Source organism: Xanthomonas euroxanthea, assembly GCF_900476395.1.
Classification (GTDB): Bacteria; Pseudomonadota; Gammaproteobacteria; order Xanthomonadales; family Xanthomonadaceae; genus Xanthomonas; species Xanthomonas euroxanthea.
In genome coordinates this window covers 169722-282781 of sequence record NZ_UIHB01000006.1, presented here as the reverse complement: position 1 = coordinate 282781, position 113060 = coordinate 169722, and the positions used below count along the sequence as shown (strand labels likewise).

Here is a 113060-nt window from a genome sequence, read left to right as displayed (position 1 = left end):
GCCAGGTCGTTGGTCTGCGGGTCGTTCTGCAGCGCGGCCAGGCGCCGGTTGAGCGCATCGGCCTGCGGGTCGTCCTTGGCGGCCATCGCCAGCGGCGGCAGCGTGGCCAGGCTCAGCACACCAAGATAGAGAAGCGGACGCAATTTCATCGGCCGGCCTCCCCGGTGTTGAGGCTGTTCTGCAGCTGCGCCACTTCCTTGCGGCGCTGTTCCAGCTGGGCGGTGACCACCGCCTCTTCGCTGCGCGCCTTGGCCAGGTCGGCGTCGGCCGCTGCGCGCAAGGCGATCTGCGGCACCTGCTTGCGCTGGCGTTTGTCCAGTTGCGCCTGCTGGGCCTGCATCAGTTCCTGGCGGGCCAGGTTGACCAGGTCGGGGGCGTATTGGTCGGCATCGGCCTGGGTGGCGCGTTGCACGGCCTGTTCGGCGGCGGTGAGCTCCGGTGCCACCTGGGCAGCAGCGGGAGAGGAAAGAACCATGAAACAGGCGATGCCATACAGGGATCGCCGCAAGTATGCGAAGCTAGCCGTCATTAGGGGAGCCGTAGCGAGAAGTCTCGAGCACGGCCATTGTCGGAAGCCTGCGGCGTACTTGCAACGAGACGCTGCTGTTTGTTGGGGAACCATTGCGCATGGATATCGGCTACTTCCTGAAGCTGATGACCGAGAAGAATGCCTCGGACATGTTCTTGACCACCGGCGCGCCGGTGTACATCAAGATCGAAGGCAAGCTCTACCCGCTCGGCAATACGGGGTTGCCGCCGGGAATGGTCAAGAAAATCGCCTACTCGCTGATGGACGAAGGCCAGGTGCCGCAGTTCGAGCGCGAGCTGGAACTCAACATGGCCATCGCCCTGCAGGACGCCGGCCGCTTCCGCGTGAACGTGTTCAAGCAGCGTGGCGAGGTGGGCATGGTGATCCGCGCCATCCGCAGCCGGATTCCCAGCATCGAAGAGCTGAACCTGCCGCAGGTGCTCAAGGACGTCATCATGACCCCGCGCGGGCTGGTGCTGGTTGTCGGCTCGACCGGCTCGGGCAAGTCGACCTCGCTGGCCTCGATGATCGACCACCGCAACAGCACCACCACCGGGCACATCCTCACCATCGAGGACCCGATCGAATATCTGCACAAGCACAAGATGTCGATCGTGAACCAGCGCGAGGTGGGCCTGGACACGCATGCCTTCCAGAGTGCGCTGAAGAACGCGATGCGCGAGGCGCCGGACGTGATCCTGATCGGCGAGATCCTGGACGCCGAGACCATGGAGGCGGCGATCGCCTTCGCCGAGACCGGCCACCTGTGCCTGGCGACGCTGCACTCCAACAACGCAGACCAGACCATCGAGCGCATCCTCAATTTCTTTCCCGAGAGCGCGCACAAGAACGTGCTGATGAACCTGGCGCTGAATCTGCGCGCCGTGGTGTCGCTGCGCCTGGTCAAGGGCGTGGACGGACGCCGCCGGCCGGCGACCGAGGTACTGCTCAACACGCCGATGATCCGCGATCTGCTGCGCCGCGGCCAGGTGCACGAGGTCAAGCAGGCGATGGAAGAATCGCTGGAAGAAGGCATGCAGACCTTCGACCAGTGCCTGTTCCGCATGGTCAAGTCCGGCGAAATCGAGCAGGAGGAAGCGCTGCGCGCGGCCGACTCGCGCGACGGGCTGGCGCTGAAGTTCCGCCTGTCCGAGGGCGGCTCCGGCGAGCACGACCCGTATGCGGACTACGAAACGGCAGCGGCACCGAAGATCAGCCACGGCTTTATCTGATGGATTCGGTAGCGAGACGCGGCATGCGGCAGCACTGATGGATCACGGCTGCCGACGCTGGGTTTTCCGGCGTGCTGGCGCTGCCGCAGGCACCCTCATCCGGCGCTGCGCGCCACCTTCTCCCGCCCGCGGGAGAAGGAGAAACACGTCGGTAACACGGAACGTCACCCAAGGGCTCAGGGCGGGCGTCGTTGCGGTCGGCGGCACCTTTCCAGGGCTGCTGCCTTCTCCAGGCACATCACCCGCTCGAAAGCACATCACCTGCCTTCTCTGGAGCGTCACCTGTTCCAAAGCACGTCATCCGGCTTCTCCAGGGCGCCTCACCTGCTCCGAAGCGCATCATCCGGCTTTTCCAGAGCGCCTCACCTGCTCCGAGGCACGTCATCCGGCTTGTCCAAAGCGCCTCACCTGCTCCAAAGCACATTATCCGGCTTGTCCAGAGCGCCTCACCTACTTCGAAGCACATCATCCGGCTTCTCCAGAGCGCCTCACCTGCTCCGAAGCACGTCATCCGCTTCTGCAGAGCGCATCCTGCGTTTCTCCAAGGCCCTCACACTACGGCGCTCTCCGAAGCACCTCGACCGGCGTTGCGAGCCTCTCCTCTCATTGATGGCGACACCAGGATCAGCGGTCGTGCAAAGCGGCGAGCCATTCGCCCGGAATGCCTGGCCGGAAGCTGACGCGTCGGCTTCCCGGCATACCCTTCTCCCGCGCGGCGGGAGAAGGTGCCCGCAGGGCGGATGAGGGCCCTGATGCGCCAGCGGCGAGCCAGTTCCCAGGAGTAGCTGGCCGGAAACTAGCGCGTCGGTGTCCCGGCATACCCTTCTCCCGCGCGGCGGGAGAAGGCGCCCGCAGGGCGGATGAGGGGCTTGATGCGCCAGCGGCGAGCCAGTTCCGGGAATACCTGGACAGAAGCTAGCGCATCGGTTCCTGGCATACCCTTCTCCCGCGCGGCGGGAGAAGGTGCCCGCAGGGCGGATGAGGGCTTGATACCCTGCCCTCACGCCACCGCATCCACCTGCATTTCCGGCCGTGCCGCATCGAAGGCCGGCAGCGCCAGGCAGGCCTGCTCGATGCGTTGCAAGGTCGGATACGGCGCCAGATCGACCTCGAAGCGATGCGCGTTGTACAGCTGCGGAATCAACACGCAATCGGCCAGGCCTGGCGTATCGCCATGGCAGAAGCGCCCGGTGTGCGCATCCCGCGCCAGTTGCGTTTCCAGCGCGGCGAACCCGCGCTGCATCCAGTGCCGGGTCCAGTGCTGACGTTGCGCGACGTCCAGCGCGAACGCGCGCTCCAGCAGCTGGGTGACACGCAGATTGTTGAGCGGATGCACATCGCAGGCGATGAGCTGCGCCAGGGCGCGCACGCGGGCGCGCTCGGCCGGCGCAGCCGGCAGCAGGGCCGTGGTGTCCGCGAACGCCTCTTCCAGATACTCCAGGATCGCCAGCGACTGCGCGATCACCACGCCGCCGTGGCGCAGCGTCGGCACCAATTCCTGCGGGTTGAGCTGCGCATACGCCGGGGCGTGTTGCTCGCCGCCATCGCGCACCAGATGCACCGGATGCGCGAGGTAGGCCAGCGCCTTCAGCTGCAGGCCGATGCGCACGCGGTACGCGGCGCTGGAGCGCCAGTACGAGAACAATTCCAGTGGCGCACTCATGCCCGGCCTCGCATGCGCTGTTGTGCGTGCACACGCGCCGATGTCATGGCAGCGGCTGACGTTCGACGCGTTGTTCGATCGCACCGAAGATGCTGGCGCCATCGGCGGCGACCATCTCGATCCGCACCACGTCGCCGAAGGACAGGAACGGCGTGCGCGGTGCACCGTCGCGCAGGGTTTCCACCACGCGCTGTTCGGCAAAGCACGAGGCGCCCAGCGTGGTGTCCTGGTTGGCGATGGTGCCGGAGCCGACGATGGTGCCGGCCGACAGCGGCCGGGTCCTGGCGGCGTGGGCGATCAGCTGGGCGAAGTCGAACTGCATGTCGTTGCCGGCCTCCGGCGCGCCGAACCAGGCGCCATTGACGTGGGTGACCAGCGGCAGGTGCACCTTGTTGTCGCGCCAGGCCTCGTCCAGCTCATCGACGGTGACGAACACCGGCGACAGCGCCGAGCGCGGCTTGGATTGCAGAAAGCCAAAGCCCTTGGCGAGCTCGGCCGGAATCAGGTTGCGCAGCGACACGTCGTTGACCAGGCCGACCAGCTGGATATGCGCGGCGGCCTGCTCGGGCGAGGCGCCCATTGGCACATCGTCGGTGATCACCACGATTTCGGCTTCCAGGTCGATGCCGTGGTCTTCGCTGATCACCTTGATCGCATCGCGCGGGCCGTAGAACCCGGCGCTGGTGGCCTGGTACATCAGCGGGTCGGTGTAGAAGCTCTCCGGCACCTCGGCATTGCGCGCGCGGCGCACGCGCTCTACGTGCGGCAGGTAGGCGCTGCCATCGACGAATTCGTAGGCGCGCGGCAATGGTGCGGCCAGTGCCTGCAGATCCAGGTCGAACACGCCATCGGCGCTGCCCTCGTTGAGCGAGGCCGACAAGGCATTCAGGCGCGGCGCGACATTGCTCCAGTCTTCCAGCGCGCGTTGCAGCGTGGGCGCGATGCCGGTGGCGCGAACCGCGGTGCGCAGGTCGCGCGCGACCACGATCAGGCTGCCATCGCGGCCGCCTTCCTTCAGGGAACCTAGCTTCATGACCGTCCAATGCTGTGGCTGATCGGTCGATTGTACGGCCTGCCACAAGAGTGGTTGCACCTGAAACAACTGACCCGTAGCCCAACCGGGGAACTGGCCTTTTGTGCAGCGCGCCAAACGCGCGTACACTGGCCCGGTCTGCATGCGGCCGTCCGTTTCCCTTAGGGACAGCCGGCGAGGCCAGGATCGATCGATCCGCTCGCCCGCCCCACCCGACGCCTTTCGTGGTGCCGACAAACCCATCGTTCCTTGATTGGGTTGTTCCACCATCTCGCAGCGCGGTTCACGGGAACGCTCCGAGCCTCACCTTTTTGCATCTGCAATGCGTTTGCGCTCCGGGCCTGTCCTGGTGGCGACGCTTTACTTGGAGCTTCCTGATGTCTTTTGAATCCCTGGGCCTGGCGCCCTTCCTGCTGCGCGCGTTGGCCGAGCAGGGCTACGAAACCCCCACTGCGATCCAGCAGCAGGCGATCCCGCTGGTGCTGGCAGGCCATGACCTGCTGGCCGGCGCACAGACCGGTACCGGCAAGACCGCCGCGTTCGGCCTGCCGCTGCTGCAGCACCTGGGCACCTCGCCACAGCCGGTCAACGGCCCGCGCAAGCCGCGCGCGCTGATCCTGACCCCCACCCGCGAGCTGGCCACCCAGGTGCACGACAGCCTGCGCGGCTACAGCAAGTACCTGCGCATCCCGAGCGCGGTGATCTACGGCGGCGTGGGCATGGGCAACCAGCTGGACACGCTGCGTCGTGGCGTGGACCTGCTGATCGCCTGCCCGGGCCGGCTGATCGACCATATCGAGCGTCGCAGCGTGGACCTGTCCGGCATCGAAGTGCTGATCCTGGACGAAGCCGACCGCATGCTCGACATGGGCTTTTTGCCCTCGATCAAGCGCATCCTGACCAAGCTGCCGCGCCAGGACCGCCAGACCCTGCTGTTCTCGGCCACCTTCGAAGAGAACATCAAGCAGCTGGCGCTGGAGTTCATGCGCAACCCGATGCAGATCCAGGTCACCCCGAGCAACACCGTGGCCGAGAGCATCACCCACCGCGTGCACCCGGTCGATGGGGCGCGCAAGCGCGACCTGCTACTGCACCTGCTGGCGCAGGACAGCCGCGAGCAGACCCTGGTGTTCGCCCGCACCAAGCATGGCAGCGACAAGCTGGCGCTGTTCCTGGAGAAGTCCGGCATCAAGACCGCGGCGATCCACGGCAACAAGAGCCAGGGCCAGCGCATGCGTGCGCTGAGCGACTTCAAGGCCGGCCGCGTGACCGTGCTGGTGGCCACCGATATCGCCGCGCGCGGCATCGACATCGACCAACTGCCCAAGGTCATCAACTACGACCTGCCGATGGTGGCCGAGGATTATGTGCACCGCATCGGCCGCACCGGCCGTAACGGCTCCACCGGCGAGGCGATCTCGCTGGTGGCGCAGGACGAAGCCAAGCTGCTGCGCCAGATCGTGCGCATGCTGGGCCGCGATGTGGAAATCCGCGACGTGCCGGGCTACGAGCCGCAGACCCCGATCCGTTGGGGCAATAGCGCGCCGGGGCGTGCCGAGCAGCCGGGCGGCGATCGCGCGCCGCGCAAGAGCCACGCGCGTCGTCCGCATGGCGATGCACCGCGTCAGGCGCATGCGCATGCCGGCCCGAAGAAGCCCGGTGGCCAGCGCAGCAGCGGTCCGCGTCAGGCCGGTGTTGCTGCCGGTGCCGGCGCAGGCCGTCGCGATGGCGGCCGTGGCGGTCAGCGTCCGGGCGGCACGCGCTGAAAATCCCGTGCGCCGGCACGACCGGCGCCCAGGTCTGCGTTGCACTGAAAAAGCCGCCCCTCGGGGCGGCTTTTTTTGTGGGCACGGCGCAGGCGATGCGGTGCGAACAGGACTGCGCGTAGACACCCGACGCAGTCCGTCACGTCCCTAACCCTCGATCAACGCCGTATTGCGATCGATCGCCTCGCGATACCGATCCAGCACCGCGGCGGTCTGCACGATGTAGGCGCTCAGATCCTCCCAGCGCCGGTCTTCAAGCGCTTCGCGGATGCCGGGCAGGGTCTTGACCTCGTAACCGGTGGCCAGGCCGGGGGCGTAGATCAGGTTCCGGTACCACGGCCGCCCCGGCAGACCGCCTTCGGCCAGCAGGGTCTGGTCGATGCGCTGCAACGAGGCATTGAGCTTGCCGCGCACGCGTGCATCCAACGCGCCGCCGCGCGATGCCAGCGCATCGTCATAGCGCTTGGCGCTGGCCTGCAGGCGGGCAATGGCCTGATCCAGTGCAGCGAAGTCGATCTGCGGCACCGCGGCTTTCGGCTCGGGGGCGCGTTGCGGCCGGTTCGGGTTGTCGACAGCCGCATAGGCGCCGGCCTGCAACAACTCGGCCTGGGTGCGTGCGGCAGTGCGGTCGCTGTCGGCCTGCTGCTTGAGCTCCTGCGCGTAGCCGGCCACCGCGTCGGCGAAGTCGCCGAAGCGCTGCGGCAACACCGGCGCGTTGGCCACGCGCAGCACCGTGCGGCCGACCGTCTGCGACAACAGCGGCAGATAGCTGAAATCCGGGTCGATATAGCGCGCGAAATAATCGTAGGAGTCGTACAGCGAGTGATAGACACCGCTGCCGCCGCCCTGCCCGCCATAGCCCAGATCCAGCGTGGTCAGCCCCAGATGCTGCAGGAACGGGCTGTAGTCGCTGCCCGAGCCCAGCGCCTTGAGCGGCACGTCGCCGCCGGCCGCGACCTGCCTGGCGATGTCCTTCTGCGCCGGCTTGGCGGTGGGCGCCAGCGCATCGATACGGGCGCGGGCGCGTTGCCGTTCGAGCACGCTCACGCCGCTGTCGGGATCGCGCAGGTCCGCCGCCACGCCGTTGACCAGGCGCTGCAGCGCATGGCTGCCGCCGGCATTGAGAAAGCCGCGCCCGTTGCCGTCGGTGTTGACGTACAGCACCGCCTTGCGGCGCAGTTCGTCGGCGTGCTGCTCGGCCCATTCGGTGGAGCCGAGCAGGCCGGCCTCCTCGCCATCCCAACTGGCATAGACGAGCGTGCGCTTGGGGCGCTGCCCCTGCCTGGCCAGCTCGCCGATCGCCTTGGCTTCGGCCAGCAAGGCGGTGGTGCCCGAGAGCGGATCGGCCGCACCGAACACCCAGCCGTCGCGGTGATTGCCGCGCACCACCCACTGGTCCGGATACTCGCTGCCACGCAGGGTGGCGATGACGTTGTAGATGGTCTTGCTGCCCCAGTCCGCATCCACCTTGAGATGCACGCGCGCGGTGTCGTCGCCGCCGATGCGGTAGGTGATCGGCAGCGCGCCGCGCCAGTCCTCCGGCGCCACCGGCCCGCCCAGCGCGGCCAGCAAGGGCTGCGCGTCGCCCCAACTGATCGGCAGGGTCGGGATCTTCAACACGCTGCCGGCCTGGTCGATCTTCAGGCGTTTGGCGCCCTTGCTGGCGCCGATGCCCGGAGTGAGCGGATCGCCGGGATAGATGGCGAAATTGGCGACCGAGCCGCGTTGCACGCTCCACTGATTGCGCGCCGGGCCATCCGGATAGGCCCGATCCTGGAAATACCCGTCGTCGCGCGGATCGGAATAGATGATCGCGCCGATCGCGCCATGCTCCTGCGCCAGCCGCGGCTTGAGCCCGCGCCAGCCCTTGCCGTAGCGGGCAATGACGATCTTGCCGCGCACGTCCACGCCGTTGCGCGCCAGCGCTTCGTAGTCTTCGGCGATGCCGTAATTGACGTAGACCAGATCGCCGGTGACATCGCCGTTGCCGCCGTAGATCACATACGGCGGCAGCACGTTCTCGGTCTGGGTGGAGGTGCTGTCGCCCGGCAGCGGCGGCTCCTTCAGACGCGCGACATACGGCTTGGCCCCGAGCAGTTCCAGCTGCGAGCTCCTGGGTGAGGGCCACAGCACCTGGAAGGTTTCGATGCGCGCGTCCCACCCGTAGCCGCGCAAGCGGTTTTGCAGATCGCGGGCGTTCTCCAGGTTGTGCGGCGCGCCAACGGGATTGGGCGCCGACGCCCATTGCTTCAACCAGCCACGATAATCGGCGTCCTTCAGGCCGCTGTCGAAACGCGCTTCCAGCGCGCGCTGCGCCTGTGCGGCAGCGGCGTCGTAACCCGGCAGCGCAACGGGTTGGGCCGCAGGTTGGGCGGCGAGGGAAGGTGCGACAAAGGCCAGGGCGAGCAGCCAGGCATGCTGCGAAGACATCATCGGAGTTCCTTGAAGAGTGTCCGGGGGCGAACGGCGATTGGGTTAAGACAGCACGCTGGAGCACGCACCATCGCACGGGCGTGCATGGGCCGTGCGTGTGCCGGTCAGAATCGATAGTCCAGACCCACGGTGAAGTAGCGCCCACGCAGGTCGTACTGGGTGAAGTCGTAAGGGGCGCGAATGCCCGGGAACGAGGCATCGACCGGCGGCTGCTTGTCGGCCAGGTTCTCGACCTTGGCATACAGGGTGAGCTTGTCGATCCCGGTGTACCCCAGATACAGGTCGAACTGGTTGTAGTCGCCCACGCGCGACTGCACCGCACTGGCCGCGGCGCTGGCCTTCTGGTCGTAGCCACCGGTGTAGTACCAGGTCAATGCGGCGCTGACGGTACCCAGGTTCCAGTCCAGCGTGGTGGTGGCCTTGTTGCGTGGCAGCGACGGGCCGAGATTGCTGCCGGCGTAATCCTGCAACGGGCCACCGACCACGGTGGGGCGACGGTAATCGCGCACGTGGGTATAGGCGGTGTTGAGGCCAAAGTTGCCAGCTGCTTCGGTGCGCCAGCGCTGGCGCAGTTCCACATCGATCCCCGAGGTCGTCAGTTCGCTGAGGTTCTGGTAGCGGTTGTACACCGCCACCAGCGTGCCGCGCGCGTCGCGGATGACGTCGGCCGGGTCGTTGTTCTGCACGATGGTGGCGTTGTTGCCGGTGCCGACCAGATTCTCCAGCTCGATCTTGTACCAGTCCACGCTCAGGCTGGTGTCCGCCCACGGCGACAGCACCACGCCGAGGTTGTAGCTGCGCGTGCGCTCGGGCTCGAGCGCGGTGTTGCCGACGGTGAAGAAGGTCGGGTTCTGGCGCGAGCCCGGCACGTCCGGATCGAACGGGTCGACCACCGAACCGTAGGAGATGTTGGTGCTGGCCGCATTCTCCGACAGCGAAGGTGCGCGAAAGCCGCGCGAGGCGGCCGCGCGCACCAGCACGGCATCCAGCGGTTGCCAGCGCAGGCTGGCCTTGGGCGAAAACGCCTCGCCAAAATCGCTGTAATGATCGCCGCGCCCGGCAAGCTGCAGTTCCAGCGACTGCAGCAGCGGCAGGTTGACCTCGGCATACAGCGCCGACACCCTGCGCTCGCCATCCACCGCGGCAATGGCAGGGCGGATCTGCAGGCCTTGGTCGATCTGCCAGGGATTGCGCGAGACCAGCTCCTCCTGCCGCCACTCGGCGCCGGCGGCGAATCCGACGCTGCCGGCCGGCAGCTCGAACAGGTTGCCGGACACCTTGGCATCGACGCCGCGCAAGGTCGATTGCGCAGGGCGCAGCGTGCTGAGGTTGATGCCGTCGATCACCGACTGCGGCGTGGCGGACGGGTCGAGCAGGTTGTAGCTGCCGTCGGCCAGCGCCTGCGCCAGGGTGAAGCGATTGGCGAAACCGCCGGAGACGGTCTCATGCTCGGTGCTGCGCGCGGCGAACGCCGCCGCTTCCCAATCCCAGCGCTCGGTCTTGCCGCGCACGCCGCCGAGAAAGCGGTAGGACTGCGAGCGATTGGTTTTGACCGTCTGGCCCAGGTCGAAGAAGGTGTATTCGATCGGCACTGCGGTGCCGTACGGGTTGTACGGGCTGGAGGCCGGCAGCAGATTAGAGACCGGCTCGGCCAGCCCGCTGCTGGCATTCAACGCAAAGCGGCCGCCTTCCAGGGTGAAGTACGGGCTGGAGCCGAAGATCGAAACGCCCTTGACCTCGCTGTAGAGCGCCTCGCCGAAGGCTTCGACGGTGTCGCTGAGGCGGAAGGTGGCGTTGGTGTAGGCCTGATAGCGCTTGGTCGAGGGGATCAGCGTGGTGAACGGGGCCTGGTTGAAGCCGCAGGTATCGCCGGCCAGGCCGTCGATCGGTGCGCTGGCGGTGAGCACCGTTCCGGCGGGGCAGTTGCCTTGCGCATCCAGCATCGGCACCGAGCGGCCACCGACCAGGTAACGCGCGCCCTTGGCCGACCAGCCGTTCCAGCGCCCGCCGGGCAGGTCGGTGTAGATGCCCGAGCGGGTCAGCGCGCGCTGGTCCTGATCCAGCCGGTCGCGGTTGTAGGCGTCGAAACTGAAAAGGATGTTGTAGCCGTCGCTGTCCAGGTCGCCGATGCCGCCGATGAACTTGGCACGCTGGGTATCCATGCCGCCCTGATCGGAGCTGCCGCCGCTCAAGCCCAGCTCGGCACCCTGGAAATCCTGCCGGGTGATGATGTTGACCACGCCGGCCACCGCATCGGAGCCGTATACGGCGGAGGCACCGTCCTTGAGCACCTCAATGCGTTCCACCGCCACCAGCGGCAGCGCATTGAGGTTGACGAAGGTGTCGCCCAGGCCATTGGCAGGAAAGCCGTAGTTGGCCAGGCGGCGTCCGTTGAGCAGCACCAGCGTGTTCTTCTGCGACAGCCCGCGCAGGCCGATGCCCGCCGAGCCGGAGGCCCACCCGTTGTTGGTGGTTTCGTTGGTGGCGTTGCCGGTGTTGGCCGAGATCGCGCGCAGCGCGTCGGCGACGGTGACCTTGCCGGACTGCTCCAGCTGCTGACGGTCGATCACCTGCACCGGGTTCGGGCCTTCGCTATCGGTGCGCTTGATGTTGGAGCCGGTGACGCTGACGGTGGCCAGGGTCTTGCCCGCGCCGGGTGTCGCGTCATCGGCATGGGCGAGGGGAATCAGCGCGGACAGAACGGCAGCGGACAGCAGATAAGGCATCGGGCGCTTCACGCACGGCCTCCATGAATGGGGGGTGTTGCAGTGGGCCACGCGCAATCGATTAACAAAAATTACAGATCTGCATAGAGATATGACGCGCGGTGACACACGCCGGCGGTCCGAAACGGTAGGCGCGCCGGACCGCATGTGAGCGCATGGATCGGGCGTGGCGCTCAGGCGTGACGCGGCCAACGCCTGCTCTGGTTCACGCAAGGTCGATGCACCGTGGCGCTGTGTCGCCGCGACCGGAGCAGCCCGGCAGGCACCAGCGCACTTACAATGGCGCGCATGGATATCTTCAAAGTCTTTACGCTCGAAGCCGCGCATCGGCTTCCCAATGTGCCGCCCGGCCACAAGTGCGCCCGTTTGCACGGGCATTCGTTCCGGGTCGAGCTGCACGTCAGCGGCGAACCCGGTGCCGAGACCGGCTGGATCATGGATTTCGGCGACATCAAGGCCGCCTTCCAACCGATCTACGACCGCCTGGACCACCATTACCTCAACGACATCAAGGGGCTGGAAAACCCGACCAGCGAGCGGCTGGCGATCTGGATCTGGAACCAGGTCAAGCCGGCGCTGCCGCAGTTGAGCGAGATCGTGGTGCACGAAACCTGCACCTCCGGCTGCCGCTATCGCGGCTGATCACGTAGCGCAGTCTGTGACCCAAGGCCGCCTCCCGGGCGGCCTTGCCATTTCTGCGGCACGGATAATTGATTGATTCCACGCCATTTTCCAGGCGATTTCGGAAATTTTCAGCAAACGTGTTGCATCGCAGCAATATCCGCGTATGCTGCAACGCAACAAACGGTCACGGCTTTCCCCGAGGGGTTCGCAATGTCGGCGCAGTTCGAAAACAGCTTCACCAGTCAGTTCGCCTCTGTCGCAGCACGTGCCAACCAGTTGGCATTGGACACGCTGGAGCAGAACGTCAACGCAACCACCACGTTTTTCGGTGAGTTTGCGCAGGCACGCGACCTGGGTGCCTACCAGACGCTCTGGCCAAAAGGCCTGCAGCTGGCCCGCGACAACCTGGAACGCCTGGCTTCGGCCAATCAGGAAGTGGTTGGGATGGGATTGAAGATGTCCAGCGAGCTTGGACAGTTTGCAAAGCAGCAGTTCGACACCGGCAGCGAACAGGCCGGCGCAACAGGCAAGAACCGGCGCAGGTAACGGCCGCCAACATTCAGCGTCTTTGCATGGGTCCCTCCCCCCATGCAATCCGGCCCGACAGATCCCTCCCTCTGTCGGGCTTTTTTATTGCTTTCTGTGCGGGCGTCTTCGATCCAGCGCCGGCATGCGGGCCGCCGCAGTCAGCGTACCGGAGCCGGGTGCACGGGAACGACGGCGTACCGCCCATTTGCCGGAAGTGCAGGCGCGGCGAGCTGAAGCACGGCCCTGATCTCTACGGCGACGCGCGCGGGCCGCAGCCCGGGCCGATGAAGAGCCTGTCCGCAACAGCAGAACATGCAATGACCGCCTCTAACTAGGCTGGCAGCTGCAGTCCTTGCGCCTGGCGGGCGGCGTCGGCATCGGGTGCCCAGCGGATCCGGCCCCAGCACGGCATCGCCAGGCGCTGGTGCAGCATGCCGATGTTCTCCTCGATGCGCTCCATCTGCGGGTCGATCTCGTTGGCGATCCAGCCGATGCAGTCCAGCCCGTCGGCGGCGATCGCCGCAGCGGTCAGGCGCGCGTGATTGATGCAGCCCAGCCGGATGCCGACCACCAGCACCACGGGCAGCGTGAGCGCGCGCACCAGGTCGGCCTGGTCCAGGTCGGCGCTCAACGGCGCAGCCCAGCCGCCGACACCTTCCACCACCACCACCTCGGCCTGCGCGCGCAGTTGCGCGAAGGCCTGGGCGATCGGCTCCAGCGCCAGGGTCACACCGACATCGGCGGCGGCCAGTTCCGGTGCCAGCGGTGCCGGCAAGGCATAGGGATTGAGGGTGGCGTAGTCGGGTTGCGGGGCGCTGGCGGCCTGCAGCGCCAGCGCGTCCTCGTTGCGCCAGCCCTGCGGTGTGTTCTCGCAACCGCTGGCCACCGGCTTCATGCCCACCGCCGTGCGGCCCTGCGCGCGCAGTGCGTGCAGCAGCGCGGTGCTGGCCATGGTCTTGCCGATGCCGGTGTCGGTGCCGGTGACATACAACGCCGGAAGCTGCATGCGTGTGTTCCTGCGGCCGCGCCGCGGTTGCCGTGGGGGCGCGCAGCATAGCGTGCGGATCCGAACGCGCGGCTGAGTCGCAATGCCGCTGCGGACGGCCGCTGCTAAACTTCGGCCATGTTCGCCACCTCTTCGCTGACCGGCAGCAAGCCGGAACAATACGCCCAGCTCACCGCCCAGGCCCAGGCACTGGTGCACGGCGAGCCGGATCGGATCGCCAATGCCGCCAACCTGGCTGCGCTGATCTTCAATTCGCTACCGTCGCTCAACTGGGCGGGCTTCTATTTCTACGACGGCCGCGAGCTGGTGGTGGGGCCGTTCCAGGGCTTGCCGGCCTGCGTGCGCATTCCGCTGGACAAGGGCGTGTGCGGCGCGGCCGCCAGCACCCGGCAGAGTCAGCGTATTGCCGACGTGGATGCCTTCCCCGGGCATATCGCCTGCGATTCGGCCTCGCGCTCGGAGCTGGTGATCCCGCTGGTCAAGGGCGATGCGCTGATCGGCGTGCTGGATCTGGACAGCCCGGAGCTGGATCGCTTCGACGCCGACGATCAGCGCGGCCTGGAAGCCATTGCGCAGGTCTTTGTCGGCGCGCTGACGTGACCACCGAACGGCTGCGCAACATCGGCCCGAAAAGTGCAGCGTGGCTGCGCCAGGTCGGCCTGCGCACGCAGCAGGATCTGCAGGCGGTAGGCGCGGTGGGCGCATTCGTCAAGGTGCGCCGCGCCGGCTTCAAGCCCAGCCTCAACCTGCTGTATTCGCTGGAAGGCGCGTTGACCGACTGCCATTGGCAGGACGTGCCGGAAGCGCGCCGGCATGCCTTGCTGGCCGAATACGAAGCGGCGAGCGCGCTGTTGCCGGTGCGCGGCCGCGCGGTCGCCGGACCGGTGGAAACCGTGCACTACGCACGTGCCGACAACGACGACACGCACGGTGAGATGGGCGAAGCAGACGACGACACTGCGGACCAGAGCGAAACGCGCGACGATTGAGTGCCTGCGCCGAGGTGTCACCGCTGCATGCGCATGGCGCCAGCGCTGCGACCAGCAACAGCATGCTCGTCGATGTAGAGAGCGGTTTATCTTCGAGCGCTTGCTTGATCTGACTTCATCAACGCGTCGCTGCAGCTTGTAACGTTGGCGCAAGCGATGCGCCCAACGTCTGGCCATGGCTGAGGCCTGGCAGCGGTTGATAGTCGGCGGTGAGGCCGGGTAACGACGACAGCAGCACGACGAGGCGTTGGGCGGCCTGCGGATCTGCACGCGGCCGCCCCGGACGATCCGGTCTTGCAGGGTTCGCCGGTGCTCCGCCCTCGCCTGCCAGCAGCTTCAGACGGCGCCTGGCTTGCTGTGTGTCTGCCGAAGCGTCCCGGGCTTGCTCGACCACTCGCTGCGCCTGCTGCACGACAAACCCATCGCCCCACCACAGCGACGGATCGACCGCGACGTAGTGCTGGAACAGCTGCGGCTGCGTCAGCACTACCTGCAGCACGAACAGCCCGCCATACGAATGGCCCCAGAGCGTCTGCCGCTCACGATCCACCGCCACGCGCGCTTCCACCTGCGGGCGAATACGTGTTGCGATCAGCTGCGTGAATGCCGCCGCACCGCCGGTCCTGCGCTGCGGATTCAGCGGATCGGTTTCCACCCGCCCGTCGCCGTAGCGCGCAGGCGTGTAGTCCAGGCTGCGCCCCAGCGCATCGATGCGCAACGCGCTGTCGTCGGCGATGAACACCAGCACCGGCGCATCGCCGTGGGTGGACAGGCTGTCGAGCAGGCGCTCATCCAGTTCCATCAATGCCGCATTGCCATCCAGCAGATACACCACCGGATATCCCGCCGCCGGCGGCGCCGCTTTGGGGGTGGCAATGCGCACGCGGTAATGGCGTTGGCCATCGGCCGAATCCAGGCGCAATGCGCTGAAGACATACGAGGCACTGGGGCGATCGGCGACAGTGCTGCCGATCGTGCGGCTCAGGTCCGGCTGTGAGAAAGCCGGCACCGTGCCGACGATCCACATCAGCACGCCGGCACAGGCAAGCCACCAGGAATCATGTCGCGTCACTGCATGTTCTCCTCGTCGTGTGCCCACGTTCGCGCGCGCTGCCGCATTGTTGTCAGAAACCAAAACTGAGGCTCGCCCAATACGCACGACCGGGTTCGTTGTAGGTGGCTGCACCCGCCGCGCCGCCGGTGTTGTTGGTGCCTTCGCGGAACAGACGGGTGTCGAACAGGTTGTCCACACCGACGCCCACGCTGACCTTGCGGGTGATGCGGTAACGCGCGCTGACGCCCCACAGGTCGTAGGGGTCGCGCGAGTCGGGGGCGATGGCACCGCCGCTGGTGCTCGATTGCGTGGCCGATTCCTGCTTGCCGTAGAAGGTCCCTGTGAGCAGCAGCGACAAGGCCTGGGTCGGTTGCCAATCCAGCGTGGTGTTGACCGTGTATTCCGGGATCACCGACAGCGGCTGATCGGTGGCGGTGTTCTTGTTCTCGATCATGTAGGTGACATTGGTATTCCACTTCAACACGCGGCCCTGCTCGCCCAGCAGCGGCAGGGTGAGATTGCCTTCCACCCCCTGCACGATCGCTTCCGACGCATTGGTCCACTGGAACACCTGCCCGCGCCGGTCGACCGTGACCCCGACCGGCACCATCCCGGCGACGATCTTGTCGTCGTAGGCATTGTGGAAGTACGTCAGCGAGGCATGGTGACCGGTCTGCGGCGCCCACTCGACGCCGATTTCCTTGTTGATGCTGGTCTCCGGATCGAGATCATCGTTGCCCTGGATATAACAGCCCGAGCCGAGATTGGGGAACAGCACCGGGCAGCCATTGCCGCGCGTGTAATACAGATAATTGGCGTTGGACTGGTACAGGTTGGGCGCCTTGAAGGCGCGCGCGATGCCGCCCTTGAGCAACCAGTCTTCGCTGAGCTTGTACTGCACGTTGAGGCTGGGGCTGAGGTTGTTGCCGAACTGGCTGTGGTGATCCAGCCGCACACCCGGCGTCAGCGTCAGCCGCTCGCTGGCGTAGATGTTGTCTTCCAGATACACCGCGCTGAGCGTGGCCTCGCTGCGCGGGCTGCGCGTCCCGTCGGGAAGGCCGGGGAAACCACCACCGGCACTCACCATCTGCGACATCGAATACGCATCGCTGAGGCGGCTCTGGCGGCGCTCGAAGCCCAGCGTCAGCACCTGCTCGGCCCAGGCCTGCAGCGGCATGTTGAACTCGCCGTCGATGTTGAGATTGTCGAGGGTGGCGGTGGAGTTGAGCAGGCTGGCGGCAATGGAGCCTTCCGGCCCGCCGGCCAGGCCTTCGTTGAGGCGGGTGTTGTCGGTGCCTTCATAGGCGGCGGTGAGGCGCGAGGTGCCGAGCGCCCAGGTGCCGCGATGGGTCAGCGAGGCGGTGCGGCGGATCATGGTGTTGGTTTCGCTGCCGAACAAGGCGCCCAGGTCGGCACCGGCCAGGCCATCGGCGCTGACCGCACGATCGCCGGCATACAGATTGCCCTGGCGGCTGACGCCGGCATCGAGTTCGATCACCTGGCCTTCGACCGGATCCCAGCGCAGCAGGCCGTTGATGTCCTTGTTGCGCACGCCCTCGCGCCCGGCCGGCGGCACCGCGGCGGCACTGCTGGCAAAGCGGCGATTGAGCTCCAGCGAATCCGGATCGGTCTTGTTGAGGTTTCCATACAGGCGGAAGGAGAACGTATCGCTCAGCGGTCCGCTGAGCTGGAAGCCGGCACGCTGGCCGCCGCCTTCGGCACTGTGCTGCGGCACCAGGCCGAACATGCTCATCGAGCCGGTCAGATCGCCGGTGGGCTTCTTGGTGATGATGTTGACCACGCCGCCGGAGGCACCGGAGCCATAACGTGCCGCCGCCGGGCCGCGCAGCACTTCGATACGCTCCACCGCTTCGGCCGGTACCCAGTTGGTGTCGCCGCGCGTATTGCGCTCGCCGCTGCGGCCCATGCGCACCGCATCGCGCGATCCCACCGGTTTGCCATCGACCAGAATCAGCGTGTTTTCCGGGCCCATGCCGCGTAGATCGATCTGGCGATTGTTGCCGTACTGGCCGGAGGCACTGTTGCCGGTGAGGTTGACGCCCGGCATGGTGCGCAGCAACTGCGACAGATCGTTGACCGGCGGACGCCGTTCGATGTCCTCGGCGGTGATGACCGATGACCCCAGGGCCTGGCGGGCGATCTGCGCGGCGGTGACGTGCACGGTGTCCAGCGACTGCGGCTCGGCCGCGGCGTCTTCGGCCGATGCGCTGCAGATGCCGCTGCCACAGCCAAGCGCAATGGCCAGCACCAGCTGACGGCGGGACAACACGGGACGACGTGCAGACGCAGACATCCATGACCGGCGTGATGCGGACATTCTCAAACCTCTCGACAGGCGATGGACCTCTGGCGACGGCTTGAGGTGATACGTGGGGGAGGCTGCGTGCAGCAGGCGCATGATGTGCTTGCCAGGCGCTGACGCAGTCAAAATTGTCCGGACATTCTACACGGATGCGATTCATTCTCAAATGGAACGAACGCGCTAGCGGAGCGGCATGCGGCACTGGCGGAACCAGAGCAGCGCTTTGTCGCAAGGCGTTGCGCACCATTGCAGACAGGTGCGCATGCCGGCTGGCTTACGCTGCCGGTCTCAGGCCTGCGACGTTGATCCAGGGCGGCAAGCCGAGCGTGGCATTGCTGCTGCAAGCCATGCTGGACGCTGTCTACACCCGGTGCCGATCCCCTTGCGCGTTCTGCTTCAAGGCAAGCAGCTCGCGCATGTCATCCATGATCGCCACCGCCCCGGCGCCCTGCACATCGAAGCCGCGCAGATAGCCGTAACGCACCATCGCCAGCGGCATCGCCGCGGCGTTTGCCGCCGCCGCATCGGTGGCCGAATCGCCGACCATCAGGCACTGCTGCGGGGTGAGCCGGAACTGGCTGGCCAGGTGCAGCAGCGGCGCCGCATCGGGTTTGCGCTGCGGCAGCGAATCGCCACCGAGCACGCTGCTGAAATGCGCAGCGATACCAAGATGCTCCAGCAGCGGCGCGATGAAGCGCGCGGGCTTGTTGGTGCACAACGCCAGCGTGGCACCGGCCTGGCGCAGGCCGGCCAATGCCTCGGCAACACCGGGATAGAGCTGCGGGTTGTGCAGCAGGCTGGCCTGGTAGTGACGCATCATCACCGGCATCTCGGTATCGGCATCGTGCGTGCCGCCGGCTTCGCGCAAGGCGGTGGCAAGCAGCACGTGCACTCCTTCGCCGATCCAGCTGCGGATCGTCGCTTCGCTGAACTGCTGCAGCCCGAGTTCCTGCAAGGTGGCATTGAGCGCTTCGGCGATATTGGGTGCGCTGTCCACCAGCGTGCCATCCAGGTCGAAGATCACCAGCGGATACGGAAACATGCGCACAGTCTCGTTGGGGGAGCGGCCTGCAGTGTACGAGCGACGGGATTCAGGGCGCGTCACCGTGGCGCGCCTCAGATGTTCGATGCAGGCGCCGATGCAGGTGCGCATGCGCGCGTGGTTGCCGTCATCGCTGCACGCTGCACGCCACGCCCGCAGCAACGCGGGTACGGCACGCGCACTCACTGTGCCTGCGGCATCTCGCCGAACAACTCGCCTTGTACCGCGCCCGCTTCTGCGTCGCTGAAACCACTCAAGCCCACACCGACCAGGCGATAGCGTGTGTCGTCGGGCAACTCCACGCGCCGGGTCAGCGCCAGCGCGATCTCCGTCAATGCCTCCAGCGAGGCCGGTGGCTGATCCGGCGTGTACGAGCGGGTCAGGATGCGAAAGTTGGAAGTCTTCAACTTGAGCACCACGGTGCGCCCGATACGCTCGGTGCGCCGCGTGGCCAGCCAGGTCTTTTCGGCCAGGCGCAGGATGTGCGGATCCAGTGCCTCCAGCGCGATGTCCTCGCTGAAGGTATCTTCCGAGGACACCGACTGCACCTCCTGGTCCGGCTCGACCGGGCGTTCGTCGATGCCGCGCGCGCGCCGGTACAGGCTCTGCCCGAAGCTGCCGAAATGGGCCTGCAGTTCTTCCAGGGGGCGCAGCCGCAGATCGGCCACGGTGACGATGCCCAACGCCGCCAGCTTGCCATCCATCACCTTGCCCACGCCGGGAATGCGGTTGACCGGCAGCGGCAGCAGGAACGCATCCACGCGACTGGGCGCGATGACGAACTGCCCATCGGGCTTGCGCCAGTCCGAGGCGATCTTGGCCAGGAACTTGTTCGGTGCGATGCCGGCCGATGCGGTAAGCCGGGTTTCCTCGCGGATCTGGGTGCGGATCAGCTGCGCGATTTCGGTGGCCAGCTGCATGCCGGTCTTGGCCTGCGTGACGTCCAGATAGGCCTCGTCCAGGGACAGCGGCTCGACCAGGTCGGTATGGCGATGAAAGATCTCGCGCACCTGCCGCGACACCGCCTTGTAGCGCGCGAAATCCGGCGGCACGAACACCGCATCTGGACACAGGCGCTCGGCACGCAGCGCCGGCATGGCCGAACGAATGCCATAGGTGCGCGCTTCGTACGAGGCCGCGCACACCACCGAGCGCGCACCGCGCCAGGCCACCACCACCGGCTTGCCGCGCAGCGATGGGTCGTCACGTTGCTCCACGGACGCGTAGAACGCATCCATGTCCACGTGCACGATCTTGCGCATCAAGCTGGCATCTCTCCGAAAGCGTACCGGCAATGATAAATCAGCCGCGTCTCACGCCTTGCGCCGGGTCAGGGCGTCAGCCCGGGCGCGAACGGACGCAAGCGTCGGCAGGACGCGCAGCTGCGTCTTTTTCCCAGCGTCCCGCCCCGAGTACGCACGCCTGACCGCGCTTGGCCGGAGGCCGTCGCCTGCGCTCGCTAGTGTCGGCACAACGCGCTTGCCGCACTGCGCGCGCGGCTGAAAACAGCACGCATGCGTACGGATAAAACGTTTGATTGAACCGCGCGCCCTCATGCACCCTTGCCCGCCTCGCCTTTCGCTTCTTGCAGGAAACGTTCGTCATGACTCGTCAAAGTGCGTACTCGCGCGACCAGCTGCTGGCCAGCGCGCGCGGGGAATTGTTCGGGCCCGACAGTGCCCGCCTGCCCAACGATCCGATGCTGATGTTCGACCGCATCACCGAGATCAGCGACAGCGGCGGCGCGCACGGCAAGGGCGTGATCCGCGCCGAACTCGACGTGCGCCCGGACCTGTGGTTCTTCGGCTGCCATTTCATCGACGACCCGGTGATGCCCGGCTGCCTGGGCCTGGACGCGATGTGGCAGCTGACCGGCTTCTTCCTCACCTGGATCGGCGCCGCAGGCCGCGGCCGCGCGCTGGGCTGCGGCGAGGTCAAGTTCACCGGCCAGGTGTTGCCCAGCGCCAAACTGGTCAGTTACGAAATCGATGTCAGCCGCGTGATCAACCGCAAGCTGGTGATGGCGCAGAGCGATGCACGCATGCTGGTGGACGGGCGCGAAATCTACACGGCCAACGACCTGCGCGTGGGCATGTTCACCTCAACGGAGAATTTCTGATGCGTCGTGTCGTCGTCACCGGAATGGGCATCACGTCCTGTCTGGGCAATGATCTGGACACCGTCTCCAGCGCCTTGCGCGAGAGCCGCTCGGGCATCACCGCATTGCCCGATCATGCCGAGGCCGGCCTGCGCAGCCAGGTGGGCGGCGCGGTGGCGCTGGATCTGGACAGCCTGATCGACCGCAAGCTCAAACGCTTCATGGGCGATGCCTCGGCCTACGCCTATCTGGCCATGCGCGATGCGATCGCCGATGCCGGACTGGATGCCGAGCAGGTCAGCGACCTGCGCACCGGCCTGATTGCCGGCTCCGGTGGCGGGTCCAGCCAGTGGCAGGTGGAAACCGCCGATCTGCTGCGCAGCCGCGGCGTGCGCAAGGTCGGCCCGTACATGGTGCCGCGCACGATGTGCTCGTCGGTCTCCGCCTCGTTGGCAACCGCGTTCAAGATCCGCGGCCTGAGCTATTCGCTGTCGGCGGCCTGCGCGACCTCGGCGCATTGCATTGGTGCGGCCGCCGATCTGATCCGGCATGGCGCGCAGGATGTGATGTTCGCCGGCGGCGGCGAAGAACTGCACTGGACCATGAGCGTGATGTTCGATGCGATGGGCGCGTTGTCCACCGGCTTCAACGACCGCCCGGCGGTGGCCTCGCGCCCCTACGATGCGCAGCGCGACGGCTTCGTCATCGGCAGCGGCGGTGGCATGCTGGTGCTGGAGGACTACGACCACGCCATCGCGCGCGGCGCGCACATCCATGCCGAATTGCTCGGTTATGGCGTGACCTCCGATGGCGCCGACATGGTCGCGCCCAGCGGCGAAGGTGCGGTGCGCTGCATGCACATGGCCATGCACGGCCTGACGCAGCCGATCGACTACCTCAACACCCATGGCACCTCCACGCCACTGGGCGATGTCACCGAACTGGGCGCGGTGCGCGAGGTGTTCGGCGACAACGTGCCGCCGCTGTCCTCGACCAAGGCGCTGTCCGGCCATTCGCTGGGCGCCGCCAGCGTGCACGAGGCGATCTACAGCCTGCTGATGCTGCGTGACGGCTTCATGGCCGGCTCGGCGCATATCGACGAACTTGACCCGCGCGCCGAAGGCTTCCCGATCCTGCGGCAGACCCGGGACGCCACGTTGAATACGGTGATGTCCAACAGCTTCGGCTTCGGCGGCACCAACGCGGCGCTGGTGTTCGGCCGGGTGTGAGGCGCGGCGCAGGGCGCCACGCGGAACCGGGAATTAAGGGGCAGTGTGCCGAGAGCGCGCGCTTGGCACTCCCCGCTCCCGATCCCCCAATCCCGGCTCAGCCGGCCATGCCGTTATGCCGCAACAGCGCATCGATGCTCGGCGCGCGCCCACGGAAGGCGCGGAAGTTGTCGGCCGCGCTGCGGCTGCCGCCACGCGACAACACTTCATGGCGAAAACGCGCGCCGGTGTCGGCCACCTGCTCGGGCGCTTCCTCGAAGGCGGCGTAGGCATCGGCGCTGAGCACTTCGGCCCACTTGTAGCTGTAGTAACCGGCCGCGTATCCGCCAGCGAAGATGTGGCTGAACTGGTGCGGGAAGCGATTCCATGCCGGCGGGCGGTTGACCGCCACCTCGTCGCGCACGCGCTCGATCAGCTGCAGCACGTTGTCCTGGGTCGGGTCGAAGCTGCTGTGCAGCTGCATGTCGAACAACGCGAATTCCAACTGGCGCACGGTGAACATGCCGCTCTGGAAATTACGCGCGGCCAGCAGCCGATCGAACAGGTTGCGCGGCAGCGGCTCGCCGGTCTGCACGTGCGCGGTCATCGCCTGCACGCGCTCCCATTCCCAGCAGAAGTTCTCCATGAACTGGCTGGGCAGTTCCACCGCATCCCATTCCACGCCGTTGATGCCGGCCACGCCCAGTTCGCCGATGCGCGTGAGCAACTGATGCAGGCCGTGGCCCATTTCATGGAACAGCGTGGTGACTTCGCCATGCCGGAACGTGGCCGGGGCATCGCCACTGCCGCGGCCGAAGTTGCACACCAGATACACCAGCGGCGTCTGCACGCCATTGGCGGTGTCGCGGCGGTTGCGGCAATCGTCCATCCACGCGCCGCCCCGCTTGCCTTCGCGCGCGTACAGGTCCAGATAGAACTGGCCGACCAGCGCGCCCTGCGCATCTTCCAGGCGATAGAAGCGCACGTCCTCATGCCAGACCGGCGCACGATCGAGCTTGACGGTCAGGCCATACAGGCTGTGGATCACATCGAACAGGCCGGCCAGCACTTTCGGCTCGGTGAAGTACTGCTTCACCTCCTGCTCGGAGAAGCTGTAGCGCGCCTGCTTGAGTTTTTCGCTGGCGTAGGCCAGATCCCAGGCCTGCAGTTCGTCCAGGCCCAGCGCATCGCGTGCAAAGGTTTCGAGTTCGGCGCGATCGCGTTGCGCATACGGCTTGGCGCGCACCGCCAGATCGCGCAGGAAGCCCATCACTTCGTCCGGGCTTTGCGCCATCTTGGTGGCGACCGAATACTCCGCGTAACTGGCAAACCCGAGCAGCTGCGCCAGCTCGGCGCGCAGGGCCAGAATACGATCGATATTGGCGCTGTTGTCCAGCGCTGCATCGCCGAACTCGGAGGCGCGCTCGGCGTTGGCGCGATACAGCCGCGCGCGCAGTTCGCGATTGTCCGCATCAGTCTGCACCGGCAGGTAGCACGGCATCTGCAAGGTGAGCTTCCAGCCCGGCACGCCGTCCTTTTCGGCAGCGGCGCGTGCCGCGGCGACCACTTCGGCGGGCAGGCCGGACAGCTCGCTTTCGTCTTCGCTCACGTACGACCATGCATCGGTGGCATCGAGCACGTTCTGCGAAAACTTGGCGGCCAGCGCGGACAGTTCTTCCTGGACCTGCGCAAACCGGGCCTTGGACGCGTCATCCAGCTCGGCACCGCCGAGGCGGAAATCGCGCAGCGCGTTTTCCAGCACCTTGCGCCGCGCGGCGTCGTAGTGCGCCGCTTCCGGCGCGTCGGCCAGCGCCTTGTACTGCGCGTACAGCGCCAGGTTCTGCGCCAGCGCACTGCCGAAGCGGCTGAGCTTGGGCAGGTTGCTGTTGTAGGCCTCGCGCAGCTCCGGCGTGTTGACCACCGCCTGCAGATGGCCGACCTGGCCCCAGGCGCGCCACAGCCGCTCGGTGGCATCGTCCAGCGGCACCACGAAGCTGTCCCAGCTGACCGGGCTGACCTGCTCGGCCGCTTTCACTGCGGCCTCGGCGTCGGCCAGCAGTTGATCGATCGCCGGGCCCACGTGCTCGGGGCGGATCGCATCGAAGGACGGCAGTCCGGACAGGTCGAGCAGCGGGTTGGTCATGGGGCGCTCCGGCAGTGGACTGGATCAGGAATCAGGATGAGGCGCTGGCAGAGGTTGCGATACGCAACGGTTTTGCCGGCGGCGTGCAGGATATGGCGGTCATTCCAGCGCTGCACAAGGCAGCGCCGGCAAGTCGCCGCCATTGACGGCGATGGCAATGGCCGCATCGCTGTCGGTGACGTCGATGTCGCGCGCCGCGTACCAGGCCGGGTCGTAGTAGCTGTGCGCGTAGCGCTCGCCGGCATCGCACAGGATGGTAACGATGGAGCCGCTGCGGCCGGCCTGGCGCATGCGCTGGGCGGCCTGCAGCACGCCGACGAAGTTGGTGCCGGTGGAACCACCGACGCGGCGGCCGAGCGTGGCGCTGACATGGCGCATCGCCGCCAGGCTCAGGGCGTCGGGCACCTTGATCATCATGTCCACGCAGCTGGCGATGAAGCTGGACTCCACCCGCGGGCGGCCGATGCCTTCGATGCGCGAGCCGCCGGTGATGGCCAGCTCCTTGGGGCACTGCCCGTCCACCGCGCGGCAATAACCGTCGAAGAACACCGACACTTCCGGGTCGGCGCACAGGATGCGGGTGGCATGGCGCCGATAGCGCACATAGCGGCCCAGCGTGGCGCTGGTGCCGCCGGTGCCGGGGCTGCAGACGATCCAGTCGGGAATCGGATGCGGCTCCTCGGCCAGCTGCTTGAAGATCGATTCGGCGATGTTGTTGTTGGCACGCCAGTCGGTGGCGCGCTCGGCGTAGGTGAACTGGTCCATGAAATGGCCACCGGTCTCGCGTGCGAGCTGGTGCGAGGCACTGTCCAGATCGCAGGCACGCTCGACCAGGTGGCAGCGGCCGCCCTGGAACTGAATCGCAGCGATCTTTTCCGGCGAGGTCGACGCCGGCATCACCGCGATGAAGGGCACACCTAGCAGCCGCGCGAAATAGGCCTCGGAAATGGCGGTCGAGCCACTGGACGCCTCGATCACCGGCCGCCCCGCACGCAGCCAGCCGTTGGTCAGCGCATACAAAAACAGCGAGCGCGCCAGCCGGTGCTTGAGGCTGCCGGTCGGGTGGCTGGACTCGTCCTTGAAATACAGGTCGATGCCCGGAAAGCCCGGCAGGTCCATCGGAATCAGATGGGTGTCGGCCGAACGGTTGAAATCGGCCTCGATCTTCTGGATGGCGGCGGCCACCCACTGGCGCTGCGACATGGCAGGACTGTGCGGCGAAGGAAGCGCCAATTCTACCGCTGCCTGGCGCGCGGCCACGGCGGGCGGGTCATCGGGCGGACAGCTGGGCGCCGGTGCTATGCTGGCCGCACCTGTCCGCCGCCCTGACTGCCCGTGCTGCGTTGCCTGCTCCGCCTGCTGCTGTGCCTGTGCCTGGTTGCCAATACGGCCACCGGCGCCTGGGCGTCGGTGGGCATGGCGCTGCCGGCCATGGCCTCGGCCGGGACGGCGTCGGCCGCAGCGATGGCGCACGCGGCGATGCCGGCCGCGTTGCCGTGCCATGAGGACACGCAGCCACCCGCTGCGGCGCATACCCCGGACCAGGCCAGGCACGCGCACGCGGCCGATTGCTGCAAGCTGGGCAGCTGCGACTGCCTGCAGCACTGCAGCCTCGCCCTGCTGACCCTGCCTGCGGTGCCCGCCGGCCTGCCTGGCCGCCATACGCTGCCTGCCACCCTGGCCGAAGGGCGCGGCAGCCCGGTGCCCGAGCAACCGGTTCGACCTCCCATCGCCTGAGCGCTGACGGCCTTGGCCGTCCTCGGTCCCGCGCGCGTGTTGCGTGGGTTTCCCAGCGATGCATGCGCCCGCCTTCAGTGGTGGGCCGCAGTGGAGATGTCATGTCGTTCGATCCAACTTCTTTCGATCCACCCTCCAATGGGGGCCTGAGCCGACGCCGCTTCGTGCAAGGCCTTGCCCTGGGCGGCGTTGCCGCCACTGGCGGCCTGTGGCGCGGCGCTGCACGTGCCACCCCCCCGGCGACGCCCGAGTTGCGTGGCAGCAGCCAATCGCTGCAGATCGGCCGCATGCCGGTCAACCTCACCGGGCGCACGCGCAGCGCCGTCACCGTCAACCAGAGCCTGCCGGCGCCCACGCTGCGCTGGCGCGAGGGCGACACGGTCAGCGTGCGCGTGCGCAATGCGCTGGCCGACCAACCCACCTCGGTGCACTGGCATGGCCTGTTGCTGCCGGCCAACATGGATGGCGTGCCGGGGATGAGTTTCGACGGCATCGCGCCGGGCCAGGAGTATCACTACCGCTTCGCGCTGCGCCAGTCCGGCACTTACTGGTATCACAGCCATTCGATGTTCCAGGAGCAGGCTGGCTTGTATGGCGCCATCGTCATCGACCCGCTGGCGCCGCCGCCGTATCGGCACGATCGCGAGCATGTGGTGCTGCTCTCGGACTGGACCGACCTGGACCCGGCCGCGCTGTTCCGGCGGCTCAAGCAGATGCCCAGCCACGACAACTACGCGCAGCGCACGGTGGGCGATTTCCTGCGCGATGCGCGCGACGACGGCTTGCGCGCAACGCTGGCCGATCGCGGCATGTGGGGACGCATGCGCATGACCCCGACCGACCTGTCCGACGTCAACGCCAACACCTATACCTACCTGCTCAATGGCGTCGCCCCGGCCGGCAACTGGACCGGGGTGTTCAGACCCGGCGAGAAGGTGCTGCTGCGTTTCATCAACGGCTCGTCGATGACCTACTTCGACATCCGCATTCCCGGCCTGCGCATGACCGTGGTGGCCGCCGACGGCCAGTACGTGCATCCGGTCAGCGTGGACGAGCTGCGCATCGCCGCGGCCGAAACCTTCGACGTACTGGTCGAACCCATCGGCCAGGATGCGTTTACGTTGTTCGCGCAGGACATGGGCCGCACCGGCTTCGCCTGCGGCACGCTGGCGGTGCGGCAGGGGTTGCAGGCGCCGATACCGGCGCTGGACCCGCGCGCGATCTTGACCGTGCAGGACATGGGGCACGGCGATGGCATGCACCATGCGGTACCGCCGATGCACGGCGCCGCCGGGATGCAGGCCGCGCATGCGGGGCATTCCTTGCACACGCATGACGCTTCCCCGGCGGATGCGCACGACAAGACGCCACGCCACCCTGCCAGCGAAGATGGCAATCCCTTGATCGACATGCGCAGCAATGCCACCGCGCCGCGCCTGGACGACCCCGGCGTTGGCCTGCGCGACAACGGCCGCCGGGTGCTGTGCTACGCCGACCTGCACAGCCTGTTCGAGGATCCGGACGGACGCGAGCCCGGGCGCGAGATCGAACTGCATCTGACCGGGCATATGGAGAAATTCGCCTGGTCGTTCGACGGCATCGCCTTCGCCTCGGCAGAGCCCTTGCGGCTGCAGTACGGCGAGCGGCTGCGCATCGTGCTGGTCAACGACACCATGATGCAGCACCCCATCCACCTGCACGGCATGTGGAGCGATCTGGAAGACGCCGACGGAAATTTCCAGGTGCGCAAGCACACCATCGACATGCCGCCCGGCACGCGCCGCAGCTATCGCGTCCGCGCCGATGCGCTGGGCCGCTGGGCCTACCATTGCCATCTGCTGTACCACATGGAAGCGGGCATGATGCGCGAAGTGCGGGTGGAGGCATGAGCGCATTGCATACGCAACACGTGGCGCTGCTCGCACTACTGCTGAGCGCATCGGCTGCTGCACAGGAGCATCAGCATGCGGTGATGGCGCCATCCGCGCATGCCGATGACGCGCATGCGATGCAGATGGCTGAGCAGGCGACGGCTTCCCAGCCGCAGACGTCCATCGCGACAGAGACATCGCCGTCATCCGCGCAGGTGAGCGCAGATGCAATGCAGATGGATCATGCGCATCTGCACCACGCGCAGCACTCCAGCACCACATCGGCATCGGCATCGACAAACGCTGCTGACGGCACGCCTGCGCAACGCGCGGTACACGCCGACGTTTCGGCAGTGCCGACATCGACGCACCACGCCGGCATGCAGCACGCCGATGTCCAGCACGCCACACGCCAGACCTCTGCCAATCCGCAACTGGACCCCACCCTGCGATCACAGGTAGACAGCGACCACGACGCGATGGAGCACGCGTCCATGGAGCATGCGTCGATGCAACATGGACAGGCGCAGCACGGGGCGATGGATCACGCCGCGATGGAACACGCGCCGCATCCCGAAGCAACGACGCAAACACCGGCATCACCCACCGCCAGCGCAGTGCCACGCATGCCGATCCCCGAGCCCACGGCCGAGGAAATCGCTGCGGCATTCGCACCCCTGCAGCACCATGCGATGCACGCGCCAGGCATCAATCACTACGTACTGCTCGATCGGCTGGAAGCCTTCGACACCACGCGCGGCAGTGGCCAGGACTGGGAAGCACGCGCCTGGATCGGTGGCGATATCGACCGGCTCTGGTTGCGCAGCGAAGGCGAGCGGCAGGACGGGCGCACGCAGGCCGCATGGGTGGAGGCGTTCTATGGCCACGCCATCTCGCCATGGTGGGATCTGCTGGTCGGTGCACGCCAGGACATCGGGGCGGGCGAGCATCGCAGCTGGGCCGCCTTCGGCGTGCAGGGACTGGCACCCTACAAGTTCGAGACCGAAGCCACGCTCTACGTCGGCAGTGGCAGCCGCGCAGCCTTGCGGCTGGAGGGCGAGTACGAGGTGCTGCTCACCAACCGGCTGATCCTGCAACCGCGCGTGGAAGCCAGCATCGCCCTCACCGATGATGACCGGCGCGGCGTCGACAGCGGCCTGGAGCAGGTCGAGGTCGGCCTGCGGCTGCGCTACGAAATCACCCGCCGCGTCGCGCCCTATATCGGCTGGGTGCACAGCCGCAGTTTCGGTGACACCGCCCGCCGCGCTGCGATCGACGATGCGCCTGCACGCGACAGCCGGTTCGTCGCCGGCGTGCGCATCTGGTTCTGAGACAGCCGGTGTGCGCATGGGCCTGGCCATTGGGATTCCAATGCAGGCCCATGCCACGCGCTTGACCAGCGCAAGTCGTGCTGTTGCGCGCGATCGATCAGAGCGCAAGTGCCAGATCACCGACGCGCACCCTGCAGACATACCGACAACCCCTGCCCCGCTACCATCGGTACCCAGCGCAGCCCGACCTGCCACCACATTCCACCGAGGAGACCACAATGCCCTTGACCGACCTGCAACACGTCCCCGGCGCCAGCGCCGCACCTGCCGACACCGCCGGCTTCGTGTTCAACCACACCATGCTGCGCGTCAAGGATGCGCAGCGTTCGCTGGATTTCTACACGCGCGTGCTGGGCTTCCGCCTTCTGGATGCGCGCCATTTTGCCGATGCGCAGTTCAGCCTGTACTTCCTGGCCCTGCTGCCCGACGGCACCGCGATCCCCGACGACGATGCCGCGCGTCGGCTGTGGATGGCCGGCATCCCCGGCGTGCTCGAGCTCACCCACAACCACGGCACCGAAACCCAGGACGGCCCGGTCTACCACGACGGCAACAGCGACCCACGCGGCTTCGGCCATATCTGCATCTCGGTACCGGACATCCACGCCGCCTGCGCGCGCTTCGACAGCCTCGACGTGCCGTACCAGAAACGCCTGGAAGACGGCCGCATGAAGCACCTGGCCTTCATCAAGGACCCGGACGGCTACTGGGTGGAGATCATTTCCAATACGCCGCTGGCGTAACGCATAACACCGCATGGCAAGGTGCCCGGAGTTCCCGGGCACCGACTATTTCAAGCATTACGCTACCGGTACTTGCCACCAAACGCCGCGCGCGAACAGGCTGCGCCAGCGGAGACCACCGCCCACGCATGTGTCCGCGCGCCATGCTCCCAGATGCGGGTGCCATCGTGCGCCACGACGCCGGGCGGGACATCGCTGGCCATTGCGGCGCCGCTCAGCGCCGAGGCCGCCACCGCAATAAACGCTTTCATGGATTCCTTCCCCTGGAAACAGCGTCGCATTGCGTGTCCCCCACGCAATGCGACATGGCACTGTCAGATCGCGCGGACAGCGATCAACCGCACAGTGCTTTGATCCATCAGACAACGGTCCGCAGTCGGCTAGAACGCTCAGTTGCGGGCTGAGTGTGAGCGCATCGTGCGCACTTGGCAGTCGGGGCGGTCCCCACATCTGTCGGGACCGCCCCGGAAGTGGTGCTTAGCTACGCATGCAGCAGTCCGCCGTGACTGCGCTGCCACTGGCGCGGCGGGCGCAATGCGGCAAGTGTGCGGACCAGTTCGCGGTAGGTCCCGGCCAACTGTGCAAACAGGCCTGCATCGCTGTAGCGCGTGTCGGCCACTTCGAAATACGCGCCGCGGCCCAGCTCGATGAAGTAGTCGACGCTGAGCCGGCGGCGCTGCGCGATCCCGGGAAACAGGCCTGCAATCAGCAGGCATTGATCTCCGATGTCGCGCAATGCATCCGCCCGCAGACTGCCGATCTGGTCCTGCGCGTGTAGCCAGGCCAGCGCCTGGGTGCGCGAGACCAGCTGCGCATCGCGCTGCAGGCGCAGCAGCACGAACACCAGATAGTGCTCGCGCGATTCGTCCAGCGGGTGTGCGATCCGCTGCCCGGCCTCACGTACCAACGCCTGCCACAACTCCGCCGGCGCGCCCTGTTTGAAAGACTCGTGCATACGTCCTCCTGCGTGATGGGACCCTCGCAGCAAGCGTATGCATAACCTGGGCCATCGCGTTGGCAGCCGGACCGGTCGTCTGCCAATCTTCATCACTTCCGCATCGATCGCGCCCTGAACCCGGTGGCACGACCCGATGACCCCTCAACCTGTGGGTCATGGCGACGCATGCCGCCGCACCGTCACCCGATGCCAGGACGCAACCGAGGGGAGGTTGGCCAGACGCGGCGGGCAGTCGTCTGCAGGTGCGGTGGAGAACCGCCATGCACGCGGTTAGTTGCCATAGCTGGCGGCGACTGCGCTCGCGTTGCACCGAGCGCAGCCCTTCGATCAGCTGCGCCTACCTACTCCACCGTCACCGACTTGGCCAGGTTGCGCGGCTTGTCCACATCTGTGCCGCGCGCCAGTGCGGTGTGATACGCCAGCAGCTGCACCGGGATGGTGTGGATCACCGGCGACAGCACGCCGGCATGGCGCGGGGTGCGGATCACGTGCACGCCTTCGGACTCGCTGAAGTGGCTGTCCTGGTCGGCGAACACGAACAGCTCGCCGCCGCGTGCACGCACCTCCTGCATGTTGGACTTGACCTTCTCCAGCAGGCGGTCATTGGGTGCGATCACCACCACCGGCATCGCCGCGTCCACCAGCGCCAGCGGGCCGTGCTTCAACTCGCCGGCCGGATACGCTTCGGCGTGGATATAGGAGATTTCCTTGAGCTTGAGCGCGCCTTCCAGCGCGATCGGGTAATGCAGGCCGCGGCCGAGAAACAGTGCGTTTTCCTTGACCGAGAAACGCTCGGCCCAGGCCATGATCTGCGGCTCCAGATTCAGCGCGTGCTGCACGCTGCCGGGCAGAAAGCGCAGTTGCTCCAGATAGTCCGCCTCTTCGGCTTCGCCGATGCGTCCGTGCAACTTGCCCAGCACCATGGTCAGCTGGAACAGCACCGCCAGCTGGGTGGTGAACGCCTTGGTCGAGGCCACGCCGATCTCGGCACCGGCACGCGTGTAGCAGACCAGTTCGCTGGCGCGCGGGATGGCGCTTTCGGGCACGTTGCAGATCGACAGCGTGTGCAGATGCCCCAGCGATTTGGCGTATTTCAGCGCCTCCATCGTGTCCAGCGTTTCACCGGATTGGGAGATGGTGACGATCAGATGTTTCGGGTTGGCGTAGGCGGCGCGATAGCGGTACTCGCTGGCGATCTCCACGCTGCACGGCAGCCCGGCGATCGCCTCGATCCAGTAGCGCGCGGTCATGCCGGCGTAATAGCTGGTGCCGCAGGCCAGGATCTGCACGCCTTCGATGTCGCGCAACACCGCTTCGGCAGTCGGGCCGAACAGGGACGCAGGGAAGCCCTTGGCATCGATCGCCGCTTCGATGGTATCGGCCAGCGCACGCGGCTGCTCGTGGATTTCCTTCTGCATGAAATGGCGGAACGGGCCCAGTTCCAGCGATGCCAGCGACACATCCGACAGATGCAGCGGGCGCTCGACCGGCGCGTCGTTGCCATCGAAAATGCGCACGCCATCGCGGCGCAACTCGGCGGTGTCGCCCTCTTCCAGGAAGATCACCTGGCGGGTGGCCTGCACGATGGCCGAGACATCGGAGGCGACAAAGTTCTCGCCCTCGCCCACGCCGATCAGCAACGGGCAACCCATGCGCGCGCAGACAAAGCGCTCCGGCTCGGCCTGGCTCATCACCGCCAGCGCATAGGCACCGGTGAGTTCCTTGACGGTGCGTTGCAGCGCGGTCAACAGGTCGCCTGCACTGCCCAGATGGTGATGGATCAGATGCGCGATGACCTCGGTATCGGTCTGCGACTCGAAGGTGTAGCCGAGCGCGCGCAGCTTCTCGCGCTGCTGCTCGTGGTTTTCGATGATGCCGTTGTGCACCAGTGCCACGCCCGCACTGATGTGCGGGTGCGCGTTGGCCTCGGTGACGCCGCCATGGGTGGCCCAGCGGGTGTGGCCGATGCCCAGCGTCGCGCCGAACTGCTCGGCCTGCGCCGCCTGCGCCATCTCCGCCACGCGCCCGGTGCGGCGCACGCGGCGCACCTGGTCGCCATCGAGCACGGCGATGCCGGAGGAATCGTAGCCGCGGTACTCCAGACGCTTGAGTCCCTCGATCAGGACCGGGACCACGTCGCGCCCGGCGATCGCTCCGACAATGCCGCACATAGGACAACCCTTGAGGACGAAGCCGCGCATTTTAGCGTGTCCGCTCTTGTCCGCTGCATGACCATGCCCGGACAACCTGTCCGCAGCGGTGTCCGCGGACACTGCGGACACCGCTCGCCAGCCCATAAAGATGATTGCTTTCAATCACTTGAAGATTGGCACACGTCCTGCTTTATCGCAGTGACGCCACCGAGCCAGCCGACCATGATTCGCGATACCTCCGCCCAGGACCAGGTTCTCCGTACACCCGCCCGGCACGCGCCCTGGCGCCGTTGGCTATGGCCCGGCGTCGCCGTGGTCGCGGTACTGGCCGGCATTGGCTGGGCGGTCACCGCGTGGAGCGCCGGCAGCCGTTCGTTCGATGCCAGCCGGGTGCGGATCGCCACCGTCAGCCAGGGTGACCTGGTGCGCGACATCGCCGCCGATGGCCGCGTCATCGCCGCCAACAGCCCCGTGCTGTACGCCATTTCCGCCGGCACGGTGACGCTGAGCGTGGTGGCCGGCGACGTGGTCAAGCAGGGCCAGGAGCTGGCGCGCATCGACAGCCCGGAACTGCGCAGCAAGCTGGCCCAGGAGCAGGCCACGCTGGCAGGCCTGGAAGCCGAATCCAGCCGCGCCGGGCTGGACGCCACGTTGGCCCGCGCCAACGCCAGCAAGCTCACCGACCAGGCCAAGATCGACAAGCAGGCTGCCGCGCGCGACCTGGAGCGCTACCAGCGCGGCTACGATGGCGGCGCGGTGCCGCAGGTGGAACTGGCCAAGGCGCAAGACACCTTGAAGAAGACCGACATCGACCTGCAGCACGCCGAGCGGGATGCGTCGCTGAAGAGCCAGGGGGCAGACCTGGATTCGCGCAACAAGCGCCTGCTCGCCGACCGCCAGCGCGCGGTGGTGGCCGAAGTGCAGCGCCAGGTCGATGCGCTCACGCTGCTGTCGCCGTTCGATGGCCAGGTCGGCCAGGTGCAGGCGGTGCAGCACACCCAGGTCGCGGCAAACGCGCCGATCCTGGGCGTGGTGGATCTGTCCAAGTTCGAAGTCGAGATCAAGGTGCCGGAAAGTTTTGCGCGCGACCTGGCCATCGGCATGCCGGCGCAGCTCACCAGCGGCAGCGGCGAACCGTTCCCCGGCGCCATCTCGGCGGTGTCGCCGGAAGTGGTCAACGGCGAAGTCACCGCACGCATCCGCTTTGCCGACAAGCAGCCGCCGGGCCTGCGCCAGAGCCAGCGCATGAGCGCACGGGTGGTGATGGACACGCGCCGCAACGTGCTCAAGGTCGAGCGCGGCCCGTTCGTCGAACAATCCGGCGGCAGCTACGCCTATGTGATGGATGGCAACACCGCGGTGCGCCGACCGGTGCGCATGGGTGTCAGCAGCCTGGGCGAGGTGCAGGTGCTGTCCGGGCTGCAGGTCGGCGACCGCGTGGTGGTCTCCGGTGCAGACAACTTTGGCGATGCGCCACGCGTCACCGTCCACTAGAAAGCGGCCACTACTCAGACTTACACACGCCGGACGACCGCGCGCCACGTTGCGGTCGCCACTCTAAAGCTCGTTCGCACCTACCTCTCTTGCAAAGGACTCGGCAATGCTCAAGATGCAATCGGTCTCCAAGGTCTTCCGCACCGAACAGGTGGAAACGCATGCACTGCGTTCGCTGGACCTGCATGTGCGCGAAGGCGAATTCGTCGCCGTCACCGGCCCTTCGGGCTCGGGCAAGACCACCTTCCTCAACCTGGCCGGGCTGCTGGAGACCTTCACCAGCGGGCAGTACCTGCTCGACGGCGAGGACGTCAGCCATCTGTCCGACGATGCGCGTTCGCGCCTGCGCAACCGCAAGATCGGTTTCATCTTCCAGGGCTTCAACCTGATTCCCGACCTCAACCTGTTCGACAACGTCGATGTGCCGCTGCGTTATCGCGGCATGGCTGCGGCCGAGCGCAAGCAGCGCATCGAAGAGGCCTTGACCAAGGTCGGCCTGGGCTCGCGCCTGAAGCACTACCCCACCGAACTGTCGGGCGGCCAGCAGCAACGTGCCGCCATCGCCCGCGCATTGGCCGGCAGCCCGCGCCTGCTGCTGGCCGACGAACCCACCGGCAACCTCGACTCGCAGATGGCACGCGGGGTGATGGAACTGCTGGAAGAGATCAACAGCCAGGGCACCACCATCGTGATGGTCACCCACGACCCGGAACTGGCCGCGCGCGCGCAGCGCAACGTGCACATCGTCGACGGCCAGGCCACCGATCTGGAACGCAACCCCGCCCTGATGCGCGCGCGCCACAGCGCCCCCACCCTGGCCGAATAAGAGGCACATCCCATGTTCGGCTACTACTTCAATCTGGCGTTACGCAGCTTCCGCCGCAACAAGATACTGACCGCACTGATGGTGCTTGCGATCGCGCTGGGCATCGGCGCCAGCATGACCACCTTGACGGTGTTCTATGTGCTGTCGGGCGATCCGATTCCGCAAAAGAGCGATCGGTTGTTCAGCGCCTTGGTGGACCCATACCCCAAGGCAGGCTACCAGCCGGGAGAAGAGCCTGGCGACCAGGTCACTCGCTTCGATGCCGAAACGCTGCTGCGCGAAAAACGTGCAAAACGGCAAGCGCTGATGACCGGTGGAAGAGTGGCGATCGAGCCCGACAAGAACGGTATGACTGCCTTCAAATCGGAAGTGCGCTTTACGTCGGCAGATTTCTTCCCGATGTTCGAAACGCCTTTCCTGTATGGCCAAGGCTGGTCGGCCGGTAGCGACGCGGGCCACGAACGCGTTGCGGTGATCACCAAGGAACTCAACGACAAACTGTTCGACGGCAGCAATAGTATCGGCCGCGACCTGCGCATGGACAAGAACACCTTTCGTATCGTTGGTGTTCTCAATGACTGGAAAGTCAACCCACGTTTCTATGATGTCACCAACAGCTACGGCTCGAGCGAGCAAGTGTATCTGCCATTCTCCGTCGCAATGGATCTGAAGATGGACCATTACGGCGGTATGAATTGCTACGGTAAAAACGACAACAGCGATCAGACAGCGCTCAACGCGTCCTGCACATGGATGCAGTACTGGGTGGAGCTTGACAGCCCAGCGCAGGCCGGCGACTACAAAGCCTACCTGGATAACTACTCCGATCAGCAGCGCGCTGCAGGGCGCTTTGAACGTCCGAACAATACCCGCCTGCGCAACGTGATGGAGTGGCTGGACTACAAGGAAGTGGTCCCGAGCGACGTCCGACTGCAGCTGTGGCTGGCGATGGGCTTCCTGCTGGTGTGCCTGCTCAATACCGTAGGGTTGTTACTCGCCAAGTTCCTGCGCCGCAGTGGAGAGATCGGCGTGCGTCGTGCCCTGGGTGCCTCACGCGGCGCCATCTTTGCGCAATGCCTGGTCGAAGCCGGAACCATCGGACTTGCGGGCGGCATGGCAGGGCTTGGGCTGGCATGGTTGGGTTTGTGGGTCGTGCGCCAACAACCTGTCGACTACGCCAAGCTTGCGCACCTGGATCCGAAGATGTTGTTGCTCACCTTCGCATTGGCGCTCGTTGCCAGCCTGTTGGCCGGCTTGCTGCCCTCCTGGCGTGCCATCCAGGTTGCGCCCGCGCTACAGCTCAAAGCGTCCTGACCACCAGGCCCGCCGCCCGGCGGCGGGCACGGCCTCTTATCCGAAGGTACCGCCCATGGACATCCGCCCCATCATTTCCACCCTGCGCCGTCACAAGACCGCGTCAGCATTGATCGTGCTCGAGATCGCACTCGCCTGCGCCATCATCTGCAATGCCATGTTCTTGATCGGCAACCGCATCGAGACGCTGCAGCAACCCAGCGGCATCGCCGAATCGGAACTGGTCAGCATCCAATTGGGGGGCATCGGCACCCAGGTCAATGCAGAAGCGCGCACACGCGAAGACCTGGCTGCACTGCGCAGCCTGCCAGGTGTCCGCAGCGCGATCGTCATCAACCAGATTCCCTTTGTTCATTATTCATGGAACAGCAGCATCTCTCTGACGCGTGAACAAGAGCGCCAGACACTTAGCGCTGCGCAATACATGGCCAGCGAAGGCACCCTCGGCACGCTTGGCCTGCAACTGGTGGCGGGGCGTGACTTCACCGCAAGCGAATTCATCGATATGGCACAGGCCAATAACGACAGGTCCATCGACCAAAAAGGCCTGTCAGTGATCATCACCCAGCGCATGGCCGACAAGCTATTCCCCTCGCAAAATGCATTGGGAAAGACAGTCTATGCAGGCGATACCGCACTCCACATCATCGGCATCGTGCAGACACTGGCACGCCCCACCAACAACAGCGCCGGCGGTGTTGATCAAAGCAATTACTCGATGTTGCTGCCACTGCGCATCGACTACACCGCAGGCCAGTACATTATTCGTGTCACCGACCCAACGCGGCGGGCAGAAGTGCTGCAATCTGCCGTCGCTGCGCTGATGAAATTAGACAATAGCCGGCTGGTCCTGAAACAAGAGACGTACAGCGACATTCGGACGGAATATTTCGAGAATGATCGCGCAATGGTGTGGCTACTTGGCGCGGTCTGTATCGCACTGCTGATCGTCACCGCACTGGGCATCGTCGGCCTGGCCAGCTTCTGGGTGCAGCAACGCACCAAGCAAATCGGCATCCGTCGCGCACTGGGCGCTACACGCGGGCAGATCCTGCGCTACTTCCAGATCGAGAACTTCCTGCTGGCCTCGGTCGGCATCGTGCTCGGCATGTTGCTGGCGTACTCCATCAACATCTGGCTGATGGACCGCTACGAGTTGCCACGCCTGCCGGTGCTGTATCTGCCGATCGGCGCGCTATTGCTCTGGGCGCTGGGCCAGATCGCCGTGTTCTGGCCCGCCCGGCGCGCCGCGCTGGTGCCGCCGGCAGTGGCAACGCGCAGCGCGTGAGGTGACACAGATGCCGATCGAACCCCGCAAAGACGTCCGGTGATGTTGCATTACTGCCTGCAACTGGCCTGGCGCAGCCTGTTGCGCACCCCGATCGCCAGCACCCTGGTGGTACTGGCAATCGGTCTGGGCATCGGTGCGAGCATGACCATGCTGACGGTCCTGCATGTCATGTCGCGCGATCCGTTGCCAGGCAGAAGCCAGCTGCTCTACACCCCGCATCTGGATCCGCTGCCCCTGGACCTTCCACGCACGCGGGAATGGGGCGACCCGTCGGACAATCTGACCTGGCCAGATGCGATGGCCCTGCTACGTGCAGGGCCGGCCGTCCATCAAGCGGCAATGGCGAGCGGGCAAGCGCTGATCTGGCCGGTGCCGGCCGCCACAGCCCCACTCGACCTCAACGGCCGCTATGCCACTGCAGGGTTCTTTGCGCTGTTCGGCATCCCGCTGCAACGTGGGCGCGGCTGGAGCGGGCAGGACGACCAGAACCACGCGCGCGTGATCGTGTTGAGCCAGCAGCTTGCAAACACCCTGTTCGGTTCACGCAATCCAATCGGCCAGACCGTCGCCGTCGGCGAGCAGCGCATCGGTCTTCGCGTTATTGGCGTCGTTGGCAAATGGAATCCGCAACCGCTCTTTTATGCAGACCCAAGCCGCAAGGGCGCCTTTGGCGACCAGGACGATTTCTTTCTGCCGCTCTCGACCGCGATGGAGCTTGAGCTGGACGCCGGCACCAGCATCAGCAGTTGGGAGACGCGCAGCGACAGCGGCGTCAGACAACTCCACACCCCATCCACCAGCTGGCTGCAGTTCTGGGTGCAACTGGATACCCCGCAACAGGTGGCCGCATACGAGCGTTTTCTCTACGACTATGCTGCGACCCAACACGCCAGCGGGCGCTTTCAGCGGCCACCGCAGACGGCCCGACTGTATTCGCTGATGGACTGGCTGGATCACCTGCAGATGGTGCCCAACGACCTGCGCCTGCAGACGCTGCTGGCCTTGGGGTTTCTGTGGATCTGCCTGATCAACGTGATTGCGCTGTTGCTGGCGAAATTCCTGCGCCGCCGTGGCGAGATTGGCGTGCGCCGCGCACTTGGCGCGCGCCGCGGCCACGTGATGTTGCAGTTCGGCACCGAAGCAGCACTGATCGGCGTCGTGGGCGGCCTGCTGGGGACCGCGATCGCCGAAGTGGGGCTCTGGAGCGTGCGCCAGCGCCCCGACGACTATGCCGCGCTGGCGCACCTGGATGCACCCATGCTGCTGACCACCGTGGCGCTTGCCATCGTCGCCGCACTGCTTGCAGGACTGCTGCCGGCCTGGCGGGCCAGCCGCATCAACCCGGCCCTGCAGGTCAAGGACCTCTGAGATGCGCCTGCCACTTCGCCCGATTCTTTCCAGCTTGGGGCACCACCGCCTCACCGCCGGGCTGTTGGCCCTGCAGGTGGCGCTGACCTGTGCATTCGTCACCAATGCGGTATTCCTGATCGGCGACCGGATCGACAGACTGCGCACGGCGACCGGCTTGCCCGAAGACGAAGTATCGCTGGTCACCGTTCGCGGCCTGCACGCCAAGGCCGATGCGCCAGCGCAATGGCAGGCGGACCTGATCGCGCTGCGCGGCATTTCCGGGGTCACGGCAGCCACCGCAATCGGAGCGACGCTGCCGTTGTCGGGTGGCGCCGACGACAGCGGCATCTGTGCCGATCAACGCGCACTGGAGCGCGCAATCGCACTGCGATCCAGCGGCGCTGCCGGCTGCGTCGACGCCAGCTACTACACCGGCTCGCCCGGCTTCGTGCAGGCCATGGGCGCACGCCTGATCGCCGGCCGCGATTTTCGACCGGACGAGTATTCCGGTGCCACGCCGGGCGCGATCATCGTCACCCGCTCGCTGGCGCAGCAACTCTGGCCAGATCAGCTGGCCGTTGGCAAAACGCTGTACGGATGGGACAGCCAAAGCACCGTCGTCGGCGTGGTGGAGGACCTGCTGCGGCCAAGGCTGCGCAAGCCCGAGCTCGATCATCTGGTGGCCTTGTCGCCGCAACTCCCCACCGGCAATCAGACGCACTATCTATTGCGCAGCGCGGCGGAGGACCGCGGTCGCGTGCTGGCGCAGGTGGCCGGCGTGCTGGCCGGATCCGGCCCGTTGCGGACGGTCCCGGGCGACAAGCAACGCAGTTTTGCACAGATACGCGCACGCTATTTCCAACGCGATACGACGATGATCGGCCTGTTGCTCGCGGCGACCACGGGTCTGCTGTTTGTCACCGCCCTGGGCATCGGAGGACTGGCCAGTTTCTGGGTCCAGCAGCGGACGCGACAGATCGGCATCCGTCGCGCCATTGGTGCAACCCGTGGCGATATCCTGCGTTACTTCCAGGCGGAAAACCTGCTGATCGTCGGCAGCGGCAGCGCCCTGGGCATGCTGTTGGCAGTGCTGCTCAACCAATGGCTGATGCTCCGTTACGACGCGGTGCCCCTGCCGCCACTTTACTTACCCGCCGGTGCGGTGACCGTGCTGCTGCTCGGCCAGCTTGCGGTGCTGTGGCCTGCACGACGCGCTGCGGCAGTGGCCCCGGCGATTGCGACACGCAGTGCATGAGGCGCCCGGCCTGCCGGATGCCGGCACGACAATCCTGCCTGCTGCTGCGATGATGCGATCTGTCTACCTCGTCCGTCCGTTCGCCCTCGCACTCCAACAAGGTTCCCGATGCCGCAGATCCTGATCATCGACGACAACACCGCCGTCGCCACCGCGCTGGAGGTGCTGTTTTCGTTGCACGACATCGAGGCGCGGCACGCGCATTCGCCGCAGGCCGGGTTGGCGCTGCTGGACGAGCAGGTGTTCGACCTGGTGATCCAGGACATGAACTTCACCGCCGACACCACCTCCGGCGAGGAAGGCGAAGCGTTGTTCACCCAGATCCGTCAGCGCCACCCGGACCTGCCGGTGATCCTGCTCACCGCCTGGACCCACCTGGGCAGTGCGGTGGGCCTGGTGAAGGCCGGGGCAGCCGACTACATCGCCAAGCCCTGGGACGACACCAAGCTGCTGACCACGGTCAACAACCTGCTGGAGCTGTCCGAAGCGCGCCGCGAGCTGGAACGTCGGCGCGCGCGCGAGCGGCGCGGTCGCGAGCAACTGACCCAGCGTTACGATCTGCGCGGGGCGGTGTTCGCCGACCCGGCCAGCGAACGCGCAATCGCGCTCGCCTGCCAGGTCGCACGCTCGGACCTGCCGGTGCTGATCACCGGCCCCAACGGCAGCGGCAAGGAGAAGATCGCCGAGATCATCCAGGCCAACTCACCTGCCAGGCACGGCCCCTTCATTGCGCTCAATTGCGGCGCGTTGCCTGGCGAACTGATCGAAGCCGAGCTGTTCGGCGCCGAGGCCGGCGCATACACCGGCGCCAACAAGGCGCGCGAGGGCAAGTTCGAAGCCGCCGATGGCGGCACGCTGTTTCTGGACGAAATCGGCAACCTGCCGCTGGCCGGGCAGATGAAGCTGCTGCGCGTGCTGGAGACCGGCCGTTATGAGCGCCTGGGCTCCAACCGCGAACGTCATGCCAAGGTGCGGGTGATCAGCGCCACCAACGCCGATCTGCCGGCGATGATCCGCGATGGCAGCTTCCGCGAAGATCTGTACTACCGCCTCAACACGGTGGAAATCGCGTTGCCGGCCCTGGCCGAGCGCCCTGGCGATATCGGCCCGTTGGCCGAGCACTTCCTGGCCGGCGAAAAACCCTTGTCCACGCAGGCACGCGATGCCTTGCAACGGCACGCCTGGCCCGGCAACGTGCGCGAGCTGCGCAACGTGCTGCAACGTGCGTCCCTGCTCGCGCAAGGTGCGCGCATCGAAGCCGGCGATCTAAACCTGCCGCGCGCGGCCGCAGCGCGCCCGGCCGCGCCGACCGCCGGCGAGCCAGATCGTGCCCGGATCGAGCAGGCGCTGGCGCGCGCGCAGGGCGTCATCGCCCAGGCCGCTGCCGAGCTGGGGCTGAGCCGGCAGGCGCTGTACCGGCGCATGGACCGCTACGGCATCAGCCAGGAGTAAGCCTGAGCATGTGGCAGCCACGTTCCTTCACCTTCTCGCTGTTCCTGCGCCTGCTGCCGGTGCTGGTGCTGGCCGCCGCCCTGCCCTGGTTCACCGCGTACTGGCTGGATCGCGGCTGGGAAGTGGCGGTGATCTCCGCCATCGTGCTGCTGGCGACGATGTGGTGGAGCCTGCAACGCGCCACTGCACCGATGCGCTCGCTGTTCCGCGCCCTGGCCGGCACCACCAGCAGCTACCGCGATGGCGAATACAACTTCGGCGTGTACTGGCGCGGCAGCGACGAACTGGCGCAACTGGTGCAGGCGCATGCGGAACTGGGCGAGGTACTGCGCGCGCAGCGGCGCAATCTGGTGCAACGCGAACTGATGCTCGACACCATGTTGCAGAACACCCCGGTGGCGATGTTGTTGGTCGTGGCCGGGGGCGATAGCGTGCGCCGCATCGGTTTCTCCAACAATGCCGCACGCAAGCTGTTGCACGACGGCCGCAAGCTCGAAGGTCAGCACCTGGACGACGTGCTCGCGCGCATGCCCGGCGAACTGCGCGATGCGTTGGCACGCGGCGGCGATTGCCTGTTCGCGGTGCGCGAGGACGGCGATGACGAAGACGACGAGCAGATCTATCACCTGTCACGCCGCAGTTTCCATCTCAATGGACGCGGCCACGAGCTGTTGCTGATCCGCACCTTGACCACCGAATTGCGGCGCCAGGAAGTGCAGACCTGGAAAAAGGTCATCCGCGTGATCAGCCATGAATTGAACAACTCGCTCGCACCGATCGCCTCGCTGGCGCATTCCGGCGCCGAGTTGCTGCGCCGCGAACGCACCGACCGGCTTGGCACGGTGTTCGAAACCATCGAAGAACGCGCCCGTCATCTGGAAGGTTTCATCCGCGGCTACGCGCGGTTTGCCAAGCTGCCGCAGCCGCAATTGCAGACCATCGAATGGGCGCCGTTCCTGGAGCGTTTGCGGCAGCAGATTCCGTTCCAGCTGCAAGGCGCACTGAGCGATGTCTCCAGCCGCATCGATGCCGCGCAGATCGAGCAGGCGTTGCTCAACCTGCTCAAGAACGCGCACGAGGCCTGCAGCGAAGCGCAGCCGCCCAACAGCGATGTCGCCGTCCGCGTCACGCGCGTGCCGCAATGGCTGCGGATCGAAGTGCTGGACCGCGGCAACGGCATGAACGAGGCCGTGCTGCATAACGCACTGATGCCGTTCTACTCGACCAAGCGCAATGGCACCGGGCTCGGGCTTGCGCTCACCCGCGAGATCGCCGAAGCGCACGGCGGGCGCATCTCGCTGCATAACCGCGAACACGGCGGCTTGTGCGTCACCTTGCTGCTGCCGGCGGCGGCGGCCGGCTAGCGCGTTGCAAGCGATCGCAGCGTTCAATCGCCGCGCAGCGTCCCGCGCTCCTGGATCCGTGGCTGTTTCAACGCACCACAGGCATCGTCGGCGCCGCTGGTGCGGGTGGCGGCGATGGCGCCGTAATAGCCAGCCCCCACAGTGTTGTCGACGAACTGCCCGCCTTGCGACGGACATTCGCCATCGGGCTTGATCCAGTCCGAAAACGCCGCGTACTTGCCTGCCCGGACGAAACGGTTGGTCGCCACGTAGGTATTGTCGGAGGCATCGCGGGTACGCACGGCATCGCCGTTGACCTCGGTGAAGGTATTGCCTTCGATGCGGTTGCCGGAGGAGTGGCGCGCCAGGTAGATCGCGTGCACGAAACCCGAGGTCCGGGTGTCGTTTTCGATGGACACAAAGCGATTGCGTTCGATGCGGTTGTCGCGCGAGTTCTGCAGGCGGATCGCCGCGAACGAATAGGCGGCCTCGCTGCTGCTGCCATGGATGCCACCGATCCGCTCGAAGGTCATGTTGCGGATAACGTTGCCGCTGTTGCCGTCGGCGCTGCGCTTGCTGCTGCCCAGGTCCATCGCCATCCAGTAATTGCTGACCTTCAACCCGGCGAAGGTCAGCCGGGTGGCGGCATCGCCGCCGCCCTTCAGCGTGAACCAGGTCGCACCGCCGCGCCCGTCGAACCACGGTGGCGCGGCCGCATCCGGCGCAGCGATGAAGCGAATGGGCGCCCCGTTGGTGAAGGTCCATTGCACCGACTGCCGCAGATACGTGCCTGCGGCAATCACCACGTCCACCGCACCGCCCGGCCGCTGCTCCAGCAGCCGTTGCTGGGCAACCGCCAGGCTCCGCAACGCGGTCGTTGCGCTGGTGCCCGCGGCCGCATCGTTGCCGTCCGGCGCCAGATACAGCCGGTAGGTCTGCGCATGGGCTGACATGGGCAGCAGTGCCGCCAATGTCAGCAGTAATGTCACCCGCAACGCGCAACGTGACGTTTGCATCGTGCACCTCGTGATCGGTCGTGGCGGGCGTGGCCTGTGCACGGCACCGCTGCAGAGCGGCGGCCCGCCCCTTGCAGCGACGTGCAGCCACGCCACACGCCTGGAAAACACGTTATTTCTTGGTCGGGCGTTCCCAACCTTCGATCACCGTCTGCCGCGGGCGCGCCACGCTGAGCTGGCCGGCCGGCGCATCGCGCGTTATCACCGAGCCCGCACCGATGGTGGCCATTGCGCCGATCTCGATCGGTGCCACCAACGCGCTGTTGGAGCCGACGAAGGCGCCATCGCCGATGGTGGTCTGCGACTTGTTCACCCCGTCGTAATTGCAGGTGATGGTGCCGGCGCCGATGTTGACCTTGCTGCCGATCACCGCATCGCCCAGGTAGGTCAGATGGTTGGCCTTGCTGCCCACGCCCATTGTGACCTTCTTGGTCTCGACGAAGTTGCCGATATGCACGCCATCGGCCAGCACGGTGCCAGGACGCAGCCGCGCGAACGGGCCAATCTGCACCGCTCCTTCGGTCACCACGCCTTCCAGGTCGCAGTGCGCGCGGACCTGCGTGCCGGCGCCCAGCGTCACATCGCGCAAGCGCACGAAGGGGCCGATCACCACGCCATCGCCCAGTGTCACATCGCCTTCCAGGACCACATCGATGTCCAGTTGCACGTCGCTGCCTACCGTCACCGAGCCGCGCTGCTCCACGCGCGCCGGGTCGGCCATGCGTACGCCCTGCAGGCAGAGCGCACGCGCCGCACGCAGCTGCCAGGCGCGCTCCAGCTGCGCCAGCTGCCAGGGGTCGTTGGCGCCTTCCACGTCCTGCGCATCGGCCACGTGCACCATGTCGGCCGGAGTGAAATCGGCAGCGGCGCTGGCGAACACGTCGGTGAGATAGAACTCGCCCTGTGCATTCTCGTTGGACAGACCACCCAGCCAGCGGCGCAACGCCGTGGACTCGGCAGTGAGGATGCCGGTGTTGATGGTGCGGATGCGGCGCTGCTCGTCATTGGCGTCCTTCTGCTCGACGATCGCGGCGACCTTGCCCTCGGCATCGCGCAGGATGCGGCCGTACCCGGTGGGATTGGGCACATCGGCCACCAGCACCGCCATGCGCCCGGGTGCGTGCAGCAGCTGCAGCAGGTCCTGGCACTGGATCAGCGGCACATCGCCGTACAGCACCAGCACCGTCGCCGCATCCGGAATCGCATCCATCGCCTGTTGCACCGCATGCCCGGTGCCCAGTTGCTGACGCTGCTCGGCCCAGTGCAGGTCGTCCTGCGCGGCGAACGCCGCCTGCACCTGCTCGCCGCCATGCCCGTGCACCACATGGATCGCTGCCGGCTGCAGCTGCCGCGCGGTGGCGATCACATGTGCCAGCATCGGCTGGCCTGCCAGCGGCTGCAGCACCTTGGGCAGGGACGAGCGCATGCGCTTGCCCTCGCCCGCGGCCAGGATCACGACGTGCAAGGGCAGAGTCATCGAAGCGTTCCAGAACGTGGGAGCGCTAAATTCTAGTCGCTGTCCCGGCAATGCGTCGTGTCCCGCCTGCAGCACGCGCGACGATGACACTTTTCAAGCGCCGCTGCCGTTAGCATGAGCGCCCCTCCACGATGACCCGGCCTGCATGAGTCTGTTCCGCCAAGGCAGCCAATTCATGATCATTGGCGCCCTGCAGCTGGCGGTGGATTGCGGCATCTTCATCGCCGCCACCGCGGCCGGCATGCCTGCCGTGCCGGCCAACCTGCTCGGGCGGATCAGCGGCGCGGTGCTGGGCTTCTGGCTCAACGGCCGCTACACCTTCGCCCAGGACGGCGGTGCACGCCTGGGCTGGCCGCGTTTCCGTCGCTTTGCGCTGATGTGGCTGGCACTGACCCTCATCAGCACCTGGCTGTTGTCGGCGACAGTGGACCTGGTTGGCCTGCGTCAGGCCTGGCTGGCCAAACCGCTGGTGGAAGGTGGCCTGGCGATCGTGTCGTTTTTCCTGGGCCGGCACGTGGTGTATCGCTAGCGAGCGCGCTGACGTCAGCGCAGTCGCCGACAACGGTGCCGGGTTGGACTGACAGAAAACACGATCGGCGTTGCCGTCACCCGCACCGCCGAGGTCTGCGCCGTGCATGACACGCCCTGGACACCACGCATATCAGTGGCAGAAATCGCCCAGGCTGCGGACCAGCGCCGCGCGATGCAGCGCGTCCAGCTGCCATTGCGCCGCATACCGGGCGGCGGCATGCGCGGTATTGGCCGGGCATTGCGGCGCTGCACGTGCCGGCGCGACATCGGCCAGTGCGTCGAGCAGTTCGCCTTGCAGCTGATCCAGACGCGTGCGCAGGCCCGCCAGATCCGGCCGCGCCGTGTCCGGCGCGCGCCCACGTTCGCGCCAGTGGTTCAGCAGTGCGTACTGCACCGACTTGTTGGCCTCGATCTGCGCAGCGAAGAAGCGCGCCGCATCGTCGGCATCCAGCCCGTGCGCAGGCGCCTGCTCGCGCACGCTCTGCAGCACCGCCGCCTCGCGGGTCTGGTCCAGCACCGGCTTGCCGCTGTCCCATTTGCTCAGCGCCACCGCATCGCCGATGGCGTTGCGTTGCACGATTCGGTCCAGCAATGGATCCAGCGGCGGCTGGCTGCGTACCGGCAGCGCACACCCCAGCAACGCCACGGCCAGCAGGCCGCTCAGCGCGTAGCCACGAAAGTCATCGATCGTCCGGGTCATCGGGTGTTCCTCGATATGCAGGTGAGATGCCGCGCCGCCGGCAGCACAGTACAAGCCACGCAGTGTGCCTGCAGTCCCCGAGCCTGCAAGCCGCCCCCCGCATGCGCAGCGCCAGAAACGAAAACGCCGACACGAGGGTCGGCGTTTTCACTCCACACCTGGGTGTGGCGGTGCAGCAGGTACCGCGTAACGCGCAAACGGGCGCGAGCCCGCGTGCTTAGTGCTTGAGGGTGCGACGCAGCCGTTCCAGTGCCTGCAGCTGCACGGTCGCTTCGGCCAGCCGACGCTGCGCATCGGCCACGTCCACGGTGTCGCCACGGTTGGCCAGCAGACGCTCGGCCTCTTCCTTGACCTTGCGCACGGCGGCTTCGTCGATGTCCTGGGCACGCACCGCGGTGTCGACCAGCACGGTCACCACCTGCGGCTGCACTTCCAGGATGCCGCCGGAAATGGCGAAGTCCAGGTGTTCGCCATTGGCGGTGGTGACCACCACCTTGCCCGGCTTCAGGCGCGTGATCAGCGGCGCGTGCTTGGGCGCGATGCCCAGCTCACCCAGCTCGCCGGTGGCCACGACCAGCGTCGCCTCACCGTGGAAGATTTCCTTCTCGGCGCTGACGATGTCGCAACGGATAGTGCTCATGGTGCCTCACTGTAGTGAGGCGGGAATCGGGAATCGGGAATCGGGATTGGGAAGAGCGGCTGGCTGCACGCTTCCCTCTTCCTGTCGATTCCGACCTACCGATGACCCGCCTTTACGATTCCCGATTCCCGATTCCCGATTCCAGCCGCATAGCGGCTGGGATCCATCAGGCCTTGGCGCTCATCTTGTTGGCTTTCTCGACGGCTTCTTCGATGCTGCCGACCATGTAGAACGCCTGCTCCGGCAGGTGGTCGTACTCGCCGTCGCAGATCGCCTTGAAGCCGCGGATGGTGTCCTTCAGCGAGACGTACTTGCCCGGCGAGCCCGTGAACACTTCGGCCACGTGGAAGGGCTGGCTGAAGAAGCGCTCGATCTTGCGTGCGCGCGACACCGACTGCTTGTCTTCTTCGCTCAGCTCGTCCATGCCCAGGATCGCGATGATGTCCTTCAGTTCCTTGTACTTCTGCAAGGTCTGCTGGACGCGCTGGGCGGTGTCGTAATGCTCGTGGCCGATCACCAGCGGGTCCATCTGGCGGCTGGTGGAATCCAGCGGATCCACCGCCGGGTAGATACCCAGCGAGGCAATGTTACGGCTCAGCGTGACGGTGGAATCCAGGTGGGCGAAGGTGGTCGCCGGCGACGGGTCGGTCAGGTCGTCCGCGGGCACGTAGACGGCCTGGATCGAGGTGATCGAACCGCTCTTGGTCGAGGTGATGCGCTCCTGCAACACGCCCATTTCCTCGGCCAGGGTCGGCTGGTAGCCCACTGCCGACGGCATGCGGCCGAGCAGCGCGGACACTTCGGTACCGGCCAGCGTGTAGCGGTAGATGTTGTCGACGAACAGCAGCACGTCCTTGCCCTTGCCGCTGGCGTCCTTCTCGTCGCGGAAGTACTCGGCCATGGTCAGGCCGGTCAGCGCCACGCGCAGACGGTTGCCCGGCGGCTCGTTCATCTGGCCGTACACCATCGCAACCTTGTCCAGCACGTTGGAGTCTTTCATCTCGTGGTAGAAGTCGTTGCCCTCGCGGGTACGCTCGCCCACGCCGGCGAACACGGACAGACCCGAGTGCGCCTTGGCGATGTTGTTGATCAGCTCCATCATGTTGACGGTCTTGCCGACGCCGGCGCCGCCGAACAGGCCGACCTTGCCGCCCTTGGCGAACGGGCACATCAGGTCGATGACCTTGATGCCGGTTTCCAGCAGCTCGGTGCTGGAGGACTGGTCTTCATACGACGGCGCAGCGCGATGGATTTCCCAATGGTCCGATGCCTGCACGTCGCCGGCTTCGTCGATCGGCCGACCCAGCACGTCCATGATGCGGCCCAGCGTCCCGGCACCGACCGGCACCGAAATCGCACGCTCGGTGTTGGTGGCCAGCAGGTTGCGCTTCAGGCCGTCGGTGGAGCCGAGCGCAATGGTGCGCACGACGCCGTCGCCGAGCTGCTGCTGCACTTCCAGGGTGATTTCGGTGCCATCGACCTTCAACGCGTGATAGACCTTCGGCACTTCATTGCGCTGGAATTCGACGTCGACGACCGCGCCGATGATCTGAACGATCTTGCCCTGACTCATTTGGATAACTCCACTAATGTCTGTTCGATTCTTGTGTCGGGAGTGGGGAATCGAGAATGGGGAATGGGAAGATCAAGAGCACCGACGGCCTTGCCTATTCCCGTTTTCCGATTCTCCATTCCCGGCTAGACAGCGGCAGCGCCGCTGACGATTTCCGAAATTTCCTGGGTGATCGCCGCCTGGCGCGCTTTGTTGTAGACCAGTTGCAAGGTGCCGATCATCTTGTTGGCGTTGTCGCTGGCGGCCTTCATCGCCACCATGCGCGCGGCATGTTCGGAGGCCACGTTTTCCAGCACGGCCTGGTACACCAGCGACTCGATGTAACGCGTCATCACGTGCTCCAGCACGGTCGCGGCATCGGGTTCGTACAGGTAATCCCAGTCGTGATGGGCCACCTTGTGCTCGGCGGCCGGCAGCGGCAGCAGCTGATCGAAGCTGGCCTTCTGCGTCATCGTGTTCACGAAGCGGTTGTAGACCAGATACACGCGGTCCACCTTGCCCTCGACGAAGGCATCCAGCATCACCTTGATCACGCCGATCAACTGCTCGATCTGCGGGCTGTCACCCAGATGGGTGACGCTGCCGACCATGTTGACCTTGATGCGACGGAAGAACGCCGAGGCCTTCTGTCCGATGGTCACCACGTCGATCTCGGCACCTTTGTCCTGCCATGGGCGCACTTCGCCCAGCATCTTGCGGAACAGGTTGTTGTTCAGGCCGCCGGCCAGGCCGCGGTCCGAAGAGATCACGATGTAGCCGACCCGCTTGACCTGCTCACGCTCGACCAGGAACGGATGCTGGTAGTCGGTGCTGGCCTGCGCCAGATGCCCGATCACCTGCTTCATCGCCTGCGCGTACGGACGCGAGGTCTTCATGCGGTCCTGCGCCTTGCGGATCTTGGAGGCCGAGACCATTTCGAGCGCGCGCGTCACCTTGCGGGTGTTCTGCACGCTCTTGATCTTGGTTTTGATTTCGCGTCCGCCTGCCATACTCGCTCGCTTCGCTCGCTTAGTGGGAATGGGGAATCGTGAATCGGGAATTGGCACAGCCAACCCGCTTTGACGATTCCCTATTCTCGATTCCCGATTCCCGCAGCTGGATTTACCAGCTGCCCGTGGTCTTGAACTCTTCGATGCCCTTCTTGAAGGCAGCTTCGATGTCGTTGTCCCAGCCGCCGGTGGCGTTGATCTTGGAGATCAGCTCGCCCTGGGTGTTGGCGAAGTGCGCGTGCAGGCCTTCTTCGAACGCCAGCAGCTTGTTGACCGGCACTTCATCGAGGTAACCCTCGTTGACGGCGTAGATCGACAGCGCCTGGTTGGCGATGGACATCGGCGCGTACTGCTTCTGCTTCATCAGCTCGGTAACGCGCTGACCGCGCTCGAGCTGCTTGCGGGTGGCTTCGTCCAGGTCCGAGGCGAACTGCGCGAACGCCGCCAGCTCGCGGTACTGCGCCAGCGAGATACGGATGCCGCCGGACAGCTTCTTGATGATCTTGGTCTGGGCCGCACCACCGACGCGCGACACCGAGATACCGGCGTTCACGGCCGGGCGGATGCCGGCGTTGAACAGGTCGGTTTCCAGGAAGATCTGGCCGTCGGTGATCGAGATCACGTTGGTCGGCACGAATGCGGACACGTCGCCGGCCTGCGTTTCGATGATCGGCAGCGCGGTCAGCGAACCGGTCTTGCCGGTCACCGCACCGTTGGTGAACTTCTCCACGTATTCCTCGGACACGCGCGCAGCGCGCTCGAGCAGGCGGGAGTGCAGATAGAACACGTCGCCCGGATAGGCTTCGCGACCCGGCGGGCGCTTGAGCAGCAGCGAGATCTGGCGGTAGGCCACGGCCTGCTTGGACAGGTCGTCGTACACGATCAGCGCGTCTTCGCCGCGGTCCATGAAGTACTCGCCCATGGTGCAGCCGGCATACGGGCTGATGTACTGCATCGCGGCCGATTCGGACGCGGTCGCAGCCACCACCACGGTGTGCGCCAGCGCGCCGTTCTCTTCGAGCTTGCGCACGATGTTGGCAACGGTCGAGGCCTTCTGGCCGATCGCCACGTACACGCACTTGATGCCGGTGCCCTTCTGGTTGATCACCGCATCGATCGCCAGCGCGGTCTTGCCGGTCTGACGGTCACCGATGACCAGCTCGCGCTGGCCGCGGCCGATCGGAATCATCGCATCGACCGACTTGTAGCCGGTCTGCACCGGCTGGTCGACCGACTTGCGCCAGATCACACCCGGCGCCACGCGCTCCACCGGTGCGGTCTGGGTGGCGCCCAGCGGGCCCTTGCCATCGATCGGCTCGCCCAGCGCGTTGACCACGCGACCGAGCAGCTCCGGACCGACCGGCACTTCCAGGATGCGGCCGGTGGTCTTGGCCACGTCGCCTTCGCGCAGGTTTTCGTAATCGCCCAGCACCACGGCGCCGACCGAATCGCGCTCCAGGTTCAGCGCGAGCGCGAAGGTGTTGTTCGGCAGTTCGATCATTTCGCCCTGCATCACGTCGGCCAGGCCGAAGATGCGCACGATGCCGTCGGACACGCTGGTCACGGAGCCTTCGTTGCGCGACTCTGCGGACAGCTTGACCGCCTCGATGCGGGTCTTGATCAGGTCGCTGATTTCGGAGGGGTTGAGCGTGGTTGCCATCGTTCAGTCCTAGGTGCCGGCCGCGAGGGCCATGCGTTTATGTGAATTCAGTGGGCGAGCGAGCTTTGCAGACGCGCAAGCTTGCCCTTCAGCGAGCCGTCGATGACCACGTCGCCGGTGTCGATCACCGCGCCGCCGATCAACGAGGCGTCCACCGCGGTGGTGATGTCCACCTCGCGGCCGAAACGCTTCTTCAGCGCAGCAGCGATCGTGTCCAGTTCCGCCTGGCTCATTGCAGCCGCCGAGGTCACCGTCGCCTTGACGACGTGTTCGGCGTCGGCCCGCAGCTGTTCGTACAGTCCTGCCACTTCCGGCAGCAGCGACAGCCGCTGCGCGTCGGCCAGCAGGCCGAGGAAACGCAGATAGTCTTCGCTCGCCTGCGGCGGTGCCAGCAACGTCACTGCCTGATCCTGGCGCAGGGCCGGGTTGAGCAGCAGCGCGGCCACGCGCGGGTCGCCGGCCACCTGCGCCGAAAACGCCAGCGCATCGGACCAGGGCGCGAAGTTGCCGCCCTCACGCGCGATCGCAAACGCGGCGCGGCCGTACGGACGGGCAAGTGTGAGGGCCTGACTCATCGATTAAATCTCCGCCGCCAGCTCGTCGAGCAGCGCCTTGTGGGCGTTGGCATCGATTTCGCGCTTGAGCAGCTTCTCGGCACCGCTGACGGCCAGCACGGACACCTGCTTGCGCAGTTCCTCGCGGGCACGCGTGGCGGACGCGTCGATCTCGGTCTGTGCCAGATCCTTCTGGCGGTTGGCTTCGGCAATTGCCTCGTGCTTGGCCGCTTCGATGATCTGGTTGGCGCGCGCATGGGCCTGATCGATGATCTCGTTGGCCTTGGTGCGTGCGTCCTTCAGTGCTTCGTTGACCTTTTCCTGCGCCTGCGCCAGATCCTTCTGACTGCGATCGGCCGCAGCCAGACCTTCAGCGATCTTTTGCTGACGCTCTTCGATCGCCTGCAGCAGCGGCGGCCAGATCTTGGTCGCGACGATCCAGATCAGACCGGCGAAGGCCAGCGCCTGGGCAAAGATGGTAAGGGTGATATCCATGGGTCGCTCAATCGCTGTTTAGGGGTGAAAGCGCCACCGCGGGGCGACGCTTTCCGACCTTCATCCGCGGGGGCAACCGCACGCGGTTGCCTCCACATCCTGCTACCGCTGGATCAGCCGGCAGCCTGCGACAGACGTTCGATGAACACCTGGGCCAGCGGGTTGGCGAAGGCGAACAGCAGGCCGACAGCGACGCTGATGATGAACGCGGCGTCGATCAGGCCGGCGGTGATGAACATGCGGACCTGCAGCACCGGGATCAGTTCCGGCTGGCGCGCGGCAGATTCCAGGAACTTGCCAGCCATGATGGCCAGACCGAGGCCGGCACCCAGCGCGGCCAGGCCGATCATGATGCCGACGGCGAGGACGGTGGAGCTCTGGACTTGAGCGAGGTTGGTCAGGACGGCGAGGTACATGGTGATCTCCGAACGAAAGTTTCTAAGGGTGATGGATGAATCGGGATGAAGCAGATGAAGGGTGCAGCAAACTCAGTGACTGTCTTCGGCAAGGCTCAGATACACGATCGACAGCATCATGAAAATGAAGGCCTGCAGCGGAATCACCAACAGGTGGAACAGCATCCAGCCGAGGCCGAATACGCCGCCAGCGACCATGCCGGCGATGCCCGCACCGCCCAGCACCCAGATCAGCAGGAAGACGATCTCGCCGCCGAACATGTTGCCGAACAGTCGCATCGCCAGCGAAATCGGCTTGCTCAGCCACTCGACGATGTTCAAGAGCAGGTTGAACGGCATCATCCACTTGCCGAACGGCGCCGTGAGGAATTCCTTGGTCATGCCACCCACGCCCTTGGAGCGCAGCGAGAACACGATCATCAGGAAGAACACGCTGATCGACATGCCCAGGGTGGCATTGACGTCGGCGGTCGGCACCGGCTTCCAGGCGTGGATACCGGCCCAGCCCAGCGGGATGGCGATGAAATCGGCCGGGATCATCTTGATGAGGTTCATCAACAGGATCCAGAAGAAGATGGTGATCGCGATCGGCGTCACCAGCTTGCTGCTGCCGTGATAGGTGTCCTTGGCCTGGCGGTCGACGAACTCCAGGCAGATCTCGACGAACGCCTGCCACTTGCCCGGCACGCCGGCAGTGGCATTGCGGGTCGCCGTCCAGAACGCCAGGACCATGACCAGGCCCATCAACACCGCCATGACCAGGGTGTCGACGTGGATGGTCCAAAACGTGCCGCCACCCTCGCGAACCGGATAGATCAGGTTCTGCAAGTGATGCTGGATATAGGAGGTAGGTGTTGCTGCCTCGCCCGCCATGTGTCCGGAGCCCTTTAAGTTCGAATCAACGCCTGGCCAGAGCCAGAACCTGAAAAATCAGCCCGATGGCGATACCCGCCAACAAGGCCAGAGGAGGCAGCCGCCACAGGCCAAAGCCGAGCGCCAGCGCCACGAAAACCAACACCCACTTCAACACCATCGCCAGAATCAGCCGGACCATGGCAATGCCGGCTGCCTGAATACCGCCACCTAGCGCGGTACGTGCCGCCACCCAACCGCCCAGCACCGTCGCAAACCCGGTCAATGCCAGACCGGCAGAGTAACGGGGACCGACCAACAGCAACCCCAGACTGGTTATAGCTACGGCGGCAAGCGGATATACCGCAGCGCGCAGCATCAACCGCCGACCCGCGTCAACGGAGTTCAGCACTACGGTTACCTTACGTGTGAATGAGTGGGAAGCGCAGATGCGCCTCGTCGAGCCGCGAAAGTATAGCAATGGGACAAATTGCGAGACAACCGGCAGAGGTCATCCGTTGCTGCGGCGCACCAGACAGGGGGGCGCCACAGCGGGTGGGAACTTTGCCACAAACTGGCGGTCATAACCGCCGAGGCCTGCACATCCTCGTCGAAAGGTTCCGCCGCAGGTCGCGTATGGGAGCCCCGGGCCACCGGGGCTCCTGCTTTTTTACGCATTTTGTCGCACCCTGCAACCTTCCCATCGGCGGTCCAATCAGAGCAGTCGCCGCGCGACGCCAGTAGTATCGCGTCACCGTTGGCGCCCTAATTGCGCAGCACACGACTAACATCGGAGCGCCTGCGGCAGCGGACCGTTTTGTCCGATTGCTATCTTGCCCTTCACGCGTATGCGACAGCTCCTTCACTTATGGAAGACGCCGTCTTATCGAAGATGCGCGGCACAGGCCAAATCGCCTGACCATTCCAAGAATCGGAGCTCCCCATGAAACACCTCCTCGCACTGGCCATCCCGTGCGTATTGGCTGCCGCCTATGCCGCGCCGGCGCACGCCGAAGATACCGATGACCGCTTCCAGATCCGTCTGGGCGCGATGAACATCGACAACGACAACACCTTGCGTGGCAACACCGTGGTGGCCGGCAACGAAATCGCGCTGGACCAGGATTTCGATTTCGGTGGCAAGGAGTGGGAGCCGCGCATTGATGGTGTGTTCCGCATGAGCACCCGTCAGCGCCTTATCTTCGACTACTTCAAGTACGACAAGGATCGCCGCGAGACCCTGGGTGAAGACGTCAGCGCCGGTGGCTTCACCGTGCCGAGCGGCAGCTTCATCAAGGGCGAGCTCAAGTATCAGGTGGCGAGCCTGGTGTACGACTACTCCGTGGTCGACACCCCGGAATTCAGCCTGGGCCTGCAGATCGGTGCCGAATACGCCAAGGTCGAGGCGAACGCATACGCCGACCTGGGCGACGTGTTCACCGGCGACGTGCTGGACGAAAGCGAAGACGGCGTGGCGCCGGTGGTCGGTATCCGCTTCACCGCACGGCCGAGCGAGCATTGGCTGTTCAACGTGCAGGGCCAGTACCTCAACACCAGCTGGGGCGACTTCGGCGACTATTCGGGCGACCTGAGCCGTGCCAACGCGATGGCCGAATACCGCTTCACCAAGAACTTCGGCATCTTCGCCGGCTACGACTGGTTCAAGCTCGACGTCGACCAGCGCGGCAGCGACGGCCTGATCGGCCTGAAGCAGGAGTTCAAGGGCCCGGTGGCCGGCGTGACGTTCGCGTTCTGATTCTTCCGGGCCCGGGACCCGGGACCCGAAAAAGCAGCTTCATGCAGAACCCCGCAGCGATGCGGGGTTTTGTCGTTTAACGGATGCGTGGCAAGTAACCGACGCGACTGCAACCCATGGCAGCAGCGGACACACGCTCAGGGCGGCTTGGTCGCACCCGCTACCAACAGATGCTGGTGCGTGGTGCAGTAGCACTCGTCGTGCCAGCCGTAGTGCGGATCGGTGCAGATCGCATGCTGCACCGATGCCGGCAGCGACGCCACGTCGCTGCGCAAGTCGCGCTTCAGCGAGACGAACACCGAGCCCGGATGTGGCCAGTCGGTCCGCCGCGGCGGCTCGGCGATCCGGTTGCCGCTGGCCAGTTCGCGCTGCAGCAGCGCCTGCAGTTCAGGACACAGATCGCCCTGCCCCATCACGACCTCCATGCGTCGACTCACCACCGCGGCGACCGCACCACACGCGGCGGCAAGGCCGTGCGGAACGGCGCTTACTTCTTCTTCGGGATGTACAGGTCGGTGATGGTGCCGTCGTAGACCTCGGCGGCCATGCCGACCGACTCGCTTAGGGTCGGATGCGCATGGATGGTGTGGCCGATGTCTTCGGCTTCGGCGCCCATCTCGATCGCCAACCCGATCTCGGCCAGCAGGTCGCCGGCATGCACGCCGACGATGGCACCACCGATGATGCGATGGGTGTCTTCGTCGAAGATCAGCTTGGTGAAGCCCTCGGTGCGGCCGATGCCGATCGCACGGCCGCTGGCCGCCCATGGGAACTTGGCCACGCCGACCTTCAGGCCCTTGGCTTTGGCCTCGGTCTCGGTGACGCCGACCCAGGCGATTTCCGGGTTGGTGTAGGCCACCGACGGGATCACCCGCGCCACCCACTCCTTCTTCTCGCCGGCAGCCACTTCGGCGGCCAGCTTGCCTTCGTGGGTGGCCTTGTGCGCCAGCATCGGGTTACCGACGATGTCGCCGATGGCGAAGATGTGCGGCACGTTGGTGCGCATCTGCCGATCGACCGGAATGAAGCCGCGATCGGTGACGGTAACGCCGGCCTTTTCCGCGCCGATCTTCTTGCCATTGGGCGAGCGGCCCACGGCCACCAGCACGCGGTCGAACGCTGTGGCCTGCAGGCCGGGCTTGTCGTCTTCGCTGGCCGCTTCGAACGACACCGTGATGCCGCTGGCGTCGGCCTTGACGTCGGTGGCCTTGGTCTTGAGATGGACCTCCACGCCCTGCTTCTTCAGCCGATCGGCCAGCGGCTTGACCAGGTCCTTGTCGGCACCTGGCATCAGCTGGTCCATGAACTCGACCACGGTGACCTTGCTGCCGAGCGCGCTGTACACCGTGGCCATTTCCAGGCCGATGATGCCGCCGCCGACCACCAGCAGGGTCTTGGGGATGTCGTGCAGTTCCAGCGCGTCGGTGGAATCCATCACGCGCTTGTCGTCCCACGGGAAGTTGGGCAGCTTCACCGCTTGCGAACCGGCGGCGATGATGCAGTGCTCGAAGCGCAGCAGCTGGGTCTTGCCGTCGTCGCCGACGATCTCCAGCTCGTTGGGCGACACGAACGACGCCACGCCGGTGACGGTACGCACCTTGCGCTGCTTGGCCATGCTGGCCAGGCCGCCAGTGAGCTTGCCGACGACCTTTTCCTTGTACTCGCGCAGCTTGTCCAGGGTGATCTGGGGCTGGCCGAAGTCCACGCCGAAGTCGCCGGCATGCGCCACTTCGTCAATCACCGCGGCGGCATGCAGCAGCGCCTTGGACGGGATGCAGCCGACGTTGAGGCAGACCCCGCCCAGGCTGGCGTAGCGCTCGATCAGCACCGTGTCCAGGCCCAGGTCGGCGGCGCGGAACGCGGCGGTGTAGCCGCCAGGGCCGGCGCCGAGCACCACCATCTTGCATTCGATATCGGCCGGCTTGCCGCTGGCCAGTGCCGGCTTGGACGGCGCCGGTTCGGCCGGGGCGCGATGCGACGGCGTCACCGGCGGCTTGCTGCCGGGCGCGGCAGCTGCGGGGGCCGCAGCAGGCGCAGCGGCCTTGGTCTCGGCCTTCGGCGCGGCGGGTGCGGCAGCGGCCTCGCCCTCGGCTTCCAGGAGCAGCACCAGCGCACCTTCGGACAGGGTGTCGCCAATCTTGACCTTGAGCTCCTTCACCACGCCAGCGGCCGAGGACGGCACTTCCAGCGTGGCCTTGTCCGACTCCAGCGTCACCAGGCCCTGGTCCTTGACCACGCTGTCGCCGACGGCGACCAGCACTTCGATGACGGGGACATCGCTGTAATCGCCGATGTCGGGAACCTTGATTTCAATGACCGCCATTTGCTTCTCCTGTGGCTCAACCGGCCGTGCCGGCAAGCGTCTGCTGGAGTTCATCCAGCGACGATTCGATTTGGGTCCAGCGCTTGTCGCGCTTGTTTTGCTTGCTTTCGCTGGCTTCGATCAGCAACGCGGCCTGCTGCAGCAGCAGCTCGCCAGCGCCGCAGCTCGGGCGGGTGCCGCTGTAACGCACGCCATCGACCTGGAACGACAGCACCTCGCCCTCGCTTACCGGCGCGCTGCGGCCGACTGGTGCCAGTTGCGTCAGTGCGCCGCTCCAGCGGCTGACCAGGCGTTCTGCCAATGCCGCCGGGATCGGGATCTCCACCGTTTCCGGGGTCTGCTCGGTGCGGAACTGCACGCTGCCGCGGTCGCTCTGGCTGACCCAGCTGTAGACGCGCTCATCGGCGCGGCTATGCCGCAGGGTCCAGTCGGCACCATCCTTGCCCGGCACCAGCGACACCCCGCTTTCCACGCCGCGGGTAGGCAGCGTCAGCAACGCCAGGCTCGGCCTGGTACCGGCGTCGAGCAGCGTGGTCACCGCGGTGCCGTAGTTGCCCACCGCCGGCGGCCAGCCGCGCCCGAGCGTGCTCTCGCACTGGCGTGCCGCCGCCGATGTCCACGGCAGCACGCCCAGCAGGGCAAGCGTCAGCAGCGCTGCTCTCACAGCAGGACGCGGCGCATGTCGGCCAGCACCTGGCTGAGGTAGGTGGTGAAGCGTGCGGCCAGCGCGCCGTCGATGACGCGGTGGTCGTAGCTCAACGACAACGGCAGCATCAGCTTGGGCGCGAACTCCTTGCCGTTCCACACCGGCTGCATCGCCGACTTGGACACGCCCAGGATCGCCACTTCCGGCGCATTGATGATCGGCGTGAACGCGGTACCACCGATGCCGCCGAGCGAGCTGATCGAGAAGCAGCCGCCGCTCATGTCGGCCGGGCCGAGCTTGCCGTCGCGCGCCTTCTTGGCCAGCTCGCCGCTTTCCTGCGCGATCTGCAGCACGCCCTTCTTGTCGACGTCGCGGATCACCGGCACGACCAGGCCGTTCGGCGTATCGGCGGCGAAGCCGATGTTGATGTACTTCTTCAACGTCAGGTTTTCGCCGGCCGCATCCAGCGAGGCATTGAACTCGGGGAACTTCTTCAACGCCGCGGCACTGGCCTTGACCAGGAAGGCGAGCATGGTCAGCTTGATGCCAGCCTTCTCGTTTTCCTTGTTCAGCGCCACGCGCAGCGCTTCCAGGTCGGTGATGTCGGCCGATTCGAACTGGGTGACGTGCGGAATCATCGCCCAGTTACGCGCCAGGTTGGCACCGGAAATCTTCTTGATGCGCGACAGCGGCTGGGTCTCGGTCTCGCCGAACTTGCTGAAGTCCACCTTCGGCCAGGCCAGCAGGTTCAGCCCCGTGCCGCCACCGGCCGGCGCAGCACCGGCTGCGGCAGGCGCGCCGCCGCTGAGAGCGGCCTTGACGAAGCGCTGCACGTCCTCACGGGTGATGCGGCCGCCCTTTTCGCTGCCCTTGAGCTGGTTCAGGTCCACGCCGAGCTCGCGGGCGAACACGCGCACCACCGGGCTGGCGTAGGCCACCTTGGACGGCAGCACGCTGTCGGCGTCGAAGGTCACCGGCGGGCTGGACGGGCTGCCGGCGGACGGCTGGCCGCCCTGCGCAGGCTGCGCGGCCCCACTGGAGCGAGCGCCCTGCACCTGCGCGATCTCGCGCTGGGCCAGCTTGTCCGGCACCGCGGACACCGCGACCGGTTCGACCTTGCCGGCGGTTTCGGCGGTGTCGGTGCTGGGCTTGGCCGGAGATTGCGCCGCACCGGCGCCGCCATCGCTGGCAGCGATGATCGCCACCACGTTGCCCTGCGAGAGCGTGTCGCCGACCTTGACCTTGAGTTCCTTGACCACGCCGGCGGCCGAGGACGGCACTTCCATCGTGGCCTTGTCCGATTCCAGCGTGACCAGGCTCTGGTCCTTGGCAACGGTATCGCCGACGGCGACCAGCACCTCGATCACCGGGATGTCGGTGTAGTCGCCGATATCGGGCACGCGGGCCTCGACCAGGCCGCCTTCCGAAGACGCGGCGGGCGCGGCCGGCTCGGCCTTGGCGGCAGGCGCCGGCGCGGCAGCGGCCTTGGCCGGGGCGGCGGGAGCGGCGGCCGGTGCAGGTGCCGCGGCGGTCTCGGTGCCTGCATCGGCCACTTCGATCAGCGCGACCAGCGCGCCCTGCGACAGCGAATCGCCGACCTTGACCTTGATCTCCTTGACCACGCCGGCCACCGACGAAGGCACTTCCATCGTGGCCTTGTCCGATTCCAGCGTGACCAGGCTCTGGTCCTTGCTGACCGTATCGCCGACCGACACCAGCACCTCGATTACCGGGACATCGCTGTAGTCACCGATATCGGGGACAAGTGCTTCCTTGATTTCGGCCATACGGGGAACTCCGGCAACAGAATGGGGAAACCCCTATTGTGGCCGGCTGCGGCCCGCAGCGCCAACCATTGCCGTGGAAAAAGTCGCGCGTCGGGCGGGACGCAGCGTTCGCAGGCGCAGGCGCCGGATCATTTCGACGCGTGGCGATCGACCCGCAACAGTTGCAGTGGCTCGCCCGAGGGCAAACGATACGCCAGCGCATTGTCCAGGCCGTCGAGCGCTTCGACCCGTGCACACAGTTGTTGCGCGCGTGGTCGCAGTGCACGCGCCTGCGGCTCGATCAGGCGCTCGATGCGCGTTTCCACCCCCTCCAGCGACCGCAGCTGCAGATCGTTTCCGGTCAGTGCCGAATGCACCGCGCCGGCGACGACATCGCCGATCAGCTGCGGCAGCAGCTCGGCCACCATCGCGCCGATGTCGTCATCGATATCGATCGAGGTCAGCTGGCTTTTCCCGAAGCTCTGCTTCAGGCGCATGTCGATCTTTTCGCGCACGGCCGCCAGTTGCACGCGCGTGGCCTCGGGGCTGCGGCTGAAGCCGGCCGCCACCTCGCCCAGCGCGGTGACGGCGATATCGGCCGCTTTGCGCCCGACCTCCTGGGCCAGCGGCACTACCTCGCGGGTCTGCCGCTCGAACTGGATCAACCGGGCGCGATCGTCCGCGCTCAACGCGACCCAGTGGTCGTCGACGAACAACGCGCCCTGACGCAGCACCAGCCGCTGCGGCGCGCCCGAGGTATCCGACGTGCCCGAGGTACCCGGGGTGCGGATCAGGATCACGCTGCGCGGATTGAGCGTGAGGTCGTAGTCGCTGCTGACGTTGCAGTGCAGATCGTCGGCGCTGGCGGCCTGTCCGGCAACCAGCAGGCCCAGCAGCAGGCCCGCTGCCCTCGGTCGTGCGTGCTTGATCGCCATCTGGTCGTTTCCGTTATGGGTTGGGGGCAGCATGCCTGCGCACGAGGCGCACCTGCCCGTGCCGGAGGCTGGCATGACTTCCGGCCGGTGGCTGCGCCGTCACCAGCATGGCCGCACTGCGGTGCTCACACGTGCTGGCTGGACCGGCCGCATGCGGGCAGCTGGCGCCAACGGCGCCCTTCGCCCCACGGATGCCTCGATCGTGAAGTGGCTGGGTGGCGATCCAACCTCGTTAATCCAGCGCGTCGCGCAGCGGCTGCCAGGCGTCGCACAGCCGCGGCAGCGACCATGCCGCATTGGCCGGGCTGGTGGATGGCAACGCCCACATCGGCACTGCACGCAGCGCACCCGGCAGCAGCGGCCACACATGCCGGCGCCATGCCTGCGCGGCGGCCGCGCCATTGCAGGCCACTGCGCGCAGCTGCGGCAGCGTGGCCAGCCGCGCCGCCAGTGGGTTGACCACGATGCTGCTGGCGACGATGGCCGTGTCCAGGCTGCCGCGCCGCGCGCATTGGCCGATCACATCCCACAGGCCGATCCCGCAGCCGGCCAGCGCCTGCAGCCGGGCCGGATACGCCAACCCGGCATCGATGCCCAGCAATGCCTGCATCAGCGGCCAGAAACGGTTGCGCGGATGGGCGTAGTACATCGATGCCTGCAACGAGGCGTTGCCGGGCATCGAGCCGAGCACCAGGACACGGCAATCGTTAGGAATGTGCGCTGGAAGGCCCTGCAAGACGTCGGTTTTCATCACAACGGTCGCATCTGCGTGAATGCCTTTTTCAGCTTGCCCATTGCAGCCACGGCCTTCTCCGGAAACTTGCTGAACAAACGAAATTTTAGCGAGCCACGGGTGGGCGTGGATTCAGATTTTCAGGAATAGCTTTGGCGCGGCCCACTCCACGGGCCCAACAAGAATACTGAGGAGACCCCCAATGCGTGCCATTTCCATCCTGAGCCTGGCTGCCGTATCCGCACTTGCGTTTGCCCCGTCTGCATTTGCACAAGACACCACCTACACCGGCGATACCTCCTCGGCTTCCACCAGCGCCGACAGCGCCTCCGGAAAGCATTGGGCAGTGGTCGGCGGTGTTGCGCTGATCAAGCCGAAGAACGATCCGGCCCCGGGCCTGGACGTCGATGGCGGCCCGGCGCCGACGCTGAGCGCCAGCTACTACATCAACGACAACTGGGCCGTTGAACTGTGGGGCGCCGCCGACAAGTTCAACCACCGTGTCAACGCCGATGGCGTGGGCAAGATCGGCACCGTCGAGCAGCAGCCGATCGCCATCAGCGGCCAGTACCACTTCGGCCAGGCCGATAACGTGTTCCGTCCGTTCGTGGGCGTGGGCTACTACGAGTCGAACTTCAGCAACGAGAAGATCGACGCGGCGTCGGCCACCGGCCAGCACGTGGGCCTGGACACCGCCAAGGGTGTCATCGGCACCGTCGGCGTGGACATGAACATCAACTCCACCTGGTTCGCACGTGCCGACGCCCGCTACATGCGTTCGCGTCCGGAACTGCGCGTGGGCGGCCAGGGCACCGGCAGCGAGCTGGAACTGGATCCGTGGACCGTCGGCTTCGGCGTCGGCGCGCGCTTCTAAGCACGCGCAGGCAAGCGGCGTTTCAGTCGAACAAAAACGGGCCGCAAGGCCCGTTTTTTTATGCGCGTGGAAAGCGCGGTGCTGCATCGATTGCGAAGCGCTGAATCTCGCACGCGATCTGCGTGGGAACGCTGCGTGCGAGGGATAGCCCGCCCGCGTCCGTGCCCTTCCATACCAGTGCGATTGCGATTGCCGGTGCGGATGATGCCGGTGGTGCCAGTGCCAGTGCCAGTGAAGCACAGCCATTCGCTACGTACGCGCGCCAGCTCACCGCCAGTAGACGCTGCCGCGCAGGCGCGCACTGCGCCAGCGCCACCACAGCAAGGTGGCATAGGCCAGCGCGTAGCCGAGCAAGACGCCAGCCGCGCCCAACAGGCTGGCGTGGCTGAGCCACCCTTCCGTTGGCCAGGTCGCTCCCTGCCAGGTGCTGCGCCACCCCTGCACCATGCCCGCGATCACGCGCACCACCACCAGCGCGGTCAGGGCCAGCACCAGCCACAGGTTGGGCCGGTAGAACAGGCCCTGCTGGGTGCGCTCAAAGCGGGTCAGGCGCAACGCCAGCACGCCCAGCGCCAGCCCGCAGGCCCAGCCGAAGGCGGCGTGGCTGATCGCGCCCGGCCAGAACGCGGCAGCGATCAGTACGAAGATCACAAACAACACGGTGGACAGGCCGGCCGAGACCAGATTGATCATCAACAGCCAGCCACGTGCCTGCCGCCGCGCGGTACCGACACGAAAGCGCTGCACCAGCGACAACGGCAACAGCACCGCAAGTACCGCCAGGGCGATGATCACGGCCAGCGGAATGGCGAGGAGAAGTGGCATCGGATGCTCGGTGGCGGCAAGGAGTGACCAGCACGACGTAGCGCGCGGCCGTCAGGTGGCCGTGGACGGCGCGCTCGGAACCGACGTGTCCGCGTGGTGCATGCCGACGCCGAGCAGCGACCGCGCCCGCCTGGCAGTGAGCGCAGTCGGTTTGTTAGCCGCTCTCAGAACGCCGGCAACACCGCGCCTTTGTACTTCTGCTCGATGAACGCCTTCACTTCCGGGCTGGTCAAGGCCTTGGCCAGCTTCTGCACGCGCGGATCGTCCTTGTTGTCCGGGCGCGAGACCAGGAAGTTCACGTACGGCGAGTCCTTGCTCTCGATCGCCAGCGCGTCGCGGGTCGGGTTGAGGCCGGCGTCGAGCGCGTAGTTGGTGTTGATCAGCGCCAGGTCGACCTGGTCGAGCACGCGCGGCAGCATCGCCGAATCGAGCTCGCGGAACTTCAGCTGCTTGGGGTTCTCGACGATGTCGCGCTGGCTGGACAGGGCGTTGCTCGGATCCTTGAGTTTGATCACGCCCGCCTTGTCCAGCAGGATCAGCGCGCGGCTGTTGTTGCTCGGGTCGTTGGGAATCACCACGTCGGCACCGTTGGGCAGTTCGGCCAATGCCTTGAACCGGCGCGAATACGCGCCGAACGGTTCGATATGCACGCCGACCACGGTCACCAGCTGGCTCTTGCGGTCGCGGTTGTAGGCATCCAGATACGGCTCGGTCTGGAAGTAATTGACGTCGATCTGCTTCTGCACGACCTGGTCGTTGGGCTGCACGTAGTCGTTGAACACGCGCACGTCCAGCTTGACGCCCTGCTTGGCCAGCAGCGGTTCGACCACCTCCAGGATTTCGGCGTGTGGCACCGCGGTGGCGGCCACCGTCAGCGTGTCGCCGCCGCTACTGCCGCCGCTACCGCCACAGGAAGCCAGGGCCAGCGTGGCCGCAGCCAGGAGGGAACGAAACGCGAATGTGCTCATGTAGGGGTCCGTGGGAGGAGGAATGCGGCACTGCCGCAAGAGGTAAACCTAGCAGACCGCGGGTGCAGCGGCGATTCGCAAGCGCGTGTGGCCTGCGTGGCCCTCCGCGCCACGCGGCACCCGGTCGCGGCAGACCTCAGCGCCGGCTGTAGCGCGCCACCAGCCAGTCGCCCAGCATCTGCAGCAGCTGCACCAGCACCAGCAGGGCGATCACGGTGATCAGCGCGACATCCGAATGCGAGCGCAGATAACCCTCGCGGTACGCGACATCGCCCAGCCCGCCGGAGCCGATCGCACCGCCCATCGCGGTGAAACCGATCAGCGCGATGGTGGTCACGGTGGCACCGGCGATCAGGCCCGGGCGGGCTTCGGGCAGCAGCACGCGCAGCACCAGCTGGCGGGTGGTGGCGCCCATCGCCTGGCTGGCCTCGATGATCCCGCGGTCCACTTCGCGCAAGGCGGTTTCCACCAGCCGCGCATAGAACGGCGCGGCACCGACCACCAGCGGCAGGATCGCGCCGCGCACGCCCAGCGAGGTGCCCATCAGCGTCAGCGTGAGCGGAATCATCGCGATCATCAGGATGATGAAGGGCACCGAGCGCAGCAGGTTGATCACTGCCGCGAGCGCGCCGTACAGCACCGGGCGGCGGCGCAGCTGCGGGGCGCCGCACAGGAACAGCGCCACCCCCAACGGCAGCCCGATCAACAGCGTCAGCGGCAGCGCGCCGGCGAGCATCAGCAGGGTGTCCAGGGTGGCCTGGCCGATGTCGCCCCACTTGCCGGCGTCGAGATTGCGGAAAAACCCGCTGGTGGTCGCGATCAACAGGGTCATGCGCGCAAATCCTCCACGTGCACGCCGGCGGCGACGAAGCCGGCGCGTGCCGCGTTATGGTCGCCGCCGGTCAGGGCGACGATGAGCTGCCCATACGGGGTGTCCTTGATGCGGTCCACGCGCCCGGACAGGATGTTGTAGTCCACCCCGGTCTCGCGGGCGATGCGGCCGAGCACCGGTTCATAGGTGCCGTTGCCCAGGAAGGTCAGCCGCACGATGCTTCCGCCCACCGCAGCGAAGTCGCGATGCAGCTCGGCCTCGTCCACGTGTTCGGCCTCGGACACGAAGCGCCGGGTGGTGGGGTGCTGCGGATGCAGGAACACCTCGGTCACCGGGCCGGTTTCCACCAGCTTGCCGGCATCGAGCACCGCGACGCGGTCGCAGACCCGGCGGATCACGTCCATCTCGTGGGTGATCAGCACGATGGTCAGGCCCAGCTCGCGGTTGATCTGGGCCAGCAGCTGCAGCACCGAGGCGGTGGTCTGCGGGTCCAGCGCGCTGGTGGCCTCGTCGCACAGCAGGATCTGCGGCCGGGTGGCCAGCGCGCGCGCAATGCCCACGCGCTGCTTCTGCCCGCCGGACAGCTGCGCCGGGTACTTGCCGGCGTGCTGCTCCAGCCCGACCCGCGCCAGCAGCTCGGCCACGCGCGCATCGACCTCGGCGCGCGGGGTACCGGCCAGTTCCAGCGGAAACGCCACATTGCCGGCCACGGTGCGCGAGGACAGCAGGTTGAAGTGCTGGAAGATCATCCCGACACGCCGGCGCAGCGCGCGCAGGCCCTGGCTGTCCAGCGCGGTGACGTCCTCCTCGCCGATCAGCAGCCGCCCGCCGCTGGGTTCTTCCAGCCGGTTGATCAGCCGGATCAGCGTCGATTTGCCGGCACCGGAGTGGCCGATGATGCCGAACACCTCGCCGGGGCCGATCCGCAGGTCGAGGGGATGCAGCGCCACGACCTGGCGACCGTCAACGGAATAAGACTTGTGCAGGCGCTGAAACTGGATCACCGCGCGTGGCCGATTGGGGGGCCGTGAAGCCTACCAGTCAATGTTTGCGGACGATATTCCATTAGGTTCTAACCATGGGGATTCGGGATTGGGGATTCGTTAGAGCAACGGCAAGGCGCCCTGACTTTTGCGAATCCCGACTCCCCAATCCCGACTCCCCAATCCCCAATCCCGAATCCCCAATCCCGAATCCCGAATCACGGCCTATCCAACGCCGCCGGGCGATCCGCCTGCCGTATCCGCTCCCGCCGCAGCAAGTACAGCCCGCTGGCGACGATGATGCCGGCGCCGGTCCAGGTCCAGCCATCGGGCAGGGTCTGCCACAGCAGCCAGTCCAAGCCGATCACCCAGACCAGGCCGGTGTATTCCAGCGGCGCGATCATCGAGGCCTCGCCGCGCAGGAAGGCCTGGGTCAGCGCAATCTGCCCCAGTGCGCCAGCCAGGCCCATGCCGGCGATCAGCCAGGCGTGCTCGCCCCGCAACGGCACCCAGTCGGGAATGGCCAGCAGGCCGGCGCCGACCGCCATGAACAGCAGGAACGACACCACCATCGCCTGCGGGGTGTCGGTGCGGGTCAGCAGACTCACGCTGATGGCGGCGATGGCATAGGCGGTGGCCGCCAGCAGCACCATCAGCCCGGGCAGCGAGATCAGCCCGTCCACGCCCGGGCGCAACACCACGATCACCCCGACCAGGCCAATCCCGATCGCCGTCCAGCGCCGCGGCCCGACCCGCTCGCCCAGCAACGGCACCGACAGCGCCGCCACCAGCAACGGGGCGACGAAATACAGCGTGTAGGCGGTCGACAACGGCATGCGCTTCAGGCCGTAGACGAAGCAGCCGATCATCACCATGCCCAATACCCCGCGCAGCAGGTGCAGGCCCCAGCGCACCGGCACGATCGAGCGCGGGCCGGCGGTGGCAAATACCCACACCAGCACGAACGGCAGCGAGGCGGCGCCACGCAGCAGGGTGACCTGCAGCGGCGGGTAATGCGCCGACAGCAGCTTCATTCCCGCATCCATCAGCGAGAAGCAGGCCACGGCGGCCACCATCCAGGTGATGGCGGGAAGCGGAGAGCGGGTGGTGGGCATGGGCCATTATCGCTGCGCTTGCGCGCAGACTGCCAACCGCGTGTGGACCGGGGCGACGACACGATGCCCTAGAATGGCGGCTGTTTATAGAGAGCAGGAGCTTTGCATGCCTTCCTTCGACGTGGTGTCCGAAGTCGACAAGCACGAACTGACCAATGCGGTGGACCAGGCCAATCGCGAGCTGGATACGCGCTTCGATTTCAAGGGCGTGGAAGCCAGGTTCGAGCTGGAGGACGGCAAGGCGATCAACCAGTCCGCACCCAGCGACTTCCAGGTCAAGCAGATGACCGACATCCTGCGCGCGCGCCTGCTGGCACGCGGCATCGACGTGCGCTGTCTGGAGTTCGGCGACATGGAGACCAACCTGGCCGGTGCGCGCCAGAAGGTCACCGTCAAGCAGGGCATCGAGCAGAAACAGGCCAAGCAGCTGGTCGCCAAGCTCAAGGAGGCCAAGCTCAAGGTCGAGGCGCAGATCAATGGCGACAAGCTGCGCGTGAGCGGCAAGAAGCGCGACGACCTGCAGGATGCGATGGCGCTGCTGAAGAAGGCCGATTTCGAGCTACCGTTGCAGTTCGACAACTTCCGCGACTGAGCACGCGTTGTGGCTGATACGGCGCCTTGTTGTGCCGCGCTGTGCAGGCGGGCCGCGCGGCGCGGTGTGTCGGCCGCCCGTTACCCGGGCATCGGCCACGCGCGCGCCGGCGCGTTACGGAGCTGATGCAAGCATGCGTGGCCTGCTCTCCAGCCTGTTGCAACGCGCGCACCTGGCCACGGTGCCGCAGGCGCCGCCCGCTGCCGGGACGGCGTGCGCCATGACGCACGCACAGCCGCGCATCGAAACCGGCTCGACGCTGCATACGCTGGCCGGGCTGGACCCGGTGGCGGCTGCGACCTTTGCCGATGCGTTTGCGGCGGAAGTGCAGCGCGCCATCGCCAGCTGCACGCTCGGCCAGGCCGGCACCAGCCGGGCGCAGGCGCTGGAGCAGATCCATTCGCTCAAGAACACGCTCTCGCTGACCGGCTCTGCCGAACTGCTGAACGCCTGCGACCAGTTGCGCGGCGATGTCGACGGCGGCGAACTCGGGTGCGCGCTTGCGCAGCGCTACACCGCCATTGCGACCGCGGCCGGCCTGTTGGTCAAGAATTACCGACGCACCCTCCCCAACGACGACACCGGCCCCGATGCGTAGTGGATCCAACCGTGCAGCGCCCGGCCTGATTCTGGCCGCCCGGCAACTGCGCAACGACCGGCTGGTGCGGCTGTTCGAATCGTTCCTGGAATACCGCGCCTGCGTCGGCCGGGTGATCGTGCAGACCATCGTGGCCCTGTGGTGCTTCGGCTGGCTGTACGGGCCGCAGCCGGTGCTGGTCAGGGATGCGCAGGCGGTGTTCCCCACCGCGGCGATGCTGTGGGGGCTGGCGGTGGTCTGGATGGTGCTGGTGCGACGCAGGCTCATCCCGCCGGGCGAGTGGCTGGATGCGGTCGGGTTTGCGATGAACCTGCTGTTCATCGGCATCCAGACCTATCTGGCCTTCATCCTGCTGATGTCGCTGAATGCCTTCCTGCCCTTCATCACCATCGCCGCGGTGGCGCGCTACGGGCAGAAGGCGACGCTGCCGGTGCTGCTCAGCACCTTCGTGCTGATGCTGTTGACCGCGCCGGCCGGCTACTGGCTCTCGCGCCCTGCGTACTTCGTGTATGCGGTGGCGCTGAGCGTGGTACTGCCGCTGCTGGTGGCGCGCATCGTCAGCGCGATGCAGGAGATCGCCCTGCAGGCGCTGGCCTCGCGCGATGCGCAGAGCCGCTTCATCAGCACCATGAATCACGAACTGCGCACACCGTTGAACGCGGTCATCAACTGCGCGCAGCTGATCGATGGCGATACCTTGTCGGCACAACAACGCGAACTGATGCAGGCGATGACGGTCAATGCGATCGCGCTGCGCCACCGCGTGAACGAAGTGATCGACGTGGCCAGCATCGACGGTGGCCGGCTGCAGCTGCACAGCAAGCCGCTGAGCCTGCTCGATGTGCTGGCCACGGTCAAAGCGGTGTGTGCAAGTGCCGCGTCCACCAAGGGCGTGGCGCTGGAACTGCGCAGCGATGCGGCACAGACGCCTGACCTCATCGGCGACGAGGGGCGTATCGAACAGGTCATCACCAACCTGGTCATCAATGCGATCAAGTTCACCCCGGCCGGTGGGTCGGTGGACGTGCTGATCGCCGCCACGCAGGTGCAGCAGCGCTGGGCGATTTCGGTGACCGTGACCGACACCGGCATCGGCATTGCCGACGACCAGAAGGCCTACATCTTCACCCCCTTCACCCAGCTCAGCACCGGCTTCAACCGCACCGAGGGCGGGGTCGGCCTGGGTTTGTACATTGCGCTGTCGGTGTCCGACGCGATGGGCGGCAGCCTGAGCGTGCGCGACAATCCCGGCGGCGGCAGCGTGTTTCGCTGGACCTTCGAGCTGGCTGCCGCCGCGGCGCACCGCAGCCGACCGCCGGCGCTGCGCGAGGCCCTGCAGCAGCATGCCGCAACGGTGCCGCCGCTGCATTGCCTGGTGTTCGAGGACTTGGACACCAATCGGCTGGTGATCGGCAACCTGCTCACCCGCGCCGGGCATCGGGTGAGCTTTCACAGCGATGGCAGCAACGCGGTGCAGCGCATCCGCGAAGCGGCGCCGGATCTGGTGTTCCTCGACCTGCACATGCCCGGCACCTCGGGCTGGGACGCGCTGCGGGAGGCGCGCGAGGCGATCGCCGCCCTGCCGCCGATCATCGTGCTGACCGCCGACACCCGCACCGATTCGATGCGCGAGGCCACCGCTGCCGGCGTTGCCGGCTATCTGTCCAAGCCGATCAACGCGCACGAGTTGCTGGCCATCCTGGGCGCGCAGGCCCCCCATGCAACCGGCTGACCTGAAACCGGGCAACGGGGCGCGCCAGCACTGGCATGCCGGCGCGCAGACGCGCACACCGCTGGCGCTGCTGTACCTGCACGGGTTCACCGCCAGCCCGGGAGAAGCCGGCGACCTGCCCGAGCAGATCGCCGATGCGCTGGCTGCCAACCTGTACGTGCACCGGTGGCCAGGGCATGGCCGCAGCGCGGCCGATGCGATGCAGGGGCTGACGCCGGCGGTGTTGCAGGCCTCGGCACTGGATGCGCTGGCGCAGGCGCAGCGCATGGGCGCGCGCGTGGCGATCGTCGGCTCGTCCATGGGCGCCACGCTGGGCTTGTGGCTGGCGGCGCAACGTCCCGATGCGGTGGCCGCAGTGATTGCCTGGTCACCGGGCATCCGGCCGGCCGACCCGGCGCTGCTGGATCAGGTCTGCGCCGCGCAAACGCCCTTGACCGACCCACGCCCGCGCACCGCCGCGTCCCTGGCGTTCTGGTCGAGCACCATCCACCCGGACGGCTTCCGCGCGCTGCGCAGCCTGTTCGACGCGGTTGCCGCCGATCCACCCTGGCCACGCGTGCGCTGCCCGGTGTTTCTGGGCTATTACCGCGCTGCCAACGGCGAGGAGGATCCAACCGCCTCGGTGTCGGCGATGCTGGCCATGTTCGCCGCGCTCGGCAGCGCGCCGGCACACACCTGCGCGATGGCCTTCGATACCGGCGCGCATGCGATCGGCTCGCCGCACAAGACCCCGCACGCCGATACGGTTGCGCGGGCCTCGATTGCATTCTTGCGCGCGCATGTCGGCCTCAAGGGCGCACGCCAATGACGCCGTATCCGCGTGAGCGCTGCAACTGCCGCGGGTTTTCCCCGCACTCGGCTCGCCATGTCGGCCGCGCCCGCTCGGCGCGGCGCCGCAGTGGCACTGGCGGCCGCGCCGGCAGCGATCGCATACACTGGCCCACCATCACGCCGCCGCCACGATGACGCCCACGCCTGCCACGCTTGATCCGTTGACCGCCACCCGCCAGTGGATCGAGCGCGCGGTGATCGGCTTGAACCTGTGCCCGTTCGCCAAGGCGGTCTACGTCAAGGAGCAGGTGCGGCTGGTGCTCAGCGATGCCAGCACGCCCGAGGCGCTGCTCGAACAACTGGCCGAGGAGCTGGTGCTGCTGCGCGACACGCCGGCCGAGCAGATCGACACCACCTTGATCGTGCATCCGGACGTGCTCACCGATTTCCTGGACTACAACGACTTCCTCGACAACGCCGACGCGGCGGTGGACGCGCTGGATCTGGACGGCGTGCTGCAGGTGGCCAGCTTCCATCCGGACTATCAGTTCGCAGGCGCGGCGGTGGATGACGTGGCCAACTTCACCAACCGCTCGCCCTTCCCCACCTTGCACCTGCTGCGCGAAGACAGCGTGGAGCGCGCGGTGGCCGCGTTCCCGGACCCGGACGTGATCGTCGAACGCAATATCCAGACGCTGGAACGCCTGGGCCAGGACGGCTGGGAACGGTTGTTGAGCGCATCGCAGCACTGACCGCCGCAGCGCGTGCGGCGGCACCAGCGGTGCCGGACGGCCGCGTCGGAGACACGTGGCGCCGTGCCGGCGCGCCCTAGCTCGGCCCACCGATGACGGCGCGGTAAGGCACCAGAAGGCGCCAGCATGCCCGGGCCGCACGCGGGAATCCGTTGCTATGGCCACCACGGCGCCCGCGTTACAGTGCGCGCGACCTCACTGCCATGGTGCGCCCGATGCCGCTGACTCCCGCCGTCTCCGCATGGAATCCCTCCCCGTTGCAGGACCGCGTGGTGGTGATCACCGGTGGTGCCCAAGGCATCGGCCGTGGCATCGCGCAGGCGGTGCTGGGCGCCGGCGGCAGCGTGGTGATCGGCGACCTGGATGCCGATGCCGGCAAGGCCTGCCTGCAGGAGTGGGCGTTGCCACGGCGCAGTGCCTTCGTGCGCTGCGATGCCGCGCGCGAACCGCAGGCAGCGCGCCTGATCGCCACCGCGCTCAAGCGCTTCGGGCGACTCGATGGCCTGGTCAACAACGCAGGCGTGGCCGATCCGCATGTGGCGCCCTTGCCGCAACTGGACTGGGACGAATGGAATCGCAGGCTGGCCAGCCTGCATGGCGCATTCCTGTGCAGCAAGCAGGCCTTGCCCGCCTTGGCGCAGGCCCCGGGCGGTGGCGCGATCGTCAATATCGCCTCCACCCGCGCCTGGCAATCGGAGCCGCATAGCGAAGCCTATGCCGCCGCCAAGGGCGGGCTGGTGGCCTTCACCCACGCCTTGGCGCTGAGCGAAGGACCGCAGGTGCGCGTCAACAGCATCAGCCCGGGGTGGATCAGCACCGACGCCTGGCGCGCGCCGCAGCGCCGGCGCACACCCAAGTTATCGCGGCGCGACCATGCCCAGCATCCGGCCGGACGCGTCGGCACGCCGGACGACATCGCGCAGCTGGCGGTCTATCTGCTGTCGCCGCAGCTGTCGGGCTTTGTGACCGGGCAGGACTTCATCGTCGATGGCGGCATGTCGCGCAAGATGCAGTACGTCTAAGGAGTGCCGCGCATGCCGGGATCGGCGCATGCGCACTCAACGGCAACGCGGCTCAGGCCTGCGCGCCGCGGCCGAACAACACCGCAAGATCCTCCGCCGCCAGCGCGCGCCATTGCCCGGACGGCAGACCGTCCAGCGACAAGCCACCGATGCGGCTGCGGTGCAAGGCCACCACGTGATTGCCGGCGGCGGCGAACATGCGCCGCACCTGGTGATAGCGGCCTTCGTGCAGGGTCAGGCGTGCCTGGCGTGGGCCGAGCACGTCCAGTTCGGCCGGCAGCAGCGGCTTGGTTTCGCCTTCCAGCAGGAGCGTGCCGCTGGCAAACAGCGCCGCTTCGTCGCCGCGCAGATCCTCGGCCAGGGTGACGTCGTAGACCTTGTCCAACGCCGATTTTGGCGAAATGATCCGGTGCAGCAGCGCGCCGTCGTCGGTCATCAGCAACAGGCCGCTGGTCTCGCGGTCCAGCCGCCCCACCGGCGCCAGCACCGGCGCGCGTGAACGGAAGCGCGCCGGCAGCAGTTCGTAGATCAGCCGGCCGGTGTCCTTGGTCGAGCAGGTGTAGCCGCTCGGCTTGTGCAGCAAGAGGCTGAGACCCGCTGGCGGATCCAGCGGCTCGCCATCGATGCGGATCGCATCGTGCTCCACCTGATCGTCGGCATACAGCACCTCGCCGGCGGCATCGGTGACCGCGCCCTGGCGAAACAGCTGGGTCACCTGCTTGCGGCTGCCGTAGCCGAGATTGGCGATGTGCTTGACCAGCTTCATGCGCGCGCTCCGCGGCCGCGGATGGCGGAAATCAGCTTGAACCCATCGCGTTCGGCGGCCACGCGCACCTGCCCGAAACTTTCGTTGAGCACGTATTCGTAGGGCAGATGCCGGTTGGCGACCAGCAGCAGCTGCCCACCCGGGCGCAGCGCCTGCGCGGCCACGGCGATGAAGCGCTGGCCGATATCCGGGCGATCGGCGCGCGAAGGCGTGTGGAACGGCGGGTTGCTGACGATGAAATCGTACTGCGCCGCCAGGCCGGCGGTGACGTCGCGCCAGTGGTACTGCAGCTGCGCCGGATGCGCGATGGCCTGCAGATTGCGCTGCGCCAGGGTGAGTGCACGCGCCTCGGCCTCGTACAGATCCAGTCCGGTGACCTTGGGACAACGCGCCAGCACCTCGGCCGACAGATAGCCGAAGCCCGCGCCCAGGTCGGCACCGTGCCCGGCCAGCGTGCCCGGCAGATGCTCGACCAACAGCGCCGAGGCAGGATCGATGCGGTCCCAGGCGAACACACCGGGGCGGCTGACGAAGCGCCCGTTCAGGATCGGGCGCGGCGCATCCAGCGCGGCCCAGCGCGCCTGCAGCGCCGCATCGGTGTCGGCGGGCAGCGGCGGGCTCCAGTAGGTGCGGCAATGGTGCTTGGTCAGGCTGCCGGCCAGGCCGGTGAGCTGACGCAGATCGGCCTCGCCCGAGCGCGCGCCCTCGTTGTTGGACTGGCAGGCCACCACGCGGCCGCCCGGCGCGGCCAGCGCCACCGCGCGCGCAAACAAGGCACGCGCTTCCTCGCGTTGCCGCGGCGGCAGCACCAGCACCAGGGCGTAACGGGTGCTGTCGGCCTCGATCTGGCTCTCTTCGCGCACGCTCCAGCCATTGCGCTCCAGCGCTTCGGCAAACGGGCGAAAGCTCTGCTCGCAGGTCAGTGCATCGGCCGCCGCATGCGCGCGCAGCGGAAAGCCGTCGCGCGCGCGCAGGAACAGCACCGGGCCGCTGGGCCACGGCAGCACGCCCTGGGCAAAGGGCAGAAACAGGGCTTGAAGCGGGGCATCGTGCGGGCCAGCCATCGGATCATCGGGTCGGGAACAGGCTGCCATTGTAAGGGAGCACTGCCTGTCCCCCCGCCCTGGTGCTGGTTTGAACCGGCGTTCGATTGCGTGACCTGCAGACCGCGGCCCTTCCAATGTCTATACGGACTATTGATGCGCACGCAACATCCGCCCACCTAGGCTGGAATCACACCAATACCGGAGAGACGCGATGCGAGCCCTGTTCGTAGGTGGAGTGGTCGACAACAGCGAAATGGATCTGGATGACACCCCGCCACCGATGCATTACCCCGAAAACACCGGCGCGGGCCGGCCGCGTTATCGGCTGCATCAGGTCGGCGAGCGCGATGACGGCAGTGTGGCGTATGCGGTGTATGGCGCACCGGAGATGGCCGACGAAGACATCAGCCGGATCACCGAGGAGCGCGGCTATGCACGACGTTTCAGCGCGTCGCCCGAATCGCCGCGCTGAGCGCACCGGCGCAATAAGCGCGCGCGATAGCGGAACGCGCATGAAAAAACCGGGCCTGGGCCCGGTTTTTCCTGTTTGACGGCCTGGATCAGCGCGTCTTCGGTGTCACCCGCCAGATCACGTTCCCGACATCGTCGGCCACCAGCAGCGCGCCGGTATTGTCCGGGCTCACGCCCACCGGGCGCCCCTGCGCATTGCCCTCGGCGTCCAGGAAGCCGTCCAGCACGGTGATCGGCGTGCCACTGGGCTTGCCGTCGGCAAACGGCACGAACAACACCTTGTAGCCGCTGGGCGGATCGCGGTTCCACGAGCCGTGCTGGCCGATGAAGGCGCCCTGCCGGAAGCGCTCCGGCAGCAGGCTTCCGCTGGCAAAGCTCAGACCGAGCGAAGCGGTATGCGGGCCCAACGCGTAATCGGGCTTGAGCGCCTTGGCCACCAGCTCGGGGTTTTGCGGCTTGACCCGCTCGTCCACGTGCTGGCCGTAGTAGCTGTACGGCCAGCCATAAAAGCCGCCGTCGCGCACCGACGTAAGGTAGTCGGGCACCAGATCGCTGCCGATCTCGTCGCGCTCGTTGACCACGACCCACAGCGACTTGCTCTGCGGCTCCCAGGCGGTGCCGACTGGATTGCGCAGGCCGCTGGCAAACACGCGGCTGCTGCCGGTGGCCGGGTCGATCTCCAGGATCGCCGCACGGTTGAGTTCGGCCTCCATGCCGTTTTCGGCCACATTGCTGTTGGAGCCGACGCCGACGTACAGCTTGCTGCCATCGGCACTGGCCAGCAGCGACTTGGTCCAGTGGTGATTCAGCCCGCCAGGCAGATTGGCCACGAAGGTCGGCTTGGCGGTGATATGCGTTTCGCCGGGCTTGTACGGGAAGCTCACCAGCGCATCGGCATTGGCCACGTAGAAACGATCGCCGACCAGGGCCATGCCGAATGGCGAAAACAGGCCGCTGATGAACTGGGTACGCACTTCGGCCACGCCGTCGCCGTCGGCATCGCGCAGCAAGGTGATGCGGTTGGCGCTGGGCACCACGGCACCGGCCTTGCTCATCATCGCGCCCTGCACCTTCTTGCGAATGCCACCGCCTTCGGCGCTGTCCGGTTTTGGCGGCTCGGCGGTTTCTGCCACCAGCACGTCGCCGTTCGGCAGCACATAGATCCAACGCGGGTGGTCCAGATCACGCGCGAACGCGGCAACCTGCAGGTCGTCGGCGGCGATCGGCTTGGCGTTCTCGGTCCAGCGCTTGACCGGCGCCACCTTGACGGTGGGGATCAGGCGTTTGACCGGCTCGGGCAATTGCGGGTTCGGCCCGGTCCCCTGTTCGATGGCAAGCGTGGCGGTGTCGCCGCAGGCGGCGAGGACGGCGACGGTCAGTAGCGACAGCGGCCAGCGGGCGAGCTTCAACGCGGGAGCATTCATTGCGCGGGCAATCCTGAACAGTTGCGACAATCGGCCATCATGCCGTCACCGCCACGACGAGAAGTAAACACATCGTCAATGCATCGTTCAGGGCGCGGCTTGCGGATCACTGCCCAATGGCAACGGATGCACGGCCACGATGCGGTCCATCCAGATCCAGTGCGGCTCCTGTGCGGCGTCCAGCTGGTCGATGCGCAGCTGGCCGTTGAGCCCTTCGCGCTGCTGGTCGTCCAGGTAGGTCTGGATGCTCGGGCGCACCGCAACGGTGCCGCTGATCATGCTGCCGTCGTCGAGTTCGACGCGGACGCGCTCCTGGCCACCGAGCAGCGAGACCCAATGTTCGAGCGTGGCGATCTGCACTTGTTCCGAATAGACGTGCGGGGCGTATCTGGACATGGCGTCATCTCCATCGAGGGAGTGCATCACGCTAGGCCACATGCTGTGAAAGAGGCAGCAAACAGCCCCCTTCGACCGGTTGCGGATCTGTCGCCGCGACGGCGCGACATCAGACCCGCCTTCCGTCTCACTCCACCGATTCGCGCGCGGCGCGCACCGCGGTGACCAGCTGGGCGACGCTGTAGGGCTTGGCCAGATGCTCCTGGAAACCGGAGTCCAGCGCGCGCTTGCGATCGTCGTCGCGTGCCAGTGCGGTCACGGCCACCGCCGGCAGTGCTGCCGCGTCCAGCCCTAGGTTGTCGCGCACGGTGCGGATCAGCCCGTAGCCGTCCATGCCCGGCATGCCGATGTCGGTCAGCATCAGATCGAAGCGTGCGTGGCCGCGATGATCGATCAACGCCAGCGCATCGGTGGCGCTGCCGGCGGTGACCACTTCGGCACCCTGCTCTTCCAGCAGGCGGCGCAGGTAGTCGAGCATGTCCGGCTGATCTTCCACCGCCAGCAGGCGCAGGCCATTGAGCGCACGCGCTTCGATGATCTGCTCGGACATCAGCCGCCGGCGCAGCTCGCGCCGCGGACGCCTGGCCTGGTCGGGCACATGCTCGGGCAGGCGCACCGTGAACGTGGCGCCCTTGCCGCGCCCGCCACTGGTGGCGCTGACCTGGCCGCCATGCATTTCCACCAGCTGCTGCACGATCGCCAGGCCCAGGCCCAGGCCGCCGTGCTGGCGCGTGGTGGTGCCGTCGGCCTGGCGGAACCGGCCGAACAGATGCGGCAGGAATTCGGCTGCGATACCGTCGCCCGAATCGCGCACCGACACCAGCACGTGGCCGTCGTCGCGCTCGATGGTGACGTCGATGCGGCCATGCGCCGGAGTGAACTTGATCGCATTGGACAGCAGATTCCACAACACCTGCTGCAGCCGCGTGGCATCGCCCAGCACCAGGCACGGCGTCGACGGGGCATGCACCTCCAGCACCTGGTCCTTGCCCTCGGCCGCCAGCTCCTGGGTGTTCAGGGCTTCGCGCACCTGCTCGGCCAGGTCCAGCGACTCGACCTCCAGCTGCACCTTGCCCAGCAACATGCTGCTGAGATCGAGCATGTCCGAGATCAGGCGTTTCTGCGCACGGGCGCTGCTGGCGATCACCGACAGGCCCTTGTAGTTGGGATGGCCTTCCTCGACCCGCTGCAGCAACAGCTCGCTCCACCCCAGGATGGTGGTCAGCGGCGTGCGCAGCTCGTGCGACAAGGTGGCCAGGAATTCGTCCTTCAGCCGCGCCATGCTCTCGGCTTCGTTGCGCGCACTGCGCTCGGATTCGAGCAGTTGCTCGCGCGCCAGTTCGATCTCGCGCTGTTCGGTCACGTCCGGGCTGCTGCCGGCCAGGCCGATGAAGCGCCCGTCGGCCGAGTAGCGCGGCGTGGCGGTCATCTCGATCCAGCGCCACTGTCCGTCGTGGCGACGCGCACGCACCAGCGCGTGCAGGCCGCGCTGTTCGTCCAGCGCGGCGGCGAGTTCGAACTGGAAGATCGACAGGTCATCCGGATGCAGCAACTCGCTCCAGGCCGAGACCGTGCCGCTGGAAATGTCGATGCCGAAGAATTCGCCATACGCGCTGTTGACGAAGCGCACCACGCCTTGCGCGTCCAGCACCCAGACCGGCATCGGCAGGCCGTCGGCCAGCGCGCTGAAGCGGGCCTCGCTCTCGGCCAGCTCGCGCTCCACCCGCTTGCGCTCGGTGATGTCCATGAACAACACCGCCACCCGCGCCTGCTCCGGCTGACCGACCCGGAACGCATCCACCGAATACCAGCGGCGCAGCGCCTTGGCCTGCATTTCGAAGTGGATGCGGTTACCGGTGCGGGCGACATGGCCGTAGCGGTCGAACCACTCCTGTTCGTGGTCGGCGAGCATGCCGCGAATGGACACGTTCACTACGTCAGACAGACCGGTGTAACGCTCGAACGCGTCATTGGTCATGCGGAACACGTAATCGACGGCCTTGTCGCCGTCGAACACCATGTCGATGACGCAAAACCCTGCATCCAGGTTATGGAAGATCTCGTGGTACATCCCCGGGTCGAGGAAGGGCTCGGCGGATGCTGCCGGGAGGCCGGTGGCCAGATCGGGGCGGGTGGTCGAGGTGCTCAAATCGGGATCCAGGGGTGATGCCAGGGCGGATGACGGGCAGATGAAAGCACGCACGGTGTCGTCAGCGGGTGCACAGCCAGCCGACCCGGTTCACACGCATCCAGCCCGTTCCCCGGCGATCACCACAACAGCGCCGCGCACAGCGCGATGCATGCCGCCAGCACCACGATCCCGGCGATCACGCCGCGGAACACCCACTCGCCTTCGCGGCGCAATTGCTCGTCCATCCAGCGCTGCGCTTCTTCGCGCCAGGCGGTGGAGCGCGCGTACTCTGCGTCGAGCAACAGCAGCCTCACCCGCGACAGGCCGAGCTTGGCGCATTCGCTGCGGCAGCGCTCGCTGAAACCATCTTCGCCGGTGGCGACCTGTGCGCCCAGCGGCAGCTGCAGTTCGAGTTCATGCCTGGACATAACGGGGACGCTCCTGATCAAGCTCGTGTTCCAGCGCCATCCGCGCCAGTTGGGTGTAGTTGGCACGCGGACCCTGGCCCCGGCCGGTAAGCATTCCCTGGTAATCCAGGTCCTGCCACACCCGCCCGGTCCACTCCACGCAATCCTCGGCAATCACCAGCATCAGCGAGTAGCGATACTCCAGCCCGTTGGCGGCGGTGTAGGCGTAGACCGGCGGAAACTGCACCGCCACATCGCCCTGGCGCGCCAATGCGGCCAGGTGCTCGCGCAAGGCCTCGCGCGGCGAGGCCCCCGGTGCCAGGCGCAGCGTGCGCGTTGCCAGGTCCAGGTCCACCTCGCTTTGCAGGGCGACGAAGGCGGCCGCCCCGGTAGCGGGGTTGTGGCCGTGCTGCTTCGCCCAGTCGATGAACTGCAGGCGCACGTCCGACGGCATGTGTGCCGGCGCCGAAGAGGCTGATTTTGTGCGGAAAGAGTGGGTGTCCATGCTGGCGATCTTCCCGGCTGCGCCGTGAAGCGCAGGCGCAGGCGCAGTGAACCCGCCGTCATGGTGCCGACGCCGCGGATTAACCGCGTGGCAATGACCTGCCAGGCCTTGCGCGGCAAGCGTTGCCGGCAAGCAGACGCGCCCCCACACTGCAGAAACGCCCGGTACTTCCACGTACCTTCCGCTTGGAGACTCTCCATGAAACGTTCCAGCCTTTGCGGCGCCAGCCTGTTGCTGGCAGGACTGCTCGCGGCAACCGGCGCGCAGGCACGTGTTCGTAACGTCACCGATCCACAGGCGCCTCGCGCGCTGAGCGGCGACGGCAAGGTCGATGTCCGCTGGACCGATCCGGCACAGTTTTCCGAAGTGCGCTTCAGCGGCAACCGCTGGGAAGCACAGCGTGGCGACTGGGTCACCCAGCTGGCGAGCTATTTCCAGCAGAGCGCCGCGCGCAAACTCCCCGACGGCCAGCGCCTGAGCGTGACCATCACCGACATCCGCCGCGCCGGCCAGTACGAGCCCTGGCGCGGGCCACGCATGCAGGACGTGCGCATCGTCAAGGACATCTACCCGCCGCGCCTGAGCTTCAACTACACGCTGACCGGCGCCGATGGCCAGGTGATCGACCAGGGCGAACGCAAGCTGGTGGATTCGGCGTTTCTGATGAGCGGACCGCGCCTGACCGACAGCGACCCGCTGCGCTTCGAGAAGGCGATGATCGACGACTGGGTGCGCAAGCAGTTCCGCGGCGACCGGAGCACGGCCGGGCTGTGATTGGTTGGTGCTGACGGCGCCAGAAAAGCAACTCGGCTTTGTGTGAGAACGGCGCGTCGCGACGCGCCGTTTTTATTCATAGCGCAAGGCGATTACGCATCCGCAATGCCATGAGGGTTAACAGCGCCATAGGAGTTAGTAGCGCACTTCCGGCGTACGGCGACTGCTTCGAGCCCCTCTCCCGGCGGGGCGATAAGGCACTGCCTGCGCGCCACTGGCGCGCGCCTTGGAGTGCCCGCGCTGCTGGCGCGGGCCGGGCGCGGAGCGGGGGTTGGGGTGAGGGTATGGGGCGAAGCCCACGTGTCGTTCCAAATGCCTGTGGCTTCGCACGTCTCCTCATCCTTCCCTTCGGGGCGGCTTCTCCCGATGGGAGAAGGGACACACCTCACCGCGTGAGGCCCTCGCCCACTGCAGCCTCGCCCACATACACCCGCGGCACGCGCTTGAGTCCGCACAGCAGCTGATACGCGCTGACATTGCACTGCGTTGCCAGCGGACTGACACGCGGCGCATCTCCCCAGAGCTGCACGCTGGCACCGATGTCGGCCTGCGGATGCCCGGTGAGATCCACGGTCAGCATGTCCATCGACACGCGGCCGATCAGCGGGCAGACCTGTCCATCCACCAGCACCGGCGTGCCGTTGGGGGCAAACTGCGGATAGCCGTCGGCATAGCCCATCGCCACCACGCCCACGCGGGTCGGCCGTTCGGCGACGAAACGTGCGCCGTAGCCCACCGGCTCGCCGGCCGGCAGCTCGCGCACCGAGATGATGCGCGAGCGCAGCGTCATCACCGGACGCAGCTGCGCGGTGATGTCGGTGTCCTGCGGGAACGGGTTTGCGCCGTACAGCATCAGCCCCGGACGCGACCAGTCGTTGCGCAGCGCCGGCCAGCCAAGCAGGCCGGGCGAATTGCGCAGGCTGGTTTCCGCAGGCATGCCGCCGGCGGTCAGCGCGAACGCCACCGCCTGTTCGTCGGTGCGGCTGCACTCCAGCTCGTCGGCGCGCGCCAGATGGGTCATCAGCACCAGCGAGGCGATCTGCGGCAGCCCGCGCAGACGCAGCCACGCCGCACGGAAATCTTCCGGCGACAGGCCCAGCCGGTGCATGCCGCTGTCCAGCTTCAGCCACACCCGCAACGGACGCGGGCTCTGGAACCCGGCCAGCGCGCGCACCTGCTGCGGCGTGGCCACCACCGTCCACAGATCGTGCTCGGCGATCAGGCGCAGTTCGTCGTGTTCGAAGAACCCTTCCAGCAGCAGGATCGGCGCGCGGATGCCGGCCTGGCGCAGCTCCAGCGCTTCTTCGATGCAGGCCACCGCAAAGCCGTCGGCCTCGCCGTCCAGCGCCTGCGCGCAGCGCACCGCGCCGTGGCCGTAGGCATCGGCCTTGAGCACCGCCAGGGCCTTGCTGTTGCCCAGGCGCCTGGCCAGGCGGTAGTTGTGACGCAGTGCGTCCAGGTCGATCAACGCTTGCGCAGGACGCACTACGCGGCCTCCTGCTGCGCGCGTGCGCTGCGTGGCGACAGGTAACGGAAGATGTCCAGGCCTTCGCTATCGATGTCGGGCGTACGGCCCTGCATCAGGTCGGCCAGGTAGCGGCCGGACCCACAGGCCATGGTCCAGCCCAGGGTGCCGTGGCCGGTATTGAGGAACAGGTTGGCATACGGCGTGGCGCCGACCACCGGCGTGCCGTCCGGCGTGGCCGGGCGCAGGCCGGTCCAGAACTCGGCCTGGGCCGGATCGCCGGCGCCGGGAAACAGGTCGTTGACCACCATCTCCAGCGTGGCGCGGCGGCGCGGATTCAAGGACAGGTCGAAGCCGGCCACCTCGGCCATGCCGCCGACGCGGATACGGTCGTCGAAGCGGGTCAGCGCGATCTTGTAGCTCTCGTCCAGCACCGTGGAGGTCGGCGCGCGCTGTGCGTCCACGATCGGAATGGTCAGCGAGTAGCCCTTGAGCGGATACACCGGCAGATGCAGGCCGAGCGAGAGCAGCAGGTCGGCCGAATAGCTGCCCAACGCCAGCACGTAGCGGTCGGCGGTTTCGATGCGGCCATCGATCTGCACGCCGGTGACGCGCCCGCCTGCGTGCTGCAGATGCTCGATCTGCTGCCCGTAGCGGAACTCCACCCCGGCCTGCGTGGCCAGTTCGGCCAGGCGCTGGGTGAACAGCCGGCAGTCGCCGGTCTGGTCTTCGGGCAGGCGCAAGGCACCGGCCATCTGCGCGCCACCGCCGGCCAGGCCCGGTTCGAACTGCGCGATCTGCGCCGGGGTCAGCAGCTCGTAGGGCACGCCGTACTGGGCCAGCACCTCGATGTCCTGCGCGGCGGCATCCAGTTGCTGCTGGGTGCGGAACAGCTGGGTGGTGCCGAGCTGGCGGCCTTCGAATTCGATGCAGGTGCTGGCACGCAATGCGTTCAGGCAATCACGGCTGTAGTCGGACATGCGCACCATGCGCGCCTTGTTCACCGCATAGCGCTCGGCGGTGCAGTTGCGCAGCATCTGGCTGAGCCAGGCCAGTTGTCGCAGGTCGCGGGTGGGCCGGATCGACAACGGTGCATGCTGCTCGAACAGCCACTTCATCGCCTTGCCGGGCACGCCGGGCGCAGCCCATGGCGAGGTGTAGCCGAACGACAGCTGGCCGGCGTTGGCATAGCTGGTCTCCAGCGCCGCCGCCGGCTGGCGGTCGACCACAGTGACCTGGCAACCGGCCTGCGCCAGATACCAGGCCGTGGTGGTGCCGATGACGCCGCTACCGAGAATGAGCACCCGCATGTCGTTCTCCTGGAAAGGGTATTCCCCCACAACCAGGCGCCGAGGGGGATAGTTAGACGCAGTATATTGCTAGCCAGGCAGTGCCATTTCTGGAATCAGCGCACCTTGGCAGTGAATCCTCCTGTCAAAACTTGTGGAAGCAGACCCGATGACGACCCGCACCCGCGAGCTGGACAAGATCGACCGCAAGATCCTGCGCATCCTGCAGCAGGAGGGGCGGATTTCCTTTACCGAACTGGGCGAGCGGGTGGGTCTGTCGACCACCCCCTGCACCGAGCGCGTACGCCGGCTGGAGCGCGATGGCGCCATCACCGGTTACTACGCGCGGCTGGACCCGCACTATCTCAAGGCCAGCCTGCTGGTGTTCGTGGAAATCAGCCTGGCCTACAAGTCCGGCGACATCTTCGAGGAGTTCCGCCGCGCCGCGCTCAAGCTGCCCAACGTGCTGGAATGCCATCTGGTGTCGGGCGATTTCGACTACCTGCTCAAGGCGCGCATCAGCGAGATGGCGTCGTATCGCAAGCTGCTCGGCAGTACCTTGCTGACCATGCCGCATGTGCGCGAATCCAAGAGCTACATCGTGATGGAAGAGGTCAAGGAGACCCTGGCGTTGCCGATCGAGGGCTGATGGCCGATGGCTGGGATTCGGGATTCGGGATTCGGGATTCGCGACAGCGTGGGTCAGCGCACCACGCGCATGCCGTCGCCGGCCGGAACCGCGTCGTAGTAGCGCCCGGTCTTGGTATCCAGCACCCGGTTGGCGCCAGCGGGCTGCATGCCCTGCAGCAAGCGGCCATTGCGGTCGTAGACCATCGGCGCGCTGGCCGGCGCAACCTGGCTGCCGGCCGGTGCCACCGGCGTCTGTGCCGGGCCACGGGTCGGAATGGTGGGCGCGGACGGGCGCTGGCCGAGCTGCGAGGGCACCGGAGCCGTGCCCGGCGCAGGCTGCACGGCGCGCGGTGCGGTCAGCGTGGGCTGGGCGGGCGTGGGGCTGGTGATCGGCTGCAGGGTATTGGACGCGCGTGTGCTGGTGGCCGATTGCGCCGTTGCCGCGCCTGCGGCAAGCAACAGACCACACAGCAGCAGGCCGCGCATCGAAGATGGAATCGCCATGACGGACACCGTGCTTGATCGAGGAGTACCGTCTGGATGGGGGCGCCGATGTACTGCGGCAATGCGGGAGATTGGCTGCGGGATGAACGCGTTCGTGAGGTGATAGCGGCGCGAAAGCATCCTTCTCCAGCGGGAGAAGGTGGCGCGCAGCGCCGGATGAGGGTGCGTGCAACGCCTGGCAATCAGTACGGGGCCATGGCCTCGCCGCCGCACCCTCAGCCCAACCCCGCTCTGCGCCCCGGCCTGCGCCAGCGGCGCAGGCGCACCAAGGCACGCGCGCCAGTGGCGCGCAAGCTGTGCCGTGGCGCCCCGGCGGAAGAGGGGCTTGGTCACACGCACGCTTGAACCACGCCGACAACGCCCACATCACGGGTGCAGGCGCGGCACCCCTGCCAGCGCGCGCATGCGAGAGCCCCATGAGCCAGTTCGACCTGACCCCTCCCTCCCCCGCCCAGCGCGACGCCCTGATCGCCGGGCTCAGCGACGAGGAACAGCGCGTGCTGCTGCACCATGGCACCGAAGCGCCATTCTGCGGGGTGTTCCTGGACAACAAGCTCGACGGCGTCTACACCTGCCGCCTGTGCGGCTTGCCGTTGTTCCGCTCCAGCGCCAAGTTCGAATCCGGCACCGGCTGGCCGAGTTTCTTCGCGCCCTACGACGCCGCCCATGTGCGCGAGATCCGCGACACCAGCTACGGCATGATCCGCACCGAGATCGTCTGTGCGCGCTGCGACAGCCACCTGGGCCACGTCTTCCCCGACGGCCCGCCGCCGACCGGCGAACGCCACTGCCTGAACTCGGTCTCGCTGGGCTTTACCGAAAACGGCCAGGCGCTGCCCAACCCCTTGCAGCGCGAAGGTGCCGAGGCGCAACCGGCCTGAGCCGACGCGTGTCGTCCGGCACGCAGGGATTCCGTGCCGGACGCCGTGGCGCACACCTGCGCCCCGCATGCACACACCGGCAGGCGCTGCCGCATCGCCAACGCATGCGGTACGCGACGAGGCGTTGATCCATTCCGGCCACCCGGTGCGACTCACTTGAGCCGGGTTGCGTCAGGACACGTGTTGCAGAGAGTGCTTGGCATGGCGGTTGCACCGCGAAACCCCGTGATCCCAGGCTGCAGCGGCCCACGGGCCACCTGGTGCGTGCAGCGCTGTCGCCGCCCATTTCCCGTGTGAAGATCCGCTGCGCCAGTTGATCGTTCAGCTACACCGCACACCTTCACGCCGTGCGCTTCAAGAATCTGCCGCGCAAGCCGAAACAACAGCAACCCTGTTTGCTTCTGGCTGCGCCATGCTCATCATCATCGGCTTCATCGTCGTCATCGTCAGTGTCCTGGGCGGCTATGTGCTGTCGCATGGCAAGCTGGGCGCGCTCTGGCAGCCGTACGAGCTGATGATCATCGGTGGCGCGGCGTTCGGCGCGTTTCTGGTCAGCACGCCCGGCAAGATCGTCAAGGAAACCTTCAGCAGCATCATGGGCGTGTTCAAGGGCCCGCAGTACAAGTCCGACGACTACAAGGACACGCTGAGCCTGATCTACGAGCTGCTCAACAAGGCGCGCCGCGACGGCTTCATGGCGCTGGAAGACCACGTCGAAAAACCGCAGGACAGCACCATCTTCGGCAACTACCCCAAGGTGGTTGCCGACCATCACCTGCTGGACTTCATCACCGACTGCCTGCGCCTGATGATCGGCAGCAACATCGAGCCGCACGAGCTGGAGCCGCTACTCGAGCTGGAGCTGGAAAAACATCACCACGAGGCGCTGGCGCCCTCGCATGCGTTGAGCAAGGTGTCCGACGGCCTGCCCGGCTTCGGCATCGTGGCGGCCGTGCTCGGCATCGTGATCACCATGGGCTCGATCGGCGGGCCGATCGAGGAGATCGGCCACCACGTCGGCGCCGCCCTGGTCGGCACCTTCCTGGGCATCCTGCTGGCCTATGGCTTCGTCGCGCCGCTGGCCGCGGCGATGGAAGCGCGCGCCGAGCAGGACGGGCGCATGTACGAGGCGGTCAAGACCGCGCTGCTGGCCTGCCTGCGTGGCTACAACCCGAAGATTGCGCTGGAATTCGCGCGCAAGACACTGCCCTCCAACGTGCGTCCGAGCTTTGCGGATTTCGAAACGCACCTGAAGACGATCAAGTAGGGCCGCGGTCATGGCCGAGGGCAAATCCACCGTCGTCATCCGACGGGTCAAGAAGGTGCAGGGCGGCGGCCATCACGGCGGCGCCTGGAAGGTGGCGTTTGCCGACTTCGTGACCGCGATGATGGCGTTCTTCCTGGTGCTGTGGCTGATGGCCGCCACCACCAAGGAGCAGCGCGCGGCGATTTCGGAATACTTCCGCAATCCCAGCCCGCTGTCGGGCAAGTCGCCGGCGCCCTCGCCGGGCATGAACGGCCCCGGCGGCGCCAGCACCTCGATGATCAAGCTCGGCGGCACCGCCGACATGGCCAAGGGGCAGAAGGACGAAATGGGCCGCAAGCGCGACAACGCCGCCGACACCAGTCAGGACAGCCGCGCCAAGGACAAGAAGCGCCTGGAAGCGCTGATGCAGGACCTGAAGGAAGCCATCGACAAGAGCCAGGCGCTGGAGCCGTTCAAGGACCAGCTGCTGCTCGACCTCACCCCGGACGGCCTGCGCATCCAGATCGTGGACAAGCAGAACCGGCCGATGTTCGACATGGGCCGCGACCAGCTCAAGCCGTACACCGTGGCGATCCTGCGCGAGCTGTCCAGCTTCATCAACCAGGTGCCCAACCACATCAGCATCACCGGCCACACCGACACCACCGCCTACAGCAGCGATGCCGGCTACACCAACTGGGAACTCAGCGCCGACCGCGCCAACGCCGCGCGCCGCGCGCTGGTGGGCGGCGGCATGGACGATGCCAAGGTGACGCGCGTGGTGGGGCTGTCCTCGTCGGTGCTGTTCGACAAGACCAACCCGCAGAACCCGATCAACCGCCGCATCAGCATCGTGGTGATGACCCAGGATGCCGAACAGGCCGCGCTGGCCGGCGCCGGCCAGGGCATTGCGCTGGGCAAGCCCACCCACGATGCCGACACCCATGTGCCGGACCTGAGTGCCGCGGCGACTGCGGCCACCACGGCGGTGGGGACACCGGCCGCGCTGCCTGCGGCAGGGCCCACCGCGGCGGCGGGCGGACCTGCAGCTGCTGAGAACGCCAAACCGCCCGCGGCAACCACCACGGTCGGCAGCACCGCGCCGGCCGCGCCGCGCGTCTCCACGCGCACCCAGCTGGCCTCGGCCACGGCCCTGGCCAAGGCTGCCGAAGCTGCCGTGGCTTCGCCGCGCACTGCCGTCGGCCAAGCGCCCCAGCGGCGCTGACGGCGGCTGAGGGCATCTGGCCTGGTGATTGCCTGGCGGCGGCTAGCGGTTGCTGGCGGCTGTACGGCTGGAGGCGGCAGGTTGTCGTGCAGACCTGACTGAGGTGCATGCCGAATTCCAGCATCCTGCGGCCGGCCGCTCCGGCTGCATTCCGGTCCCGACCAGCAGCGGCGCGCTCGTGCTCGGGCACAGGCGTGGTGTCGGCCGCTGCAGCCTGCCCGAAATACCGGCGTCGGCGCCTTCGACACGCTGGAGGGCCATAGGAGCGTGGACTGGCGAGGCCGGCATTCACCGGCCCGATGGCGGTACCCGAGCCGGGTTGCGCGCAAGCGCCTAGAATGGTCGGCCATTCCCAGCGTCGAGAACACCGTGTCCCGCAATTCCAAGGCCAAGCGCGACAAGCGCAAGAAGTCCCAACCCAAGCGCCCGATCGTCCGTCTGGGCCAGGCGCCGCAGATCGCCAACCATGCCGTGCTGCAGGATGCCGACGGCCGCGTGGTGGCGGCGATCGGCTTGCAGAACGACAGCGAATGGCTGCTGTCGATCGGCGGCCAGACCATGGGCAGCGCCGACAATCCGGTGCCGATGCTGGCCATGCTCAAGCACCTGGCCAATCTGCAGGAGAAGGAAGGCAAGACCATCTCGCTGGAATACTCCACCCAGCTGCAGCAGATGATCGACGACCTGGCCGCCGAAGACGGCAAGACCGCCGAGGAATACCTGACCACGCTGGTGTCCGAGTTCGAGAACAGCGACGCCGAGGGCGACGACGGCGAAGCCGAAGACGCAGATGCCGAGGCAAGCGATGCCCAGGCAGATGCTGACGCCGACGCCAGCGACGCAGACGCCGCTGCCGAAACCGCAGGCGACGCGCCGCAGGACGATGCCGACGACGCAAGCGACGGCAGCAAGAAAAAGAAGACCAAGAAGGCCTGAGGGCCTGCCGGTGGCCGTCTACGTCGACGATGCGGTGCATCTGTGGCGCGAGCAGCGCTGGGCGCATCTGCTCGGCGATACGCTGGACGAGCTGCATGCAATGGCGGCGCGGCTGGGCATTCCCCGCCGCGCCTTCCAGAACAAACTCAGCGGCGCGCACTACGACGTGCCCGCACCGCTACGCACCGAAGCCATCGCGCTCGGTGCCATCGCCATCTCCCGTCACACCGATCGCGTCTTGCTCAAGGCCTTGATCGCCAATGCACGTGCGCAGGCACGGGGCCAGGCGCCTTGAGGCGGGGATTGGGGGCTGGGGATTGGGGATTCGCAACGGCGGTGGCCGCAACCTGATTGGCGGCGCGCCTTTGTAGGCGCGCGCCGAGCGCGAGGAGCTGTCCCGGTAACGCCTGTCGCGCGCAGGCACGCTCCTACGTGGCAATCACCTGGCCGTGGACAATGCCAGCCAGACCCACACACCCGGGAACCGCTCTCGCGAATCCCCAATCCCGACTCCCCACTCCCGGTTCTCAGAACGCCTCGTTCCCCAGCCGCACCTCGACCCCCAGCAGCGAGGTCAGCGCCAGCATGGCGTCGTCGTCGCGGCTGAGGGCGATCCAGCCGGCATAGGCGTCGCCGCCGGTGTTCCAGTTCCACAGCGAGTAGCCGTGCTCGCGCAGACGATCGTAGGCCACCGCCATCAGGTCCGGCACACTCAGATCGCTGGCAAACTCCTCGTCATCCAGGTCGCCGCCCCAGTCGATGCGCAGGTTCCAGCGCGCGCTGAGTTCGTCGATGGCGGCAATGAACGCGTCGGTGTCCTTCCAGTCCACGAAGAAACCCGAGCGCCAGTCGATCGCATCCTTCAAGGCCCACAACCAGGCATCGTCGCCCTCGTCGTCGTCCAGGTCGGCCTGCGCTTCGCGCCAGGTATCGAACTGACCCAATGCGGTGTCTTCGTCGCCGGGATTGATCAGCACCAGCAGATTCCACACCCGCGCCGGGTGGTCGTCGACATCGTCTTCGTCGCCCTCGGGCTGCAGGCCTTCGTCGTCTTCGTAGTCGGCGCTGTTATCGGGCATGGCGGTCTGGGTCCTCAGGAGTGCAGGCGTGAAGTGTGGAGGCCTGGCGGCGCGCACGCAAACCGCCCGGCGCATGCGCACGCAGTGCCGGGGCTGATCTTCGCAGCGCGGGCCCGTATCCTGTGCGGCCGAAGACGGCCATCCCGGCCGCCATGACGCCTTTCCCATGAGCGATACCCCTCCCGATCATCTGGCCATCGATGCACGCAGCCCGTTCCACGATGCCGACGCCCTCAACCGCGGCATCGGCGTGCGCTTCAACGGTGTCGAACGCGACAACGTGGAGGAGTATTCGGTCAGCGAAGGCTGGATCAAGGTGCAGGTCGGCAAGGCCCGCGACCGTCGCGGCAACCCGATGACGATGAAGATCAAGGGCGAGGTCGTGGCCTACTTCCTGGACACCAAGGGCGACGCCAAGCCTGCTGCCGAGTAAGCGCGGCTGACCAGACTACCTCACGCTGTTCCATTGCAGAGCTGCCGGGCGGCGAGTTTGCTGCGGGGCCCTTGCCCGCCCACCCTCGCGGGACACGCTGCAAGGACGTTCGTGTAGCAGCGATGACTGGCGCATTCGCAGCTGATCTGCGACTTGGCTGCAGGGTCCTTGCCCGCCCGCCATGGCGGGACATGCCGCAAGTACGTCCATGCAGGCTCTTACGCGGCATCCATGCCGCGTAAGAGCCTGCGACGGTGGGCGGGCAAGGACCAGTCGCGATGGTCGGTGTTCATGGCTTTCAAACAACCAGCAGACTTTCTGGTGCGGTGTCCTCACCGGTTGCGGGACCGTGTGGCGGCATGGATGCCGCCACACGGTCCCCAGGGATGGGTTTACGGCGTGTCCCGCGAGCGGCGAGGACACCGCGCACTCGCGTTTGATACTTCCGACGCGTTTGACCTGGACGTCCGACGGCGTCCACCAGGATGCGGCCGACAAACCCACTGCATCCACCCCTCAGGCCTTGAGCCGGTAACCGCTGCGGAAGATTGCCGCCACCACGCCCAGGCACACCAGCAGGAACAGGAAGGTCATGCCGGTGCTCACTGCGATGTGCACGTCGGCCTTGCCGTAGAAACTCCAGCGGAACCCGCTGATCAGGTACACCACCGGATTGAACAAGGTGACCTTCTGCCACAGCGGCGGCAGCATGTTGATCGAGTAGAAACTGCCACCCAGGAAGGTCAGCGGCGTCACCACCATCAGCGGGATCACCTGCAGCTTCTCGAAGCCGTCGGCCCAGATGCCGATGATGAAACCGAACAGGCTGAAGGTCAGCGCGGTGAGCACCAGAAAGCCCAGCATCCACAGCGGATGCGCGATCTCGTAAGGCACGAACAGCCGCGCGGTGAGCAGGATCAGCAAGCCGAGCAACACCGACTTGGTCGCCGCCGCGCCCACATAGCCGATCACGATCTCCCACCACGCCACCGGCGCCGACAGCACCTCGTAGATGGTGCCGGCCCAGCGCGGCATGTAGATGCCGAACGAGGCATTGGAGATGCTCTCGTTGAGCAGCGACAGCATCACCAGCCCGGGGATGATGAAGGCGCCGTAGCTGATGCCGTCGATGTCGCCCATGCGCGAGCCGATCGCCGCGCCGAACACCACGAAATACAGCGAGGTCGACAACACCGGCGAGGCGATCGACTGGGTCAGCGTGCGGAAGGCGCGCGCCATTTCGAAGCGGTAGATCGCCGCGATCGCATGCCGGTTCATGCGTGCACCTCCACGTTGCGGGCGCCATGCACCAGGTTGACGAAGATCTCCTCCAGCGAGCTCTCGCTGGAATGCAGATCCTTGAAGTCGATGCCCTGCTCGTTGAGCCGGCGCAGCAATGCGCCGATGCCGGTCTGCTCGGCCTGGGTGTCGAAGGTGTAGACCAGGCTGTTGCCGTCGGCCGCCAGTTCCAGCGGCAAATCGCCCAGCGCGGCCGGGATGGCCTGCAGCGGCGCCTGCAGGCTCAGCGTGAGCTGCTTCTTGCCGAGCTTGCGCATCAGCGTGTGCTTGTCTTCCACCAGCACCAGCTCGCCGCGGTTGATCACCCCGACCCGGTCGGCCATGTCTTCGGCTTCCTCGATGTAATGGGTGGTCAGGATCACCGTGGTGCCCTGCTCGCGCAGCCGCCGCACCATCTGCCACATGTCGTGACGCAACTCCACGTCCACGCCGGCGGTGGGCTCGTCCAGGAACAGGATGCGCGGCTCGTGCGCCAGCGCCTTGGCAATCAAGACGCGCCGCTTCATGCCGCCGGACAGCGTGGAGATCTTGTTGTGGCGCTTGTCCCACAGCGAAAGTTCGCGCAGCACCGTTTCCAGATACGCCGCATTGGCCGGCTTGCCGAACAGGCCGCGGCTGAAGCGCACGGTGGCCCACACGGTTTCGAACGCGTCGGTGGCCAGCTCCTGCGGCACCAGGCCGATGCTGGCACGCGCGGCGCGGTAGTCGCGCACGATGTCGTGGCCGTCGGCCAGCACGGTGCCGGTGCTGGGGTTGATCAGCCCGCAGATGATGCTGATCAGCGTGGTCTTGCCGGCGCCGTTGGGACCGAGCAGCGCGAAGATCTCGCCGCGCTGGATGTCCAGATCCACCTGCTTGAGCGCCTGGAAACCGCCGGCGTAGGTCTTGCTCAATCCCTGGATGGAAACGATGGGAGTCATGGGCTGTGCATGGCAACGATAAGCGCCACAGGTTAGGCCGCGTGCCGTGACGATGGGAGGGGGTCTGGTGGGATGGTGTCTCCCGACCCGTGGTTTGCCTGGTGCCTGGTGCCCGCTGCACACGGATAAGACCGGCAGGTTGCGCATTGCGTCGGCTCAAGGGCCGCGATGCTTACATCCTTGTGGCGCGCGCGGTGTCGTAGGAGCGCACCTGGGCGCGACGGGGCTGTCCAGAGAACGCCTCTCGCGCCCGGGTGCGCTCCCAGCGCAGCCGTAGTCATCGTCCTGGCCGCTGCGATTTCCGATTCCCGAGCCGGCACGCCTGGACGTGTGTCGGGACAGCCCGGTCGCGCCCGGGTGCGCTCCTACGATGGCCGTGGCCATTGCCCTGGCTTTTGCGTCTCCCTATTCCCGAATCCCGATTCCCGCGCGCTCAAGCGCGCTTGCGCGACTCGATCAGATCCAGGTTGCGCACCAGCCGGCGCGACAGGTCATCGGAAATCTCGCGGCGCCTGGCCAGCTTGAACAACTCGTTGCGCTCGGCCACCAGCGCGGCATGGCGGAACTGGCGCAGCGCCTGTTCGTATGCGCCGGCCTCTTCCGGATCGGTCTCGGCCATGTCCACCGCGCCGAGCTTGCGTTGATAGCGCTGGCTGACCTGGTTGGCGGCGGCGTTGTAGCGCTCGGCATGCCGGCTGTCCTCCACCAGGCGCTGGCGCAGTTTTTCCACCGCTTCCAGCGCGGCCTGCGAGGCGGCCTTCACCGCCAGGTCTTCCTTGAGCTGTTCGTCTTCCTCTTCGGGCAGCTCCAGCCCGCGCAGCAGCCGAGGCAAGGCCACGCTGGCCACCAGCAACGACACCAGGATCACCGAGGCGGCCAGGAAGATCGCCAGCTGGCGCGCAGGAAACGGCGAGCCGTCTTCCAGCATCAATGGCAGCGTGAGCACGCCGGCCAGGGTGATCGCACCGCGCACGCCGGCAAGCGAGACCGCCACCACGATGCGCCACGGCGGGCTGACATGCTGCTCGCCGCGCCACTGCGCCTTGAAGATGTTCCAGCGCAGCGACAGGAATACCCATACGAAGCGCAGCGCCATCAGGCTGGCGCTGATGGTGGCCACGTACACCGCCAGCCACCACGGATTGAGGTGCCCGGCTTCCTGCACGCTGCGCACCGCCCCGTCCAGGATGCCCGGCAACTGCTCGCCCAGCAGCACGAAGATGATGCCGTTGAAGGTGAACTGCACCGTGTCCCACACCGCCGAGCGCTGCAGCCGCATGTTGCCCGGCGCGTTGCCGGCCATTTCCACGTAGCTCATGGTGACGCCAGCCGCCACTGCGGCCAGGATGCCGGAGGCATGGAAGGCCTCGGCCAGCAGATAGGCCGCGAACGGGGTAAGCAGATTGACCAGGATCGCCGAACCCGGCTCCTCGCCGAAGTGGCGCCAGATCCAGGCCTGGATGCGGCTCAGGCCGAAGGTGGTGGCCACGCCCAGCGCCAGCCCGGCCAAGGCCACCCACAGGAAGGTCAGCGAGGCGGTGGCGATCGAGAAGCTGCCGGTCAGCACCGCGGCCACGGCAAACTGGAAGCACACCAGCCCGGAGGCATCGTTGAGCAGCGACTCGCCTTCCAGGATGTGCATCAGCCGCTTGGGGATCGGCACCTTGGAGGCGATCGAGGACACCGCCACCGGATCGGTCGGCGAGATGATCGCCGCCAGCGCGAAGGCCACCGCCAGCGGCATCGCCGGGATCAGCCAATGGATCAGCAGGCCCGCGCCGACCACGGTGAACACCACCAGCCCCAGCGCCAGCTCGAGGATGGCGGCCTTGTCGCGGAACAGGCCTTGTTTGGGAATGCGCCAGCCATCCAGAAACAGCAGCGGCGGCAGGAACAGCAGGAAGAACAGCTCCGGTTCCAGCTCATGCCCGGCATCGAACACACCCGAGACCACCGCGCCAAGCGCAATCTGGACCAACGGCAGGGGCAAGGAGAACGGCAGGATGCGGATCAGATAACCGCTGGCCGCGACCGCCAGCAACATGGCGAGGACGACATCGATCGAATGCATGGAAAACCCGGAAGAAAAAACAGTGCGCGTGCGGCATCGCAGAGTGCAACGCACCACCACGTGCCAACGGAAACATACCGGTTTGCACCCGGCGATGAAACCTCTGTGCCCCCTGACTGGCGCGCCACAGGCTGCGGCAGAGCTGCCATGCGCCCGTGTCGATGCCACGCGGTTGCCCATCCGTATGGCCCCGGTGCCGTTGGATACGCCAGCGGATGGACGCCGGCCCGATGGTGCGGCAGTGCCCTGCCCAGGCCCACTGCCTGACCCGATGGTCGGCCGCTGCAACGCCAGCAACGGCAACACTGCCGACCACGCACACCGCCTGCGAAAAGCGCAGTTGCTGCGTTAGCCGCCTTGCAGGCAGCTCACCGGCGACAACGCGATCAGGCGTGGCGAACGTGCTTCTTCGCATGCAGCGTCGATTGCCGCGTGGTCTCGACCGCGACGATGAAGGTTGCTTCCTGCAGTGTCAGCCTGGAAGCGAGGTGACTCCCCATCACCTCGACCACCCTGGGCTTCTGCCTGAAGGCATACGGCCACTGCGCACCGACCATCTGCTGGCCGATCGTCTTGCCGCTGGCATCTTCCACGAGCGTGAGGTGCACCGGGTAGTTGCCTGCGCCGCCATTGTCGGCATCGTCGGCATCGACCACCTCGATGTGGGTCTGCGAAAACGCGTGCCGTCGATTTTCCGCGTCATGCATCTACGAGCTTTGTGCGTGAGTCGAATTTTCCGCTTCACGCATCTAAGACCTTGTGCGTGATTCGGTGCGCCATGTCGCCCGCGAATGCGGATGTCGGACAGCGACTTTCAACACCATGATCTGCATCCGCCCCCAACGAGGATGGCCGCCGTTGGCGCGAGGCTACATGGCGCAAGTGCGACGTCGCGCGCAGGAGCGTGCCCTGAATGCTGTATCGCGCACGCCTGTGTAAAGACGGCGTGATGCATCCGCGCTGCATCCACCCGCGTATCTGAGCACACGATTGCCAACCGGGCAGTCGCCTACCCAAAGGATCGATGCCTCATGAAGACCTCATTCCAGTCGCTTGCCGTCGCCACTGCCATCGCCCTGACCAGCGCAATGGCCCCCGCCTACGCCGCATCGAACCCGACCGTGGGCGGTGCGCCGATGCTGGTGACCAAGGACATTGTCGACAATGCCGTCAACTCCAAGGACCACACCACCCTGGTCGCCGCGGTCAAGGCCGCCGGCCTGGTCGACACGCTGAAGGGGCCGGGCCCGTTCACCGTCTTTGCCCCGACCAATGCCGCATTCGCCGCACTGCCGGCCGGCACGGTGGACACCCTGCTCAAGCCCGAATCCAAGCCCACGCTGACCAAGGTGCTGACCTACCACGTGGTACCGGGCAAGGTCGACGCTGCCTCGTTGATCGCCAAGATCAAGGCCGGTGGTGGGAGCGCGACGCTGACCACCGTGCAGGGCGAGGCACTGACCGCCAAGCTCAACGGCAAGAAGGTCACCATCACCGATGCCAAGGGCAACACCGCCAACGTCACCATTGCCGATGTCATGCAGAGCAATGGCGTGATCCATGTGGTCGACAAGGTGTTGATGCCGTAACTGGGTCTTGCTGTGAAGCAGGCGGTTGCATGCACATGCCTCCATCGGCGGAACCGAGCCACGTTCCGCCGGTGGATCGACAACGATTTGCGCAAGCCGGCGGTTTAAGCGTGGAGATGAGGCATGACAAGCACTCCGATAGGCGCGGACGGTGCGCTCGACGCCGGGCGTTCCGGCGGTGCATGCCGATTTCGCACACTGGCCGCGCCTGCCTGACGGCCATGTAGCAGTCCTGCGGGCCGTTCTTGCTTGACGTGTTTGGCTGCGCTGGCGTTGCACTACAACGCCAGCGCATCAGCTGCACGTTACGACGTGCACATTGTTGAATTGCGAATCCGCGCGTGCCTGGAAACAGGGTCCAGGCAGCGCCACCACACCGCGAAGCGGCGGTGAGGACCACTGGCTCGCCAGTGGCCCACTTGGTGTCATCATTCTCCGACACCGTGCGCGTGCACTTGCACGCGCATTTTTTATGTCCGGGCCGCGCGCGCTGCAGCGCTCGTTGCATCCAGCAACTGGCGCAGGTCGGCGACAAATCCGCGGTAGCCTTCCTCGCGTGCGGCCTCCGAGCCCTGCCGCAGTACCCATGAGGGATGCACGGTGGTCAGCACCGGCGTGCCGTCGTCCAGCCGCAGCCACTGGCCACGCTGCTGCATCAGGCGGAAGCTGTTTCCCAACACCGCCTGTGCGGCGGTCGCACCCAGGCACACGATCTGTGCCGGACGCAGCTGCGCGCGCTCGGCCTGCAACCAGCCACTGCAGGCCTGCACATGCGAGCGTTCCGGGTTGCGATGCAGACGCCGCTTGCCACGTTGCTCGAAACGGAAATGCTTGACCGCATTGGTCACGTAGACCGTGTTGCGATCGAGACCGATCTCGTCCAATGCCCTATTGAACAAACGCCCGGCCGGCCCGACGAACGGACGCCCGCTCAGATCCTCTTCGTCGCCGGGCTGCTCGCCGATCACCATCACCGACGCGTCGCTCGGCCCCTCGCCGAACACCGTCTGCGTTGCCGGTTGCCATAATGCGCAGCGCCGGCAATCGCGCGCGGCCACGCGCAACTGCGCCAGGCTTTGCGTGGCCACTTCCGGGATCGGCGTTGGCGCTACCGGCACGCGCCGCCGCACCGGCTCGGGCGCACGCTCGGCCATCTCGCGCACGCGCACGCCGGCCTCGCGGATCAGCTCCGGCAGCAAGCGCGCCTCGGGCAGGTTCTTCCAGTATTTCTGCGGCATTTCCTGCCGCATCATGGTCGGGTTGAGCCGCGCCGGATTGAAGATATGCGCGTAATAGGTGCGCCAGAGCGTCTCCTGCGCATCGTCGGCCGGCACCTGGGTGCGCACGGCGCCCTCGCCGAACGTCAATGCCTCGCCATCCCAGCGCACGCTGCGATACGGGGTGAGGATCGCCCAGCGCATGCCGGCGAAGCGGCGCGCGAAAAACGGCGCCACCCGGTCCACGATCCAGTGCTCGGGCTCGAACCACGCCACGAAGTCTTCCTCTTCCACCGGCAAACGCCGAAAGCGCACGAACGCCTTCATCTTGTGGGTGTCGCGCTGCACCGCCTTTTGCCACTGCGTCACCCGATGCACATCGACATCGGTGGCCCGCTCCAGCAGCGCGCGCTCTCCGCTCGCCACCCGCCACAACAAGCGGTATAGCACCGCATGGCGCTGCGGGTCGCGATGACACAGCACCGCCCCCGCCATCTGCAGGAACGCGGCCGACACCCGCGGCGGCGCAACCACGGCCGGCAGATCCAGCAGCCCCTGCCCCATCAACAGGCCACCCTGCGCTCCGCCATTCCACGCGATGGAGTCCGGCTCCACCTGCGCGCACCACCCCGCCCGCGCCAATGCACGCCATGCGTCAAGGCTCCAGCCCGGCGCAACGTCAGCGTTGAACATCGCGGTGGTCGGGATTGGGGATTGAGGGATTGGGGATTGGCAACAGCGTCGTGTTCCTGGGTAAGCACTGGTGCTCGGTGGCGCCTTTGCGCTTGATGCCATCCTTATCCGCCCTTCGGGCGCCTTGGCCGGCAACAGGGGAGAAGCCAGCCGAAGCGGCGATACGCCGAACGCTGGCGGAGAGCTGCGATCTCAATCGAACAGACTCGCCTGCCTAGGCGCTGGCGCCAGTTGCGCGCGCAAGCGCGCCGGATCGTCCAGGCGCTGGCGCGGATGATGGTCCAGCACACTCACGAACGGCAGCAGCTTCTTCATCGGCACCCGCAACCGCGCCAGATCGCCCACCCGCAGGCGCGCATGCCGGCGCGACAACAGCAGCCGGTCCACGTTGCGGGTGCCCAGGCCTGGCACCCGCAGCAGCATCTCGCGCGGCGCCACGTTCAGGTCCACCGGAAAGCGCTCCGGATTGCGCAGCGCCCAGGCCAGCTTCGGATCCACGTCCAGATCGAGCATGCCGCTGGACTGGGTTGGCGCGATTTCCTCCACGCTGAATTCGTAGAAGCGCAGCAGCCAGTCGGCCTGATACAGCCGGTGCTCGCGCTGCAGCGGCGGCGCCTGCAACGGCAGTTTGGACGAGGCATCCGGGATCGGGCTGAAGGCCGAGTAATACACCCGACGCATCCGGTAGTTGCCGTAGAGATTGTGGCTGGTGTCCAGGATGCTGCGGTCGTTGGCATCGTCGGCGCCGACGATCATCTGCGTGCTCTGCCCGGCCGGCGCAAAGCGCGGCGGCTTGGCACGGCGGACTTTTTCGGCCTTGCGCTCCAGCTGGTTTTCTTCGATGCGCCAGCGCAACTCGCCCATGGCCGAACGGATGCCGCCGACGCTTTTTTCCGGCGCCAGCAGCGTCAATCCCTGCTCGGTCGGCAGTTCCACGTTGATGCTCAGGCGGTCGGCATAGCGGCCGGCGGCAGCCAGCAGGTCGGGCGCGGCATCGGGAATGGTCTTGAGATGGATGTAGCCGGCGAAGTGATGCACCTCGCGCAGCTGCCGCGCCACTTCCACCAGCTGCTCCATCGTGTAGTCGGAGTTGCGGATGATGCCGCTGGACAGGAACAGGCCTTCGATGTAATTGCGCTTGTAGAAGTCCAGCGTCAGCGTGACCACTTCTTCCGGCGTGAAGCGCGCGCGGCGCACGTTGCTGGAGACACGGTTGACGCAATACGCGCAATCGAACACGCAGAAGTTGGTGAGCAGGATCTTCAACAGCGACACGCAGCGGCCGTCGGGTGTGTACGAGTGGCAGATCCCCATGCCCTCGGTGCTGCCGACCCCGCCGGTCCCGAGCGAATTGCGCTTGTTCGCGCCACTGGAGGCGCAGGACGCGTCGTATTTGGCCGCATCGGCCAGCACTGCGAGTTTGTCGAGGATTTTCACGCGAGCAGCATGTCGCGCTGCAGTCTCAGCCTATGAGACTGCAGCGCGCGTCATCGTGAATGCTTCAGAGCGCTGCGCTGCCGATGCTTATCGGCACCATACCTGGTGGCTGCAGTGCCGGCGCTTGTCGGCGCCATGCCTCACGCCCGGGGGCCGCGCTTGCCGGCACCCGGCCTATGGCTGCGGGCCGGTTCGCCGTAAGCCCAAGCCTTATCGCTGCGGGCCTTGCTCGTTGTCGCCACCGCACCGGGCCGGCTTGCAGCGGCAGCAACAGGCCGCATGCCATCGCGTGCCGGCGGTTGCGCGGTGCCCCGTGGCTGCCGGCCCGGCGCGCTGCCTGCACCGTAGATAACGGCCACGGTGCAGGCGTGCCGCGCTCGCCACGGCTCAGGCGACGACCGTGCCCGCACGCGCGATCAGCATGGATCGCCATCGAACCGGTAGATATCCATCGCCAGAAACCCCGCATCGATGCCGGCATCGATGCGCTGTGCACCGAGCCGGTCCCCGCCGGCCGCGCCCATCGCCACGTATAGCGGCAACAGGTGCTCGTCGGTGGGATGCGCCCGCGCGGCGTGCGGCGCCTGCCGGCGATAGTCCAGCAGCGCGGCGATGTCGTCCTGGACCAGCTTGCGCTCGGTCCACTCGATGAAGGGCCGCACATACGGCGCCTCGCGCTCGGCGCTGTAACCGTGGCGGAAGTCGTGCAGGTTATGGGTGATGCTGCCGGAGCCGACCACCAGCACGCCGTCCTCGCGCAGCGGTGCCAGCGCGCGGCCGACCGCAAACTGGTGCGCCGGCCCCAGCTCGGGCTGGATCGACACCGACACCACCGGAATCCCGGCGGCCGGATACAGCAGGCGCAGCGGCACCCACACGCCATGATCGAAGCCGCGCTGCGGGTCCAGGTGCGGATGCAGGCCGGCCTGCTCCAGCCGGCGCACGATCTGCTGCGCCAGCGCCGGCTCGCCGGGTGCGGGATACTCCAGTTCGTACAGCGGTGCCGGAAAACCGCCGAAGTCATGGATGGTCGGCGGCTGCAGCGCGCCACTGACCAGCGGGCGGCGGCCCAGCCAATGCGCGGACGCCACGACGATCGCGCGCGGCCGCGGCAAGGTCTGCGCAAGCTCGGCCAGGCGCTCGCCGACCTGCCCCGGCTGCAAGGCGGTCATCGGCGATCCGTGCGAGATGTACAGGGAAGGCAAACGGCTCATGGCGCACTCCTCGGAAGAACGATCATCAGCCTCGACGCGCCGGCTTCAGCGCCCACGCGCCCTCGCCAAGCAGCGATTGCACGACCAGCAACACCGCCCACAGCGCCGGGTATTCCCAGCCGCCGCCCGGATTGGAGAAGCCGAAGCCGTTGCCGCCATGCACGCTGATGATGGTACCCAGCAGCAGCGGCACCCCCAGCAGCCCGACCCAGCGTGCGTAGATGCCCAGCAGCAGGGACAGGCCCAGGCCGAGCTCCAGTGCGATGGTGAGGTAGGCCAGCGCGCCCGGCAGGTCGAGCGACTGGAAATAGGCCACGGTGCCGGCCGGGGTGAACACCAGCAACTTGATCAGGCCATGCACCAGAAACAGCGCGCCCAGACTGATGCGCAACAAGGCCGCGCCATAGGCAGCGGTACGCGGGGAAGCGAGGGAGGTGGACATTGGACGGACTCCAGTGAGGACCTGCACAGCCTATTACTTACAAATTTCTGATAAATAGCTTCACTTCGGATAATTTATTGCACTCAAAGCAACAATCGGATACCGATGGATACCCTCGATGCAATGCGCGTGTTTGCAGCGGTGGCCGAACGCAGCGGCTTCAGTGCCGCTGCCGATGCGCTGGACCGTTCCACCGCCAGCGTGACCCGGCAGGTCGCCGCGCTCGAGCAACGGCTGGGAACGCGCCTGCTCAATCGCACCACCCGACGGGTCAGCCTGACCAGCGCCGGCACCGCGTACTACCAGCGCTGTCTGCAACTGCTGGCCGACCTGGACGATCTGGAGGCCACGGTCGGCGCGCAGGCACTGGAGCCGGCCGGCGTGCTGCGCGTCAACGCGCCGGTGAGTTACGGCATCGAGCGCCTGGCCGCGCTGCTGCCGGACTTCTGCGCGCGCTACCCGCAGGTGGAACTGGACCTGTCGCTGTCGGACCGGCTGGTCGACATGGTCGAGGAAGGCTTCGATGTGGCCATCCGCATCACCCGCCAGCCGGCGCCGACCTTGATCGCCCGGCGCCTGGGCACGGTCCGCCTGGTGCCCTGCGCGGCGCCGGCCTACCTGGCCCGTGCCGGCACCCCGATGCATCCGTCCGACCTGGCCGGCCACGACTGCCTGCTGTACCACTACTCGCCCAACGGCGACGAGGTGCGCTTCCATGGGCCCGAGGGCGATAGCGAGGTGCGCCTCCACGGCAACCTGCGTGCCAACAACGGGCATGTGCTGAGCGCGGCGGCGGTGGCCGGCCTGGGCATCGCGATGCAGCCGGACTTCCTGGCCGACGAGCACCTGGCCGCCGGCCGGCTGGTGCGTATCCTTCCGCAGTACGCGCTGGGAGAGATCGGCATCTTCGCCGTCTATACCAGCCGCAGCCACCTGGCCCCGAAGGTGCGCAGCTTCATCGATTACCTGGTCGAGCGCATGGGCGATCCCGGGCGCTGATGAGCCCGGCAACAGTACGTCCCGTCGATGGTCATTAACCTGACACGGCATGTGTGGTCACAATCGGCTCCCCCCGACCACAGGACTGCGCATGAGCAAGATCGCCATCATCTATTTCAGCGGCTACGGCCACACCACCAAGCTGGCCGAAGCCGTGCATGCCGGCGCCGCCAGTGTCGGCGAGGCCACGCTGTACCGCATCGACCAGGACGGCAACCTGCCCGACGACGCCTGGGAGGCGATCGGTGCCGCCGACGCCATCGTCTACGGCAGCCCCACCTACATGGGCGGGCCGGCGTGGCAGTTCAAGAAGTTTGCCGACGCCAGCTCCAAGCCGTGGTTTGCGCAGGCCTGGAAGGACAAGATCGCAGCCGGCTTCACCAACTCGGCCTCGGTGAACGGCGACAAGTACGCCACCATCCAGTATTTCTGGACGCTGTCGCAGCAGCACGGCCAGGTCTGGGTCGGTACCGGTCTGCTGCCGGCCAACACCAAGGCGCACGGTCCGCAGGACATCAACTGGACCGCCGGCTCGGCAGGCGCGCTGGCGATCTCGCCCTCCGATGCCTCGCCGGAAGAAGCGCCACGCAGCGGCGATCTGGAAACCGCCAAGTTGCTCGGCAAGCGCGTGGCCGAGTTCGCCGGCAAGCTCAAGGGCTGACGCGGTAGCTGGTAGCGTCCGCGTCACGACACCCGTGCATGGCAGTGGGCCCTGGTCTGCTGACATGTGCGGGTTGTTCGGTCGCAGCGCGCGTTCGGTGCGTGATGTCGGGCCCAATGCCGGCCTGCTCGCGCATCGTCGCCCGGGCCACATCGCGCTAACGCACGCCGCTGCATCCTTCTTCCTGCCTTCCTTGCCGCACGGAGTTTTCTCCACCATGCAAACCCGCACGCTTGGCCGTTCCGGCCCCACCGTTTCTGCGCTCGGCCTCGGTTGCATGGGCATGAGCGCGTTCTACGGCAATCGCAGCGACGAGGCCGCCTCGATCGCGGTGATCCACCGCGCCCTCGATCACGGCGTCAGCCTGCTCGACACCGCCGACATGTACGGCCCGCACACCAACGAAATCCTGGTCGGCAAGGCCATCGCCGCGCGCCGGCACGAGGTGTTCCTGGCCACCAAATTCGGCATCAAGCTCGATCCCAACGACCCGTCGGTGCGCGGCATCGATGGCAGCCCGGACTATGTGCAAACGGCCTGCGAAGCCAGCCTGCGCCGCCTGGGCGTGGAGCATATCGACCTGTACTACCAGCACCGCGTGGACCCCAACGTGCCGATCGAAGACACGGTGGGTGCGATGTCGCGCCTGGTCGAACAAGGCAAGGTGCGTTTCCTCGGGCTGTCGGAAGCCGCCGCAGCCACCATCCGCCGCGCGCATGCGGTGCATCCCATCACTGCGGTGCAGACAGAATATTCGCTGTGGTCGCGCGAGCCCGAGGACAATGGCGTCTTCGAAACCGTGCGCGAGCTGGGGATCGGATTCGTTCCGTATTCGCCGCTGGGCCGCGGTTTCCTGACTGGCGCATTCGCCTCTCCCGATGACTTCGAGGCCGACGATTACCGTCGCCATTCGCCGCGTTTCCAGGGCGAGAACTTCACCCGCAACCTGCAGCTGGTGGAGCAGGTCAAGGCGATCGCCGCCGACAAGGGCATCACGCCGGGGCAGCTGGCGCTGGCCTGGGTGCTGGCGCAGGGCCAGGACCTGGTGCCGATCCCGGGCACCAAGCGACTGGCCTACCTGGAAGAAAACCTCGGCGCGCTCGACGTGGCGCTGATGCCGGACGAGCTCGCACGCATCGATGCGATCTTCCCGCTGCAGGCCGCGTCCGGGACGCGTTATCCGGAAGCAATGATGGGCGCGCTCAGCCGCTGAGCGGTGCGCGTGGAAGCGCACGCCGCCGCGGTGGCCCGGCGATGCCGGTGCGCTCACGCCATCGCACCGGCATGGCTCGCACACTGGGCCTCACCGCCATCGGAGTGACGCGTCCTGCCATGCTGTCCTTCGTGATCCCCGCCCATGACGAGGCCGCGCTGATCGGCCAGACGCTGCAGTGCCTGCACGCCTGTGCGCAGACCCTGCAGCTGGACTACGAGGTGATCGTGGTGGCCGATGCCTGCGAGGACGCCACCGCCGCCATCGCGCGTGCGGCCGGTGCGCAGGTGCTGGAGGTGCAATTGCGCCATATCGCCGCCACCCGCAATGCCGGCGCGCAGCAGGCGCAAGGCGATCGCCTGCTGTTTCTGGACGCCGATACGCTGGTGAACCCGCAGGTGGTCGGCGCCGCGCTGGCGGCGCTGGATGCCGGCGCCGCCGGCGGTGGCGCGCAGGTGCATCTGCAGGGCAGGCGCGTGTGGTTCGAGCGCATGGCGCAGGCGATCTTCGGCGGGTTGTTCCGTCTCGGCGGCATCGCACCGGGCTGCTTCCTGTTCTGCACGCGCGCCGCATTCGTCAGCGCCGGCGGCTTCGATACGCGTTACTACGCCGGCGAAGACGTGGCATTGAGCCGCGCGCTGGCGCGCTGCGGGCGGTTCGTGATCCTGCGCCAGACCGTGCACACCTCCGACCGCAAGCTGCGCAGCTTTTCCAAGCGCGAGCACCTGGGCCTGCTGTTGCGCTTCCTGTGGCGTGGGCGAGGCATGCTGCAGACCCGCGATGCCCTGGGCTTCTGGTACCAGCGCCGGCGCTGAACCGCGCGTGTCCGCAGGGCGGCCACGGCGGCGGCGCGCTGCCTTGCGTGGGGACGTGGCGACGGTGGCAATTTACACTGGTATGTCTGTTTTTCGTTTCCGAGTTGCACCGCATGGCTCTTCTGCACCGTCCTGTCCTGATCGCTGCCCTGTCGGCTGCCCTGCTGAGCACCGCCGCGTGCCACCGCGATGGCGCCTCACCGGCAACGACGACGCACGCCAAGGCCACGCCCACCACGCCCAAGCTGGGCGATTTCGGTTTCGATGCGGCGGGCATGGACCGCAGCGTGGCGGCGGGCGACGACTTCTTCAGCTACGCCAGCGGCAACTGGGTCAAGACCACCCAGATCCCGGACGACCGCTCCAGCTTCAACAGCTTCGTCGGCATCGCGATCGAAACCGAGCAGCACAGCCGCGACATCATCGAAGGCGCCGCTGCCAACGACCGCGTCACCGGCGAAGACAAGCAGATCGGCGATTACTACGCCGCCTACATGGATGAAGCCGGGATCGAGGCCAAGGGCGTGCGCCCGGTGCAACCGGAACTGGACGCCATCGCGCAGCTGGACGACAAACAGGCGCTGGCGCGCACCCTGGGCGGCCAGCTGCGCGCCGATGTGGACCTGCTCAACTCCACCAATTTTTATACCGACCGGCTGTTCGGCCTGTGGATCTCGCAGGATCTGCATCACCCCGGCCGCTACGTGCCGTATCTGGTGCAGGGCGGCCTGGGCATGCCGGACCGCAGCTTCTATCTGGACGACGGGCGCATGACGCAGATGCGCGAGGCCTACCGCGCGCACATCGTCAAGCTGCTGGAACTGGCCGGCATCGCCGACGCGCCAGCCAGGGCCGAGCGCATCCTGGCCCTGGAAACCGCGATGGCGCGCGTGCACGCCACCGCCGAACAGACCAACAACGTGCAGGCCGGCGCCAATGCCTGGAAACAGGCCGATTTCGCGCGTAATGCGCCTGGCCTGGATTGGGCGCCGTTCTTCGAAGCGGCCGGCCTGAAGGCGCAGCAGGATTTCATCGTCTGGCAGCCCGGTGCGGTGACCGGCCTGTCGGCGCTGGTGCGCTCCGAGCCCCTGCAGACCTGGAAGGATTACCTGAGCTTTCGCGCCCTGGACCGCGCCTCGCCGTACCTGTCCAAGGCCTTCGCCGACGAACGCTTTGCGTTCTACGGCACCACGCTGGAAGGCACGCCGCAACAACGCCAGCGCTGGAAGCGCGGCATCGACGCCACCAACGCAGCCTTGGGCGAAGCGGTGGGCCAGCGCTATGTGCAGAAGTACGTCAGTGCCCAGACCAAGACCCGTGCCGAGGAGATGGTCAAGAACATCGTCACCGCCTTCGGCAAGCGCATCGACGCGCTGGCGTGGATGAGTCCGGAAACCAAGCAGCATGCCAAGGCCAAGATTGCCGGGCTGACCGTGGCGGTGGGTTATCCGGAGACCTGGCGCGACTACAGCGGGCTGGACGTGCGCCGCGACGATGCGCTGGGCAATGTGCAGCGCTCGGAGCTGTTCGAGTACCGGCGCAATCTGGCCAAGCTGGGCAAGGCCGTGGATCACCGCGAGTGGTATCTGCTTCCGCAGGAAGTCAACGCACTGAACGTGCCGCTGGAAAACCGCCTGCTGTTTCCGGCGGCGATCCTGCAGCCGCCGTTCTTCGACCCGGCAGCCGACGATGCGGTGAACTACGGCGCCATCGGCGCGGTGATCGGCCACGAGATCAGCCACAGCTTCGACAACATGGGCGCGCAGTTCGACGAACATGGCGAGCTGCACAACTGGTGGACGCCGCAGGACCTGAAAAAATTCGCAGCCGCCGGCGATGCGCTCGCAGCGCAGTTCAGCGCCTACAAGCCGTTCGACGATCTGAACGTCAACGGCAAGCTGACGCTGGGCGAGAACATCGCCGATGTGGCCGGCCTGGCGACCGCCTACGACGCCTATCAGCTGTCGCTGCAGGGCAAGCAGCCGCAGACCATCGACGGGTTCAGCCCGGACCAGCGCTTCTTCCTGGGCTTTGCGCAGGCCTGGCGCGGCAAGTACCGCGACGCGGCGCTACGCAACGCCGTGCTCACCGACGTGCACGCACCCGGACGCTTCCGCGCGCAGACCGTGCGCAACCTCGATGCCTGGTATCCGGCATTCGATGTGCAGCCGGGCCAGCAGTTGTATCTGCCGCCCGAGCAGCGGGTGCGGATCTGGTAGCAGACCGGTCCCTCACCCCTCGGGGGAGTGCATGGGGCGAGGGTACGGCCACACGGCGCACCATCCTCCGCATGACGCCATTGCCTTGCACTCCAGGCAGGCACCCGCACTCACCGCTGCCCGGGCCACTCCAGCAACATCGCCTGCGGCAGCTGCATGCGACGGCACGCGCGTGCAGACAGCCCATCGCGTAGCGCAGTACGGAACAGTGGCGACAGGCTGCGCAGCAACCGTGCCGACGCATGTGCCTGTGCGCGCTGGGTGGTGGTGCGGCCGAGCATGTCGCTGGCCCAGCCTGGCAACAGGGCGGTACCGGCACCGAGGAACACGCCGCGCGACAGCCCGGCCGCCGGCACCGGCAACTGGATGCTGGTGAGGATGTCGAGCACCTCGCGCGAGCGCGTGTCCATGCGCAACTGCCCGCGCACGGTGGCGAAATAGGCATCGACCTGCGCCTCGCTGGCGGGTACATCGGCCGCGCCCAGCGCTTCGGCGACACGTCGCGCTTCGTCGTAGTAGCGGTCGGCGATGCTTGCCGGCACGTCGCGGCAATAGCGTCGGCAACCCTGCAGAAAACCGTAGGCCTCGGTGACGTGCACCCAGGTCAGCAACTGCGGGTCGTTGGCGTCGTAGGGCACGCCGTCGGCGGTGTGGCCGTGGATATGCGCATGGATGCTGCGCACGCGGGCGATCAACTGCTCGGCCTCGGCGCGCGGGGCATAGGTGGTGCCGGCAACGAAATTGGTGGTGCGCCGCAGCCGCCCGATCAGGTCGGCGCGGAAGTTGGAATGGTCGTAGACCCCGGCCAACGCGCGTGGATGCAGCAACTGCAGCATCAAGGCGCACAATCCGCCGGACAACATGCCGGGAAATTCCGAATGCACCCGCCAGGTGACGCTGTCGGGCCCGAAGATGCCGGGATCGCCGAGGGGCTGGTCGTAGTCGATGGAGCTCTGGCCACGCGGAAACGCGCCCAGCACCCAGCGATGGATCTGTCTGGCGGCAGGGGCAGTGAGGGTACGCAGGACGGCTGACATGCATGCGAGCATACCCAGCCCGCTGCAAGACCGCGTCGTGGCCGTGAGGGGCTGGGATTGGGGATTCGGGATTCGGGATTGGTGAAAGGCGGCTCTGTGTTCGCTGCTCGTCCCCCCATGCGCATCGACCGTCTCGACGGGCGCTTGCCCGCCTGTCGCCGGACCTTGCGCCGCATGGATGCGTGCGCGGCGCTCACGCGACCTGCACGCCGGAATCGATTGCGCGCCGGTCGCACCCTCCTCGATTACGGATGCATGCACGCAAGCGCGAGTGTGCAGTGCAGCAAGAATGACCACGCACTGGCGCTGCAGTCGTCCGGCAAACGCTGCGAACCGCCTGAATACCGCGATTTGTGCGCAGGTGCGCAGGATTTGCCGCTCATCGGATCGCAGCAGGCATTGCCATGCACAGCGAAAGTGCTAGAACTAGGGCAGTCCGAGCGCCGGCCTGCATCACTGCCAGCCATTGCCCGGCCGCTCCAGGGCACCGGCGCTTTGCCGGGCGCAGCAAGTCGTTCGTACCAGCCATCCGTCAGGAGCTTGTCATGATCGCTTTGTTCCAGGGTTTGGGCCTGCTATTGCAGGACAACGCACTCCATCGACTCCCCTTCGACGAGCAGGTCGCGCACTGGCGCGAGAAAACCGACGACCAGCTCGACCAGGAGCTCAATCTGCTCAAAGTGGCCAAGAAACAATGGGTGATCGCCTCGATCATCGGCTGGCAGGCGATCTCGCTGGTGTTGCTGGGCGTGATCACCCATCAGCTGTGGCAGAACGACTACCACCTCACCTTCAGCCGCGTGGTGATCATCTTTACCTCGTGGGCCTCGATCCTGTTCGTCATGTGGTACATCGCCGATCTGTTCGATCACAGCGCCGGTTTCGAACGCTGGCTGCGCGCCTTCAACAGCCGCGCGCGGCTCACACCGGATGCCGACTCGGTCGAGTGCGTGGCCGATGCGCTGGACATGACCCGTCGCTACCCGGAAGTGCTGCGCTACAAGCAGGAGGTCAGTTCCAGGCGCGAATTGCGCCACGAGGACATCGTCAACATGCGCGAGATGGGGCGGCTGCGCCGCTACACCGAGTTGTTGCGCGATCTGGACCGCTTCGATGGTGCGCCACGGCTGGTGACCAATACCAATACCCATAGCGCAGCGGCGACACTGGCGTAGCGGTCAAGCGATGGATGCGGTGGTTGCCGCAGGGCATCGGCAATGCGGCGCGCCGAGCGAAAACAGGCGGATTGATCGGCTCGATATCTGATCGCTCCAGGGCGTGCGCTGCCAAGGCAGTGCCAATCGCTGCACCGGCGTGCGTAGCGACCAACAAGAACGGCCGGTGCAGTGCACCGGCCGTCGTCGTTTGCGGCGCCTGGAGACGGCGCCCGGTCGATCCGTTGTCAGCAAGCAGGCGCTTACGCCTGCGCGACGGCCTTCTCCACCGACGGCGTACGCCAACCGCTGCGTACACCCCAGAGGTAGAACACCGCCCCGACCACCGCGACCACGGCCAGATCGGTGCCATAGCTGAGGTAGCCATGCCCGCCGAAGTCGCTGCTGCCGGCCCAGGACAGCAACGCGATCGTCGGCAGGTAGCAGATCATCCAGGCCGCGCCCTTGAGGTTGCGGCCAAGATCCGGCCAGCCCTGCTTGGCCTGGTAGTAGCAGTACACCGGCAGCGCCACGACCATCAGCAGGATGATCTCGCCGGTCAGCGGCCAGCGCGCCCAGTACAGCAGCTCGGTGGCCATCACGAAGGCCACACCGGCCAGCACCGGCAGCGCGGCGATGCGCAGCGGGCGGTGCAGTTCGGGCGCATGACGACGCAGCGCCATCGCGCTGATCGGGCCGGTGAGGTAGGAGATGATGGTCGCCACCGAGATCACCGCCGCCAGCGTGCCCCAGCCACGGAAGAAGAACAGGAACACGAACGACACCGCCAGGTTGAAGAACATCGCCATGCGCGGCACGCCCCAGACCGGGTGCAGTTTGCCCAGCACCGACGGCATGGTGCCGTTCTTTTCCATGCCGTAGACCATGCGCGCGGTGGTGGCGGTATAGGTGATGCCGGTGCCGCTGGGGCTGACGAAGGCATCGATGTACAGCAGCATCGCCAGCCAATGCAGGTTGACGATGATGGCCAGCTCGGCGAACGGCGAGCGGAAGTCGATGCCGTGCCAGCCGGCCTTGGCCAGCAGGTCCGGCGGCACCGCGCCGATGTAGGCCACCTGCAGGATCACGTAGACCACCGTGGCCAGCGCGATCGAGCCCAGCACCGCGAACGGAATGCTGCGCCCCGGGTTGCGCGCTTCACCGGCCAGGTTCACCGGGCTCTGGAAGCCGTTGAAGCTGAAGACAATGCCGGCGGTAGCCACTGCGGTGAGCACCGCGGCCAGGTCGATCACGTGCGCATCGCCGTGGATGCCGACGCTGAAGTTCTCGCTGTGGAAGCCGCTGGCGATCAGGGCCACGCCGGTTGCCGCCGGCACCACTAGCTTGAACACGGTGATCAGGGTATTGGAGCGCGCGAACAGCTTGACGCTCCAGAAATTGAGGAAGAAATACACCAGCACCAGCACCGCCGAGATCAGCAGGCCGGGCACCGACAACTCCCCCGCCCCGCCGGGTGCCTGCACATACAGGCCCTGCGCCCAGGCCCATGGCCAGGAGGCCATGTACTGCACCGAGGCCTCGGCCTCGACCGGGATCACCGAGACGATCGCGATCCAGTTGGCCCAGCCGGCGATGAAGCCCACCAGCGAGCCGTGCGAGTAATGGCTGTAGCGCACCATGCCGCCGGACTCGGGGAACATCGCGCCCAGTTCGGCGTAGGACAGCGCGATGGTGGTGATGATCGCCGCGCCCAGGATCCAGGCCCAGATCGCACCGGGGCCGGCCAGGCCGGCGGCGCGCCAGGCGCCGAACAGCCAGCCGGAACCGATGATCGAGCCCAGGCCGGTAAGCATGAGGGCGAAGGGGCCAACGTCGCGGCGTAGCGATTGTTCGGACATGAGAGCCTGACTGTGAGGACGCCGTGAACCGGCAACAAGCCGGCAATGATCGCAGAAGCGGCCGCTGATCGTCAGTGCGTATTCAGGCTTGCGTCCGGTTGCGCCCTGCCTCACGACAGGGATGAAGCGTCGTTGCGCCAGTTCCGGCGTCAGACGCCCGGCTCAGCCATGGCAATCGGCGCCGGGCGCGCTGGTATCCACGCAGGTGCGCGCCTGACGCGGGATGCCGTGCAGCTCGCGCACCTGCCCGGGTGCCAGCGCAAAGCTGTCCAGGGTCCTGCGTGCGCAGGCCGGCGTGCCCGCGGCATGCCCGGCGGCAGACGCAGCGCAGTGGTCCTCGTAGACCAGGTAATGGCAGCGGCCGCTGCTGCTGGCCAGGCAGTGCACATTGAGATCGGTGGCAGTGGCCAGGGTCTTGCTGAACAGCACGTCCTGGCCATTGCTGGTGGCGCGGGTGATGGAGGTGGTGCCGTTGCGGTCGTGGCAACCGGCCAATGCCAGCAGGCAATACACGAGGGAGGCGATCAGGCGCATATCAGCAATCCTTTCAGTCGATGCGATCGGGGGAATTACATGCCGCGAAACAGGGTCATGAAGGGTTGGCTGACGGTGAGCGTTTCGCTGCGCCCGCGCAGCGCCAGCCGGCCCTTGCCGGTGTCCTCGCGCACCACCGAGGCGACCGCCTTCATGTTGACGATGGTGGAGCGGTGGATCTGCTTGAACACCTGCGGGTCCAGCACGTCGAGCAACTCGCGCAGCGGCGTGCGCAGGATCGCCTCGCCGGCGGCAGTCATCACCGTGGTGTATTTCTGATCGGCCTGGAAATACGCCACCTCGTCCAACGCGATCAGGCGCGTTTCGCGGCCGCTGCTGGCGGTGAGCCAGGCCAGCGGCGGCGCGGCGCTGGCGGCGGCAGGGCGCGCGGACAGGCGCTGCAACAAGGCCTCCAGCAGCTGGCCGTCCGGCTGGCCG

At 66.7% G+C, this 113060-nt stretch carries 107 protein-coding genes and 1 other RNA gene (2 of these 108 cut by a window edge); 45 read left to right on the top strand and 63 right to left on the bottom strand.

Annotated elements, in window-relative coordinates; translation table 11 throughout:
- A protein-coding gene (locus tag CPBF1521_RS18615) for a coiled-coil domain-containing protein (RefSeq protein WP_115677892.1) crosses the window boundary here: on the bottom strand, positions 1-149 show its start. It extends 742 nt beyond the left edge of the window; only the first 149 of its 891 coding nucleotides appear in the window; its start codon is at positions 147-149; the stop codon falls past the left edge of the window.
- Positions 146-529 carry a DUF4398 domain-containing protein gene (locus tag CPBF1521_RS18610; RefSeq protein ID WP_039525328.1) on the bottom strand — a complete coding sequence of 128 codons (384 nt, stop codon included), beginning with the start codon at positions 527-529 and terminating at the stop codon, positions 146-148. Before CPBF1521_RS18610 ends, CPBF1521_RS18615 begins: the two co-directional genes overlap by 4 nt.
- A 98-nt stretch (positions 530-627) precedes the next feature.
- Here CPBF1521_RS18610 and CPBF1521_RS18605 point away from each other — a divergent pair, with 98 nt between their 5' ends.
- Positions 628-1761, top strand: a complete 1134-nt coding sequence (locus CPBF1521_RS18605; protein ID WP_104583280.1) for a PilT/PilU family type 4a pilus ATPase — start codon at positions 628-630, stop codon at positions 1759-1761.
- Positions 1762-2761: 1000 nt separating this feature from the next.
- On the opposite strand, the gene maiA is transcribed toward CPBF1521_RS18605, so the two are convergent.
- Both maiA and CPBF1521_RS18595 read right to left on the bottom strand, forming a co-directional pair.
- Positions 2762-3424: a maleylacetoacetate isomerase gene (gene maiA / locus CPBF1521_RS18600; RefSeq protein WP_104649383.1), complete on the bottom strand. Its 663-nt coding sequence runs from the start codon at positions 3422-3424 to the stop codon at positions 2762-2764.
- Between the two features lie 43 nt (positions 3425-3467).
- Positions 3468-4526, bottom strand: coding sequence for a fumarylacetoacetate hydrolase family protein (locus tag CPBF1521_RS18595; protein WP_181116446.1), 1059 nt, complete (start codon positions 4524-4526; stop codon positions 3468-3470).
- A gap of 308 nt (positions 4527-4834) precedes the next feature.
- Here CPBF1521_RS18595 and CPBF1521_RS18585 point away from each other — a divergent pair, with 308 nt between their 5' ends.
- A complete protein-coding gene (locus CPBF1521_RS18585) occupies positions 4835-6223 on the top strand; it encodes a DEAD/DEAH box helicase (protein WP_104649381.1) in 1389 nt (462 codons plus the stop codon).
- Positions 6224-6370: 147 nt separating this feature from the next.
- Here the strand turns inward: CPBF1521_RS18585 and CPBF1521_RS18580 are convergent, their stop codons facing one another.
- Entirely contained in the window at positions 6371-8656 is a 2286-nt protein-coding gene (locus CPBF1521_RS18580) for a transferrin receptor-like dimerization domain-containing protein (RefSeq protein ID WP_115677891.1), read from the bottom strand.
- Positions 8657-8760: 104 nt separating this feature from the next.
- Entirely contained in the window at positions 8761-11382 is a 2622-nt protein-coding gene (locus CPBF1521_RS18575) for a TonB-dependent receptor plug domain-containing protein (RefSeq protein WP_115677890.1), read from the bottom strand.
- Between the two features lie 288 nt (positions 11383-11670).
- Between CPBF1521_RS18575 and queD the strand changes: the two genes are divergently transcribed.
- Both queD and CPBF1521_RS18565 read left to right on the top strand, forming a co-directional pair.
- Positions 11671-12024 (top strand): 6-carboxytetrahydropterin synthase QueD, encoded by a 354-nt coding sequence (gene queD / locus CPBF1521_RS18570; protein ID WP_115677966.1) that lies wholly within the window; start codon positions 11671-11673, stop codon positions 12022-12024.
- A 192-nt stretch (positions 12025-12216) separates the two neighbouring features.
- Complete coding sequence (locus CPBF1521_RS18565) at positions 12217-12552, top strand: phasin family protein (RefSeq protein WP_104583276.1); 336 nt, start codon at positions 12217-12219, stop codon at positions 12550-12552.
- Positions 12553-12865: 313 nt separating this feature from the next.
- Here the strand turns inward: CPBF1521_RS18565 and bioD are convergent, their stop codons facing one another.
- The gene (gene bioD, locus CPBF1521_RS18560; RefSeq protein WP_115677889.1) at positions 12866-13540 is read right to left on the bottom strand and encodes a dethiobiotin synthase; all 675 of its coding nucleotides are present in this window, start codon (positions 13538-13540) and stop codon (positions 12866-12868) included.
- A gap of 117 nt (positions 13541-13657) precedes the next feature.
- Between bioD and CPBF1521_RS18555 the strand changes: the two genes are divergently transcribed.
- Positions 13658-14140: a GAF domain-containing protein gene (locus tag CPBF1521_RS18555; protein WP_055824820.1), complete on the top strand. Its 483-nt coding sequence runs from the start codon at positions 13658-13660 to the stop codon at positions 14138-14140.
- Positions 14137-14529 carry a TfoX/Sxy family protein gene (locus tag CPBF1521_RS18550; RefSeq protein WP_115677888.1) on the top strand — a complete coding sequence of 131 codons (393 nt, stop codon included), beginning with the start codon at positions 14137-14139 and terminating at the stop codon, positions 14527-14529. The genes CPBF1521_RS18555 and CPBF1521_RS18550 overlap by 4 nt, the downstream gene beginning before the upstream one ends.
- Before the next feature lie 118 nt (positions 14530-14647).
- Here the strand turns inward: CPBF1521_RS18550 and CPBF1521_RS18545 are convergent, their stop codons facing one another.
- The 4 genes from CPBF1521_RS18545 to dinB form a co-directional block, all read right to left on the bottom strand.
- On the bottom strand, positions 14648-15556 hold the full coding sequence (locus CPBF1521_RS18545) for an alpha/beta hydrolase (protein ID WP_115677887.1): 909 nt from the start codon (positions 15554-15556) through the stop codon (positions 14648-14650).
- Positions 15557-15653: 97 nt separating this feature from the next.
- Positions 15654-17870 (bottom strand): TonB-dependent siderophore receptor, encoded by a 2217-nt coding sequence (locus tag CPBF1521_RS18540; RefSeq protein WP_478212769.1) that lies wholly within the window; start codon positions 17868-17870, stop codon positions 15654-15656.
- Positions 17871-18267: 397 nt separating this feature from the next.
- Positions 18268-18948 carry a phosphoglycolate phosphatase gene (locus CPBF1521_RS18535; protein WP_115677965.1) on the bottom strand — a complete coding sequence of 227 codons (681 nt, stop codon included), beginning with the start codon at positions 18946-18948 and terminating at the stop codon, positions 18268-18270.
- 182 nt (positions 18949-19130) lie between these two features.
- Entirely contained in the window at positions 19131-20210 is a 1080-nt protein-coding gene (dinB, locus tag CPBF1521_RS18530) for a DNA polymerase IV (protein ID WP_115677885.1), read from the bottom strand.
- Positions 20211-20551: 341 nt separating this feature from the next.
- Between dinB and fabA the strand changes: the two genes are divergently transcribed.
- Complete coding sequence (fabA, locus tag CPBF1521_RS18520; RefSeq protein ID WP_104649437.1) at positions 20552-21067, top strand: 3-hydroxyacyl-[acyl-carrier-protein] dehydratase FabA; 516 nt, start codon at positions 20552-20554, stop codon at positions 21065-21067.
- Positions 21067-22275: a beta-ketoacyl-ACP synthase I gene (gene fabB, locus CPBF1521_RS18515; RefSeq protein ID WP_115677883.1), complete on the top strand. Its 1209-nt coding sequence runs from the start codon at positions 21067-21069 to the stop codon at positions 22273-22275. The genes fabA and fabB overlap by 1 nt, the downstream gene beginning before the upstream one ends.
- Before the next feature lie 97 nt (positions 22276-22372).
- Here fabB and CPBF1521_RS18510 read toward each other — a convergent pair whose 3' ends face one another.
- Positions 22373-24397: a M3 family metallopeptidase gene (locus tag CPBF1521_RS18510; protein WP_115677882.1), complete on the bottom strand. Its 2025-nt coding sequence runs from the start codon at positions 24395-24397 to the stop codon at positions 22373-22375.
- Positions 24398-24496: 99 nt separating this feature from the next.
- Positions 24497-25600 (bottom strand): PLP-dependent cysteine synthase family protein, encoded by a 1104-nt coding sequence (locus CPBF1521_RS18505; protein WP_115677881.1) that lies wholly within the window; start codon positions 25598-25600, stop codon positions 24497-24499.
- Positions 25601-25732: 132 nt separating this feature from the next.
- Between CPBF1521_RS18505 and CPBF1521_RS18500 the strand changes: the two genes are divergently transcribed.
- The 4 genes from CPBF1521_RS18500 to gloA all read left to right on the top strand — a co-directional run bounded on the left by CPBF1521_RS18500 (position 25733) and on the right by gloA (position 30079).
- Positions 25733-26134, top strand: a complete 402-nt coding sequence (locus CPBF1521_RS18500; RefSeq protein WP_115677880.1) for a CopL family metal-binding regulatory protein — start codon at positions 25733-25735, stop codon at positions 26132-26134.
- Between the two features lie 80 nt (positions 26135-26214).
- Complete coding sequence (locus tag CPBF1521_RS18495) at positions 26215-28023, top strand: copper resistance system multicopper oxidase (protein ID WP_181901293.1); 1809 nt, start codon at positions 26215-26217, stop codon at positions 28021-28023.
- A gap of 212 nt (positions 28024-28235) precedes the next feature.
- A complete protein-coding gene (locus CPBF1521_RS18490) occupies positions 28236-29336 on the top strand; it encodes a copper resistance protein B (RefSeq protein WP_115677964.1) in 1101 nt (366 codons plus the stop codon).
- 218 nt (positions 29337-29554) lie between these two features.
- Positions 29555-30079, top strand: a complete 525-nt coding sequence (gene gloA / locus CPBF1521_RS18485; protein WP_115677878.1) for a lactoylglutathione lyase — start codon at positions 29555-29557, stop codon at positions 30077-30079.
- A gap of 62 nt (positions 30080-30141) precedes the next feature.
- On the opposite strand, the gene CPBF1521_RS18480 is transcribed toward gloA, so the two are convergent.
- The 3 genes from CPBF1521_RS18480 to glmS all read right to left on the bottom strand — a co-directional run bounded on the left by CPBF1521_RS18480 (position 30142) and on the right by glmS (position 33208).
- Positions 30142-30330: a hypothetical protein gene (locus CPBF1521_RS18480; RefSeq protein ID WP_115677877.1), complete on the bottom strand. Its 189-nt coding sequence runs from the start codon at positions 30328-30330 to the stop codon at positions 30142-30144.
- 230 nt (positions 30331-30560) lie between these two features.
- Positions 30561-31034 (bottom strand): hypothetical protein, encoded by a 474-nt coding sequence (locus CPBF1521_RS18475; protein WP_104583262.1) that lies wholly within the window; start codon positions 31032-31034, stop codon positions 30561-30563.
- Positions 31035-31378: 344 nt separating this feature from the next.
- Complete coding sequence (gene glmS, locus CPBF1521_RS18470; protein WP_115677876.1) at positions 31379-33208, bottom strand: glutamine--fructose-6-phosphate transaminase (isomerizing); 1830 nt, start codon at positions 33206-33208, stop codon at positions 31379-31381.
- A 204-nt stretch (positions 33209-33412) separates the two neighbouring features.
- Here glmS and CPBF1521_RS18465 point away from each other — a divergent pair, with 204 nt between their 5' ends.
- The 8 genes from CPBF1521_RS18465 (at position 33413) to CPBF1521_RS18430 (ending at position 43536) form a co-directional block, all read left to right on the top strand.
- Positions 33413-34684 (top strand): efflux RND transporter periplasmic adaptor subunit, encoded by a 1272-nt coding sequence (locus CPBF1521_RS18465; protein WP_115677875.1) that lies wholly within the window; start codon positions 33413-33415, stop codon positions 34682-34684.
- A 106-nt stretch (positions 34685-34790) separates the two neighbouring features.
- Positions 34791-35510, top strand: coding sequence for an ABC transporter ATP-binding protein (locus CPBF1521_RS18460; protein WP_104583259.1), 720 nt, complete (start codon positions 34791-34793; stop codon positions 35508-35510).
- 12 nt (positions 35511-35522) lie between these two features.
- Positions 35523-36824, top strand: a complete 1302-nt coding sequence (locus CPBF1521_RS18455; RefSeq protein WP_115677874.1) for an ABC transporter permease — start codon at positions 35523-35525, stop codon at positions 36822-36824.
- A gap of 55 nt (positions 36825-36879) precedes the next feature.
- Positions 36880-38112: an ABC transporter permease gene (locus CPBF1521_RS18450; RefSeq protein ID WP_115677873.1), complete on the top strand. Its 1233-nt coding sequence runs from the start codon at positions 36880-36882 to the stop codon at positions 38110-38112.
- A 42-nt stretch (positions 38113-38154) separates the two neighbouring features.
- On the top strand, positions 38155-39483 hold the full coding sequence (locus tag CPBF1521_RS18445; RefSeq protein ID WP_115677872.1) for an ABC transporter permease: 1329 nt from the start codon (positions 38155-38157) through the stop codon (positions 39481-39483).
- Between the two features lies 1 nt (position 39484).
- Positions 39485-40720, top strand: coding sequence for an ABC transporter permease (locus tag CPBF1521_RS18440; protein ID WP_115677871.1), 1236 nt, complete (start codon positions 39485-39487; stop codon positions 40718-40720).
- Positions 40721-40828: 108 nt separating this feature from the next.
- A complete protein-coding gene (locus tag CPBF1521_RS18435; protein WP_115677870.1) occupies positions 40829-42172 on the top strand; it encodes a sigma-54-dependent transcriptional regulator in 1344 nt (447 codons plus the stop codon).
- A gap of 8 nt (positions 42173-42180) precedes the next feature.
- The gene (locus CPBF1521_RS18430; protein WP_115677869.1) at positions 42181-43536 is read left to right on the top strand and encodes a sensor histidine kinase; all 1356 of its coding nucleotides are present in this window, start codon (positions 42181-42183) and stop codon (positions 43534-43536) included.
- A 23-nt stretch (positions 43537-43559) separates the two neighbouring features.
- Here the strand turns inward: CPBF1521_RS18430 and CPBF1521_RS18425 are convergent, their stop codons facing one another.
- Entirely contained in the window at positions 43560-44531 is a 972-nt protein-coding gene (locus CPBF1521_RS18425; RefSeq protein WP_115677868.1) for a NosD domain-containing protein, read from the bottom strand.
- Positions 44532-44643: 112 nt separating this feature from the next.
- A complete protein-coding gene (glmU, locus tag CPBF1521_RS18420) occupies positions 44644-46008 on the bottom strand; it encodes a bifunctional UDP-N-acetylglucosamine diphosphorylase/glucosamine-1-phosphate N-acetyltransferase GlmU (protein WP_104583251.1) in 1365 nt (454 codons plus the stop codon).
- Positions 46009-46153: 145 nt separating this feature from the next.
- Between glmU and CPBF1521_RS18415 the strand changes: the two genes are divergently transcribed.
- Complete coding sequence (locus CPBF1521_RS18415) at positions 46154-46537, top strand: GtrA family protein (protein WP_104583250.1); 384 nt, start codon at positions 46154-46156, stop codon at positions 46535-46537.
- Between the two features lie 132 nt (positions 46538-46669).
- Here CPBF1521_RS18415 and CPBF1521_RS18410 read toward each other — a convergent pair whose 3' ends face one another.
- From CPBF1521_RS18410 to CPBF1521_RS18365, 10 genes are all read right to left on the bottom strand, one after another.
- Positions 46670-47239 carry a chorismate mutase gene (locus CPBF1521_RS18410; RefSeq protein WP_115677867.1) on the bottom strand — a complete coding sequence of 190 codons (570 nt, stop codon included), beginning with the start codon at positions 47237-47239 and terminating at the stop codon, positions 46670-46672.
- Between the two features lie 217 nt (positions 47240-47456).
- Positions 47457-47879 (bottom strand): F0F1 ATP synthase subunit epsilon, encoded by a 423-nt coding sequence (locus CPBF1521_RS18405; protein ID WP_104583248.1) that lies wholly within the window; start codon positions 47877-47879, stop codon positions 47457-47459.
- A gap of 166 nt (positions 47880-48045) precedes the next feature.
- Complete coding sequence (atpD, locus tag CPBF1521_RS18400) at positions 48046-49452, bottom strand: F0F1 ATP synthase subunit beta (RefSeq protein WP_104583247.1); 1407 nt, start codon at positions 49450-49452, stop codon at positions 48046-48048.
- 125 nt (positions 49453-49577) lie between these two features.
- The gene (gene atpG, locus CPBF1521_RS18395; protein WP_065032896.1) at positions 49578-50441 is read right to left on the bottom strand and encodes a F0F1 ATP synthase subunit gamma; all 864 of its coding nucleotides are present in this window, start codon (positions 50439-50441) and stop codon (positions 49578-49580) included.
- Positions 50442-50553: 112 nt separating this feature from the next.
- Positions 50554-52101 (bottom strand): F0F1 ATP synthase subunit alpha, encoded by a 1548-nt coding sequence (atpA, locus tag CPBF1521_RS18390; RefSeq protein ID WP_104535126.1) that lies wholly within the window; start codon positions 52099-52101, stop codon positions 50554-50556.
- Between the two features lie 47 nt (positions 52102-52148).
- Complete coding sequence (locus tag CPBF1521_RS18385; RefSeq protein WP_104583245.1) at positions 52149-52676, bottom strand: F0F1 ATP synthase subunit delta; 528 nt, start codon at positions 52674-52676, stop codon at positions 52149-52151.
- 3 nt (positions 52677-52679) lie between these two features.
- Positions 52680-53150: a F0F1 ATP synthase subunit B gene (locus CPBF1521_RS18380; RefSeq protein ID WP_016901014.1), complete on the bottom strand. Its 471-nt coding sequence runs from the start codon at positions 53148-53150 to the stop codon at positions 52680-52682.
- Positions 53151-53263: 113 nt separating this feature from the next.
- Positions 53264-53566 (bottom strand): F0F1 ATP synthase subunit C, encoded by a 303-nt coding sequence (gene atpE, locus CPBF1521_RS18375; protein ID WP_002814105.1) that lies wholly within the window; start codon positions 53564-53566, stop codon positions 53264-53266.
- A 72-nt stretch (positions 53567-53638) separates the two neighbouring features.
- Positions 53639-54439, bottom strand: coding sequence for a F0F1 ATP synthase subunit A (gene atpB, locus CPBF1521_RS18370; protein ID WP_039421795.1), 801 nt, complete (start codon positions 54437-54439; stop codon positions 53639-53641).
- A 25-nt stretch (positions 54440-54464) separates the two neighbouring features.
- Positions 54465-54830, bottom strand: a complete 366-nt coding sequence (locus CPBF1521_RS18365) for a hypothetical protein (protein WP_016901016.1) — start codon at positions 54828-54830, stop codon at positions 54465-54467.
- Positions 54831-55361: 531 nt separating this feature from the next.
- Between CPBF1521_RS18365 and CPBF1521_RS18360 the strand changes: the two genes are divergently transcribed.
- A complete protein-coding gene (locus tag CPBF1521_RS18360) occupies positions 55362-56174 on the top strand; it encodes a hypothetical protein (protein ID WP_042594608.1) in 813 nt (270 codons plus the stop codon).
- 137 nt (positions 56175-56311) lie between these two features.
- On the opposite strand, the gene CPBF1521_RS18355 is transcribed toward CPBF1521_RS18360, so the two are convergent.
- From CPBF1521_RS18355 to CPBF1521_RS18330, 6 genes are all read right to left on the bottom strand, one after another.
- Positions 56312-56599, bottom strand: a complete 288-nt coding sequence (locus tag CPBF1521_RS18355; protein WP_115677866.1) for a hypothetical protein — start codon at positions 56597-56599, stop codon at positions 56312-56314.
- A 62-nt stretch (positions 56600-56661) separates the two neighbouring features.
- A complete protein-coding gene (lpdA, locus tag CPBF1521_RS18350) occupies positions 56662-58497 on the bottom strand; it encodes a dihydrolipoyl dehydrogenase (protein WP_115677865.1) in 1836 nt (611 codons plus the stop codon).
- Positions 58498-58513: 16 nt separating this feature from the next.
- On the bottom strand, positions 58514-59161 hold the full coding sequence (locus CPBF1521_RS18345) for a hypothetical protein (RefSeq protein WP_115677864.1): 648 nt from the start codon (positions 59159-59161) through the stop codon (positions 58514-58516).
- On the bottom strand, positions 59158-60930 hold the full coding sequence (locus tag CPBF1521_RS18340) for a dihydrolipoyllysine-residue acetyltransferase (protein ID WP_115677863.1): 1773 nt from the start codon (positions 60928-60930) through the stop codon (positions 59158-59160). The genes CPBF1521_RS18345 and CPBF1521_RS18340 overlap by 4 nt, the downstream gene beginning before the upstream one ends.
- A gap of 128 nt (positions 60931-61058) precedes the next feature.
- Positions 61059-61844 carry a DUF2884 family protein gene (locus CPBF1521_RS18335; protein ID WP_115677862.1) on the bottom strand — a complete coding sequence of 262 codons (786 nt, stop codon included), beginning with the start codon at positions 61842-61844 and terminating at the stop codon, positions 61059-61061.
- A 232-nt stretch (positions 61845-62076) separates the two neighbouring features.
- Complete coding sequence (locus CPBF1521_RS18330; protein WP_115677861.1) at positions 62077-62595, bottom strand: DNA-deoxyinosine glycosylase; 519 nt, start codon at positions 62593-62595, stop codon at positions 62077-62079.
- Positions 62596-62779: 184 nt separating this feature from the next.
- On the opposite strand from CPBF1521_RS18330, the gene CPBF1521_RS18325 reads away from it, so the two are divergent.
- The gene (locus tag CPBF1521_RS18325; RefSeq protein ID WP_016901022.1) at positions 62780-63451 is read left to right on the top strand and encodes an OmpW/AlkL family protein; all 672 of its coding nucleotides are present in this window, start codon (positions 62780-62782) and stop codon (positions 63449-63451) included.
- A gap of 267 nt (positions 63452-63718) precedes the next feature.
- Here CPBF1521_RS18325 and CPBF1521_RS18320 read toward each other — a convergent pair whose 3' ends face one another.
- The 6 genes from CPBF1521_RS18320 to CPBF1521_RS18295 all read right to left on the bottom strand — a co-directional run bounded on the left by CPBF1521_RS18320 (position 63719) and on the right by CPBF1521_RS18295 (position 68174).
- A complete protein-coding gene (locus CPBF1521_RS18320; protein ID WP_115677860.1) occupies positions 63719-64276 on the bottom strand; it encodes a CcdC protein domain-containing protein in 558 nt (185 codons plus the stop codon).
- A 25-nt stretch (positions 64277-64301) separates the two neighbouring features.
- Positions 64302-64378: non-coding RNA, sX9 sRNA (locus CPBF1521_RS18315), on the bottom strand.
- A gap of 62 nt (positions 64379-64440) precedes the next feature.
- Complete coding sequence (locus CPBF1521_RS18310; protein WP_024940265.1) at positions 64441-65244, bottom strand: MetQ/NlpA family ABC transporter substrate-binding protein; 804 nt, start codon at positions 65242-65244, stop codon at positions 64441-64443.
- Positions 65245-65380: 136 nt separating this feature from the next.
- On the bottom strand, positions 65381-66076 hold the full coding sequence (locus CPBF1521_RS18305) for a methionine ABC transporter permease (protein WP_115677859.1): 696 nt from the start codon (positions 66074-66076) through the stop codon (positions 65381-65383).
- Positions 66073-67080 (bottom strand): methionine ABC transporter ATP-binding protein, encoded by a 1008-nt coding sequence (locus CPBF1521_RS18300; RefSeq protein WP_104583235.1) that lies wholly within the window; start codon positions 67078-67080, stop codon positions 66073-66075. The genes CPBF1521_RS18305 and CPBF1521_RS18300 overlap by 4 nt, the downstream gene beginning before the upstream one ends.
- A 197-nt stretch (positions 67081-67277) precedes the next feature.
- On the bottom strand, positions 67278-68174 hold the full coding sequence (locus CPBF1521_RS18295) for a DMT family transporter (RefSeq protein ID WP_104583234.1): 897 nt from the start codon (positions 68172-68174) through the stop codon (positions 67278-67280).
- A gap of 106 nt (positions 68175-68280) precedes the next feature.
- Between CPBF1521_RS18295 and CPBF1521_RS18290 the strand changes: the two genes are divergently transcribed.
- From CPBF1521_RS18290 to CPBF1521_RS18265, 6 genes are all read left to right on the top strand, one after another.
- Complete coding sequence (locus tag CPBF1521_RS18290) at positions 68281-68766, top strand: YajQ family cyclic di-GMP-binding protein (protein ID WP_016903460.1); 486 nt, start codon at positions 68281-68283, stop codon at positions 68764-68766.
- Between the two features lie 133 nt (positions 68767-68899).
- Positions 68900-69364 (top strand): hypothetical protein, encoded by a 465-nt coding sequence (locus CPBF1521_RS18285; RefSeq protein ID WP_115677858.1) that lies wholly within the window; start codon positions 68900-68902, stop codon positions 69362-69364.
- The gene (locus CPBF1521_RS18280) at positions 69357-71096 is read left to right on the top strand and encodes an ATP-binding response regulator (RefSeq protein ID WP_115677857.1); all 1740 of its coding nucleotides are present in this window, start codon (positions 69357-69359) and stop codon (positions 71094-71096) included. The genes CPBF1521_RS18285 and CPBF1521_RS18280 overlap by 8 nt, the downstream gene beginning before the upstream one ends.
- Positions 71083-71904, top strand: a complete 822-nt coding sequence (locus CPBF1521_RS18275) for an alpha/beta hydrolase (protein WP_115677856.1) — start codon at positions 71083-71085, stop codon at positions 71902-71904. The genes CPBF1521_RS18280 and CPBF1521_RS18275 overlap by 14 nt, the downstream gene beginning before the upstream one ends.
- A 154-nt stretch (positions 71905-72058) precedes the next feature.
- Positions 72059-72619 (top strand): DUF1415 domain-containing protein, encoded by a 561-nt coding sequence (locus CPBF1521_RS18270; RefSeq protein ID WP_104583230.1) that lies wholly within the window; start codon positions 72059-72061, stop codon positions 72617-72619.
- Positions 72620-72834: 215 nt separating this feature from the next.
- A complete protein-coding gene (locus CPBF1521_RS18265) occupies positions 72835-73641 on the top strand; it encodes an SDR family oxidoreductase (RefSeq protein ID WP_104583322.1) in 807 nt (268 codons plus the stop codon).
- A 52-nt stretch (positions 73642-73693) separates the two neighbouring features.
- Here CPBF1521_RS18265 and CPBF1521_RS18260 read toward each other — a convergent pair whose 3' ends face one another.
- Both CPBF1521_RS18260 and CPBF1521_RS18255 read right to left on the bottom strand, forming a co-directional pair.
- Complete coding sequence (locus CPBF1521_RS18260) at positions 73694-74407, bottom strand: pseudouridine synthase (RefSeq protein WP_115677855.1); 714 nt, start codon at positions 74405-74407, stop codon at positions 73694-73696.
- A complete protein-coding gene (locus CPBF1521_RS18255; protein ID WP_115677854.1) occupies positions 74404-75471 on the bottom strand; it encodes a class I SAM-dependent methyltransferase in 1068 nt (355 codons plus the stop codon). The genes CPBF1521_RS18260 and CPBF1521_RS18255 overlap by 4 nt, the downstream gene beginning before the upstream one ends.
- A 193-nt stretch (positions 75472-75664) precedes the next feature.
- Between CPBF1521_RS18255 and CPBF1521_RS18250 the strand changes: the two genes are divergently transcribed.
- The gene (locus tag CPBF1521_RS18250; protein WP_104583227.1) at positions 75665-75925 is read left to right on the top strand and encodes a hypothetical protein; all 261 of its coding nucleotides are present in this window, start codon (positions 75665-75667) and stop codon (positions 75923-75925) included.
- 88 nt (positions 75926-76013) lie between these two features.
- On the opposite strand, the gene CPBF1521_RS18245 is transcribed toward CPBF1521_RS18250, so the two are convergent.
- The 5 genes from CPBF1521_RS18245 to CPBF1521_RS18225 all read right to left on the bottom strand — a co-directional run bounded on the left by CPBF1521_RS18245 (position 76014) and on the right by CPBF1521_RS18225 (position 80736).
- Complete coding sequence (locus CPBF1521_RS18245) at positions 76014-77348, bottom strand: PQQ-dependent sugar dehydrogenase (RefSeq protein WP_104649342.1); 1335 nt, start codon at positions 77346-77348, stop codon at positions 76014-76016.
- Between the two features lie 87 nt (positions 77349-77435).
- On the bottom strand, positions 77436-77744 hold the full coding sequence (locus CPBF1521_RS18240) for a DUF3247 family protein (protein ID WP_016903450.1): 309 nt from the start codon (positions 77742-77744) through the stop codon (positions 77436-77438).
- 127 nt (positions 77745-77871) lie between these two features.
- Positions 77872-79905: a hybrid sensor histidine kinase/response regulator gene (locus CPBF1521_RS18235; RefSeq protein ID WP_181901292.1), complete on the bottom strand. Its 2034-nt coding sequence runs from the start codon at positions 79903-79905 to the stop codon at positions 77872-77874.
- A gap of 107 nt (positions 79906-80012) precedes the next feature.
- Positions 80013-80303 carry a hypothetical protein gene (locus CPBF1521_RS18230; protein ID WP_016903448.1) on the bottom strand — a complete coding sequence of 97 codons (291 nt, stop codon included), beginning with the start codon at positions 80301-80303 and terminating at the stop codon, positions 80013-80015.
- Positions 80290-80736, bottom strand: coding sequence for a hypothetical protein (locus tag CPBF1521_RS18225; RefSeq protein ID WP_164739102.1), 447 nt, complete (start codon positions 80734-80736; stop codon positions 80290-80292). The genes CPBF1521_RS18230 and CPBF1521_RS18225 overlap by 14 nt, the downstream gene beginning before the upstream one ends.
- A gap of 249 nt (positions 80737-80985) precedes the next feature.
- On the opposite strand from CPBF1521_RS18225, the gene CPBF1521_RS18220 reads away from it, so the two are divergent.
- Entirely contained in the window at positions 80986-81561 is a 576-nt protein-coding gene (locus CPBF1521_RS18220; RefSeq protein ID WP_115677853.1) for a DUF3016 domain-containing protein, read from the top strand.
- A 385-nt stretch (positions 81562-81946) separates the two neighbouring features.
- Here CPBF1521_RS18220 and alr read toward each other — a convergent pair whose 3' ends face one another.
- Both alr and CPBF1521_RS18210 read right to left on the bottom strand, forming a co-directional pair.
- Complete coding sequence (gene alr, locus CPBF1521_RS18215) at positions 81947-83047, bottom strand: alanine racemase (RefSeq protein ID WP_115677852.1); 1101 nt, start codon at positions 83045-83047, stop codon at positions 81947-81949.
- Positions 83047-84336, bottom strand: a complete 1290-nt coding sequence (locus CPBF1521_RS18210; protein WP_115677851.1) for a D-amino acid dehydrogenase — start codon at positions 84334-84336, stop codon at positions 83047-83049. Before CPBF1521_RS18210 ends, alr begins: the two co-directional genes overlap by 1 nt.
- 148 nt (positions 84337-84484) lie before the next feature.
- Between CPBF1521_RS18210 and CPBF1521_RS18205 the strand changes: the two genes are divergently transcribed.
- Entirely contained in the window at positions 84485-84964 is a 480-nt protein-coding gene (locus tag CPBF1521_RS18205; RefSeq protein WP_024940284.1) for an Lrp/AsnC ligand binding domain-containing protein, read from the top strand.
- Between the two features lie 53 nt (positions 84965-85017).
- Here the strand turns inward: CPBF1521_RS18205 and CPBF1521_RS18200 are convergent, their stop codons facing one another.
- The gene (locus CPBF1521_RS18200) at positions 85018-85449 is read right to left on the bottom strand and encodes a hypothetical protein (protein ID WP_104649338.1); all 432 of its coding nucleotides are present in this window, start codon (positions 85447-85449) and stop codon (positions 85018-85020) included.
- 416 nt (positions 85450-85865) lie between these two features.
- Between CPBF1521_RS18200 and msrB the strand changes: the two genes are divergently transcribed.
- The 5 genes from msrB (at position 85866) to CPBF1521_RS18175 (ending at position 90032) form a co-directional block, all read left to right on the top strand.
- Complete coding sequence (gene msrB, locus CPBF1521_RS18195; protein WP_104583218.1) at positions 85866-86330, top strand: peptide-methionine (R)-S-oxide reductase MsrB; 465 nt, start codon at positions 85866-85868, stop codon at positions 86328-86330.
- 412 nt (positions 86331-86742) lie between these two features.
- On the top strand, positions 86743-87597 hold the full coding sequence (motA, locus tag CPBF1521_RS18190; protein ID WP_104583217.1) for a flagellar motor stator protein MotA: 855 nt from the start codon (positions 86743-86745) through the stop codon (positions 87595-87597).
- Between the two features lie 10 nt (positions 87598-87607).
- The gene (gene motB / locus CPBF1521_RS18185; protein ID WP_115677849.1) at positions 87608-88801 is read left to right on the top strand and encodes a flagellar motor protein MotB; all 1194 of its coding nucleotides are present in this window, start codon (positions 87608-87610) and stop codon (positions 88799-88801) included.
- Positions 88802-89050: 249 nt separating this feature from the next.
- Entirely contained in the window at positions 89051-89737 is a 687-nt protein-coding gene (locus tag CPBF1521_RS18180) for a hypothetical protein (RefSeq protein ID WP_235858489.1), read from the top strand.
- 10 nt (positions 89738-89747) lie between these two features.
- Positions 89748-90032 (top strand): DUF4031 domain-containing protein, encoded by a 285-nt coding sequence (locus CPBF1521_RS18175; RefSeq protein WP_104649334.1) that lies wholly within the window; start codon positions 89748-89750, stop codon positions 90030-90032.
- Between the two features lie 232 nt (positions 90033-90264).
- Here the strand turns inward: CPBF1521_RS18175 and CPBF1521_RS18170 are convergent, their stop codons facing one another.
- Positions 90265-90816 carry a DUF6630 family protein gene (locus CPBF1521_RS18170; protein WP_104583213.1) on the bottom strand — a complete coding sequence of 184 codons (552 nt, stop codon included), beginning with the start codon at positions 90814-90816 and terminating at the stop codon, positions 90265-90267.
- Positions 90817-90982: 166 nt separating this feature from the next.
- On the opposite strand from CPBF1521_RS18170, the gene CPBF1521_RS18165 reads away from it, so the two are divergent.
- On the top strand, positions 90983-91249 hold the full coding sequence (locus CPBF1521_RS18165; protein WP_104650193.1) for a DUF3297 family protein: 267 nt from the start codon (positions 90983-90985) through the stop codon (positions 91247-91249).
- A 516-nt stretch (positions 91250-91765) separates the two neighbouring features.
- Here the strand turns inward: CPBF1521_RS18165 and CPBF1521_RS18155 are convergent.
- The 4 genes from CPBF1521_RS18155 to CPBF1521_RS18140 all read right to left on the bottom strand — a co-directional run bounded on the left by CPBF1521_RS18155 (position 91766) and on the right by CPBF1521_RS18140 (position 96195).
- Positions 91766-92527 (bottom strand): ABC transporter permease, encoded by a 762-nt coding sequence (locus CPBF1521_RS18155; protein ID WP_016900895.1) that lies wholly within the window; start codon positions 92525-92527, stop codon positions 91766-91768.
- Positions 92524-93468 carry an ABC transporter ATP-binding protein gene (locus CPBF1521_RS18150; protein WP_104650192.1) on the bottom strand — a complete coding sequence of 315 codons (945 nt, stop codon included), beginning with the start codon at positions 93466-93468 and terminating at the stop codon, positions 92524-92526. The genes CPBF1521_RS18155 and CPBF1521_RS18150 overlap by 4 nt, the downstream gene beginning before the upstream one ends.
- 433 nt (positions 93469-93901) lie before the next feature.
- Positions 93902-95539, bottom strand: a complete 1638-nt coding sequence (locus CPBF1521_RS18145) for a Na+/H+ antiporter (protein WP_104583208.1) — start codon at positions 95537-95539, stop codon at positions 93902-93904.
- A gap of 386 nt (positions 95540-95925) precedes the next feature.
- The gene (locus CPBF1521_RS18140; protein ID WP_181901287.1) at positions 95926-96195 is read right to left on the bottom strand and encodes a hypothetical protein; all 270 of its coding nucleotides are present in this window, start codon (positions 96193-96195) and stop codon (positions 95926-95928) included.
- A 375-nt stretch (positions 96196-96570) separates the two neighbouring features.
- On the opposite strand from CPBF1521_RS18140, the gene CPBF1521_RS18135 reads away from it, so the two are divergent.
- Positions 96571-97128, top strand: coding sequence for a fasciclin domain-containing protein (locus tag CPBF1521_RS18135; protein ID WP_164739931.1), 558 nt, complete (start codon positions 96571-96573; stop codon positions 97126-97128).
- 470 nt (positions 97129-97598) lie between these two features.
- On the opposite strand, the gene CPBF1521_RS18130 is transcribed toward CPBF1521_RS18135, so the two are convergent.
- The 4 genes from CPBF1521_RS18130 to CPBF1521_RS18115 all read right to left on the bottom strand — a co-directional run bounded on the left by CPBF1521_RS18130 (position 97599) and on the right by CPBF1521_RS18115 (position 102131).
- Positions 97599-99038 carry a UdgX family uracil-DNA binding protein gene (locus CPBF1521_RS18130; RefSeq protein ID WP_115677847.1) on the bottom strand — a complete coding sequence of 480 codons (1440 nt, stop codon included), beginning with the start codon at positions 99036-99038 and terminating at the stop codon, positions 97599-97601.
- A gap of 192 nt (positions 99039-99230) precedes the next feature.
- The gene (locus tag CPBF1521_RS18125) at positions 99231-100475 is read right to left on the bottom strand and encodes a putative DNA modification/repair radical SAM protein (protein ID WP_115677846.1); all 1245 of its coding nucleotides are present in this window, start codon (positions 100473-100475) and stop codon (positions 99231-99233) included.
- A 416-nt stretch (positions 100476-100891) separates the two neighbouring features.
- Positions 100892-101689, bottom strand: coding sequence for a DODA-type extradiol aromatic ring-opening family dioxygenase (locus CPBF1521_RS18120; protein WP_115677845.1), 798 nt, complete (start codon positions 101687-101689; stop codon positions 100892-100894).
- A gap of 25 nt (positions 101690-101714) precedes the next feature.
- A complete protein-coding gene (locus CPBF1521_RS18115; RefSeq protein WP_115677844.1) occupies positions 101715-102131 on the bottom strand; it encodes a DoxX family protein in 417 nt (138 codons plus the stop codon).
- Positions 102132-102236: 105 nt separating this feature from the next.
- Here CPBF1521_RS18115 and CPBF1521_RS18110 point away from each other — a divergent pair, with 105 nt between their 5' ends.
- The 5 genes from CPBF1521_RS18110 to CPBF1521_RS18090 all read left to right on the top strand — a co-directional run bounded on the left by CPBF1521_RS18110 (position 102237) and on the right by CPBF1521_RS18090 (position 108038).
- Positions 102237-103130, top strand: coding sequence for a LysR family transcriptional regulator (locus tag CPBF1521_RS18110; protein WP_115677843.1), 894 nt, complete (start codon positions 102237-102239; stop codon positions 103128-103130).
- 91 nt (positions 103131-103221) lie between these two features.
- Positions 103222-103791, top strand: a complete 570-nt coding sequence (locus CPBF1521_RS18105; protein WP_115677842.1) for a flavodoxin family protein — start codon at positions 103222-103224, stop codon at positions 103789-103791.
- A 217-nt stretch (positions 103792-104008) separates the two neighbouring features.
- Positions 104009-105004, top strand: coding sequence for an aldo/keto reductase (locus tag CPBF1521_RS18100; protein ID WP_115677841.1), 996 nt, complete (start codon positions 104009-104011; stop codon positions 105002-105004).
- 119 nt (positions 105005-105123) lie between these two features.
- On the top strand, positions 105124-105819 hold the full coding sequence (locus CPBF1521_RS18095) for a glycosyltransferase (RefSeq protein ID WP_115677962.1): 696 nt from the start codon (positions 105124-105126) through the stop codon (positions 105817-105819).
- 149 nt (positions 105820-105968) lie between these two features.
- Positions 105969-108038 carry a M13 family metallopeptidase gene (locus tag CPBF1521_RS18090; RefSeq protein ID WP_181901291.1) on the top strand — a complete coding sequence of 690 codons (2070 nt, stop codon included), beginning with the start codon at positions 105969-105971 and terminating at the stop codon, positions 108036-108038.
- A 110-nt stretch (positions 108039-108148) separates the two neighbouring features.
- Here the strand turns inward: CPBF1521_RS18090 and CPBF1521_RS18085 are convergent, their stop codons facing one another.
- Positions 108149-109075 carry an oxygenase MpaB family protein gene (locus CPBF1521_RS18085; RefSeq protein ID WP_104583318.1) on the bottom strand — a complete coding sequence of 309 codons (927 nt, stop codon included), beginning with the start codon at positions 109073-109075 and terminating at the stop codon, positions 108149-108151.
- A gap of 545 nt (positions 109076-109620) precedes the next feature.
- On the opposite strand from CPBF1521_RS18085, the gene CPBF1521_RS18080 reads away from it, so the two are divergent.
- Positions 109621-110250, top strand: a complete 630-nt coding sequence (locus CPBF1521_RS18080) for a hypothetical protein (protein WP_208411946.1) — start codon at positions 109621-109623, stop codon at positions 110248-110250.
- A gap of 242 nt (positions 110251-110492) precedes the next feature.
- Here the strand turns inward: CPBF1521_RS18080 and CPBF1521_RS18075 are convergent, their stop codons facing one another.
- From CPBF1521_RS18075 to CPBF1521_RS18065, 3 genes are all read right to left on the bottom strand, one after another.
- Entirely contained in the window at positions 110493-112088 is a 1596-nt protein-coding gene (locus CPBF1521_RS18075) for an APC family permease (protein WP_104583200.1), read from the bottom strand.
- 162 nt (positions 112089-112250) lie between these two features.
- On the bottom strand, positions 112251-112622 hold the full coding sequence (locus tag CPBF1521_RS18070) for a hypothetical protein (RefSeq protein ID WP_115677839.1): 372 nt from the start codon (positions 112620-112622) through the stop codon (positions 112251-112253).
- Positions 112623-112657: 35 nt separating this feature from the next.
- Positions 112658-113060 carry the 3' portion of a LytR/AlgR family response regulator transcription factor gene (locus CPBF1521_RS18065; protein WP_104650182.1) on the bottom strand. 374 nt of this gene lie beyond the right edge of the window, so only the last 403 of its 777 coding nucleotides appear in the window; its start codon lies beyond the right edge, outside the window; its stop codon occupies positions 112658-112660.

Bases quoted from the DNA above. Each gene is read 5' to 3' on its own strand.
- CPBF1521_RS18610 (WP_039525328.1), bottom strand. From the start codon at position 529: ATGACGGCTAGCTTCGCATACTTGCGGCGATCCCTGTATGGCATCGCC.
- CPBF1521_RS18605 (WP_104583280.1), top strand. From the start codon at position 628: ATGGATATCGGCTACTTCCTGAAGCTGATGACCGAGAAGAATGCCTCG.
- maiA (WP_104649383.1), bottom strand. From the start codon at position 3,424: ATGAGTGCGCCACTGGAATTGTTCTCGTACTGGCGCTCCAGCGCCGCG.
- CPBF1521_RS18585 (WP_104649381.1), top strand. From the start codon at position 4,835: ATGTCTTTTGAATCCCTGGGCCTGGCGCCCTTCCTGCTGCGCGCGTTG.
- CPBF1521_RS18580 (WP_115677891.1), bottom strand. From the start codon at position 8,656: ATGATGTCTTCGCAGCATGCCTGGCTGCTCGCCCTGGCCTTTGTCGCA.
- CPBF1521_RS18575 (WP_115677890.1), bottom strand. From the start codon at position 11,382: ATGCCTTATCTGCTGTCCGCTGCCGTTCTGTCCGCGCTGATTCCCCTC.
- queD (WP_115677966.1), top strand. From the start codon at position 11,671: ATGGATATCTTCAAAGTCTTTACGCTCGAAGCCGCGCATCGGCTTCCC.
- CPBF1521_RS18565 (WP_104583276.1), top strand. From the start codon at position 12,217: ATGTCGGCGCAGTTCGAAAACAGCTTCACCAGTCAGTTCGCCTCTGTC.
- bioD (WP_115677889.1), bottom strand. From the start codon at position 13,540: ATGCAGCTTCCGGCGTTGTATGTCACCGGCACCGACACCGGCATCGGC.
- CPBF1521_RS18555 (WP_055824820.1), top strand. From the start codon at position 13,658: ATGTTCGCCACCTCTTCGCTGACCGGCAGCAAGCCGGAACAATACGCC.
- CPBF1521_RS18545 (WP_115677887.1), bottom strand. From the start codon at position 15,556: ATGTGGATCGTCGGCACGGTGCCGGCTTTCTCACAGCCGGACCTGAGC.
- CPBF1521_RS18535 (WP_115677965.1), bottom strand. From the start codon at position 18,948: ATGTTTCCGTATCCGCTGGTGATCTTCGACCTGGATGGCACGCTGGTG.
- dinB (WP_115677885.1), bottom strand. From the start codon at position 20,210: ATGCGCAAGATCGTGCACGTGGACATGGATGCGTTCTACGCGTCCGTG.
- fabA (WP_104649437.1), top strand. From the start codon at position 20,552: ATGACTCGTCAAAGTGCGTACTCGCGCGACCAGCTGCTGGCCAGCGCG.
- fabB (WP_115677883.1), top strand. From the start codon at position 21,067: ATGCGTCGTGTCGTCGTCACCGGAATGGGCATCACGTCCTGTCTGGGC.
- CPBF1521_RS18510 (WP_115677882.1), bottom strand. From the start codon at position 24,397: ATGACCAACCCGCTGCTCGACCTGTCCGGACTGCCGTCCTTCGATGCG.
- CPBF1521_RS18505 (WP_115677881.1), bottom strand. From the start codon at position 25,600: ATGTCGCAGCGCCAGTGGGTGGCCGCCGCCATCCAGAAGATCGAGGCC.
- CPBF1521_RS18490 (WP_115677964.1), top strand. From the start codon at position 28,236: ATGCAGATGGATCATGCGCATCTGCACCACGCGCAGCACTCCAGCACC.
- gloA (WP_115677878.1), top strand. From the start codon at position 29,555: ATGCCCTTGACCGACCTGCAACACGTCCCCGGCGCCAGCGCCGCACCT.
- CPBF1521_RS18480 (WP_115677877.1), bottom strand. From the start codon at position 30,330: ATGAAAGCGTTTATTGCGGTGGCGGCCTCGGCGCTGAGCGGCGCCGCA.
- CPBF1521_RS18475 (WP_104583262.1), bottom strand. From the start codon at position 31,034: ATGCACGAGTCTTTCAAACAGGGCGCGCCGGCGGAGTTGTGGCAGGCG.
- glmS (WP_115677876.1), bottom strand. From the start codon at position 33,208: ATGTGCGGCATTGTCGGAGCGATCGCCGGGCGCGACGTGGTCCCGGTC.
- CPBF1521_RS18465 (WP_115677875.1), top strand. From the start codon at position 33,413: ATGATTCGCGATACCTCCGCCCAGGACCAGGTTCTCCGTACACCCGCC.
- CPBF1521_RS18460 (WP_104583259.1), top strand. From the start codon at position 34,791: ATGCTCAAGATGCAATCGGTCTCCAAGGTCTTCCGCACCGAACAGGTG.
- CPBF1521_RS18455 (WP_115677874.1), top strand. From the start codon at position 35,523: ATGTTCGGCTACTACTTCAATCTGGCGTTACGCAGCTTCCGCCGCAAC.
- CPBF1521_RS18450 (WP_115677873.1), top strand. From the start codon at position 36,880: ATGGACATCCGCCCCATCATTTCCACCCTGCGCCGTCACAAGACCGCG.
- CPBF1521_RS18445 (WP_115677872.1), top strand. From the start codon at position 38,155: ATGTTGCATTACTGCCTGCAACTGGCCTGGCGCAGCCTGTTGCGCACC.
- CPBF1521_RS18440 (WP_115677871.1), top strand. From the start codon at position 39,485: ATGCGCCTGCCACTTCGCCCGATTCTTTCCAGCTTGGGGCACCACCGC.
- CPBF1521_RS18435 (WP_115677870.1), top strand. From the start codon at position 40,829: ATGCCGCAGATCCTGATCATCGACGACAACACCGCCGTCGCCACCGCG.
- CPBF1521_RS18430 (WP_115677869.1), top strand. From the start codon at position 42,181: ATGTGGCAGCCACGTTCCTTCACCTTCTCGCTGTTCCTGCGCCTGCTG.
- CPBF1521_RS18425 (WP_115677868.1), bottom strand. From the start codon at position 44,531: ATGCAAACGTCACGTTGCGCGTTGCGGGTGACATTACTGCTGACATTG.
- glmU (WP_104583251.1), bottom strand. From the start codon at position 46,008: ATGACTCTGCCCTTGCACGTCGTGATCCTGGCCGCGGGCGAGGGCAAG.
- CPBF1521_RS18415 (WP_104583250.1), top strand. From the start codon at position 46,154: ATGAGTCTGTTCCGCCAAGGCAGCCAATTCATGATCATTGGCGCCCTG.
- CPBF1521_RS18410 (WP_115677867.1), bottom strand. From the start codon at position 47,239: ATGACCCGGACGATCGATGACTTTCGTGGCTACGCGCTGAGCGGCCTG.
- CPBF1521_RS18405 (WP_104583248.1), bottom strand. From the start codon at position 47,879: ATGAGCACTATCCGTTGCGACATCGTCAGCGCCGAGAAGGAAATCTTC.
- atpD (WP_104583247.1), bottom strand. From the start codon at position 49,452: ATGAGTCAGGGCAAGATCGTTCAGATCATCGGCGCGGTCGTCGACGTC.
- atpG (WP_065032896.1), bottom strand. From the start codon at position 50,441: ATGGCAGGCGGACGCGAAATCAAAACCAAGATCAAGAGCGTGCAGAAC.
- atpA (WP_104535126.1), bottom strand. From the start codon at position 52,101: ATGGCAACCACGCTCAACCCCTCCGAAATCAGCGACCTGATCAAGACC.
- CPBF1521_RS18385 (WP_104583245.1), bottom strand. From the start codon at position 52,676: ATGAGTCAGGCCCTCACACTTGCCCGTCCGTACGGCCGCGCCGCGTTT.
- CPBF1521_RS18380 (WP_016901014.1), bottom strand. From the start codon at position 53,150: ATGGATATCACCCTTACCATCTTTGCCCAGGCGCTGGCCTTCGCCGGT.
- atpE (WP_002814105.1), bottom strand. From the start codon at position 53,566: ATGTACCTCGCCGTCCTGACCAACCTCGCTCAAGTCCAGAGCTCCACC.
- atpB (WP_039421795.1), bottom strand. From the start codon at position 54,439: ATGGCGGGCGAGGCAGCAACACCTACCTCCTATATCCAGCATCACTTG.
- CPBF1521_RS18360 (WP_042594608.1), top strand. From the start codon at position 55,362: ATGAAACACCTCCTCGCACTGGCCATCCCGTGCGTATTGGCTGCCGCC.
- CPBF1521_RS18355 (WP_115677866.1), bottom strand. From the start codon at position 56,599: ATGGAGGTCGTGATGGGGCAGGGCGATCTGTGTCCTGAACTGCAGGCG.
- lpdA (WP_115677865.1), bottom strand. From the start codon at position 58,497: ATGGCGGTCATTGAAATCAAGGTTCCCGACATCGGCGATTACAGCGAT.
- CPBF1521_RS18340 (WP_115677863.1), bottom strand. From the start codon at position 60,930: ATGGCCGAAATCAAGGAAGCACTTGTCCCCGATATCGGTGACTACAGC.
- CPBF1521_RS18335 (WP_115677862.1), bottom strand. From the start codon at position 61,844: ATGGCGATCAAGCACGCACGACCGAGGGCAGCGGGCCTGCTGCTGGGC.
- CPBF1521_RS18330 (WP_115677861.1), bottom strand. From the start codon at position 62,595: ATGAAAACCGACGTCTTGCAGGGCCTTCCAGCGCACATTCCTAACGAT.
- CPBF1521_RS18325 (WP_016901022.1), top strand. From the start codon at position 62,780: ATGCGTGCCATTTCCATCCTGAGCCTGGCTGCCGTATCCGCACTTGCG.
- CPBF1521_RS18320 (WP_115677860.1), bottom strand. From the start codon at position 64,276: ATGCCACTTCTCCTCGCCATTCCGCTGGCCGTGATCATCGCCCTGGCG.
- CPBF1521_RS18310 (WP_024940265.1), bottom strand. From the start codon at position 65,244: ATGAGCACATTCGCGTTTCGTTCCCTCCTGGCTGCGGCCACGCTGGCC.
- CPBF1521_RS18305 (WP_115677859.1), bottom strand. From the start codon at position 66,076: ATGACCCTGTTGATCGCGACCACCAGCGGGTTTTTCCGCAATCTCGAC.
- CPBF1521_RS18295 (WP_104583234.1), bottom strand. From the start codon at position 68,174: ATGCCCACCACCCGCTCTCCGCTTCCCGCCATCACCTGGATGGTGGCC.
- CPBF1521_RS18290 (WP_016903460.1), top strand. From the start codon at position 68,281: ATGCCTTCCTTCGACGTGGTGTCCGAAGTCGACAAGCACGAACTGACC.
- CPBF1521_RS18285 (WP_115677858.1), top strand. From the start codon at position 68,900: ATGCGTGGCCTGCTCTCCAGCCTGTTGCAACGCGCGCACCTGGCCACG.
- CPBF1521_RS18280 (WP_115677857.1), top strand. From the start codon at position 69,357: ATGCGTAGTGGATCCAACCGTGCAGCGCCCGGCCTGATTCTGGCCGCC.
- CPBF1521_RS18275 (WP_115677856.1), top strand. From the start codon at position 71,083: ATGCAACCGGCTGACCTGAAACCGGGCAACGGGGCGCGCCAGCACTGG.
- CPBF1521_RS18270 (WP_104583230.1), top strand. From the start codon at position 72,059: ATGACGCCCACGCCTGCCACGCTTGATCCGTTGACCGCCACCCGCCAG.
- CPBF1521_RS18265 (WP_104583322.1), top strand. From the start codon at position 72,835: ATGCCGCTGACTCCCGCCGTCTCCGCATGGAATCCCTCCCCGTTGCAG.
- CPBF1521_RS18260 (WP_115677855.1), bottom strand. From the start codon at position 74,407: ATGAAGCTGGTCAAGCACATCGCCAATCTCGGCTACGGCAGCCGCAAG.
- CPBF1521_RS18255 (WP_115677854.1), bottom strand. From the start codon at position 75,471: ATGGCTGGCCCGCACGATGCCCCGCTTCAAGCCCTGTTTCTGCCCTTT.
- CPBF1521_RS18250 (WP_104583227.1), top strand. From the start codon at position 75,665: ATGCGAGCCCTGTTCGTAGGTGGAGTGGTCGACAACAGCGAAATGGAT.
- CPBF1521_RS18245 (WP_104649342.1), bottom strand. From the start codon at position 77,348: ATGAATGCTCCCGCGTTGAAGCTCGCCCGCTGGCCGCTGTCGCTACTG.
- CPBF1521_RS18240 (WP_016903450.1), bottom strand. From the start codon at position 77,744: ATGTCCAGATACGCCCCGCACGTCTATTCGGAACAAGTGCAGATCGCC.
- CPBF1521_RS18230 (WP_016903448.1), bottom strand. From the start codon at position 80,303: ATGTCCAGGCATGAACTCGAACTGCAGCTGCCGCTGGGCGCACAGGTC.
- CPBF1521_RS18225 (WP_164739102.1), bottom strand. From the start codon at position 80,736: ATGCCGTCGGACGTGCGCCTGCAGTTCATCGACTGGGCGAAGCAGCAC.
- CPBF1521_RS18220 (WP_115677853.1), top strand. From the start codon at position 80,986: ATGAAACGTTCCAGCCTTTGCGGCGCCAGCCTGTTGCTGGCAGGACTG.
- CPBF1521_RS18210 (WP_115677851.1), bottom strand. From the start codon at position 84,336: ATGCGGGTGCTCATTCTCGGTAGCGGCGTCATCGGCACCACCACGGCC.
- CPBF1521_RS18205 (WP_024940284.1), top strand. From the start codon at position 84,485: ATGACGACCCGCACCCGCGAGCTGGACAAGATCGACCGCAAGATCCTG.
- CPBF1521_RS18200 (WP_104649338.1), bottom strand. From the start codon at position 85,449: ATGGCGATTCCATCTTCGATGCGCGGCCTGCTGCTGTGTGGTCTGTTG.
- msrB (WP_104583218.1), top strand. From the start codon at position 85,866: ATGAGCCAGTTCGACCTGACCCCTCCCTCCCCCGCCCAGCGCGACGCC.
- motA (WP_104583217.1), top strand. From the start codon at position 86,743: ATGCTCATCATCATCGGCTTCATCGTCGTCATCGTCAGTGTCCTGGGC.
- motB (WP_115677849.1), top strand. From the start codon at position 87,608: ATGGCCGAGGGCAAATCCACCGTCGTCATCCGACGGGTCAAGAAGGTG.
- CPBF1521_RS18170 (WP_104583213.1), bottom strand. From the start codon at position 90,816: ATGCCCGATAACAGCGCCGACTACGAAGACGACGAAGGCCTGCAGCCC.
- CPBF1521_RS18165 (WP_104650193.1), top strand. From the start codon at position 90,983: ATGAGCGATACCCCTCCCGATCATCTGGCCATCGATGCACGCAGCCCG.
- CPBF1521_RS18155 (WP_016900895.1), bottom strand. From the start codon at position 92,527: ATGAACCGGCATGCGATCGCGGCGATCTACCGCTTCGAAATGGCGCGC.
- CPBF1521_RS18150 (WP_104650192.1), bottom strand. From the start codon at position 93,468: ATGACTCCCATCGTTTCCATCCAGGGATTGAGCAAGACCTACGCCGGC.
- CPBF1521_RS18145 (WP_104583208.1), bottom strand. From the start codon at position 95,539: ATGCATTCGATCGATGTCGTCCTCGCCATGTTGCTGGCGGTCGCGGCC.
- CPBF1521_RS18135 (WP_164739931.1), top strand. From the start codon at position 96,571: ATGAAGACCTCATTCCAGTCGCTTGCCGTCGCCACTGCCATCGCCCTG.
- CPBF1521_RS18130 (WP_115677847.1), bottom strand. From the start codon at position 99,038: ATGTTCAACGCTGACGTTGCGCCGGGCTGGAGCCTTGACGCATGGCGT.
- CPBF1521_RS18120 (WP_115677845.1), bottom strand. From the start codon at position 101,689: ATGAGCCGTTTGCCTTCCCTGTACATCTCGCACGGATCGCCGATGACC.
- CPBF1521_RS18115 (WP_115677844.1), bottom strand. From the start codon at position 102,131: ATGTCCACCTCCCTCGCTTCCCCGCGTACCGCTGCCTATGGCGCGGCC.
- CPBF1521_RS18110 (WP_115677843.1), top strand. From the start codon at position 102,237: ATGGATACCCTCGATGCAATGCGCGTGTTTGCAGCGGTGGCCGAACGC.
- CPBF1521_RS18105 (WP_115677842.1), top strand. From the start codon at position 103,222: ATGAGCAAGATCGCCATCATCTATTTCAGCGGCTACGGCCACACCACC.
- CPBF1521_RS18100 (WP_115677841.1), top strand. From the start codon at position 104,009: ATGCAAACCCGCACGCTTGGCCGTTCCGGCCCCACCGTTTCTGCGCTC.
- CPBF1521_RS18095 (WP_115677962.1), top strand. From the start codon at position 105,124: ATGCTGTCCTTCGTGATCCCCGCCCATGACGAGGCCGCGCTGATCGGC.
- CPBF1521_RS18085 (WP_104583318.1), bottom strand. From the start codon at position 109,075: ATGTCAGCCGTCCTGCGTACCCTCACTGCCCCTGCCGCCAGACAGATC.
- CPBF1521_RS18080 (WP_208411946.1), top strand. From the start codon at position 109,621: ATGATCGCTTTGTTCCAGGGTTTGGGCCTGCTATTGCAGGACAACGCA.
- CPBF1521_RS18075 (WP_104583200.1), bottom strand. From the start codon at position 112,088: ATGTCCGAACAATCGCTACGCCGCGACGTTGGCCCCTTCGCCCTCATG.
- CPBF1521_RS18070 (WP_115677839.1), bottom strand. From the start codon at position 112,622: ATGCGCCTGATCGCCTCCCTCGTGTATTGCCTGCTGGCATTGGCCGGT.